At 64.5% G+C, this 93621-nt stretch carries 83 protein-coding genes and 2 pseudogenes; 41 read left to right on the top strand and 44 right to left on the bottom strand.

The window, feature by feature from the left end; translation table 11 throughout:
• Window positions 1-156: 156 nt before the first annotated feature.
• The 7 genes from sufA to ATB98_RS05955 all read right to left on the bottom strand — a co-directional run bounded on the left by sufA (window position 157) and on the right by ATB98_RS05955 (window position 7305).
• The gene (sufA, locus tag ATB98_RS05985; protein WP_066870488.1) at window positions 157-549 is read right to left on the bottom strand and encodes a Fe-S cluster assembly scaffold SufA; all 393 of its coding nucleotides are present in this window, start codon (window positions 547-549) and stop codon (window positions 157-159) included.
• A gap of 100 nt (window positions 550-649) precedes the next feature.
• Entirely contained in the window at window positions 650-1030 is a 381-nt protein-coding gene (locus tag ATB98_RS05980; RefSeq protein ID WP_066870485.1) for an SUF system Fe-S cluster assembly protein, read from the bottom strand.
• Between the two features lie 100 nt (window positions 1031-1130).
• Window positions 1131-2372 (bottom strand): cysteine desulfurase, encoded by a 1242-nt coding sequence (locus tag ATB98_RS05975; protein ID WP_066870514.1) that lies wholly within the window; start codon window positions 2370-2372, stop codon window positions 1131-1133.
• A 12-nt stretch (window positions 2373-2384) separates the two neighbouring features.
• The gene (gene sufD, locus ATB98_RS05970; protein WP_066870482.1) at window positions 2385-3662 is read right to left on the bottom strand and encodes a Fe-S cluster assembly protein SufD; all 1278 of its coding nucleotides are present in this window, start codon (window positions 3660-3662) and stop codon (window positions 2385-2387) included.
• 22 nt (window positions 3663-3684) lie between these two features.
• Window positions 3685-4440, bottom strand: coding sequence for a Fe-S cluster assembly ATPase SufC (gene sufC / locus ATB98_RS05965; RefSeq protein WP_066870479.1), 756 nt, complete (start codon window positions 4438-4440; stop codon window positions 3685-3687).
• A 76-nt stretch (window positions 4441-4516) separates the two neighbouring features.
• Window positions 4517-5986, bottom strand: a complete 1470-nt coding sequence (gene sufB, locus ATB98_RS05960) for a Fe-S cluster assembly protein SufB (protein WP_066870476.1) — start codon at window positions 5984-5986, stop codon at window positions 4517-4519.
• Between the two features lie 152 nt (window positions 5987-6138).
• On the bottom strand, window positions 6139-7305 hold the full coding sequence (locus ATB98_RS05955; protein ID WP_066870473.1) for a cysteine desulfurase family protein: 1167 nt from the start codon (window positions 7303-7305) through the stop codon (window positions 6139-6141).
• Between the two features lie 223 nt (window positions 7306-7528).
• Between ATB98_RS05955 and ATB98_RS05950 the strand changes: the two genes are divergently transcribed.
• Entirely contained in the window at window positions 7529-8206 is a 678-nt protein-coding gene (locus tag ATB98_RS05950) for an alpha/beta hydrolase (RefSeq protein ID WP_066870471.1), read from the top strand.
• Between the two features lie 97 nt (window positions 8207-8303).
• On the opposite strand, the gene ATB98_RS05945 is transcribed toward ATB98_RS05950, so the two are convergent.
• Both ATB98_RS05945 and ATB98_RS05940 read right to left on the bottom strand, forming a co-directional pair.
• Window positions 8304-9503 (bottom strand): GGDEF domain-containing protein, encoded by a 1200-nt coding sequence (locus ATB98_RS05945; protein WP_066870468.1) that lies wholly within the window; start codon window positions 9501-9503, stop codon window positions 8304-8306.
• A gap of 101 nt (window positions 9504-9604) precedes the next feature.
• Window positions 9605-10768, bottom strand: coding sequence for an anhydro-N-acetylmuramic acid kinase (locus ATB98_RS05940; RefSeq protein WP_066870466.1), 1164 nt, complete (start codon window positions 10766-10768; stop codon window positions 9605-9607).
• Between the two features lie 167 nt (window positions 10769-10935).
• On the opposite strand from ATB98_RS05940, the gene tyrS reads away from it, so the two are divergent.
• Window positions 10936-12189: a tyrosine--tRNA ligase gene (gene tyrS / locus ATB98_RS05935; RefSeq protein WP_066870463.1), complete on the top strand. Its 1254-nt coding sequence runs from the start codon at window positions 10936-10938 to the stop codon at window positions 12187-12189.
• 137 nt (window positions 12190-12326) lie between these two features.
• Here tyrS and ATB98_RS05930 read toward each other — a convergent pair whose 3' ends face one another.
• Window positions 12327-15713, bottom strand: a complete 3387-nt coding sequence (locus tag ATB98_RS05930) for a YhdP family protein (RefSeq protein ID WP_066870460.1) — start codon at window positions 15711-15713, stop codon at window positions 12327-12329.
• Between the two features lie 360 nt (window positions 15714-16073).
• On the opposite strand from ATB98_RS05930, the gene ATB98_RS05925 reads away from it, so the two are divergent.
• From ATB98_RS05925 to ATB98_RS05905, 5 genes are all read left to right on the top strand, one after another.
• The gene (locus ATB98_RS05925; protein WP_066870457.1) at window positions 16074-16541 is read left to right on the top strand and encodes a peroxiredoxin; all 468 of its coding nucleotides are present in this window, start codon (window positions 16074-16076) and stop codon (window positions 16539-16541) included.
• Window positions 16542-16553: 12 nt separating this feature from the next.
• A complete protein-coding gene (locus ATB98_RS05920) occupies window positions 16554-17381 on the top strand; it encodes a ferritin-like domain-containing protein (RefSeq protein WP_066870511.1) in 828 nt (275 codons plus the stop codon).
• Between the two features lie 90 nt (window positions 17382-17471).
• A complete protein-coding gene (locus tag ATB98_RS05915; RefSeq protein WP_066870508.1) occupies window positions 17472-18788 on the top strand; it encodes a M23 family metallopeptidase in 1317 nt (438 codons plus the stop codon).
• A gap of 200 nt (window positions 18789-18988) precedes the next feature.
• The gene (locus tag ATB98_RS05910) at window positions 18989-20476 is read left to right on the top strand and encodes a DEAD/DEAH box helicase (protein WP_066870454.1); all 1488 of its coding nucleotides are present in this window, start codon (window positions 18989-18991) and stop codon (window positions 20474-20476) included.
• A gap of 10 nt (window positions 20477-20486) precedes the next feature.
• Window positions 20487-20894, top strand: coding sequence for an NUDIX hydrolase (locus ATB98_RS05905; RefSeq protein WP_066870451.1), 408 nt, complete (start codon window positions 20487-20489; stop codon window positions 20892-20894).
• 216 nt (window positions 20895-21110) lie between these two features.
• Here the strand turns inward: ATB98_RS05905 and ATB98_RS05900 are convergent, their stop codons facing one another.
• From ATB98_RS05900 to ATB98_RS05870, 7 genes are all read right to left on the bottom strand, one after another.
• A complete protein-coding gene (locus ATB98_RS05900) occupies window positions 21111-21428 on the bottom strand; it encodes a TfoX/Sxy family protein (protein ID WP_066870448.1) in 318 nt (105 codons plus the stop codon).
• 4 nt (window positions 21429-21432) lie between these two features.
• A complete protein-coding gene (locus ATB98_RS05895; protein WP_066870445.1) occupies window positions 21433-23046 on the bottom strand; it encodes an NTP transferase domain-containing protein in 1614 nt (537 codons plus the stop codon).
• Window positions 23043-23747, bottom strand: a complete 705-nt coding sequence (locus ATB98_RS05890; RefSeq protein WP_066870442.1) for an XdhC family protein — start codon at window positions 23745-23747, stop codon at window positions 23043-23045. Before ATB98_RS05890 ends, ATB98_RS05895 begins: the two co-directional genes overlap by 4 nt.
• 3 nt (window positions 23748-23750) lie before the next feature.
• Window positions 23751-24083 carry an XdhC family protein gene (locus tag ATB98_RS05885; RefSeq protein ID WP_066870437.1) on the bottom strand — a complete coding sequence of 111 codons (333 nt, stop codon included), beginning with the start codon at window positions 24081-24083 and terminating at the stop codon, window positions 23751-23753.
• 73 nt (window positions 24084-24156) lie between these two features.
• A complete protein-coding gene (locus ATB98_RS05880) occupies window positions 24157-25413 on the bottom strand; it encodes a vWA domain-containing protein (RefSeq protein WP_066870433.1) in 1257 nt (418 codons plus the stop codon).
• 2 nt (window positions 25414-25415) lie between these two features.
• On the bottom strand, window positions 25416-26345 hold the full coding sequence (locus ATB98_RS05875; protein ID WP_066870430.1) for an AAA family ATPase: 930 nt from the start codon (window positions 26343-26345) through the stop codon (window positions 25416-25418).
• Between the two features lie 23 nt (window positions 26346-26368).
• Window positions 26369-26896 carry a flavin reductase family protein gene (locus tag ATB98_RS05870; RefSeq protein WP_066870427.1) on the bottom strand — a complete coding sequence of 176 codons (528 nt, stop codon included), beginning with the start codon at window positions 26894-26896 and terminating at the stop codon, window positions 26369-26371.
• A 160-nt stretch (window positions 26897-27056) separates the two neighbouring features.
• Between ATB98_RS05870 and ATB98_RS05865 the strand changes: the two genes are divergently transcribed.
• The 7 genes from ATB98_RS05865 to ATB98_RS05835 all read left to right on the top strand — a co-directional run bounded on the left by ATB98_RS05865 (window position 27057) and on the right by ATB98_RS05835 (window position 33101).
• Window positions 27057-28145, top strand: a complete 1089-nt coding sequence (locus ATB98_RS05865) for a branched-chain amino acid ABC transporter substrate-binding protein (protein WP_066870424.1) — start codon at window positions 27057-27059, stop codon at window positions 28143-28145.
• A complete protein-coding gene (locus ATB98_RS05860; protein WP_066870421.1) occupies window positions 28142-29149 on the top strand; it encodes a P1 family peptidase in 1008 nt (335 codons plus the stop codon). Before ATB98_RS05865 ends, ATB98_RS05860 begins: the two co-directional genes overlap by 4 nt.
• A gap of 160 nt (window positions 29150-29309) precedes the next feature.
• The gene (gene rpe, locus ATB98_RS05855) at window positions 29310-29990 is read left to right on the top strand and encodes a ribulose-phosphate 3-epimerase (RefSeq protein ID WP_153436021.1); all 681 of its coding nucleotides are present in this window, start codon (window positions 29310-29312) and stop codon (window positions 29988-29990) included.
• Window positions 29987-30730, top strand: a complete 744-nt coding sequence (locus ATB98_RS05850; protein ID WP_066870418.1) for a DUF2259 domain-containing protein — start codon at window positions 29987-29989, stop codon at window positions 30728-30730. The genes rpe and ATB98_RS05850 overlap by 4 nt, the downstream gene beginning before the upstream one ends.
• Complete coding sequence (locus tag ATB98_RS05845; protein WP_066870415.1) at window positions 30730-31287, top strand: hypothetical protein; 558 nt, start codon at window positions 30730-30732, stop codon at window positions 31285-31287. The genes ATB98_RS05850 and ATB98_RS05845 overlap by 1 nt, the downstream gene beginning before the upstream one ends.
• A 63-nt stretch (window positions 31288-31350) precedes the next feature.
• Window positions 31351-32658: an adenylosuccinate lyase gene (purB, locus tag ATB98_RS05840; RefSeq protein WP_066870412.1), complete on the top strand. Its 1308-nt coding sequence runs from the start codon at window positions 31351-31353 to the stop codon at window positions 32656-32658.
• A 137-nt stretch (window positions 32659-32795) separates the two neighbouring features.
• Window positions 32796-33101, top strand: coding sequence for a PilZ domain-containing protein (locus ATB98_RS05835; RefSeq protein ID WP_066870409.1), 306 nt, complete (start codon window positions 32796-32798; stop codon window positions 33099-33101).
• Window positions 33102-33148: 47 nt separating this feature from the next.
• Here ATB98_RS05835 and ATB98_RS05830 read toward each other — a convergent pair whose 3' ends face one another.
• Window positions 33149-33961, bottom strand: a complete 813-nt coding sequence (locus ATB98_RS05830) for a DUF2189 domain-containing protein (protein WP_066870406.1) — start codon at window positions 33959-33961, stop codon at window positions 33149-33151.
• Between the two features lie 164 nt (window positions 33962-34125).
• Between ATB98_RS05830 and ATB98_RS05825 the strand changes: the two genes are divergently transcribed.
• Complete coding sequence (locus ATB98_RS05825) at window positions 34126-34680, top strand: RBBP9/YdeN family alpha/beta hydrolase (RefSeq protein ID WP_066870502.1); 555 nt, start codon at window positions 34126-34128, stop codon at window positions 34678-34680.
• 183 nt (window positions 34681-34863) lie between these two features.
• On the opposite strand, the gene ATB98_RS05820 is transcribed toward ATB98_RS05825, so the two are convergent.
• Entirely contained in the window at window positions 34864-35175 is a 312-nt protein-coding gene (locus ATB98_RS05820) for a DUF1476 domain-containing protein (RefSeq protein ID WP_066870403.1), read from the bottom strand.
• A gap of 230 nt (window positions 35176-35405) precedes the next feature.
• Between ATB98_RS05820 and purC the strand changes: the two genes are divergently transcribed.
• From purC to ATB98_RS05795, 5 genes are read left to right on the top strand one after another with little or no spacing between them, the layout of a single operon-like run.
• Complete coding sequence (gene purC / locus ATB98_RS05815) at window positions 35406-36170, top strand: phosphoribosylaminoimidazolesuccinocarboxamide synthase (RefSeq protein WP_066870400.1); 765 nt, start codon at window positions 35406-35408, stop codon at window positions 36168-36170.
• Between the two features lie 17 nt (window positions 36171-36187).
• On the top strand, window positions 36188-36430 hold the full coding sequence (gene purS, locus ATB98_RS05810) for a phosphoribosylformylglycinamidine synthase subunit PurS (protein WP_066870397.1): 243 nt from the start codon (window positions 36188-36190) through the stop codon (window positions 36428-36430).
• Between the two features lie 28 nt (window positions 36431-36458).
• Window positions 36459-37016, top strand: a complete 558-nt coding sequence (locus ATB98_RS05805; RefSeq protein ID WP_066870394.1) for an RNA 2'-phosphotransferase — start codon at window positions 36459-36461, stop codon at window positions 37014-37016.
• The gene (purQ, locus tag ATB98_RS05800) at window positions 37013-37684 is read left to right on the top strand and encodes a phosphoribosylformylglycinamidine synthase subunit PurQ (RefSeq protein ID WP_066870391.1); all 672 of its coding nucleotides are present in this window, start codon (window positions 37013-37015) and stop codon (window positions 37682-37684) included. The genes ATB98_RS05805 and purQ overlap by 4 nt, the downstream gene beginning before the upstream one ends.
• Before the next feature lie 51 nt (window positions 37685-37735).
• Window positions 37736-38140 carry a hypothetical protein gene (locus tag ATB98_RS05795; RefSeq protein WP_066870388.1) on the top strand — a complete coding sequence of 135 codons (405 nt, stop codon included), beginning with the start codon at window positions 37736-37738 and terminating at the stop codon, window positions 38138-38140.
• 67 nt (window positions 38141-38207) lie between these two features.
• Here the strand turns inward: ATB98_RS05795 and ATB98_RS05790 are convergent, their stop codons facing one another.
• Complete coding sequence (locus tag ATB98_RS05790; protein WP_066870385.1) at window positions 38208-38420, bottom strand: DUF1127 domain-containing protein; 213 nt, start codon at window positions 38418-38420, stop codon at window positions 38208-38210.
• A 127-nt stretch (window positions 38421-38547) separates the two neighbouring features.
• Here ATB98_RS05790 and ATB98_RS05785 point away from each other — a divergent pair, with 127 nt between their 5' ends.
• From ATB98_RS05785 to ATB98_RS05750, 8 genes are all read left to right on the top strand, one after another.
• On the top strand, window positions 38548-39966 hold the full coding sequence (locus tag ATB98_RS05785) for an aminotransferase-like domain-containing protein (protein ID WP_066870384.1): 1419 nt from the start codon (window positions 38548-38550) through the stop codon (window positions 39964-39966).
• A gap of 89 nt (window positions 39967-40055) precedes the next feature.
• Window positions 40056-40649, top strand: coding sequence for an acyloxyacyl hydrolase (locus tag ATB98_RS05780; RefSeq protein WP_066870381.1), 594 nt, complete (start codon window positions 40056-40058; stop codon window positions 40647-40649).
• A 161-nt stretch (window positions 40650-40810) separates the two neighbouring features.
• The gene (purL, locus tag ATB98_RS05775; RefSeq protein WP_066870378.1) at window positions 40811-43042 is read left to right on the top strand and encodes a phosphoribosylformylglycinamidine synthase subunit PurL; all 2232 of its coding nucleotides are present in this window, start codon (window positions 40811-40813) and stop codon (window positions 43040-43042) included.
• Between the two features lie 139 nt (window positions 43043-43181).
• The gene (locus ATB98_RS05770) at window positions 43182-43415 is read left to right on the top strand and encodes a BolA/IbaG family iron-sulfur metabolism protein (RefSeq protein WP_066870375.1); all 234 of its coding nucleotides are present in this window, start codon (window positions 43182-43184) and stop codon (window positions 43413-43415) included.
• 6 nt (window positions 43416-43421) lie between these two features.
• Entirely contained in the window at window positions 43422-43667 is a 246-nt protein-coding gene (locus ATB98_RS05765) for a hypothetical protein (protein ID WP_066870372.1), read from the top strand.
• Window positions 43668-43822: 155 nt separating this feature from the next.
• Window positions 43823-44158, top strand: coding sequence for a Grx4 family monothiol glutaredoxin (gene grxD, locus ATB98_RS05760; RefSeq protein ID WP_066870369.1), 336 nt, complete (start codon window positions 43823-43825; stop codon window positions 44156-44158).
• Between the two features lie 359 nt (window positions 44159-44517).
• Window positions 44518-45756, top strand: a complete 1239-nt coding sequence (locus tag ATB98_RS05755) for a multidrug effflux MFS transporter (protein WP_066870366.1) — start codon at window positions 44518-44520, stop codon at window positions 45754-45756.
• 51 nt (window positions 45757-45807) lie between these two features.
• The gene (locus ATB98_RS05750) at window positions 45808-47118 is read left to right on the top strand and encodes a multidrug effflux MFS transporter (RefSeq protein WP_084435316.1); all 1311 of its coding nucleotides are present in this window, start codon (window positions 45808-45810) and stop codon (window positions 47116-47118) included.
• A 59-nt stretch (window positions 47119-47177) separates the two neighbouring features.
• On the opposite strand, the pseudogene ATB98_RS05745 reads toward ATB98_RS05750, so the two are convergent.
• The 5 genes and pseudogenes from ATB98_RS05745 to ATB98_RS05725 form a co-directional block, all read right to left on the bottom strand.
• A pseudogene (locus ATB98_RS05745) lies at window positions 47178-47995 on the bottom strand (inositol monophosphatase family protein).
• Window positions 47992-48876: a tRNA 2-thiocytidine(32) synthetase TtcA gene (gene ttcA, locus ATB98_RS05740; protein WP_066870363.1), complete on the bottom strand. Its 885-nt coding sequence runs from the start codon at window positions 48874-48876 to the stop codon at window positions 47992-47994. Before ttcA ends, ATB98_RS05745 begins: the two are co-directional and overlap by 4 nt.
• Before the next feature lie 100 nt (window positions 48877-48976).
• Window positions 48977-49924, bottom strand: coding sequence for a glutaminase (locus ATB98_RS05735; protein ID WP_066870359.1), 948 nt, complete (start codon window positions 49922-49924; stop codon window positions 48977-48979).
• A gap of 96 nt (window positions 49925-50020) precedes the next feature.
• Entirely contained in the window at window positions 50021-50638 is a 618-nt protein-coding gene (rpsD, locus tag ATB98_RS05730) for a 30S ribosomal protein S4 (protein ID WP_066870356.1), read from the bottom strand.
• A gap of 247 nt (window positions 50639-50885) precedes the next feature.
• Complete coding sequence (locus tag ATB98_RS05725; protein ID WP_066870352.1) at window positions 50886-52400, bottom strand: ATP-binding protein; 1515 nt, start codon at window positions 52398-52400, stop codon at window positions 50886-50888.
• A gap of 117 nt (window positions 52401-52517) precedes the next feature.
• On the opposite strand from ATB98_RS05725, the gene ATB98_RS29435 reads away from it, so the two are divergent.
• Entirely contained in the window at window positions 52518-52802 is a 285-nt protein-coding gene (locus ATB98_RS29435; protein WP_066870349.1) for a hypothetical protein, read from the top strand.
• A 3-nt stretch (window positions 52803-52805) separates the two neighbouring features.
• Here the strand turns inward: ATB98_RS29435 and murI are convergent, their stop codons facing one another.
• Window positions 52806-53609, bottom strand: coding sequence for a glutamate racemase (gene murI / locus ATB98_RS05715; protein WP_066870346.1), 804 nt, complete (start codon window positions 53607-53609; stop codon window positions 52806-52808).
• The gene (locus tag ATB98_RS05710; RefSeq protein ID WP_066870343.1) at window positions 53596-54426 is read right to left on the bottom strand and encodes an RNA methyltransferase; all 831 of its coding nucleotides are present in this window, start codon (window positions 54424-54426) and stop codon (window positions 53596-53598) included. The genes murI and ATB98_RS05710 overlap by 14 nt, the downstream gene beginning before the upstream one ends.
• 216 nt (window positions 54427-54642) lie before the next feature.
• Between ATB98_RS05710 and ATB98_RS05705 the strand changes: the two genes are divergently transcribed.
• On the top strand, window positions 54643-55857 hold the full coding sequence (locus ATB98_RS05705) for an NADP-dependent isocitrate dehydrogenase (RefSeq protein WP_066870340.1): 1215 nt from the start codon (window positions 54643-54645) through the stop codon (window positions 55855-55857).
• A 122-nt stretch (window positions 55858-55979) separates the two neighbouring features.
• Here ATB98_RS05705 and ATB98_RS05700 read toward each other — a convergent pair whose 3' ends face one another.
• Complete coding sequence (locus ATB98_RS05700; protein ID WP_066870338.1) at window positions 55980-56825, bottom strand: AraC family transcriptional regulator; 846 nt, start codon at window positions 56823-56825, stop codon at window positions 55980-55982.
• A 170-nt stretch (window positions 56826-56995) separates the two neighbouring features.
• Between ATB98_RS05700 and ATB98_RS05695 the strand changes: the two genes are divergently transcribed.
• Window positions 56996-58654: a SulP family inorganic anion transporter gene (locus ATB98_RS05695; RefSeq protein WP_066870334.1), complete on the top strand. Its 1659-nt coding sequence runs from the start codon at window positions 56996-56998 to the stop codon at window positions 58652-58654.
• A gap of 45 nt (window positions 58655-58699) precedes the next feature.
• Here ATB98_RS05695 and alaS read toward each other — a convergent pair whose 3' ends face one another.
• Both alaS and recA read right to left on the bottom strand, forming a co-directional pair.
• Window positions 58700-61363 (bottom strand): alanine--tRNA ligase, encoded by a 2664-nt coding sequence (alaS, locus tag ATB98_RS05690; protein ID WP_066870331.1) that lies wholly within the window; start codon window positions 61361-61363, stop codon window positions 58700-58702.
• A gap of 428 nt (window positions 61364-61791) precedes the next feature.
• A complete protein-coding gene (gene recA, locus ATB98_RS05685) occupies window positions 61792-62877 on the bottom strand; it encodes a recombinase RecA (protein ID WP_066870328.1) in 1086 nt (361 codons plus the stop codon).
• A 340-nt stretch (window positions 62878-63217) separates the two neighbouring features.
• Here recA and ATB98_RS05680 point away from each other — a divergent pair, with 340 nt between their 5' ends.
• Window positions 63218-64165 (top strand): carbohydrate kinase family protein, encoded by a 948-nt coding sequence (locus tag ATB98_RS05680; RefSeq protein ID WP_066870325.1) that lies wholly within the window; start codon window positions 63218-63220, stop codon window positions 64163-64165.
• A 134-nt stretch (window positions 64166-64299) separates the two neighbouring features.
• The gene (locus tag ATB98_RS05675; RefSeq protein WP_066870496.1) at window positions 64300-65229 is read left to right on the top strand and encodes a pseudouridine-5'-phosphate glycosidase; all 930 of its coding nucleotides are present in this window, start codon (window positions 64300-64302) and stop codon (window positions 65227-65229) included.
• A 76-nt stretch (window positions 65230-65305) separates the two neighbouring features.
• On the opposite strand, the gene cckA is transcribed toward ATB98_RS05675, so the two are convergent.
• Window positions 65306-67921: a cell cycle histidine kinase CckA gene (gene cckA, locus ATB98_RS05670; protein ID WP_066870322.1), complete on the bottom strand. Its 2616-nt coding sequence runs from the start codon at window positions 67919-67921 to the stop codon at window positions 65306-65308.
• Window positions 67922-68296: 375 nt separating this feature from the next.
• On the opposite strand from cckA, the gene ATB98_RS05665 reads away from it, so the two are divergent.
• Window positions 68297-69286 (top strand): flagellar biosynthetic protein FliO, encoded by a 990-nt coding sequence (locus ATB98_RS05665; protein ID WP_066870319.1) that lies wholly within the window; start codon window positions 68297-68299, stop codon window positions 69284-69286.
• Window positions 69287-69506: 220 nt separating this feature from the next.
• Here the strand turns inward: ATB98_RS05665 and dksA are convergent, their stop codons facing one another.
• Window positions 69507-69926, bottom strand: coding sequence for an RNA polymerase-binding protein DksA (dksA, locus tag ATB98_RS05660; RefSeq protein WP_026613972.1), 420 nt, complete (start codon window positions 69924-69926; stop codon window positions 69507-69509).
• Window positions 69927-70311: 385 nt separating this feature from the next.
• Here dksA and ATB98_RS05655 point away from each other — a divergent pair, with 385 nt between their 5' ends.
• From ATB98_RS05655 to ATB98_RS05640, 4 genes are all read left to right on the top strand, one after another.
• Complete coding sequence (locus ATB98_RS05655) at window positions 70312-70848, top strand: SixA phosphatase family protein (protein ID WP_066870315.1); 537 nt, start codon at window positions 70312-70314, stop codon at window positions 70846-70848.
• A gap of 183 nt (window positions 70849-71031) precedes the next feature.
• The gene (locus ATB98_RS05650) at window positions 71032-72522 is read left to right on the top strand and encodes a YcjX family GTP-binding protein (protein WP_066870312.1); all 1491 of its coding nucleotides are present in this window, start codon (window positions 71032-71034) and stop codon (window positions 72520-72522) included.
• Complete coding sequence (locus tag ATB98_RS05645) at window positions 72519-73598, top strand: YcjF family protein (RefSeq protein WP_066870308.1); 1080 nt, start codon at window positions 72519-72521, stop codon at window positions 73596-73598. The genes ATB98_RS05650 and ATB98_RS05645 overlap by 4 nt, the downstream gene beginning before the upstream one ends.
• A gap of 108 nt (window positions 73599-73706) precedes the next feature.
• Window positions 73707-74258, top strand: coding sequence for a hypothetical protein (locus ATB98_RS05640; protein ID WP_066870305.1), 552 nt, complete (start codon window positions 73707-73709; stop codon window positions 74256-74258).
• Between the two features lie 73 nt (window positions 74259-74331).
• On the opposite strand, the gene folK is transcribed toward ATB98_RS05640, so the two are convergent.
• Genes folK through folP form a run of 3 tightly spaced genes read right to left on the bottom strand, consistent with a single transcriptional unit; the run spans window position 74332 to window position 76080 of the window.
• Window positions 74332-74856, bottom strand: a complete 525-nt coding sequence (gene folK / locus ATB98_RS05635; protein WP_066870302.1) for a 2-amino-4-hydroxy-6-hydroxymethyldihydropteridine diphosphokinase — start codon at window positions 74854-74856, stop codon at window positions 74332-74334.
• Window positions 74843-75214 carry a dihydroneopterin aldolase gene (gene folB / locus ATB98_RS05630; RefSeq protein ID WP_066870299.1) on the bottom strand — a complete coding sequence of 124 codons (372 nt, stop codon included), beginning with the start codon at window positions 75212-75214 and terminating at the stop codon, window positions 74843-74845. The genes folK and folB overlap by 14 nt, the downstream gene beginning before the upstream one ends.
• Window positions 75211-76080 carry a dihydropteroate synthase gene (gene folP, locus ATB98_RS05625; protein WP_066870493.1) on the bottom strand — a complete coding sequence of 290 codons (870 nt, stop codon included), beginning with the start codon at window positions 76078-76080 and terminating at the stop codon, window positions 75211-75213. The genes folB and folP overlap by 4 nt, the downstream gene beginning before the upstream one ends.
• 178 nt (window positions 76081-76258) lie before the next feature.
• On the opposite strand from folP, the gene ATB98_RS05620 reads away from it, so the two are divergent.
• Complete coding sequence (locus tag ATB98_RS05620; RefSeq protein ID WP_066870296.1) at window positions 76259-76888, top strand: DUF922 domain-containing Zn-dependent protease; 630 nt, start codon at window positions 76259-76261, stop codon at window positions 76886-76888.
• 522 nt (window positions 76889-77410) lie between these two features.
• Here ATB98_RS05620 and ATB98_RS05615 read toward each other — a convergent pair.
• Both ATB98_RS05615 and ATB98_RS05610 read right to left on the bottom strand, forming a co-directional pair.
• Window positions 77411-77731 carry a 2Fe-2S iron-sulfur cluster-binding protein gene (locus ATB98_RS05615; RefSeq protein ID WP_066870293.1) on the bottom strand — a complete coding sequence of 107 codons (321 nt, stop codon included), beginning with the start codon at window positions 77729-77731 and terminating at the stop codon, window positions 77411-77413.
• A gap of 182 nt (window positions 77732-77913) precedes the next feature.
• Window positions 77914-78282, bottom strand: coding sequence for a transcriptional regulator (locus tag ATB98_RS05610; protein ID WP_066870290.1), 369 nt, complete (start codon window positions 78280-78282; stop codon window positions 77914-77916).
• Window positions 78283-78783: 501 nt separating this feature from the next.
• Here ATB98_RS05610 and ATB98_RS05605 point away from each other — a divergent pair.
• Both ATB98_RS05605 and ATB98_RS05600 read left to right on the top strand, forming a co-directional pair.
• Window positions 78784-85062 carry an apolipoprotein A-IV repeat region-like domain-containing protein gene (locus ATB98_RS05605; RefSeq protein WP_066870287.1) on the top strand — a complete coding sequence of 2093 codons (6279 nt, stop codon included), beginning with the start codon at window positions 78784-78786 and terminating at the stop codon, window positions 85060-85062.
• 261 nt (window positions 85063-85323) lie between these two features.
• On the top strand, window positions 85324-85746 hold the full coding sequence (locus tag ATB98_RS05600; RefSeq protein ID WP_066870284.1) for a VOC family protein: 423 nt from the start codon (window positions 85324-85326) through the stop codon (window positions 85744-85746).
• Between the two features lie 109 nt (window positions 85747-85855).
• Here the strand turns inward: ATB98_RS05600 and ATB98_RS28765 are convergent.
• From ATB98_RS28765 to ATB98_RS29755, 7 genes and pseudogenes are all read right to left on the bottom strand, one after another.
• Window positions 85856-86018: pseudogene (locus tag ATB98_RS28765) on the bottom strand (transposase); the annotation flags it as partial.
• Window positions 86019-86152: 134 nt separating this feature from the next.
• A complete protein-coding gene (locus tag ATB98_RS05595; protein WP_066870281.1) occupies window positions 86153-87025 on the bottom strand; it encodes a cytochrome c1 in 873 nt (290 codons plus the stop codon).
• 32 nt (window positions 87026-87057) lie between these two features.
• The gene (locus ATB98_RS05590) at window positions 87058-88338 is read right to left on the bottom strand and encodes a cytochrome b (protein WP_066870278.1); all 1281 of its coding nucleotides are present in this window, start codon (window positions 88336-88338) and stop codon (window positions 87058-87060) included.
• A 14-nt stretch (window positions 88339-88352) separates the two neighbouring features.
• Complete coding sequence (petA, locus tag ATB98_RS05585; protein ID WP_084435314.1) at window positions 88353-88931, bottom strand: ubiquinol-cytochrome c reductase iron-sulfur subunit; 579 nt, start codon at window positions 88929-88931, stop codon at window positions 88353-88355.
• A 315-nt stretch (window positions 88932-89246) separates the two neighbouring features.
• Window positions 89247-91112 carry an ABC transporter ATP-binding protein gene (locus ATB98_RS05580; RefSeq protein ID WP_066870272.1) on the bottom strand — a complete coding sequence of 622 codons (1866 nt, stop codon included), beginning with the start codon at window positions 91110-91112 and terminating at the stop codon, window positions 89247-89249.
• Window positions 91113-91224: 112 nt separating this feature from the next.
• Window positions 91225-93078 (bottom strand): ABC transporter ATP-binding protein, encoded by a 1854-nt coding sequence (locus ATB98_RS05575; RefSeq protein ID WP_066870269.1) that lies wholly within the window; start codon window positions 93076-93078, stop codon window positions 91225-91227.
• Window positions 93079-93176: 98 nt separating this feature from the next.
• The coding region (locus ATB98_RS29755) for a hypothetical protein (RefSeq protein ID WP_210178132.1) at window positions 93177-93621 on the bottom strand (445 nt) is incomplete at its 5' end.

Genomic DNA, 93621 nt, shown 5'->3' with positions numbered 1-93621 from the left:
TTTTGTGGCTGCTGCTGGCCTGGCTCAATAGCGGCGCAAAAGCCCGCGCCGTTTAAGTCCGCTTATTGTTCACGGCCGACGTGAGAGGCCCGGCGCCTACAACGACAAAAGCCCGGAGCGATCCGGGCTTTTCACTTTCCTGCTCGCGAGGACCCGTCAGTTCGCGCGAACGACCGGATTGCCCTCGGCCGCGAGCGCGGCCAGGTCGGCGGGCTTCAGCTCGACCGATTCGCCGCAGCCGCAGGCCGATGTCTGATTGGGATTCTTGAAGGTGAAGCCGGAGCGCAGCGGCGTGACCTCGAAATCCATCTGGGTGCCGAGCAGGTAGAGCACCGCTTCCGGCGCGACCCAGACCTTGGCGCCCTGATGTTCGATGAGGTCGTCCTTGGCATTGGGCTCGGTCACGAGGTCGACGGCATATTCCATGCCGGCGCAGCCGCCCCTCTTGATGCTCAGGCGAATTCCCTTGGCCTCGCCGCCGGCATTCTCGACGATCGACCGCACGCGGCCGGCAGCGGCATCGGTCAGGCTCATTACGGCAAAGCCCATAGGCTTGGTCTCCTTCACGCCGCCGGGTTCAAGGCCCGGCGCTTTCCAGATATGAATGTAGTGCCCGCAAGTTAACGGATCAATATGGGGCCGGCCGCGCTCAGTACCAGCCGAGCGCCACCTGCGCCTCTTCCGACATGCGGTCCGGCGTCCACGGCGGGTCGAAGGTCATCGTCACCTCGACGCCCGAAACGCCCTCGACGGCGCCGACTGCATTCTCGACCCAGCCCGGCATTTCGCCGGCGACCGGGCAACCGGGAGCGGTCAGCGTCATCTCGATCTTCACCATCCGGTCGTCCTCGATGTCGATCTTGTAGATGAGACCGAGTTCGAAGATGTCGGCCGGAATCTCCGGGTCGTAGACCGTCTTCAGGGCCGCGATGATGTCGTCGCTGAGGCGCGCCAGTTCCTCCGCGGGAATGGCCGAATGCACGATGCCTTCGCGGACATCGACCTTTTCTTCCGTTGCACCGAGACTCATGTCGGCCTCCTTAGAGCATTTTGCAGCCAGGCGGATTCACCTGACGTCGCACAAATGCGGCAAACAAACAGATAGAGCGGTGGCGCGAGCGCATCCCGCTCTAGGCGAAGAACTTGCGCGCGTGGTCCAGCGCGTCCGCCAGCGCGTCGACCTCGGCCCGGGTATTGTAAAGGCCGAAGGACGCCCGGCATGTGGAGGTGACGCCGAAGCGTCTCAAGAGCGGCTGCGCGCAATGGGTGCCGGCCCTGACGGCGATGCCGGCGCGGTCGATCACCATCGAGACGTCATGCGCGTGGATCCCGGCGATCTCGAAGGAGAAGATGCTGCCCTTGCCGGGCGCGTCGCCGAAGACCCGGAGCGAGTTGACCGATGACAGCCGTTCGCGCGCGTAAGCGGTCAGGTCCGCCTCATGCGCCCGGATCGCCTCGCGGCCGATCTCTTCCATGTAGTCGAGCGCATAGCCGAGCCCGATCGCCTGGACGATCGGCGGCGTGCCCGCCTCGAAGCGGTGCGGCGGATCGTTGTAGGTGACGCGGTCCTCGGTCACCTCCTCGATCATCTCGCCGCCGCCCATGAAGGGACGCATCTCCTTCAACCGCTCCGTCTTGCCGTAGAGCACGCCGACGCCGGACGGACCATAGAGCTTGTGCCCGGTCATGACATACCAGTCGCAGTCGATGTCCTGTACGTCGACCGGCATGTGCACCGCGCCCTGGCTGCCGTCGACGAGCACCGGGATGCCGCGCTCGCGGGCAATACGGCAAATCTCCTTGACCGGAACCACGGTGCCGAGCGCATTCGACATGTGGGTGATGGCGATGAGCTTCGTCCGCTCCGTCAGGCACTTGACGAAGTCCTCGATGTGGAATGCGCCGTCGTCGTCGACCGGTGCCCAGACGAGCTTCGCGCCCTGGCGTTCACGGATGAAGTGCCAGGGCACGATGTTCGAATGGTGCTCCATGATCGACAGCACGATCTCGTCGCCCTCGCCGAGCTTCGGCATTCCGTAGCCATAGGCGACCGTGTTGATCGCCTCGGTCGAGGACTTGGTGAAGACGATATTCTCGGCCGACGGCGCATTCAGGAAGCGTCGGACCTTTTCGCGCGCACCTTCATAGGCTTCCGTCGCGGCGTTCGACAGGAAATGCAGGCCGCGATGGACGTTGGCGTATTCATTGGCATAGGCATGGGTAACCGCGTCGATGACGGCTTGCGGCTTCTGCGCCGATGCGCCGTTGTCGAGATAAACAAGCGGCTTGCCGTAGACCGTCCGCGAAAGGATCGGGAAATCCTTTCTGATCTCTTCGACGTCATAGGCCGGCACCGGCACAGTGTGTTCCATGTCCTTGTCCAATCAGGCGTGTTTTTCGAGCCAGGCCGAGATTACGCCTTCCAGCGCCTCGACCAGCGCCTCGTCGTCTTCCAGCTCCTCGACGATCTCGGCAACAAAGGCGTTGACGAGCATCGCCCGCGCCTTCTTCTCCGGAATGCCGCGGGCGAGCATGTAGAAGAGCTGCGTATGATCGATGTCGGCGACGGTCGCGCCATGGCCGCACTGAACGTCGTCGGCGAAGATTTCCAGCTCCGGCTTTGCCGACATGTCGGCTTCGTCCGAGAGCAGCAACGTGTTGCAGGCCATCTTCGCATCGGTCTTCTGCGCGTCCTTCGCAACCAGGATCTTGCCCTGGAACACGCCCCGCGCGCGATCGAAGATGACGTTGCGGATGATCTCGCTGGAGGTCGTATGCGGCACCGCGTGGGTGAGCGTGAAGGTCACGTCCGTGTGGCTCTCGCCGCCGAGCAGATTGATGCCGCGCAGCGTCAGGTCGGCGCCCTCGCCGCTCGCCCGGCCATGCAGTTCCTGGCGCACCAGCTTGCCGCCCGCGTTGATCACGAAGATGTGCAGCTTGGCATCCTTAGCGAGATCAAAGCGGATCTGGCCGAGATGGGTGTCGGCCGGGCCCTGCTGCTGCACGACGATCCAGATCACATCGGCGCCTTCGCCAAGCGTCACGTCGCTGACCGTGGAAACGAAGCTCGCCTCCGCGCTCGTCGACACATGGCGCTCGATCACCGTTGCCTTGGAGCCGGCGCCGAACGAGACCGGAAAGCGCGTATGCGCCTGCCCGTGGCTCTGCACCACCTGGATTTCGATCGGGGCCGCGAATTCGGCACCCTCGGCAATCGCGATTTCGAGGCCGCCGCGCACGAGGCCGCCGTTGATCCGTCCGATCGCATCGTCCGCGCCGAGTATGGCGAGGCCGGCCGCTGCCGATCCGTCGACCAGGCTGTCGGTGTAGGATCGGGCCTTGATGCCCTCGGGAACGCTCTTGAGATCGGCCTGGCCGTTGCGCACCGAAAGCACCGACGAACCCGGAACGATTGCCTCGACGCGATCGGCGAAGGCGGAGGGATCGGCGGCAGGGACGTCCCGCAGCAGCGTACGCAGATCCGTGTAGTGCCAGGACTCGATGCGCCGCGTCGGCAGGCCGGCGGTCCTCAGTTCATGGACGAGCGTGTCGCGCAGCGACAATACGGCTCCGTCGCCCGGCAGGTCGCCGATCTGCGCGCCATAGGCATCGACCAGCGCCGTTTCGGCCGCCGTCATCTTGATCGCCTGTTGCATATTCATTCGAACACTCCTTCAACAGGCGTCAGGCCGCCGCCTCGATGATATCGGCATAGCCCTTGGCTTCCAGTTCATGCGCCAGCGTCTTGTCGCCCGACTTGATGATCTGGCCCTTGTAAAGAACGTGAACCGTATCCGGGACGATATAGTCGAGCAGGCGCTGGTAGTGCGTGATCACGACGACGGCGCGATCCGGCGAACGCAGCGCATTGACGCCGTCGGCGACGACCTTCAGCGCGTCGATGTCAAGACCGGAATCGGTTTCGTCGAGAACGCAAAGCTTCGGCTCGAGCAGCGCCATTTGCAGGATTTCGGCGCGCTTCTTCTCGCCGCCGGAGAAACCGACGTTCAGCGGACGGCGCAGCATTTCCGGCGCGATCTTCAGCTCGGCGGCGGCTTCCTTGACGCGGCGCATGAATTCCGGCGTCGTCAGCTCGTCTTCGCCGCGATACTTGCGCTGTTCGTTCATCGCCACCTTGAGGAACTGCATGGTGGCGACGCCGGGGATTTCGACCGGGTACTGGAAGGCGAGGAAAATGCCCTTGGCCGCGCGCTCGGACGGGTCGAGCTCGAGGATGCTTTCGCCGTTGTAGAGAATGTCGCCCTCGGTGACTTCGTAGTCTTCGCGCCCCGAGAGAATGTAGGAGAGCGTCGACTTGCCGGAGCCGTTCGGTCCCATGATGGCGGCAACTTCGCCGGCCTTCACGGTCAGGTCCAGGCCGCGGATGATCTCGGTGCCGTCTTCGGCAATGCGTGCATGCAGGTTCTTGATTTCAAGCATTTCAAATCGTCCTCTTGGGCGAACAGTTATCGCGCGCTGATCCCGTCGCGCGCCGTTTCAATAATCGGGCCTGGATTTAGCCCACCGAGCCTTCCAGCGAGATGCCGATCAGCTTCTGCGCCTCGACGGCGAATTCCATCGGCAGTTCCTGGATGACTTCCTTGACGAAGCCGTTGACGATCAGCGCGATCGCCGCCTCTTCCGGAATGCCGCGCTGCAGGCAGTAGAACAGCTGGTCCTCGGAGATCTTCGACGTCGTCGCCTCGTGCTCGAACTGCGCCGTCGAATTCTTCGCCTCGATATAGGGCACCGTGTGGGCACCGCACTTGTCGCCGATCAGGAGCGAGTCGCACTGGGTGAAGTTTCGGGCGTTCTCCGCCTTGCGGTGGGCCGAAACCTGACCGCGATAGGTGTTGTCCGAAACGCCGGCGGCGATGCCCTTCGAGATGATGCGGCTCGACGTGTTCTTGCCGAGATGGATCATCTTCGTGCCGGAGTCGACCTGCTGATGGCCATTGGAAACCGCGATCGAGTAGAACTCGCCGCGCGAGCCGTCGCCGCGCAGGATGCAGGACGGGTATTTCCAGGTGATCGCCGAACCGGTCTCGACCTGCGTCCAGGAGATCTTCGAGTTCTTGCCGCGGCAATCGCCGCGCTTGGTGACGAAGTTGTAGACGCCGCCCTTGCCGTGCTTGTCGCCCGGATACCAGTTCTGCACCGTCGAATACTTGATTTCGGCGTCATCGAGCGCGATCAGCTCGACGACTGCGGCATGAAGCTGGTTTTCGTCACGCTGCGGCGCCGTGCAGCCTTCGAGATAGGAGACGTAGGCGCCTTCGTCGGCAATGATCAGCGTGCGCTCGAACTGGCCGGTGTTCTTCTCGTTGATGCGGAAATAGGTCGAGAGCTCCATCGGGCAGCGCACACCCTTCGGCACGTAGACGAAGGAACCGTCGGTGAAGACGGCGGAGTTCAGCGTCGCATAGAAGTTGTCAGACTGCGGCACGACGGTACCGAGATATTTCCGGACCAGATCCGGATGCTCCCGCATCGCCTCCGAGATCGACATGAAGATCACGCCGGCCTTCTTCAGTTCTTCCTTGAAGGTGGTGACGACGGATACCGAATCGAACACCGCGTCGACGGCGATCTTCGACTTCTCGACGCCCGCGAGAATTTCCTGCTCCCTCAGCGGGATGCCGAGCTTCTCATAGACCTTGAGCAGTTCCGGATCGACCTCGTCGAGCGACTTCGGCCCCGACATGCTCTTCGGCGCGGCGTAGTAGTGAATGTCGTTGAAGTCGATCTTCGGATAGCGGACACGCGCCCAACTCGGCTCTTCCATGGTCAGCCAGCGGCGATAGGCCTGGAGGCGCCATTCGAGCATCCATTCCGGTTCGTTCTTCTTCGACGAGATCAGACGGATAATATCCTCGTTGAGGCCCTTCGGGGCCTTGTCCATCTCGATCTTCGTCTCGAAGCCGTATTTGTACTGGTCCACGTCGATCTGGCGGACCTGATCAATGGTCTCCTGCACGGCAGGCATGTCGCTCTCCAATCTCGCCGGATCCAAGGTCCGGCAGCTTGTCAACACGATGCGGGTTCGCGCACCGCTTATGTAATGGCTAAAAGGCGGTTTTCACCCCGTTTGCCAAGCGGAAAATTGCTTTTCCGCAATTTCGTTCAATCCCCGCGCACTCAAGCGGCCTGCCCGGTCGAGCGCCGCCGCGCAGCCACCTTGGCGAACACGGCAGCACAACGATCGATCTCCGCTTGCGTGGTGGACGCACCGATCGAAAGACGCAGGGCGCCCTGTCGCGGATCATAGCCCATCGCCGTCAGCACATGACTCTGTCCAACCTTGCCGGAAGAGCATGCAGACCCTGCCGAAAGGGCCACACCTTCCAGATCGAACGCAATCTGGCCCGTCTCCGCCTTCAAGCCGGGAAGCGTGAAGAAGGTGGTATTGGCGATGCGCGGCGCGTCGCGACCATGGATCACCACGTCCGGCGCGCATTCCAGCATCTGCACCTCGAGCCGATCGCGCAGCGCGGCAATTGCGGCCGTGCGAGTGTCGAGGTTATCGGCGGCCACCCGGGCAGCGGCCGCGAAGCCTGCGAGCGCCGGAGCATTCTCCGTGCCGGAGCGATGACCCTTTTCCTGGCCGCCGCCGCGGATCAGGGGCGCCGGCATCATGACCTCACCGCGGGCGACGAGTGCGCCTGCCCCCTTCGGTCCGCCGATCTTATGCGACGAGACGATGAGGAAATCGGCGCCGAGCGCCTCGATCGAGAGCGGCAGGCGACCGGCTGCCTGCACCGCATCGACGACCAGCAGGCCACCATGCGCGCGCACCATGGCCGCGACTTCGGCAACAGGCTGGATGATGCCGGTCTCGTTATTGGCAAGCATGACCGCGACCATCGGCAAACCGCACTGGCGATCGTGCGCCTCAAGCAATGTCTTGAGTGCCGCGCAATCGAGGACGCCGGCCGAGGTGACCGGTATCTCGCTGACGTCCTCACGTCGGAAACGCCCGCCCTCGCGCACGGCCGGGTGCTCGATCGCGGAAACATAGAGCTTGCCGATCCTGAGCGGCGTGCGCCCCATGCGGAAATCCGGAGTCAGCACCATGTTGGCCGCCTCGGTCGCGCCGCTGGTGAAGGTGACCGCGGCGGGCTGCGCACCGCAGAGCGCGGCGACATCGCGCCGGGCGCTTTCGATGAGAGCGCGTGTCGCGCGCCCTTCGCCGTGCACCGACGACGGGTTGCCGATATGGTCGAGCGCGGACAGAAGGGCCTCGCGCGCTTCCGGCAGAAGCGGCGCCGTCGCGTTCCAGTCCATATAGATCCGCTGTCCCGACATTGCTTCCTTCGCCCGCGCGAACGGCTCATCCCTATGAGCTACGCCGTTGCATTTTCCTTGAATTCTCCGCGCCGCTTGCCTTATGAGACGAAGCGCATGCGGAATGTCCGCACCGAAGTTTTGAACGGTTCTAAAGTAGGTTTTAGAAAAGCTGACTGCTTTAGTCAAGACAGCTCGGCGCTAAGAACCAAGATTTTGAACCAGAAACATTCCCGGAGAGCCAATGCCCGAAATCATCTTCAACGGACCGGCCGGTCGCCTCGAGGGCCGTTATCAGCCTTCGAAGCAGAAGAGCGCACCGATTGCGATCATCCTGCATCCGCACCCGCAGTTCGGCGGCACGATGAACAACCAGATCGTGTACCAGCTCTTCTATATGTTCCAGAAGCGCGGCTTCACCACCTTGCGCTTCAATTTCCGGGGCATCGGGCGCAGCCAGGGCGAGTTCGATCACGGCGCCGGCGAGCTTTCCGATGCGGCTTCCGCGCTCGACTGGGTGCAAAGCCTTCATCCCGATTCGAAGAGCTGCTGGGTCGCCGGCTATTCGTTCGGCGCCTGGATCGGCATGCAGCTCCTGATGCGCCGTCCGGAGATCGAGGGCTTCATGGCCGTAGCACCGCAGCCGAACATCTACGACTTCTCGTTCCTGGCGCCCTGCCCCTCGTCCGGCCTGATCATCAACGGCGATGCCGACAAGGTCGCGCCGGAGAAGGACGTCAATGGCCTCGTCGAAAAGCTCAAGGCGCAGAAGGGCATCCTCATCACCCACAAGACGGTGCCGGGGGCGAACCACTTCTTCAACGGGCAACTCGAGACGCTGATGGCGGAATGCGAGGACTATCTCGACCGCCGCCTGAACGGCGAACTGGTGCCCGAGCCCGCCGCCAAGCGCATCCGCTGAGTAGCGGGTCCACCCCATCGAAAAGCCCGAAAATCGCTACCGGTTTTCGGGCTTTCTCTTTTCGCGTGATGGCGCGAACGCAGGGGGCGCATTTTGCTCAAAGTCTGCCGGCCCATTGGGAAACGGCGGGCGTGACGACCTGCGCCGGGGGCTCCGCGCACTCCACCCGGTTTCGCCCGGCCGCTTTGGCGGCGTAGAGCGCCTTGTCGGCCCGTTGCATCGCCACCTCCAATGGCTCGGCCGGCGCGATCATGGCAACGCCGAAGCTTGCCGTGATCGCGGCCGTCTCTGGAAGGCCGGCAATGCGGGTCGAGGCGATCGCCGCGCGCATCCCTTGAGCAAGCACGCGCGCGTCCGCCAGGCCGACGCGCGGAAGGAACACCGCGAACTCTTCGCCTCCAAGGCGCCCCGCGGTGGCGTGACTCGGCATGAGATCGAGAAGCACGCACGAAAACTGCCGGATCACCTCGTCGCCGGTGTGATGGCCATAGGTGTCGTTGACCGTCTTAAAGCGGTCGAGATCGGTCATGATCAATGAACCGGGCCCGGCAGCGCCGCCGCTTTGCAGGAGTGGCGCGACACGCTCCATGAAGCCGCGACGATTGCAGAGACCGGAGAGCGCATCGATTTCGGAACTGGCGCGGGCCTCGTCTACTATGTCCTTGACCATGACGCCGAGAATCGCCAGGCCCGCGGCGACGATCAGCATCGCCCCGAGCGCCTGGGAAATGAGTGCGAAGGGGCTTTGAAGGTAATCTGCCGCCGTGGCGCCGGAGCCGGCGGCGATCGCCGCATAGATCTTCACGAGGAAATAGATCGCGGTGAGTGCGAGCAGGCAGAAGAGGACCCTGTCGGCAAAGGATCGACGCCGCGAGCGGATGATCACCGAGGCGGACCAGGCCTGGATGAGGAAGAACGGCATCTGGTAGAAAAAGGCGTGCTGCAGGGTTCCGCGCGGAAGGTCGTAGATCAGGAGATCGACGATCACGGAGCCTATGAAGAAGGCCGCGAGGGCGGACGGCTTCGCCGGCACGCCGTAGAAAAGCCCGAGACCGAAGCGAAGCAGACTGAAGCCGCCAAGAACGCTCGCAAAGGCGCCGATGGCGAAAAGCCGCGGCACCGGCGTGAACGGCAGGACTGTCTCGCAAATCGCCGAGAGTGACGCCACCGCGAAGCCCGCGGCACACCACAACGCCGGTCGGCCGGAGCGGCTCTTCATTGCGATGACGAGAAAGGCCGCCACGAAGATCTGGGCAATGATGAAATTCACCGCCAGAAGTGAAATCGCACCACCCATCGCGATCCGAAACCCTCGCCTGAGATCATTGAAGCCGCGGAAGCCCCTCCGCCGGCCAGTCCAGGTTAAGGACGGCGCGCGAAGAAACCATTAACCGACCTTTATTTCGATCCGCCATGCGCATGCAAGCCGTCTGCCGGCCTGGGCGCAAGGCGGCCGCCGCTGACCGGCCGGCTGACGCCTGTCGTGCCGGGATAGGTCAGGGGCAGGCCGTTGAGCGATCTGACGGCGAGATAGGCCCAGGCTTCCGCCTCCATCGAATCGCCGTTGAGGCCGAGCGCTTCAGCCGCAAGCACGCGGGAGCCTTCCGCCTCTGCGAGCGTGCTCAGGTCGCGCATGATGACCGGGTTGAGCCGGCCGCCGCCGCAGATGACGAAAGTCTTCGGCGCCACAGGAAGATGGCGGGCGGAGCGCATGATCGCGGCCGCGGTCACATAAGCGAGCGTGCGCGCGCCATCGTCGAGGCTGGCCTCGTTGCCCGTGGGCGGCGCAAAGTCGTTGCGGTCGAGCGAGCGGCGTTTCTCCGCAGCAAAGAACGGATGCGAGAGATAGCGATCGGCGAGTTCCGGCAGGACGCTGCCCTCGCTCGCGATCATGCCGCCCTGGTCATAGGGAATGCCGGCATGGGCCTCGACCCATTGGTCGATCAGGGTGTTGCCCGGGCCGCTGTCATAGGCGACGAGCGCATCGCCGGCGCCGATGAAGGTGAGATTTGAAATGCCGCCGATATTCACGAAGGCGACGGGCGCGGCGATCTCTCGCCTGCCGGACAGGCCGCGCGCGAGCGCCGCGTGATAGGCCGGGATCAGCGGCGCCCCCTGGCCGCCATGCGCCATGTCGTTGGCCCGCATGTCGTGGACGACGTCGATTCCGGTTTCCCGTGCCAGCAGCCGGCCGTCGCCGATCTGCACCGTCAGCCCCTCGTCGGGGCGATGCAGCACGGTCTGGCCGTGAAAACCTATTACATCAACGTTCTCCGGCAATATTTTGTTTTCACGCAGGAAATCGCGGACTGCATCCACGTGGCTGAGCGTCAGGTCGCGCTCCAGATCGGAAAGCGTTCCCGGCCGTTCCTCGCGCCTGCCAATCGACCTGGCATCGTCGAGACCTTGCTTCAGCCGATCACGGAAGCGCGCGTCATAGGCATATCCGGCCGACGGGCCGCGTTGAACGATGGTCTCGCCATCCGTCCGCAAAAGCGCGACGTCGATGCCGTCCATGCTGGTACCGCTCATCAGCCCGATCGCCGTCAACAGCTTCGCCATGCAACTCCTCCGCGGATGATCTGAACGGAACTGGCAGAAGCCCGAAGGCCCTGCCTTTTCGCTTCAGCGTTCATAGCAAAACGGCGGCCAAGCAAAAACGTGCACTTTCAAAGAAACAGTGATAAAGGCCGGCCGCAGACGTTCTACCCAGCCGAAAGAAACAGGTTATGTCCGAGTTCAAGTCCGACTTCCTCCATACCCTCAGCGAACGCGGTTTCATCCATCAGACCTCGGATGATGCCGGCCTCGATAAGCTGTTCCGTACGGAAACCGTGACTGCCTATATCGGATTCGACCCGACGGCGCCGAGCCTGCATGCCGGCGGGCTCATCCAGATCATGATGCTCTACTGGCTGCAGGCGACCGGGCATCGCCCGATCTCGCTGATGGGAGGCGGAACCGGCATGGTTGGCGATCCGTCCTTCAAGGACGAGGCGCGCCAACTGATGACGCCGGAAACGATCGACGCCAACATTGCGAGCATCAAGACGGTCTTCTCGAATTACCTGCGCTATGGCGACGGTCCCACCGACGCCTTGATGATCAATAATGCCGACTGGCTTCTGGGCATCAACTATCTCGAATTCCTGCGCGACGTCGGCCGCCACTTCTCGGTGAACCGCATGCTGTCGTTCGACAGCGTCAAGACGCGGCTCGATCGCGAGCAGTCGCTGTCCTTCCTCGAATTCAACTACATGATCCTGCAGGCCTACGACTTCGTCGAACTCCACAAGCGCACCGGATGCCGCTTGCAGATGGGCGGATCGGACCAGTGGGGCAATATCGTCAACGGCATCGATCTCGGCCATCGCATGGGGACGCCGCAGCTCTACGCCCTCACCTCGCCGCTGCTGACGACGGCTTCGGGCGCGAAGATGGGTAAATCGGTCAACGGCGCGATCTGGCTCAATCCGGATATGCTCGGACCCTACGAGTTCTGGCAGTACTGGCGAAACACCGAGGATGCCGACGTCACGCGCTTCCTCAAACTCTACACCACGCTGCCGATGTCGGAGATAGACCGACTGTCGAAGCTCGGCGGCTCCGAAATCAACGAGGTGAAGAAGGTCCTCGCAACCGAGATCACCGCCATGCTGCATGGTCGGGCGGCAGCAGAGCAAGCGGCCGAAACGGCGCGCAAGACCTTCGAGGAAGGCGCGCTGGCCGAAAACCTGCCGTCGGTCGAAGTCCCTGCCCCTGAGCTCGAGTCGGGCCTCGGCCTGCTGACGCTCCTGGTGCGCGCCGGCCTTGCCGCCTCGAACGGCGAAGCGCGCCGGCACGTCCAGGGCGGCGCCGTCCGCATCAACGACGACCAGATCAGCGACGAACGTCGGATTGTCGCAAGCAGCGACCTCACCCGCGATGGGGTCATCAAGCTGTCGCTCGGCAAGAAGAAGCACATGCTCGTTCGGCCCGTCTGACGGACGCGCCAACCGCAACAGCCACAGCATTTTGCAAGTCAGGTGGAATCACCTGACGTCGAAACAATGAATAGAGCGGCGGCGCGAACGCATGTGAGCGTATCCCGCTCTAACGGCCGGCCGAGCGCCGGCCTTTTTCATTGAAACTCGAAAATGTTGCGGAAGACCCCGGGCGCTATGATCGACAGGGGGTTGATCGTCAGGTGCGGTTGGTTGAACGGCCCCGTCAGCTTGAACGTGATGCCGAGCAGGCCACGGTCGCGGCCATTGCCGAGCAGCACGCCGATCAGCGGCAGTTCGCCGAAGAGCCGGTTCAGCCCGTAGGCCGGCATGAACGTGCCCGTCATGTCCATCCGCCCATTGCCGTCGCGAACCGTCCCCTGGAAAGTCGCGCCGACGTCGACACCGCGAAGCACGCCGCTGCCGACGTGGATCGTGCCACGGTCGAGAAGCAGCTGCGCGTAACCGCGTTCAAACTGGGCGGTGCTGACGTCGATATTGCGCCGCACCGCCTGATTGAGGCTGCGTCCGTCCTGCCCCGCCGGGGTCGAGACCATCGATTGCAGCTTCTGTTCGCCGACAAGGGAGAACTTCCTGATGTCCACCGTACCGCGCCAGGAGTTGGCGCCGCGATCGCGCAGCCGCAGATTGAGGAGACCGCCGCGCATGTTGCGGTAAATGTCGGTGAAGCGCGCGAAGGCACCCGCATCGCTTGCCGTCACCTCGAGCGTATTGTCGGCTCCGGCCTTCACGAGCCGGGCGACCACTGCCTGCCCGCTCGCCGTAAGGGCCGAAAGATCGATGTCATCGATCTGCTGGCCGCGTCTCGAATAGGTGAAGCTCACATTCGAGAGGATCTCGCCGTTAAATCCGGTGACGCGATCGAGCCGGGCATTAATCTTCACGTCACCGCCGTCCGCAGAGCCGGACTGGTCCTTCACCCGGGCAAGCGCCGGCCTGATATCCGCCGCCGCACCGTTCAGCACCACCGCGTAGCCGCCCTTCCTGCGATCGACGGTGACGGCGAAATCGTCGCCGCTCGCCAGGCGAACCCCGTCCAAACGGGCCGATGCGAGCCCTGCATCATCGACCCGCAGCTCACCGGCGGCGCCGAACCCCTCTCCGGAGAGGTTGAAGTCGCTGATCTCCGTGATGCCCTCCGCAGCCTTTACGGTGAACTCGGCCTCGGCGGCAATGCCGGCTCCTTTGCTCCAACCGATCCATGGCAGCGACAGCGAGGCCTTGCCGAGATTCGCCTTGACGGACTGGCTGCCGTCCTCGGCGAGCGATACGTCGACGCCGACGGGCCCGCTGACGATTCCCGATAGCGCAGGGGCGATCTTCGCGCGCGCGGCGTCGTCGAGCGTCCCCGAGATTTCGCGCGTCCTCTTCACATCCGCCTTGGCATCCACCGGTTCGGTGAGCGCGATGCGCATCTTCGCGCCGTCGATCAGGGCGTCTGCCTCGAGCACGGCCCGCGCATTGTCGATCCGCATCGTTCCGGCGAGATCGGCGATCGAACGCCCGGCGATCGGCCGGTTGACCGTGACATCCTCGAGCTGCATTTCCACCTGCCACAAGGGCGCCGGCGGCTTCTGGTCCGCTATGAGGCCGAAGCGTGCGCCGACCAGGGCGGTCATCGGTCCGGTGAAATCCTCCGGGACGAAAGGCGTTTTCTGCAGCGCCTGAATGGGCCTGTAGCGCACGAGCTCCGCTATGGCGTCGGCCTCGCCCGCGACCTCGATCTTCATCTCCGCCATGAGCGGCTTGGTGTAGACGTCGGGAATGATGAAATCGCCGCCGTTCAACGAAACCGAGCGCCCCGACGGGAAAAAGGCGGCGCCCTTTCCGACGGCCACGGACATCCGCTCGCCGCTCAGCGTGAAACGGCCGGATGTGTCGCGCAGCGGCGGAATTTCGCCGGCGATGTTGATGCGCGTATCGTCGATGGCGAAGTTGATGTTGAGCTCGTCTTCGTTGAGCTTGAGCTGGCCTCCGCTGTTGGCGATGCGCCCCTCGGGGATCGAGACCTCGATGCTCGCGTCGCTTACCGTGCCGCCGAAGAGATTGCCGATCGCCCAGCGGCGCGCGCCCTTGGCAAGCCACCAGGGCCACAATTGCTTGACGGCCGTCGCATGCATTCTGTCGCTGAGCGCGGCGAAACTGATCTGCGGCGACGTCTTGCCGAAGGCGACCGAAAGCGAGCCGGCCATGGAGCCGAGCGGGCTCGATATTGCGAGCTGGTCGAAGATCAGCCGATGCGAATCGGATTCGAAGCGCCCGTTCGCCTTGGCGTCGAAGGTGAGCGGACGCTCCTGCACGTCCACCGGGGCGGAATTTGCATCCTTGAACAGGAGATCGATCGCAAATCCCTTGCCGCCGGGCCTGGCGATCCTGTCGAGGTCGATCAAGGCACCGGTGAAGGGAAAGGTCGAATGCCCGATCCGGACCTCCGACGGCAGGATCTCCACCGAGGCGCGCTCGAAATCATAGGAGACGTTGAGCTCCGACGGACTGAGGGCGGAGACGAGCCCGCCGGCGTGGAACGAACCTTGGGAAGTCCTGACGGCGACCGCGAGCGCCGGTTTCTCGCTGTCCCGCGCCCGCATCGCTTTCAGAGAGACATCGGCGGTTGCATCTATGCCGAAAGCCTCTTCGTTCCCCGACTTGCCATGGTGAAGAAACGGCGAAAGCGGCACGGCACCGAGCGTCGCCTCCATGCCGCTAACGCGCCCTTTGTCGCCGAAGGCGCGCGCCGAAAGATGGGCCTCCAGGCCGTCGACCGCGACGGTGCCGTCGACATGTATGGCTCCAGCCGGATCGCGGCTGAACGCCAGCGTTCTTATGTCGACCGGGACGGTTCGCCCCCGCGTTCCGGTGACCGACAGAGAGAAGTCGGAAAGCTCTACGGTTTGCGTCCTGCCGCTCGCCGTCAGCCGCGACATCCTGTCGACATGCTCGAACAGGCGTTCGAGCGCCATGCCGACGTCGGCAATGCGGATTGCCGTCAGGTCGATGGGATCGCCGCGTGGCAGCAGGCCGGTATCGAGTTCACCGCCTTCCGCTTCGAGCCTCGATACTGCAATGCGTCCCGTGATCAGCGCCAGCGGATCGAGGGCAATGGAAACGGCACCGAGCTTGGCGATCGGACGGCCCGAGTCGGCCTCGTTCAGGGTCACGCCGCGCGCCTTGAGCGCCAGCGCGCCGCTGGCCGTCACCCGAAGGACGGTGTCGTCGACATCGGCGCTGTAATTGCCGCCGAGTGCCCCGTTCAGCGCCGCCCGCGCCCGATCGTTCAACGGCCGGTCGACGAGCCCGCTTTCGATCACCGCGACGAGCGACGCGGCGATGACGAAGACGAGGAGCGAGCAGCAAAGGAGGATTCTGCCGCAAAGCCGCAGCGCGCCGCCCGGCCGCGGCGTGTGCACGATGACCGGGTCATGGGCCTGCGCCGAGGGCAGCGCATCCAGCGCGACGATGTCTTCCTTGCGAAAGCAGACCCTTTCGCCACGGATATCACTCATCTGCGCCGGCGTCCTCGACCTGGTGCCGCATTTGCATGTTTCCTGTCAGCCCGCTACAGCGCCGCGCGTCTTATCAGACGCGCAAAGGTCGCTGTAGCACTTTGAATTGCTGCATGTGCTGTTTGCCCCATGTAGATCACAATTCGCCGAACCGAGTCACCACGCCTCGCCTCTCATGCTGTGGAAAGCGCTGGGACAGTTCTGTTTCTTCTTGTGCGAAGCATCGGCAATGGCTCGTAGCCACGAAAGCCGTCCGGCACCTGTCGAAACTATCACAAATGCGCTGGACGGGCTCCGACGATCTTCGATATGCCCTATCTGCGGAATGTCCACAAAACTTGGCGTAAGAAAGGTTTAATCATGGCAGGATTGGGACCGGGTGATGTCGCCCCGGATTTCGAGCTTCCCCGCGACGGCGGCGGTTCGATCTCGCTCGCCGCGCTGCGCGGCAGGCCGGTGGTGCTGTTCTTCTATCCCAAGGACGACACCAAGGGCTGCACCGAAGAAGCCATCGCCTTCTCGGCCCTTGCGGCGGAATTCGAAAGCGCAGGCATTGCCCTCGTCGGCATATCGCCCGATTCGGTCCGGAGACATGACCGCTTTGCCAAGAAGCACAACCTCGCGGTCGCTCTTGCGGCGGACGAGGCGAAGGACGTGGTCAATGCCTATGGCGTCTGGGTCGAGAAGAGCATGTATGGGCGCAAATACATGGGCGTCGAGCGCACGACCTTCCTCATCGATCCGGCGGGTGTGGTCGCCCGCGTCTGGGCGAAGGTCCGCGTCGCCGGCCATGCCGATGAGGTGCTGGCCGCCGCCAAGGCCCTTTGACGGGGTTTGGCGATGACCAGGCTTCCGCCATTCCACAGCCTGCGCGGGGCGGCCGTCGAAGCCGTCCGCGCGGCCGACCTTGCCGTCAAGACGGAGCTTGCGCAGGAGGCCGCGCGGCGCTGGCAGGCGCGAAAGCTGTCGCTGCGCTCGCCGCTCGATCGCCCCCTTCCGGAGCGGCCCGGCCGCCCGGAAAGGCCGGTCCTGACGCCGCCCACCCAGGTCAAGCGGCGATCGCTCGGTTCGCTCAAGGGGCGGATCGCGCTCCTCCACGCCATCGCCCATATCGAATTGAATGCCGTCGATCTGGCCCTCGACATCGTCGCCCGCTTCGCCTCCGAGCCCGTGCCCAATTCCTTCTTCGACGGATGGATGCAGGTCGCCTTCGAGGAGGCCAAGCATTTTCGCATGGTGCGGCAGAGGCTGAACGATCTCGGGGCGGACTATGGCGACCTGCCGGCGCATGACGGCCTCTGGCAGGCGGCACACGACACGCGCAACGACCTCACCGCCCGCCTCGCCGTCGTCCCCCTGATCCTCGAGGCGCGCGGCCTCGACGTGACGCCGCCGCTGAGGGCGAAGATGCGGGAGACCGGCGACGAGGAAAGCGCCGCGGTGCTCGACGTGATCTACGAGGACGAAAAGGGTCACGTCGCCGTCGGGGCGAAGTGGTTCCGCTTTCTGTGCGCCCGGCAGAAGAAGGACCCCGCCGCAACCTTCCAGGCGCTGGTGCGGGCGAACTTCCGCGGACCGCTCAAGGCGCCGTTCAACGACATTGCGCGGGCGGAGGCGGGCCTGACGCCCTCGTTCTACCGGTCGATGACCGCGTCCACCAACATCTGACCTGGCGCCCGCGCAAGCCTTTATTAACCCTAATAAAGTGTAATCAGCCTCGGGCAACGCGAGTGGGTTCGCATCGGCGGGGGTGATGTGGTGTCTGTACGTTCAGCAAACGGCGCCTTCGGCATGCGCAGGCAGAGCCATGTCCTGATCCTGGCGAGCGGCGACAAGGTGAGGCATATGACGGTGCGCCCCTGGACGGTGGCGCTTGCCGCGTCCTTCGCCGGCGTCTTTGCCATCGGCTATCTGGCGGCCACCACCTACCTCGTGCTCCGCGACGACCTCATCGGCGGCACGATCGCCCGTCAGGCGCGCATGCAGCACGATTACGAAGACCGAATCACGGCCCTTCGGGCGCAGGTCGACCGCGTGACGAGCCGACAGTTGCTCGATCAGCAAGTCGTCGAGGAAAAAGTCGAGAAGCTGCTGCAACGGCAACTGGCGCTGACCTCGCGCAGCGGCAGGCTCGGCCTGCCGGCGGAGAACGGCGAAGCCATCGGCCAGGAGGCGGCCCTGCCCGCAACGGAGCCCTTGGCCTACGAAGAACGCACCAGCACGCATGAAGGCATCGGGGCGATCGAGAAGATCATGGGCATCACGGGCGAGGATGGCGCAGCGTCCGGCGGTCCCGCGGTCCTCGGCTATGCACCCGCCGCCGCCGCGCCGGGCAGCGGCGAGAGCGTTTCGGACCGGACGGATCGGCTATTCTCGAAGGTGACGCTGTCGCTGAAGGGCATCGAACGTGACCAGATGGCGCATGTGCGGCAGATGACGAGCAGCGCCCGCAAGACGTCCGAGGCCATCAGGACGATCGTCGAACGCACAGGCTTCAGCTTCCCGGCGGCTGCCGAAGCGTCCAGCGTCGCCTCGACGGAAACGGGAATCGGCGGCCCCTTCGTGGAGCCGCAGGAGGAGAACCGGTTCGAGCAGTCGCTGGTCGCCCTCGACGGCGCCCTCGTCGAACTCGAGCGGACGCGCGACGCGGCCCGAAAGCTTCCCCTCGCCAATCCGCTTCCGGCAAGCGACGTCACCAGCAGTTTCGGAAATCGCCAGGATCCCTTCCTCGGCCGCCTGGCGCTCCACGCCGGAATCGATTTTCGCGCGCCGAGCGGGACGCGCATCCGCTCGACCGCAGCGGGGGTTGTGACCGCGGCGGGACCGGCGGGCGGATACGGCAACATGGTCGAGATCGATCACGGCAACGGCGTGTCGACCCGCTATGCGCATCTGGCGGTCGTCCTTGTCAACGTAGGCGACCATGTTGAGGCCGATCAGGTCGTCGCCAAGTCGGGAAGCACCGGCCGGTCGACCGGGCCGCATCTGCATTACGAGGTCCGGCTGAACGGCGAGGCCGTTGATCCGATACGGTTCCTGCGGGCCGGCGAGAAGCTCGCCGCCTACCTCGACTGACGGCCGCCGGGGCCGGCCGTCACCGTTCCCGCGCTTGACAAGAAAAGCAACAGATTCGCAGCCATTTACCTTCCGACACGTCAACGTGCTGGATTTCTTGACTTTCGACGCCTTTCGTCTTAAGAGCCCGGCCACGTGGTGGTGCATTTCCCATCTATCGATCAGTGTTCTATTGAACCGGAACGGAAACAGTTTCCCCTTTGACCAATTTTGCTGACCTTGGCCTGAGCCAAAAAGTTCTCTCCGCAGTTACCGATGCGGGCTATGCAACGCCGACGCCCATTCAGGCTGGTGCCATCCCGCCGGCGCTGCAGCGGCGCGATATTCTCGGCATCGCGCAGACCGGAACCGGAAAGACCGCGTCCTTCGTGCTGCCGATGCTGACCCTTCTGGAGAAGGGCCGCGCCCGTGCCCGCATGCCGCGCACGCTGATTCTCGAGCCGACGCGCGAGCTTGCCGCACAGGTCGCGGAGAACTTCGACAAGTACGGCAAGAACCACAAGCTCAACATCGCGCTGCTGATCGGCGGCGTTTCCTTCGACGAGCAGGATCGCAAGCTGGAACGCGGCGCGGACGTCCTGATCTGCACCCCCGGTCGCCTGCTCGACCATTTCGAGCGCGGCAAGCTCCTGATGACGGGCGTCGAGATCCTGGTGATCGATGAGGCCGACCGCATGCTCGACATGGGCTTCATCCCGGATATCGAGCGCATCGCCAAGCTCATCCCCTTCACCCGGCAGACGCTGTTCTTCTCGGCGACGATGCCGCCGGAGATCCAGAAGCTCGCCGACCGGTTCCTCCAGAACCCCGAGCGCATCGAGGTGGCCCGGCCCGCCTCGACCGCGGCGACGGTGACGCAACGTTTCGTCGCCGCGCATGCCAAGGATTACGAAAAACGTGCGGTGCTCCGCGACCTCATTCGCGCTCAGGAAGAGCTGAAGAACGCGATCATCTTCTGCAATCGCAAGAAGGACGTCGCCGAGCTCTTCCGTTCGCTCGACCGCCATGGCTTTTCCGTCGGCGCGCTGCATGGCGACATGGACCAGCGCTCGCGCATGACGATGCTGGCCAACTTCAAGGATGGCAACATCAAGCTGCTCGTCGCCTCCGACGTCGCGGCGCGCGGGCTGGACATCCCGGATGTCAGCCACGTCTTCAATTTCGACGTGCCGATCCATGCGGAAGACTATGTCCATCGCATCGGCCGCACGGGTCGTGCCGGCCGCTCCGGCGCTTCCTTCACGATCGTCACCAAGCGTGACACCAAGTTTTCCGACGCCATCGAAAAGCTCATCGGCCAGAAGGTCGAATGGCTGAAGGGCGATCTTTCCGAATTGCCCGAACCGATGGAGAGCCATGAAGGCCGGCGCGATCGCGGCCGCGACGGCCGCAAGGATCGGAGGAAAGACGCGGAACGCCCCGGCAGGGCGCGCGGCGATCATAAATCCGAAACCGCGCGAATCGACGCTGCGGCTGAACTCGAGCCCGTTGCGGAAAGGACCGATGCGGTGAAGACGGAACGCAATGCCGACAGCAAGCAGGGCCGTCCCGGCCGCGCCCAGAATGCCGCCAACGACGACAATCGCGATCGCCGCAACCGCAACCGCCGCGATTATGACGATGGCCCGACCCCCGTCGGCTTCGGCGACGAAATCCCGGCCTTCATGCTGATCGCCGGCAAGGCCTGACCGCCGAGACATGGCAGCCCCCGGTATCGACTTTCCCGGTCTCGGTTGCGGTCTGGCGATCCTGCGCGACGGCAAGATCCTCCTCTGCCGCCGCATGAAGGCGCCGGAGGCCGGACACTGGAGCATCGTCGGCGGCAAGGTCGATCACATGGAGCGCTCCGAGGACGCCGCGCGGCGCGAGGCGGAAGAGGAAAGCGGCCTCTCCATCCATTCGACGCGCTTCCTCTGCCTCAGCGAACAGATGATCGAAGCCGACCGACAACATTGGATCTCGCTGATCTATGTGACCGAGGATTTCTCCGGCGAGCCGCAGCTCACCGAACCGGACAAGCTTTGCGATATCGGCTGGTTCGATCTCGCCGCCCTGCCCCAGCCCCTGTCGCGCTTTGCTGCGGACGCGGTGCGCGCGCTTGGCTGATACAAGCCAGAGCGTGGCACGACCATTGGCGGATCGATGTGCCTTGAGCCATGCGTGGAGCACCATCGGCTATAATAGGATTTTCCCCTCACCCCGGCCCTCTCCCCGCTCGCGGGGATAAGGCGCGAAGTCAGCGCCGCGAGTCCCCTTCGCCCCGCCTGCGGGGAGAAGGTGCCGGCAGGCGGATGAGGGGCAGAAGCTGGACAGACGCCCGAACTATTTTTTCGCCCGCAGCGCCGCCCCATAGGCGATTCGCACCCATCGGGCCATCTCGTCCGGATCGTCGAAAGCGGGTTCCGGAATGCTCCAGTAGGGCATCTTCACAGGCTTGCCCTTGCCATCGTAGCTCCATTGGCGGCCGCCGGCCTCTTCGAGCTCCGGCGCCGATTCGGCGTCGCCTTTCAGCAGGATTTCGCCGTTCACTTCGACCGCAAGGATAATGCCGTCGAAATAGATGCCCTTGCCGCCGAACATGCGGCGGATCTTGACCGGGCCAAGGCTCTCGAACATCTCCTCGATCGCCGCATTGTCCATCGCCTCACTCCCTCAACACCCCGCCGGCCGCCACTATCTCCTCGGGCGTATCGAGGTCAAGGCGCGCGGCAGCACCGAGTTCGACATCGAGGACCGGCAATCCCGAACGCTCGACGATGTGCCTCGCTCCTACATCCCCGACAAGCTGGCGCACCGCGGCGAAGGTTTCCCTCGGCAGGATGACCGGATTGCCGCGCTGGCCCTCGGCGACGGCGCGCACCACCGCATGGCCCGATTCGGCCTCGAAAGCCCGGACCAGCTTCACGAGGTGTTCCGACGTGATGCCCGGCATATCCGCGAGCATCACGAGCATGCCGCCGGCCCCGGCGTCGAGGGCGGAAAGACCCGCCACCAGCGACGTGGCCATCCCGCTCGCGTAGTCGGGGTTTGAAACGAGCGTCACCGGCAGCCCGGCGAGTGCCGCCCTCACCTCCGCTTCCCGATGGCCGGTGACGACGACGACCCTGCCTGCGGCGGCAAGCGCCGTCTCGGCGGAACGGCGGACGAGCGGAATGCCGTCAAATTCGGCGAGAAGCTTGTGGTGGCCCGCGGGTCCCATGCGGCTCGCCCGTCCGGCTGCCAGCACGACGATCGTGACGGGCCCGGGCCGATCGCGGGCGGCCATCTCGCGCGGTTGCGGCCGTGTCGGGATTTCCTTGAGCAGGCCGCCGACGCCGAGTCCGGTTATATCCGCGGGGCTCGGCCATTCGCCTGCGAGCAGCCGGTCGAGAACCCAATCGAAGCCGTTCTCTCTCGGGCTCCGGGCACAACCCGGCGCGCCGAGCACGGGAATGTCACCGAGCCGGCCGATGACGAGCAGATTGCCGGGATCGACCGGCATTCCGACATGCTCGACGACGCCGCCGGCGCTGCGGATCGCCGCCGGCACCACGTCATCCGGATCGGCGACCGCCGAAGCGCCGAAGACGACGATCAGGTCATGCGCAACCTTGAGCTCGGCAATGGCCGCGGCGACCGCCGCCTCCCAATGCGCCACGCGACGTTCGGTAACGAGGCGGCTTCCCGACTGCAGGAGCCGCGCGGCGAGGACGGCGCGCGTCTTGTCCATCACCTGGGGCTTGAGCGACGGCAACTCCGTTGCGATCAGGGCGGCACGGCGCGGCGTGAACGGTTTGACCTCGAAGGCCCGCTCGGCGCGGAGGATGGCCGCGGCGCGCTCCACGAAAACCCCCGGCACGGCGAGCGGAATGATCTTGATCGTCGCGACCATGTCACCGGCCTCGACCGACACGTGGTCGGCGAGACAGGCGAGCGTGATCCCCGGATCGATCCGGTTCAGCCTGTCGACGACCGCGCGGCTGGCGACGAAAAGGCCGGCGGCGGTGGCATAGACGTTGACGCGACCCGTCGCTGCCGGCGAAAAACGCAGGTGGTCCGGGGCGATCGCGCCGGCAATCCGCGCGGCCGCCTCGTCCTCGGCAAGATCGCCCGCATCAAGCCGGGCGACGACGACCTCCGCCACCTCCGCTTCGGCAAGCGCGGCGATATCGGCGGCGCGGAGACGGTGGCCCTTCGAGAACTTCAGCGTCCCGGCTCTCACCGAATGCGCCAGGAGTGTCCCTTCCGCATCGGCAAGCGGCACACGGCCGAACCTCATGCCTTCCCTCCCTCTCCACCGAGATCGCGGCGGCGCAGAGCCTCGATGATTTCCGCCAGGACGGCGACGGCGATCTCCGCCGGGCTCGATGCGCCGATGTCAAGGCCGATCGGTGCCCTGATCCGCTCGATCGCCTCGGCGGCAACGCCGGCCTGCCGCAGCCGCTCGACGCGGGCGGCATGGGTTCTGCGGCTGCCGAGCGCGCCGACATAGAAGCATTGAGCCTGCAGCGCGGCGCGGATCGGATAGTCGTCGATCTTCGGATCGTGGGTCAAAGCAGCAAGCGCCGTATAGCGGTCGAGCGGCCGGGCGGCGAGGACGTCCTCCGGCCAGTCCGCCAGAAGTTCGACGCCTTGAAAGCGCTCGGCAGTCGCAAAGGCGGTGCGAGGATCGATGATCGCCATGTCGAACCCGGCGACGGGAGCGAAGCGGGCCAGGGCCTGCGAGATGTGGACGGCGCCGATCGCGACGAGGCGCGGCGGCGGCAGGTGAACGTTGAAGAACAGCGACCGTCCCTCAATCGTCAACGGCCCCGGCCGACCCGTCAGGAACGCTGCGGAGATCGCCTTTGCCAATTCTGCCGGAAAACTTGTCCCCTCGAGAAAGACCCGGGCAGTCCCGTCGGAGAGGTCGCTGACGACGACGGCCGCCCGTCGCGCTGCGCGTGCCGCATTCAGTGCCTGGAGAGCGGAGAGTTCCATCGTTCAGCCGTCAATAGGTTCGACATAGACGCGGATTCGGCCGCCGCAGGAGAGGCCGACGCGCCAGGCCGTTTCGTCGGCAACGCCGAATTCGAGCATTTTCGGCTTGCCCGATGCGATCACGTCCGCCGCCTCGGCGATCACCGCCCCCTCGACGCAGCCCCCCGAGACCGAGCCCTGGAAGTTGCCCTCGCTATCGACGACCAGATGGCTGCCGGCCGGCCGCGGGGCAGACCCCCAGGTTTCGATCACGGTGGCGAGCGCCACGGCACGGCCCTCGCCGCACCATTCTTCCGCAACCTTGAGCGGTTCGAGAACGTCTGTTTCACTCGGCATCGGATGCACTCCGGTTCATAGCTTTAGATCGCGACGATTCTCGTTCGAAGCAACCCACATGATCGTGATCACCCTACCGCTCGCCCCGCGCTCCATTCAGGAAACGCCGCGGATCGGCGTCACGGGTCCTGCGGCCCGAGAGGGACTGCACCAGTTCGGCGACGGACTCGAGATTGTGCACCGCGCGAAATTCGTCGACATGCGGCAGCATCGCCCTGACGCCGCGAGCGCGTGCCTCGAAGCCATCGAAGCGCAGCAGCGGGTTGAGCCATATGAGGCGACGGCAGGAGCGATGCAGGCGGTCCATCTCGAGCTCCAGCTCCGCAGTGTCGTCGCGCTCGAGCCCGTCGGTTATCAGCAGGACGACAGCCCCCTGCCCGAGGACCCGGCGCGACCAGCGGCGATTGAACGCGCGAAGCGTCTCGCCGATGCGCGTGCCGCCGGACCAATCCTTGACCGCCGCCACGCATTGGTCGAGCGCCTCGTCGGGGTCGCGGTTGCGCATCTGCCGGGTGACGTTCGTCAGCCGCGTGCCGAAAAGAAACGTGTGGACCCGCTGGCGCTGCTCCGTCAATGCGTGCAGGAAATGCAGGAAAATGCGCGTGTACTGGCTCATCGAGCCGGAAATATCCGCAAGCACGACGAGCGGCGGGTGGACGCGTCTCGGCTCGCGAAAACGCGGCAGGATGAACTCGCCGCCAAGGCGCATGGCGTCGCGCATGGTGGCCCTGGGATCGATCCGCACCGGCCTCTGCGAGGCACGATGGCGGCGCGTCCTGACAAGATCGAGTGGCAGCAGGAGCGATGACAGCGCCTTTCTTGCCTCGGCGATTTCCGCGGCGGTCATCTGCGCGAAGTCCGCCTTGCGAAAGAGTTCGCGGCCCGAGACCGTATGACGCGCATCGATCTCGATTTCCGGCGTTTCCCGCGGTGGCCGGGCATCGTCCCGCCCTGAAAGGAGCGCGTCGCTGACGCGGGCCTCGCCGGCGCGGCGCCGATCTTCTCCAGGCCGTTGAGGCGCGACGGGCGAAAGGAGGGCGATCATCCTGTTGACGAGATCGCGCGACCGCCAGAAGAGTCGAAATGCCTCGTCGAACACGGCCTGGTCTTCATGGCGCTTGACGAAGGTGCATTGCAGCGCCGCGTAGAACTCGCTGCGCGAGCCGATCCCGATCAGGCCGACGGCGTCGATCGCATCGGCGACCGCCGCCGGTCCGATCCTCATTCCCGCACGCCTGAGCGCGCGGGCGAAAAAGACGATGTTGTCGGCGAAGCGCCCTTCGCCTGGCGGCGCAAGGTCGATGGCATCGGTGCGCGGCTTGCCGGTCATCGTCAACCCTCAGCCAGCAGCTCCGCCTTGGCCTCGGCGAGCAGTCGCCGGCCCTCCTCGCCTTCGATCCTCGAAATGTCGTCCTGGTATTTGAGAAGCGTGCCCAGCGTATCGGCGACCGTTTCCGGATCGAGCGCCAGCGCATCGAGCTCCGTCAGCGCCGTCGCCCAGTCGATCGTCTCCGCCACGCCCGGGTTCTTGAAGAGATCGACGGATCTGAGCTTCTGAACATAGGCCACGATCTCGCGCGAGAGCGTCGCGTTGCAGCCCGGCACCTTGCGGCGGATGATCTTGAGTTCCTGCGCCGCCTTCGGATAGTCGACCCAATGATAGAGGCAGCGCCTCTTAAGCGCGTCATGGATCTCGCGGGTCCGGTTCGTCGTGATGATGACGATCGGCGGTTCGCGGGCCTTGATGGTCCCGAGTTCCGGAATGGTGACCTGAAAGTCCGAAAGCACCTCCAGGAGAAAGGCCTCGAAAGCCTCGTCGGCACGGTCGAGCTCGTCGATCAGGAAGACCGGCGCGCGTCCGACAGTCGTCGAGATCGCCTGCAGGACCGGGCGGCGGATGAGGAAGCGCTCGGAAAAGATATCGCTCTCGATCCTTTGCCGGTCGACCATGCCGGTCGCCTCGGAAAGGCGGATTTCCAGCATCTGCGCCGGATAGTTCCATTCATAGACGGCGGAGGCGACGTCGAGGCCCTCGTAACATTGCAGCCGAATCAGCGGGCGATCGAGCGCGTCGGCGAGAACCTTGGCGATCTCCGTCTTGCCGACGCCAGCCTCGCCCTCGAGGAAGAGCGGCCGCTTCATTCTGAGTGACAGGAAAAGCACGGTCGCGAGCGCGGTTCCGGCGAGGTAATTCTGCGCCTCCAGCATCGCCATCGTCTCGTCGATGGAGCGGGGCAGCTTTCCTGTCTCGTGTCTCGCCATGTTTCCTCCGCGCCCAGGGAAACTTATAGCGTGCGGTATCCTCGGTCCACATAAATGAGCGGCTGCTGCCTCTCGCCGATCTGCACGTCAACCACCTCGCCGAAGAGGATGAGATGGGTCGCCATGACCCTGGCCTCGACCAGGCGGCAATCGAGGGCGACGAGCGCATCGGTGAGAATGGGGGCACCGGTGGTCAATTGCGTCCACCGTCCGAGTGCAAACCGGCGATCCATGTCGAGCTGGTCGCGGCCGGAGAAGGCATGCGCCAGCCCAAGGTGCCTGCTGCCGAGAAGGTTCAAGGCAAAGCCGCCTCCGCGCGTGAAGATGTCGTTGCGCCGATTGGCAGCGTTGAGGCAGGCGAGCACCGTCGGCGGATCGTCCGACACGGAGCAGGAGGCGGTGATGGTGACGCCGCGCCGCTCGGCTCCGTCGACCGCGGTGATCAGTTGCACGTGCGACGACATGCGACTCATCGCGTCACGGTAAACTATCGGGTCCAGCCGGGTCTTCTCCAACACATCTCGCTCCGGAACGCTGTCTCGCACATACATAGACTCTCGTGGAAAATATGAAACCCGGCGCTGCCAGATTCTTGCGGATCCGCGGCCAATGCGATCACGCCCGCGACAAGGCCGGGTGATCGGCTCCATCTTTTCCTTTGACGAGCCGGACGACATCCTTAAAACATGGCGGTCGATAGCGGGAAAAAACATGCTTAAATCGATCGTTACGAGCCTTTTCGTCGCTGCGCTGACGCTGAGCGGTCCTGCTTTCGCCGCCGGATTGAAGGTCGCCGTCGTCGCGCCCGCCGACGGGCCCTTCGCGCTGCTCGGCAAGCAGATCGCCGATGGAGCCGCATTCCAGGCCGCCGACCGCGGAAGCGAGGTGATCCTCATCAACGAGAGCTGCGATGCGGCCGGCGGCGAAGCGCTGACGAAGGCGCTGCTCGCAAGCGGCGCGGAAGCCGCGATCGGCTTCCTCTGCACCGAAAGCCTGGAGGCGGCCTTGCCGGCGCTGGCGGAGGCCGGCATGCCCGCGATCACGGTCAGCGTCCGCTCCGATATCCTCATGGAGGATGCCCTCAAGAAGAAATGGCCGCTTTACCGCCTCGCCCCGAACGGCAAGGCCGAAGCGGCGGCGATCACCGATGTCATCGTCGCCAAGTGGCGGGGCAAACCGCTCGCCCTCATCGACGACGGCACGATCCACAGCCGCGAACTGGTGGAGGGCGTCCGAAGCGCGCTCGCCGAGATCGGAGTGACGCCCGTTTTCACCGACGTCTACCGACCCGCACAGGAGCAGCAGGTGAGCCTCGTGCGGCGCCTGGCCAAGAGCGGCGCAACCCATGTCTTCACCGGCGGCGACCGGAACGACACCGCCGTCATCGCACGCGACGCCAAGGCGGAAAACGTCCCCATAACGCTCCTTGGCGGCGACACGCTGAACGCCGCCGACCTCGACGTGCCTCTCGAGAACGGCGTGCTTGCCGTGACGATACCGGATCCCGCACGCTCGAATGAAGCCGCGGCAGTGGTCAAGGCGATGCGTGCCGCCGGGATCGAGCCTGACGGTTATGTGCTTCCCGCCTTCGCCGCCATGTCGCTCCTCGAGCAGGCGAAGGACCAGGCGGCAAAGGATGACGGCGCCCTCATCGAGGCGCTGTCGAAAGGACCGTATCAGACGGTGCTCGGGCCGGTCGGCTTCAACAGTGCCCATGAGCGGATCGAGACGCCCTATCGGCTGATGCAGTGGCAGGATGGCCGTTTCGTCGCGCCCTCGACTGCAGGCAAGGCGGAATGATGCGCCAGGGGCCGAACAATCTGATCACCGACGTGGCCGGCCTGCTGGTCGGCAATGCCGAGGACCATCGCCTGAAGTCTGGTGTTACCGCCGTTCTTTGCGATCCGCCGGCGACTGCCGCGGTCCAGGTGCTTGGCGGCGCACCCGGCACGCGTGAGACGGACCTGCTCGCTCCGCACAACACGGTGCAGTCGGTCGACGCGGTGGTGCTGTCCGGCGGCTCGGCTTTCGGCCTCGACTCCGCATCGGGCGTCCAGGCGGCGCTTCGCGAGATGGGGCGCGGCTTCGCCGTCGGACCGCACCGCGTCCCGATCGTGCCGGCCGCGATCCTCTTCGATCTCGCCAATGGCGGCGAGAAGGATTGGGTGCGCTATTCGCCCTATCGTGATCTCGGCTACGAGGCCGCCCGTGCCGCGGCTCCGACTTTTGCGACCGGCACTGCCGGTGCCGGCACCGGCGCCCTCACGGCGACCTTCAAGGGCGGCCTTGGCTCGGCATCGACGGTGCTCGACAACGGCGTCACCATAGGCGCACTCGTTGCCGTCAACGCGGTGGGTTCCGCAACGGTCGGCGACACGCGCCATTTCTGGGCCGCCCCCTTCGAGCTCGATGGCGAGTTCGGCGGATTGGGCCTGCCGGCGCCATGGCCGCAGGATGCACGCGTCCCCCGCTACAAGTACCGCGAACTGCGCGCGCGCGCCGCCAACACGACCATCGCCGTCATCGCCACCGATGCCGTTCTGACCAGGGCCGAGGCGAAGCGGCTGGCGATTGCCGCGCATGACGGCTTTTCGCGCGCGCTGTGGCCCTCCCATACGCCGCTCGACGGCGACCTCGTCTTCGCGCTTTCGACCGGTGCCAGCGGCAAGGCGCTGCTCCTCGAAGACTTCATCGACCTAGGCGCCGCGGCGGCTGCCACCATGGCGCGCGCGATCGCACGCGGGGTTCACGCTGCGCGCGACACCGGCGACGATCTGATACCCGCCTGGTCATCGCGCCCCTGAGCGTGGGCCGGCTCGATCTCGCCTGATCGATTTGAGGACAAGGACACGCAGCAATGAAAGGTGCTACGGCGACCTTCGCGCGTCCGATAAGACGCGCCGCGCTGTAGGCGGTTGTTTGGGCCGGCGCGTAATGGTATGGCGCCAGAAAAGCCGGAGCCTGATGATGACACACCCCATTCGCATTGCCCCGTCGATCCTGGCGGCCAACTTCTCCAAACTCGGCCAGGAGGTTCGCGACGTCGTCGATGCCGGCGCCGATTGGATCCATCTCGACGTCATGGACGGCCATTTCGTGCCCAACATCACCTTCGGCCCCGACGTCATCAAATCGCTGCGCCCCCACACGCAGGCGACCTTCGACTGCCACCTGATGATCGCCCCGGCCGATCCCTTCCTCGAGGCTTTTGCCAAGGCCGGCTGCGACATCGTCACCGTCCATGCCGAGGCCGGCCCGCATCTGCACCGCTCGCTCCAGACGGTGAGGTCGCTCGGCAAGAAGGCGGGCGTCTCGCTCAATCCGGCAACCCCGGAAAGCGCCATTGAATATATCCTCGACACGGTCGACCTGATCCTGGTGATGACGGTCAATCCGGGCTTCGGCGGCCAGAAGTTCATCGCTGCCATGGAAGAGAAGATCCGGCGCATCAAGGCCATGGTCGGTGACAGGCCGATCGAGATCGAGGTCGATGGCGGCGTGGCGCCGGAAACGGCGGGCATCGTCGCAAAGGCCGGCGCCAATGTGCTCGTCGCCGGTTCGGCCGTGTTCAAGGGCGATTCCGTCGAGGCCTATCGCAGCGCCATCGAGGCGATCCGCGCCGAGGCGGAGAAGGCGCGCGGATGACCGGCCGCGCGGCAGTCGCGGGGCTGGCCTTGGCCGCAGCGGCATTCGCCGCACCGGTTGCCGTCGCGGGCGACTATGCCGCACTTCAGCCGATCGGTTTTTCGTCCGACGGCAATGTCTTCGCCTTCGAGGAATATGGCGTCCAGGACGGTTCAGGCTTTCCCTATTCGACGGTCTACGTCCTCGACACACGCAACGACAGTTTCCTGCCCGGCGCCCCGGTGCGCGCGGTCGTCGAGGACGACAAGGGCGCGTTGCACGAGGCCCGCCGCGAGGCCCGCAGGCGCGCCGCGCCGCTCCTCGACGCCTATCGGCTGGTCGATACGCCGGGCATATTTGCGGCCTACAATCCGGTGACCGAAGCGGAGGCGCCGCCGCATACACTGACCTACGACGCTTTCCCCGCCGACGCGCCCTTTCGCAAGACCTACCGGCTGACACTCGAGGAAAAGACCTTCGAGCCGGAGGGCGCCTGCCGGGATTTCCTCAAGGAGGTGAAGGGCTTTCGCCTGACGATGACCGGGAAGGCCGGCAAGCCGGCGTCGGATATTCTTCAGGACGATCAGCGCATTCCGCAAAGCCGCCGCTGCCCGACGGGCTACCGCATCGGCGGTGTCGTGACCCGCGTCAACGACGACGGGTCCGAGGTGCATGTGGTGATGATCCTGGTCGAGTCCCTCGGCTTCGAGGGCACGACCGATGGCCGCTGGATAGCGGTACCGGTGCGGATTCCCGGCTGATGGACGAAGGGGCGGCGTTTCGAGGCGGAGTGCCCGGCGCGGTGATGGACCCGCCGATGCGCTCCCGTCTCGCACGTTCCCTTCCGAGTGCGCGGGAGGTTCTGATCGGCGCCCCCTGCTGGGGTCTTGCAATGGCGCTTTCGGCCTGGCTTGCGCTCTGGCTGCGCGAGAATGATGCAACCTTTCATCTCAAAGGCATCCTCGCACTCTACGCCGTGGGAGGTTTCCTCGGCTGGCCGTTGTCGCTCTTCGCAGCGCGCTGCCTGGCACGGGGGCGCGCGACCGAGACGCGGCTTGCGGCCTTCCTGCTGTGCCTTATCGCCGGCACCATCGGCACAACGGCATTTCTCTTTGCCCTCGACTACCGGGCCTTCTATGCGCAATGGCACGCCACGGCCGGCACGCGCATCTGGTTCTTCCAGTTCCTGTTCACCTCGCTTGCCGCGTTCTACCAGTTTCTGGTCCTCGGGGTCCGGCTCTACCTGCCGCTCGGCGCCGTCGCCCTCGCCTTTGCCAGCCTGGTGCTCGCGCGATCGGATGCGCGGCAACGGCGTTGAGCTTCACCGCCATCTTTGATAGAGGCACAGCCATCCTCCACTGACGACGAAAGCGTAAAGCCCATGATCCCCCGTTACTCCCGGCCGGAAATGGTGGCCATCTGGTCGCCGGAAACCAAGTTCCGCATCTGGTTCGAGATCGAGGCGCACGCCTGCGATGCCCTGGCCGAGATCGGCGTGATCCCGAAGGAAGCGGCAAAGACCATCTGGGAGAAAGGCGGTGCGGCTGAGTTCGACGTCGCCCGCATCGACGAGATCGAAGCCGTCACCAAGCATGACGTCATCGCCTTCCTGACCCATCTTGCCGAGTTCGTCGGCCCCGACAGCCGCTTCGTGCATCAGGGCATGACGTCGTCGGACGTGCTCGACACCTGTTTCAACGTGCAGCTCGTTCGCGCGACCGACATCCTGCTCGCCGACATGGACAAGCTGCTGGCGGCGCTGAAGCGTCGTGCCTTCGAGCATAAGGACACGGTGACGATCGGCCGCTCGCACGGCATTCATGCGGAGCCGACCACGTTCGGCGTCAAGCTGGCGCTTGCCTATGCCGAGTTCGACCGCTGCCGGGAGCGCCTCCTCGCCGCCCGCGAGGAGATCGCCACTTGCGCGATCTCGGGCGCCGTCGGAACCTTCGCCAATATCGATCCGCGCGTCGAGGAGCACGTGGCGAAGGCGCTCGGCCTGAAGCCGGAACCAGTGTCGACGCAGGTCATTCCGCGCGACCGCCATGCGATGTACTTCGCAACACTCGGCGTCATCGCCTCCTCGATCGAGCGCCTGGCGACCGAAATCCGCCATTTGCAGCGCACCGAAGTGCTGGAGGCGGAGGAATATTTCTCGCCGGGCCAGAAGGGCTCCTCGGCGATGCCGCACAAGCGCAATCCGGTGCTGACGGAAAACCTGACCGGGCTTTCGCGCATGGTCCGCGCTTTCGTCGTGCCGGCCATGGAGAACGTTGCGCTCTGGCATGAACGGGACATCTCGCATTCCTCGGTCGAGCGGATGATCGGACCGGATGCGACGATCACGCTCGACTTCGCGCTGGCGCGGCTGACCGGCGTCATCGACAAGCTGGTCGTCTATCCCGAGAACATGATGAAGAACCTGAACAAGTTCCGCGGGCTCGTGCATTCGCAGCGCGTTCTTCTCGCCCTCACCCAGGCCGGCGTGTCGCGCGAGGACGCCTACCGTCTCGTCCAGCGCAACGCCATGAAAGTGTGGGAACAGGGCAAGGACTTCCTCGAAGAGCTGCTCGCCGACCAGGAGGTCCGCGCCGCACTCTCGGAGGAAAATATCCGCGAGAAGTTCGACCTCGGCTACCACACCAAGCACGTCGACACGATCTTCGGACGGGTGTTCGGCACGGCGTAAGCGGCCAAGCTCAAGTTCTGATAGAAGAATTGCCCGCATTCGACCACTTGCGTCAAATGCGGGCGATTTTCTTAGAATGCCCTTCAGCCATGGCATGGAAAATTTAGGGCCTGTCAAAACGGGTTTCGAGGGAAGCCATGGCATTCAAGGAGAGCATTCAGCGCGCCTCCGCGCGCACCGATACGAGAATAACCGGCACGGTGACGTGCAAGACCGGATCGAGCAACGGCGTCGTCAAGGACCTGTCCGACGAGGGTATCTGTTTCCAGCTGTTCTTCGATATCGGTGCCCGCATGGGCCAGGAAGTGACCATCCGCAGCGAGGAGCTCGGCTTCCTCACCGGAATGGTGCGCTGGTGCCGCGGCGACAAGATCGGCATCAAGCTGAACCTCTCGTCGAACACGAAGGCCCAGATCGCGTCCTATTACAAGTATTTCCGCTGATCGGGAGGACGGCCAGCCCAGTCAACCAGGCTGGCCGCCGAGATGTGTCAGCCTGCCGTTCCGGCCGGTTCCACGATCTTGCGATAGAGGTGCCAGGTCGCATGGCCGAAGATCGGCATGATCACGGCCAGCCCGACGAAGACCGGGATTGAGCCGATCACCAGGCCGGCGGCGATGATCAGGCCCCAGAGGGCAACCGGTACCGGATTGGCGAGCGTCGCCCTGACCGAGGTCTCGATCGCCGTGAGCGCCCCGACATCGCGGTCGAGCAGAAGCGGGAACGTGACGACGCTGATCGAAAGCACGACCACCGCGAAGACGAAGCCGACCAGGTTGCCGACGACGATCAGGTTCCAGCCCTGCTCCGTGCTGACGATGTTGTTCCAGAACTCGGAGATGGTGGCCGGCGGGGTCGGCCCGAACATGGTGACGTAAAGGCCCTGGGCAACCAGCAGCCAGACGATGAAGATGACGAACAATGTGGCCGCCGCCGCCAGGATCGACGGAATAGCCGGATGACGACGCAGCCGCCGCATTGCATGCGGCCATCGGGCGTCCATACCCAGCTCGCGGCGCCGGCTGACCTCGTAGAGGGCGATTGCCGCAACCGGCCCGATGAGGGCGAAGCCGGAGGCGAGCGGATAGAGCAGAGGCAGCATATTCGCGCCCGCGCTCCAGGTCATCAGCACGACGCCGGCGATGGGATAGATGAGGCATAGAAATACATAATGGGACGGCTTCTCGCGGAAGTCGTCAAAGCCTAGACGCAACGCATCGAACACATCTGCAATGCCAATCTTTCGTATGCCGGGTTGGGCGACAGACGGATTCGCTCCCGACAGAATATGGAAGGTTGTCATGGCTCACACTCCTCAACGAACCAGAGCGGCCACGGAGACGCGACAACGGCGAAAAAATGGGCCGCTGTCAAAACCGCGACCGGCGCTTTCGATTATACAGAAAATGCGGCCTCTGTCGCCTCCGCCTTGACTTCGGCCATTTTCGCCGCCAAATCGCGGCGATCATGAAGGTTTCCGAAGCGCATATCCTGATCGTTCCCGGCTATACCAACTCGGGTCCCGGCCATTGGCAGACCCGCTGGGAGCGCAAGCTGTCGACGGCGCGTCGGGTCGAGCAGGCCGCGTGGTCGAAACCGGTGCGCGAGGACTGGGTGGCGCGCATGGTCGAAGAGGTCAACGCCGCGGCAAAGCCCGTCGTCATCATCGCCCATTCGCTCGGCGTCGCCACGGCGATCCACGCCCTGCCGCATTGCCGGCGGAAGATCGCCGGCGCGTTCCTGGTTGCGCCGCCCGATGTGGCCAATCCGAAGATCAGGCCGAAGCATCTCATGACCTTCGGCCCCTACCCGCGCGATCCCCTGCCCTTTCCGTCGATCATGATCGCCAGCCGCAACGATCCGTTCGGCTCCTACGAGCATGCCGGCGACATCGCCAATGCCTGGGGCTCGCTGCTCGTCGATGCCGGCGAGGCCGGCCACATCAACACCGAATCCGGCCACGGCCCCTGGCCCGAAGGCACGATGGTCTTCGCCCAGTTCCTGAGCCGCCTGCAGGCCTAAGAGCATTTTGCCGTCAGAGGTGGAATAACCTGACGTCGCACAAATGCGGAAAAACAAACAGATAGAGCTGTGGCGCGAACGCATGTGAGCGCATCCCGCTTGCTGTGAGCCTGCCGCAGGCAAAGGAAAACCGCCCGACTTGAGGTCGGACGGCGCCAAGCTCACCAAATAATCGAGCGCGTCTCAGCTTTGAAGCTGCTCGACGGCTTCCGCCAGGAATTCGAGCATCCGGGCACGAATATCGTCCTCGGACTGGACAACGCCGGCCGCGTCGAAGTCGGCCTTGATCTTGCGCACCACGTCCTCATGGCCGGCCTCCGCGAGGTCGGCGGTGACGACCTCGCGGGCATAGGTTTCCGGGTCGGCCATCTTGAGAAGACCGGCAGCCCACAGGCCGAGCATCTTGTTGCGGCGCGCGATGGCCTTGAACCGCAGTTCTTCGTCCAGCGCAAACTTCGCCTCGAAGGCCTTCTCGCGATCGTGCATCGTGGTCATCAATCGATCTCCCTGAAAAATCCCTGCCGCAAGCAGTCATCGCCATAAACAAAAACGCTTGTGAAAGCGCAATGCGCCTTTTCGTCTTTAGTGACTTTCATGATACCCTAATCTAAATCGGGGGAAGGGAAGATACGCCGATTGTGAAATGCGTTCTTTTCGGTTATGGACCCGCTGAGAAAATTCCCAATGCGCGACCGAAGAGCGCCAGCAACCACAGAGACAAATCCATGAATCGTCGCCGCCGTATCTACGAGGGCAAGGCCAAGATCCTTTACGAGGGTCCGGAACCGGGCACGCTGATCCAGTTCTTCAAGGATGATGCGACCGCCTTCAACAAGAAGAAACATGACGTCATCGACGGCAAGGGCGTGCTCAACAACCGCATTTCCGAGTACATCTTCACCCATCTCAACAAGATCGGCATTCCGACGCATTTCATCCGCCGCCTCAACATGCGTGAGCAGTTGATCAAGGAAGTGGAGATCATCCCGCTCGAGATCGTCGTGCGCAACGTTGCCGCCGGTTCGCTCGCCAAGCGCCTCGGCATCGAGGAAGGCACCGTGCTGCCGCGGTCGATCATCGAATTCTACTACAAGGCCGACGCGCTCGACGACCCGATGGTCTCGGAAGAGCACATCACCGCCTTCGGCTGGGCGAGCCCGCAGGAACTCGACGACATCATGGCGCTCGCCATCCGCATCAACGACTTCCTGTCCGGCCTGTTCCTCGGCGTCGGCATCCAGCTCGTCGACTTCAAGATCGAGTGCGGCCGCCTCTATGAAGGCGACATGATGCGCATCGTGCTCGCCGACGAGATCTCGCCCGACAGCTGCCGTCTCTGGGACACGGAGACGAAGGAGAAGATGGACAAGGACCGGTTCCGCCGCGACATGGGCGGGCTGGTCGAGGCCTATCAGGAGGTCGCTCGCCGTCTCGGCATCATCAACGAGAACGAGCCGCCGCGCGGCACCGGTCCGGTGCTGGTCAAGTAATCTTAGGGAAAAGCAAAGTGATCAAGGCACGCGTAACCGTGACGCTGAAGAACGGCGTTCTCGACCCGCAGGGCAAGGCTATCGAGGGCGCGCTCGGCGCGCTCGGCTTCGACGGCATCGGCCAGGTTCGCCAGGGCAAGGTTTTCGACCTCGTGATCGAGACGGCGGACAAGGCAAAGGCCGAGGCCGACCTCAAGGCCATGTGCGAGAAGCTTCTGGCAAACACCGTGATCGAAAACTACAGCATCTCCCTCGCGTAAGCAGGCGCGGCAAGGCGGCACAGGGACGATGTCTTCCCGGAACCTGGATACCGACGTATCGAAGTTTATGAGCTACGTCTTGCGCCACGCGCCGCATGAGGCCGGCCTGGCGTTGGACAGCGAAGGCTGGACATCCTTTGCCGACCTCAAGACAGCCGTCACGGCCCGCTTCGGCATAACCGACAATGATCTTCTGAGGATCATCGAGGAGAACCCGAAGCGGCGCTTCACGCTGGACGGCTCTCGCATTCGGGCAGCGCAGGGGCACAGCGTTGCTGTTGACATCGCACTTGCTCCCGCCGTTCCGCCGGCCGTACTCTACCACGGCACCTCCGCCGCGAAGCTGGCGGCGATACTGGAGGGCGGCCTGAACAAGATGGCCCGTCAGCACGTCCATCTTTCGGCCGACAGGGCGACGGCCGAGATTGTCGCACGCCGCCGCAAAGGCGACATCGTGATCTTGCAAATCGACGCCAGGCGCATGCATTCCGATGGCGGACGGTTCTTCCTGTCGGAAAACGGTGTCTGGCTCACCGATTCACTCCAGCCAGGGTACATTTTGCCGCTAACGGAGACAGAGAAATGAAGTCCGCCGTCGTTCAACTTCCAGGCCTCAACCGTGACCGCGACATGATTGCGGCGCTCACGAAGATTTCCGGCAAGGCCCCGGTCACCGTCTGGCAGACCGAAACGCAGATCCCGGATGTCGACCTGATCGTCATACCCGGCGGCTTCTCCTATGGCGACTACCTGCGCTGCGGCGCGATCGCGGCGCGCATGCCGGTGATGCAGGCAATCAGGGCCAAGGCCGAGCAAGGCGTGCGCGTCCTCGGCGTCTGCAACGGCTTCCAGATCCTGCTCGAGGCCGGGCTTCTGCCCGGCGCGCTGATGCGCAACGCCTCGCTGAAATTCGTCTGCCGCGAAGTGAAGCTGGAAGTCGCCAATGCCGACACCCCCTTCACCCGCGCCTATTCCAAGGGCGCGATCATTCGCAGTCCTGTCGCCCACCACGACGGCAACTATTTCGCGGATGCGGAAACGCTGCAGACGATCGAGGGCAACGGTCAGGTGGTGTTCCGCTATGCCGAAGGCACGAATCCGAACGGCTCGATCAACGACATCGCCGGCGTCATGAACGCCAAGGGAACCGTGCTCGGCATGATGCCGCATCCGGAAAACCTGATCGAGGCGGCCCATGGCGGCTCCGACGGTCGCGGGATTTTCGCATCGGCGCTCGAGGTAATCGCCGCTTAACCTTATCCCTGCTACAGCGGCGGCGTCGATCGTCAGCCGAGCGGACCGCCAATGTCATCCATGATCCACCGACGTTTCATCGCGCTCGCCTGCGCTGCCGCAGGCCTGGCACTCGTGGCAGCCTGCCAATCGAAGCCGCCCGCGCCGGCGGCGAGTACGGCCGCGCTGCCGACGATGGAACGCGTCGCGCTCGGCGCCAGCGGCTGCTGGTTCAAGTCCGGCGACCCGGCCTTCAAGGCCTACCGCCTCGCGCCGGAACTCAACTCCTTCTCCGGGCGCCCGCGCATCCTGCTGGTGCCGCGCAAGTCGCCCGAGGCACGTCCCCTCGCCGTCATTGAGGCCGAGGGCCACCCGGCGCGCCTGCAGGCCTTCGGCCCGCTCCTGAGCGAACCGGTCGGCACGCGCATCGCCACCGACGTACGGCGCTGGGCCGCCGGCGGCCAAGGCTGCAGCTGACGCTGCGTCCCGGCGGCAGCAAGGCTATAACAATCCGTTCTGCCGGGTTGCCAGGATCCGGCGATCGTTATCGCCAGAACGGCACGGTTGCCTCTTGCCGCGCCTCCGCCTCCGTTAGACCGATATCCTTGAGGAGATGCGCGCTCAACTCGTCGAGCGCCAGGCGGCTCCGCCTTTTCGCGGCAAGTGCGCAGTAGAGCCGCCAGAGCCGCGAAAGCACATTTCCGCCCGCTCCCTCCGCAGGTGGGAAATCACGGGCCGCGTCCGCCTTCCGAAGCATGACATCTCGCCGGGGCGGAGGAGAAATTGTATCAATTGTACGCATCGCCAGCACCATTGCATCGCTTGATGTGATTGACTCAGAGATAATTGACGCGCCCTGGGAAGCAATATAAAGAATTGTCCCTATGACAACTTGGCTTCCCGACATACAGCAGGGGCACGGGCCGCTCTATGCGCGGATCGCCGACCAGATCGAACAGGCGATCGGCAACGGCACCCTGCCCGCCGGCACCAAGTTGCCGCCGCAGCGCAATCTGGCCTTCGACATCGGCGTGACGATCGGCACGATCGGCCGCGCCTACGGCATGGTGCGCGAGCGCGGGCTCGTCAGCGGCGAGGTCGGGCGCGGCACCTATGTCCTCGATCATCCCGAAAGCAGGCCGCCGGAGCAGTCCGACCCGCTGACCACCTCGCTTGCGGGAACGCGGCCGCTGATCGCGCCGCCGGGCAAGCTGCGCTTCGACAGCACGGCGGCGCCGGATATCGGCCAAGGGGACATTCTGGCGCGCTTGCTGGGCGACATCAGCCGCGAGCACCATCAGGACATTGCGAGCTATGCCCGGAACTTTCCGGATCACTGGTTCGAGGCAGGATGCCAATGGCTGGGCCGGGGCAATTTCCAGCCGACGCCGGAAAGCATCGTGCCGACGCTCGGGGCCCATGCCGCGGTCGTCGCGGTGATTTCGGCCGTCACCTCGCCCGGCGACCGCCTCGCCTTCGAAACGCTGACCTATTCGCAGATCAGCCGCAGCGCCGGCCTGATCGGACGGCGGATCGCGCTGATGGAGAGCGACGAATTCGGGCTGCTGCCGGACGATTTCGAGCGTGTCTGCGCCCAGCAGCATCCGAAGCTGGCCTTCCTCATGCCCGGCGCCCAGAACCCCACCGTCACGGTCATGCCGCTCGACCGGCGCCAGGCGATCGCGGAGATCGCCCGCAAATACGGAGTCTGGCTGGTGGAAGACAATCTCTACGGCTCGATGACCGGCGATCCGTTGCCGCTGTTGACCGAACTCGCGCCGGAGCGCACCTTTCTTGTCGGCGGCCTTTCGAAGTCGGTCGCCGCCGGCGTGCGCGGCGGCTGGGTGGGGTGCCCGCCGCATTTCGCTCAGCGCATCCGCGTCGCCCACAAAATGGTGAGCGGCGGACTCCCCTTCCTCCTTGCCGAACTCTGTTCCCGGCTCGTCCTCTCCGGATCGGCCGCGGTCCTGCGCAACCGCGGCGTCGAGGAAATCGGCGCGCGCGAAGCAATGGCGCGCGAAATCTTCTCGGGTTTCGAGTTCAACTCGCATCCGAGAATACCGTTCCTCTGGCTGAAGCTGCCGGAACCCTGGCTTTCCGGAACCTTCAAGCAGGCAGCGCTGCAGGAAGGCGTGCTCGTCGACGATGAGGACGAGTTCAAGGCGGGGCGCGCCGATCGCGTTTTTCACCGCATCCGCATCGGCTTCTCCTCCCCCGTGGAGCGATCGGACGTGCGGCGAGGGTTCGAGATCCTGCGCCGACTGCTCGACAGTGGCCGAGCCGGCTACGACAGCTTCGACTGACCTGCACCTTTTGGCGGTGACTTTCGCGCAAGGCTCGGCAATCTATTGCTGTCTTCCGTGTAAGTTGATTCGAGTCGAAGGATATCGGCATGAGGCATCTCCGCTCTTCCGTGGGTCAGGCCACGCTTTCGCCGCTTGCGGCAGCCCTGCTCGCCGCGACGGGGTTCGCCGCCTGCGCACCTGCAGCCCGTGCCGCGGAAGGGATCTTCGACGAGATGCGCTTCGGCGCCACGGTCCCGGTCGCGGAAGGGAAACACCAGGAGAGCGGCCTCTTTCCGTCTTTCATCGTCTTCTTCGATCCGTTCGGCGCCGACAATGCCGGCACCCTCGCGGAGAAGATTCTGCTGCCGCGGGTCCACGCCGGTGCGTCGGTTGCAACCTCGTCGAACGGCGTCAACCAGGTCTATGGCGGCTTCAGCTGGGACGCCGACCTGACCGAACGGTTCTTTGTCGAGGCCGGTGTCGGCGCCACCCTTCATGACGGGGACCTGGACGGCGGCGATTCCGACGGCCCCGAACTCGGCTGCCGGCTGCTCTTTCGCGAATACGCCGCGGCAGGCTATCGCTTCGACGCCAACTGGAACCTGTCGGCGACGATCGAACATAACTCGCACGCCAACCTTTGCGACGGCCCTAATGGCGGTCTCACCCGCGCAGGGCTGATGCTCGGCTATAAATTCTAGCCGCCCGCGGGGGCTGTTGATCGACCGTATTTTTCTGTCGCGCCGCGCAGCAGCATAGGCTAAAGAAGCCGCGAAGCGCCCCATAATGTCTATTTGCGGTTCGCACGCGCCGTGTCCCTCCCGGAAGGGGTGCGCGCCGCCCGAAGGATTGACGGTCGACGATGACGATTTCCAACACCCGCCCCATCACCCCGGAGCTGATCGCCTCGCACGGGCTGAAGCCCGACGAGTACGAGCGCATCCTCAGTCTCATCGGGCGGGAGCCGACCTTCACGGAGCTCGGCATCTTCTCGGCCATGTGGAACGAGCATTGCTCCTACAAGTCCTCGAAGAAGTGGCTTCGGACGCTGCCGACCAAGGGGCCGCGGGTGATCCAGGGACCGGGCGAGAACGCCGGTGTCGTTGACATCGAGGACGGCGACTGCGTCGTCTTCAAGATGGAGAGCCACAACCATCCCTCCTATATCGAGCCCTACCAGGGCGCGGCGACCGGCGTCGGCGGCATCCTGCGCGACGTCTTCACCATGGGTGCCCGCCCGGTCGCGGCAATGAACGCGCTGCGCTTCGGCGCGCCGGATCATCCGAAGACCCGTCACCTCGTCTCCGGCGTCGTCGCCGGCGTCGGCGGCTACGGCAACTCCTTCGGCGTTCCGACGGTCGGCGGCGAGGTCGAGTTCGACGCCCGCTACAACGGCAACATCCTCGTCAACGCCTTTGCGGCCGGTCTCGCCAGGACCGACGCGATCTTCTATTCGAAGGCGGAAGGCGTCGGCCTTCCCGTCGTCTACCTCGGCGCCAAGACCGGCCGCGACGGCGTCGGCGGCGCGACCATGGCGTCGGCCGAGTTCGACGAGTCGATCGAGGAGAAGCGCCCGACCGTGCAGGTCGGCGATCCCTTCACGGAAAAATGCCTGCTCGAGGCCTGCCTTGAGCTGATGCAGACGGGCGCCGTCATTGCCATCCAGGACATGGGTGCCGCCGGCCTCACCTGCTCCGCCGTCGAGATGGGCGCCAAGGGCGACCTCGGTATCGAGCTCGACCTCGACAAGGTGCCGGTGCGCGAAGAGCGCATGACGGCTTACGAGATGATGCTTTCGGAAAGCCAGGAGCGCATGCTGATGGTGCTGCGCCCGGAAAAGGAAGAGGAAGCCAAGGCGATCTTCGTCAAGTGGGGTCTCGACTTCGCGGTGGTCGGCAAGACGACCGACGACCTGCGCTTCCGCATCCTGCACCAGGGCGAGGAAGTCGCGAACCTGCCGATCAAGGAACTCGGCGACGAGGCGCCGGAATACGACCGTCCCTGGACGCCTGCAAAGGCGCCCTCGCCGCTCGCCACCAACGATATCCCCGCAGCCGATGTCGCCGATGCGCTCCTGAAACTGGTCGGCTCCGCCAACAATTCCTCGCGTCGCTGGGTCTACGAACAGTACGACACCCTGATCCAGGGCAATTCGCTGCAGCTGCCGGGCGGCGATGCCGGTGTCGTCCGCGTCGACGGCCATAAGACCAAGGCGCTCGCCTTCTCCTCCGACGTCACCCCGCGCTATGTCGAGGCCGACCCCTTCGAGGGCGGCAAGCAGGCGGTGGCCGAGTGCTGGCGCAACCTGACGGCGACCGGTGCACTGCCGCTTGCCGCAACGGACAATCTGAACTTCGGCAATCCCGAACGGCCGGAGATCATGAGCCAGTTCGTGCATGCGATCAAAGGCATCGGCGAAGCCTGCCGCGTCCTCGATTTCCCGATCGTTTCCGGCAACGTCTCGCTCTACAACGAGACCAACGGCCAGGCGATCCTGCCGACACCCACCATCGGCGGCGTCGGCCTCATCAGGGACTGGTCGAAGATGGCGCGCATCCGCTTCGCCGCGGCCGGCGAAACGATCCTTCTCGCCGGCGCACCGGAAGGTTGGGGCACCCACATCGCGCAATCGGTCTATATGCGCGACATCCATGGACGCACCGACGGACCGGCGCCGCAGGTGGACCTGGCGCATGAGAAGAAGGTTGGCGATTTCGTCCGCGGTCTCATCGAGGAAGGCCTGGTGACGGCCGTGCACGACTGCTCTTCCGGCGGCCTCGCGCTGGCCGTCGCGGAAATGGCGATGGCGTCCCGTATCGGCGCGACGATCGCCGCCCCCGCCGGGCGCGATCCGATCGTAGCCTTCTACGGCGAGGACCAGGGCCGTTATGTCGTGACGGTCGCCGCCGACAAGCTCGATGCCGTTGCAGCGCGGGCGGACGCGGCCGGCGTCGACCTGCCGGTCATCGGCAGGACGGGCGGGGATGCGGTGAAGCTCGGTGACGCCAAACCGGTCCCGGTCAAGGAATTGCGTTCGGCGCACGAATCCTGGTTCCCCAACTACATGGGCGGCGATCTCGCGCCGGATAATTGACCCCGCACACCGGCCCGAAAGGGGCGGGCCAAGAGGCAAATCAGCATTTGCTTTCCGCCCCTGAATCGTGGTTCCCTTGATGTCATCGATGACGGCCGGATGCCGGCCGCCCGGCAGAATGACAAGGAGTTCGCGTATCATGCCCATGACACCAGGCGACATCGAAGACATGATCAAGGCCGGGATTCCCGGCGCTAAGGTCACGATCCGCGATCTGGCCGGTGACGGCGACCACTATGCCGCCGAAGTCGTGGCCGAGCAGTTCCGCGGCAAGACCCGCGTCCAGCAGCACCAGATGGTCTACAACGCCCTCAAGGGCAATATGGGCGGCATACTTCACGCGCTTGCCCTTCAGACCAGCGCCCCGGAGTAAGCCGGAATGGCCGACCTGATAAAGGAGCTTGTCAGCGGCGTCGTCGAAAGCGCGCTGAGGGAAGTTCTCAAGAAGACCGGCGCAACGAGAACGGCGACGAAGCGGACGAAGCGCCGGACCGGGAAGTCCAAGCCCGCCGGCGGCCTCCTCGCGGAAATCGTCGAAGCCGCGATCCGCAAGCCGGCAAGAAAGCAGGTGAGCCGCCGCCGCACGGCCGCCGCCCGCAGCAAACTGCGCCGCCGGTCCGCCTGATCGATTGGCGCAGTTGCTGCAGAGTCGTGCGGAAGGCGAACTTTGAGGACCATCAACATTTTTGCGATTGGGTGATGAAAAGCGCGTCCATGCGTGCTATCTAAGCGGCAATCGATATCACCGGTCCTTGAAGCCGGCGCAGGAAGGAAGACATCATGAGCGGAATCCACGATTTCATCGACAACGAAGTCAAGACGAACGACGTCGTTCTCTTCATGAAGGGCACGCCGCAGTTTCCGCAGTGTGGTTTCTCCGGCCAGGTCGTGCAGATCCTCGATTACGTCGGTGTCGACTACAAGGGCATCGACGTGCTCGCCGACGCGGATCTGCGCCAGGGCATCAAGGATTATTCCAACTGGCCCACCATTCCGCAGCTTTACGTGAAGGGCGAGTTCATCGGCGGCTGCGACATCGTGCGCGAGATGTTCCAGGCAGGCGAACTGCAGCAGCATCTCCAGGAAAAGGGTATCTCCGTAAAGGGTGCCGCCTGACACTTCCCGGTCCGGCACCTCGCAAACTCCAAAAAAGGCGGGATGACCGCCTTTTTCGATTCCGGAGATACATTCCAGGTTTCTAATTTTCCGCGCACTTCATGAGCAGGCGGCGAAGTTCAAGCCGGTTACAAGGTGAGCGCCTGCCTGAAGTGCAATTGAAGGTTTTTGCGTCCGGCCGGCGGGCCGTAGCTGCCTTTTGCAATACCGCAGCGTCGCTCAACCGCGTCCTGCCCGACTCATAAAAGACTGAATTTATTCAGCGGAATTCAACAATTCAGGAACCCATGCCGCGCGTCGGCTCAGCGCGGCGATCGAGACCGGCTGCATGCGACCGGCAGCCGGCAGGATATATTGAAATGACAAAGCCACTAGACCACACCGCCGCGACCTCGGGACTGACGAAGGTCCGGTTCATTGCGCTGATGGCCATGCTGATGTCGATCAATGCGCTGTCGATCGACATCATGCTGCCGGGACTGCAGGAAATCGGCGCGAGCCTCGGCGTTGCCGATGAGAACCATCGGCAATATGTCCTCAGCGCCTATCTGATCGGCATGGGCTCCGCTCAACTCTTCTTCGGCCCCGTGTCCGACCGGTTCGGCCGCAAGGCACCGCTCCTGGGCGGACTGGCGCTTTATGGGGCCTGCGCACTCGCGATCGTGTTCGTACCCACCTTCTCGGCACTGCTCGCCTTCCGTTTCGTCCAGGGCGTCGGCGCTGCGGCGACCCGCGTCGTCACCGTTTCGATCGTCCGCGACGTCTATGGCGGTCGTCAGATGGCCGAGATCATGTCGCTGGTGATGATGGTGTTCATGATCGTTCCCGTCGTCGCGCCGAGCGTCGGACAATTGATCATGCTCTTCTCCGAGTGGCACATGATCTTCGTCGTGATCGCACTGTTTGCGGTCGTCGTCGCAGCCCTCGTTGCCCTTGGGCTTCGCGAAACGCTCGCGCCGGACAACCGGCGCGCTTTCACCGCTACGGCAATCCTCGATGGCTTCAGGATCGTTCTCACCAATCGCCTGGCCCTGCTCTACACGCTGGCGACGTCGGTGATCTTCGGCAGCCTGTTCGGCTTCGTCAACTCGGCGCAGCAGGTACTCGTCGGCGTCTACGGCCTCGGGATCTGGTTTCCGGCGGTCTTCGCGACTTTCGCCGGCATGATGGCGGTTGCCTCCTTCATCAATTCGCGTCTCGTCCAACGGTTCGGCATGCGCGCGCTGTCCCATGCGGCGCTTCTCGGTTTCGCCTTGGCAAGCTTCGTCTGGTCGGTACTGTCGTTGATCGGCCCGCTGCCGCTGGTGCTCTTCGTCCTCCTTCAGGCGGTGGCAATGTTCCAGTTCGGCCTGATCGCGGCGAATTTCAACGCCATGGCGATGGAGCCGCTCGGCCATGTGGCCGGAACCGCCTCCTCCGTGCTCGGCTTCATGCAGACGGTCGGCGGCACGCTCATCGGCGCGTTGATCGGCCAGGCCTTCGACGGCACCGTGACGCCGCTCGCGATCGGGTTTCTCACCGTGGCGGTGCTCGCCCTCGCTTTCGTCCTCGTCGCCGAGGGCGGCAGGCTTTTCAAACCGCAGAACCCGGCCGCCTGACCGGACCGCCTTTTTTATCCTGCCATTTCGCCTTTCCAGGGATATTCGACAATGTCTTCCGTCTCGCAAGAATCTTCAATCGCCCACCGGGCCGAACATGTCGACGCGGTTTCCGGCGCGGCACGCATCAAGATGGGGCTCGCCGAGTTCATCTTCACCATTGCCGTGATGACCGCCAGCGTCGCGCTGGCGATCGACAGCATGCTGCCCGCCCTTCAGAGCATCGGCAAGTCGTTCGACATTGCAAATGCGAACGACGCCCAGCTCGTCATCGGCGTCTTCCTGCTCGGCTTCGGCCTCTCGCAGATTTTCTTCGGCAGCCTTTCGGACGCCTTCGGCCGGCGCATGGTGCTGCTCGGCGGCCTCGCCTTCTTCACGCTCGCCTCGTTCGCCGCCTCCCGGTCGGCAAGCTTTGAAGCGCTGCTCGCCTTGCGCTTCGTCCAGGGAATCGGTGCCGCCGCCATCCGCATCACGACTATGGCGATCGTCCGCGACTGTTTCGGCGGCCGCGAAATGGCGCGGGTCATGTCCTACGTCATGATCGTCTTCATGATCGTTCCGATCGTCGCTCCCTCGCTTGGCCAGCTTGTCGTCGTCCATGCCAGCTGGCACTGGATCTTCATCCTGATCGGCGTCATCGGCGCCGTCCTGTTCACCTGGGCGCTGACCCGGATGAGGGAGTCCCTGCCGCACGAGGAACGTTTGTCGCTTTCCGTCGGCGCCGTGCTCTCCGGATTCCGCACCGTTCTCACGAACCGCATAACCTGCGGCTACATGATCGGGTTGACGCTCTTCTCGGCCGTTATCTGCGGCTATATCGTCACCGTCCAGCAGATCTTCGGAGAAATCTACGGCCTCGGCGAGTGGCTGCCGATCGCCTTTGCGGGCACGGCGGGCGGCATTGCGGTCGCCAATTTCGCCAACGGCTTCTTCGTCCGCCGTTTCGGCATGCGCCGTATCTCGCACGCCGCGATGCTTCTCTTCACCCTGCTTGCAGCGATTGGCTACGCCCTGTCGCTCGCCGGCACGCCGGCCTTCGCGATCAGCTATCTGCTCTTCACGATCCTCCTGATGTTCTTCGCCGTCATCGCCACGAACTTCACCGCCATCAGCCTCGAGCCAATGGGGCATCTGGCCGGCACGGCGACCGCGATCACCGGCTTTGTGTCGACGACCGGCGGAACGCTGCTCGGCGCCGGCATCGGCCAGCTTTTCAATGGCACGCTGCAGCCCCTGTTCGGTGGCTTCGCCCTGTTCGGCCTGTTCACGACGCTCGCGACCTTGTGGGCCGAACAAGGAAAGCTCTTCACCCACCCGGGCGACAAGGATGGAGCGCACGAACATGGCGGCGGCCATATGTGACGAAAAAGCCCGCTCGGCTGTCCCGGGCGGGCTCTTCTCCTAGCGTATGCGACCTTGTCTCAGATGGTGAAGACCTTGCGCCGCAGCGCTTCCCAGCTCTCCCTGTCCGTCGCCAGAAGCAGCCCGCCATTGGTGTGCGCCGGCAGATAGCGGGAGCCGTCGAAGCGGGCGGCATAGGCGCCGGCCTCCTCGGCAATCAGCGTGCCGGCGAGATGATCCCAGGGCATCAGCTTCTGATACATCAGGAAATGCAGATGGCCGCCGGCAAAGATGCGGTACTCGTGCGCGGCGCAGCGATAGCTGGTGGCGACCCTCACCTTCACCAGATTGCCCATGACAACCCGGCGGTCATCTTCCTTGTAGAAGGCGGTCGAGGCGATGCCGACCATGTTTTCGAGCGGCACGCCGGCGGTCACCGACAACTTTTCCTGCGAGCCGTCGGAACGGCACATCCAGGCACCGGAACCCTTCTCCGCGATGACCCAGTCGTTGCCAAGCGGATCGTAGATGATGCCTGCCACCGTCTCGCCACGAGCGACAATGCTCGCCATCACGCCGAAGAGCGGCAGGCGAAATTGAAGGTTCCGTCGATCGGATCGACGACGATTGCGAGATCGGCACCGGCCAGCTTGTCGAGGAGCGCCGGGTCGGCCGCGACCGATTCCTCGCCGATGAAGACGGCCCCCGGCGCGATCGCATCGACCCTCGCTTTGATCAGCCGCTCGGCCGCCTCGTCGCCCTCGGTGACGAGGTCGATCGCCTCCGTCTTCATCCGCACGTCGCCCGAGCCGAGATTGCGGAAGCGCGGCAGGATTTCCTTCACCGCCGCCTCCTGCAGAAGGTTGGCGAGCGCGGCGATGTCGATGGAATGGCTCATTCCTTGGGCTCCGGGGAGAGAGAACGGAAATCGAACAGCTTCGGATCGAGCAGGTGCGACGGGTTCACATGGGCGAGCGCGCGCAGCATCGTATCCTTGCGGCCCGGCATGCGCCGCTCGATATCGGCGAGCATTGCCTTCATCGCGTTGCGCTCGAGACCGTCCTGCGAACCGCAAAGGTCGCAGGGGATGATCGGAAATTCCATCGCCGCGGCGAACCTGGCGAGATCCTCTTCCGCCGCATAGGCGAGCGGCCTGAGCACCATCAGGTCGCCCTCGTCGTTGAGGAGCTTGGCCGGCATCGACGCCAGTCGTCCGCCATGGAAAAGGTTCATGAAGAAGGTCTCGAGGATGTCCTCGCGATGATGTCCGAGCACCAGCGCATCGCAACCCTCCTCGCGTGCGATGCGATAGAGATTGCCGCGCCGGAGCCGCGAACAGAGCGAGCAGTAGGTCGCCCCCGTCGGAACCTTCTCCTTCACGATCGAATAGGTGTCGCGGTATTCGATGCGGTGCTCGACACCGATCGACGAAAGATAGTCCGGAAGAATGTGCTTCGGAAAATTCGGCTGCCCCTGATCGAGGTTGCAGGCGACGAGCTCGACCGGCAGAAGCCCCCGCCATTTCAGATCCAGCAACAGCGCCAGCAGGCTGTAACTGTCCTTGCCGCCGGAGAGGCCGACAAGCCAGCGCTTGGCCCCGTTCAGCATGCCGAACTCGTCGAGCGCCTGCCGCACCTGTCTCAGCAGGCGTTTCCTGAGCTTGTTGAAGGAGACAGAGGACGGCATCCGCGCGAAAAGCGGATGGGTATCGGCATTAGGACCAATTTCATCTGCTTCGACGGCGGTCTCCGCCGTGTCGTGCGTATGTGCGAGTTCCATGGCAGTCTCGGATTGCTGACCTCGGATGTGCATTGACGAGCACTTGCCCCGGAAAGCGCCGAAGATCAAGGGAAAATGGTCTCGGTCGGCCCCCAGGCGATCACGGCCCGAACACCGACCAGCCGGTGCGCGCGGCGAGCATCTCGAGCGCCAGCGAGCCGAGCAGCGAATTGCCGTATTCGTTGAGCCCTGGCGACCAGACGGCAACGGAGGCCTTCCCCGGCGCTACCGCCAGGATGCCACCGCCGACGCCGCTCTTGCCGGGCAGGCCGACGCGGTAGGCAAAATCGCCGGAACCGTCATAGTGGCCGCAGGTGAGCATCAGCGCATTGATGCGTCGGGCGCGCTGGCGCGAGACGACGGAATGGCCGGTCAGCGGATTTGTGCCGCCGGCCGCCAGAAACAGTCCCGCCTTGGCAAGCTGGCTGCAGGTCATGGCCAAGGCGCAATGATGGAAATAGACGCCGAGAACATGCTCGACCGGATGATCGAGCCGGCCGAAGGAGCGCATGAAATTGGCAAGCGCCACATTGCGGAAGCCGGTCGCCGTTTCCGAGCGGGCGACCTCGTGATCGATCACGATCGTCTCGTCATCGGCGAGATAGCGCACGAAACGCACGATCTCGCCGATCAGTTCCCTCGGCGTATGGCCGGCGAGGATGAGGTCGCTGATCGTGATTGCACCGGCATTGATGAACGGATTGCGCGGCTTTCCGCCCTCATGCTCCAACTGCACGATCGAATTGAAGGGCGAACCCGACGGCTCGCGCCCGACCCGATGCCAGATGTTCTCGCCGTGCTTGCCGAGCGCCAGCGTCAGCGTGATCACCTTGGAAATGCTCTGGATCGAGAATGGCACTTCCGCGTCGCCGACGCGATAGACCTCACCCCCGGTCGTGACGACCGTCATTCCGAAATGACGCGCATCGACGCGGGCAAGCTGCGGGATGTAATCGGCGACCTTGCCCTCGCCGAGGCGCGGCGTCAACTCTTGATAGATGCCGTCGATGATCGCCTGAAGATCCTGCGGCGCTTTCTGCTCAAGCATACGGCACTCCTCGCTATCGAACGGGAAAATCCGGCATTCCGTACAAAAAAACCGCCCGTTCGGGCGGTTTTTTCAAGTTCACAAGGCCAAGCCCGATTAACGCGAATAGAATTCGACGACCAGGTGCGGCTCCATGACGACCGGGTACGGTACGTCGGAGAGCGAGGGAACGCGAACATAGGTCGCGACCATCTTGTTGTGATCGGCTTCGACGTAATCCGGAACATCGCGCTCGGCGAGCTGTACGGCTTCGAGAACCGAAACGAGCTGCTTGGACTTTTCACGGATTTCGATGACGTCGCCCGGCTTGCAACGGTAGGAACCGATGTTGACGCGGACGCCGTTGACCTTGACGTGGCCATGGTTGACGAACTGGCGGGCGGCGAAGACGGTCGGCACGAACTTGGCGCGGTAGACGATCGCGTCGAGGCGCGACTCGAGCAGGCCGATCAGGTTCTCCGGGGTGTCGCCCTTGCGGCGCGAAGCTTCGGCGAAGATCGCGCGGAACTGCTTTTCACGGATGTCGCCGTAGTAGCCCTTCAGCTTCTGCTTGGCGCGCAGCTGCACGCCGAAGTCGGAGAGCTTGGACTTGCGGCGCTGGCCGTGCTGGCCCGGGCCGTATTCACGACGGTTGACCGGGGACTTCGGGCGGCCCCAGATGTTTTCGCCCATGCGGCGGTCAATTTTGTACTTGGACGATTCGCGCTTGCTCATCGCATTTCCTTTCAAAGCGTTACGCCGGTTTGCTGCCAAACCGGTCAAGGAAACACGCCCTCCTCTGAACTCATTTTGGGAGTTCTGACAGGCCTCTCGCGATCACGCGGACGCGGGGAAGCCACGGGACATGTCAAATGAAACACCGGGCATCGCTGCCCGGCGTTGGGCGGGTCTTTACGCACCGATCGCTGATTTGTCAACGTAAAAGCGGAGGTTTTCCCGAATTACGGTATTGCGAGAGGGCTTATTCAGCCGCTGCACGTTCGGCGTTCCCGATATCCGGGCCATTCGCATCGCCCGGCGCCGTCTCCCTGCCGAGATCCGGGAACGCGACGATGCGCTTGCCGGAGAAGTCGGCGTGCACGACGATCAGCCCCTGCTCCTCGAAATAGCCAAGCAACCGCCGGGCGCGACGCGCGGAATGGGTGCCGTAGGCGCGCGCGATCATCGCATCCGATGGGCACGGGAGCCCACGCGCGGCCGCCTGGGCGATCATCAGGAAGACGCCTTGCAGATCCTCCGTCACCCGATCGGCAAGCTGAAGCGCGGATGCCCAGGTCTCGCTTGCAGCCGTCTCGGCATCGACGCCGGAGCGGGCGATCGCCATCTTGCGGCGGAAGGCGCTCAAGGAGAGCGCCGCGCCGGGCACGCGGCGGATGCGGCAGCGGACGAGGAAGTCCTGGAAGAGTTCGGCATCCGGCCGGAATGCCGCCTCGGGGCTTGCCAGGATTTCGGCGAGGAGGCCATCGACGATCGCCTCCCGCTCCTCCGGAAGCATTTCCGGCTGGGCCGGCTTCACTTCGACCGCGGCCGCCGGTTCGGGACGTGGCCGCGACAGTTCGGCGAGAATGTCGTTCGCAGGCCGCGGCGGCGGCGCCGGACGGCGAATGATCGGGCGGCTCAACTCGTCCGGATCGGGCGTGAGGATCAGGTCTTCGACATCCTGCGGCGCCTCCGGCAGCGGCATCAGCTTCGGGCTGGTCGATCGCGCCGAGGTCTCGACCGCACCGATCGTCACCTTCAGCGGGCGACGCGAGAGCGCCGGGCCGAGCGCCACGAAGGAGCCGCGCTTCAGGTCGCGGAACATCTCCGCCGTGCGCCGGTCCATGCCGAGCAGGTCGGCGGCGCGCAGCATGTCGATGTCGAGGAAGGTACGCCCCATCAGGAAGTTGGACGCTTCCGCCGCGACGTTCTTCGCGAGCTTTGCGAGGCGCTGCGTCGCGATGACGCCGGCAAGGCCGCGCTTGCGGCCGCGGCACATCAGATTGGTCATGGCACCGAGCGAGATCTTGCGCGCCTCTTCCGAAACGTCGCCGCCGACCGACGGCGCGAACATCTGCGCCTCGTCGACGACGACGAGAACGGGATACCAATATTCCCGGTCCGCATCGAACATGGCATTCAGAAACACGCCGGCGCTGCGCATCTGCTGTTCGATATCCAGCCCTTCGAGCGAAAGCACGCAGGAAACCCGGTGCTGACGGATGCGGGTGGCGATGCCGACCAGTTCCGCATCGGTGCGCTCGCCCTCGATGACGACGTGCCCGAACTTGTCGGCGAGCGTGACGAAATCCCCTTCCGGGTCGATGATGCACTGCTGCACCCAGGGCGCGGACTGTTCGAGCAGGCGGCGCAGGAGATGCGACTTGCCGGAGCCGGAATTGCCCTGAACCAGAAGACGCGTCGCCAGCAGCTCTTCGATATCGAGCGAGGCCGAAGTCCCTTCGGACGTCGTTCCCATGTCGATGCCGACTTTCATTCCAACCTCATCAAAACCGAGCGAGTCGCAGCCGAAGGACCGCCGAACGGGCGACACCTAGCACGGTTTTGCACAAGGTTAAGGAGCATCGATCCGACAACCCACAGGAATACGCGGTTGCCGGACGGCAAGCGTCCTTGCGTTGAACAACGCGCAAAAGTTGAAAATGCGCCGACCCGCTCTTATGTCTTTTGGATCGTCCGGAACAGGAACCTGACCAATCTCATGTCGCAGCGCGAAACCGAACATCACTTTCAATTCGACAAGCAAATGCGCGAAGCTGGCAAGGATGCTTACCGCGTCATCTCGCGAGCCGAATCGAGGCGCTCGTGGATCAGTCTCGCCCTTGCAATCGCCATTGTCCTCGCCGTGGCGGCCTTCATCCTGCCGACGGCCTTCTGACCATCATGCTCGGCGAACGGTCAGCCCGAAGCCTTGCATCAACCTGCGCGTGGCGAAGTCCGGCCTCCCGCTCGTGAAGATCGCCGGGTCCTCGCCGTTCAGCGGCACGAAGCCGCTCGGCAGCGGCACCAGCGAGCGCGCCCGCCTGGCGATCGCCTCGGCCGGATCCAGCCAGTCCACCGGCCAGGGCGCGAGCCGCCGAAAGACGTTGGCCATGAAGGGATAGTGCGTGCAGGCGAGCACGACGATGTCGGTCTTCTTCCCGTCCATCTCGATGAAGCACGGGCTGATTTCCGTGAGCACCGCCTCGTCGTCGAGGACCTCGCCGCGAATATAGACCTCTGCCATGCGCGCCAGATTTTCCGAACCGACGAGCCGGACATGGCACTGCGCCGCGAAGGACTGGATGAGGTCGCGCGTATAGGCCCGCTTCACCGTCCCCGGTGTCGCCAAGACGGAGACGAGACCCGACCGCGTGCGCTCCGCGGCCGGCTTGATGGCCGGCACCGTGCCGACAAAGGTCATCTCGGGATAGGCGGCGCGCAAGTCCGCGCCGACGAGGGTGAAGGCCGTGTTGCAGGCGATGATGCAGATTTCCGGGTCGTGGCTGGCAATGAGGTCGCCGAAAAGGCCGATCACCCGCTCCTTGAGCGCACCCTCCTCCCAGCCGCCATAGGGAAAGCCGGCATCGTCGGCGACATAGATGAAATGCCGCTCCGGCATCAGCACGCGCGCCTCGCGAAGCACGGTCAGCCCGCCGATCCCGCTGTCGAAGACGAGAATGGGTTTTACGTCAGTCGTTGTCACCGCCGCCCTTGACTTTCCTGCTGTGCCCCGCTGGTGCCGCGGAGCCACGCGGATTCTCGCGCGTGAACCGGTCGAGCGAAGATACGACGCCGCGCAGCACCTGGATTTCCGATTCTGTAAATGATGGCCTCGTCAGAACGGCGCGTAGATTTTCCATCAATTTCGGCTTTTTGTCGGCGGGGCGGAAATAGTTGCGTGCAGTGAGCGCCTCCTCGAGATGCTCGACCAGCCCTTGCAACTGCTCCTTGGTGGCCGGCCGCTGCTCGATCGCCTGGAATGAGGTCTCATCTTCGGATGCCATGCCCGTCTTCATCCATTCATAGGACATGAGCAGCACGGCCTGGGCGAGGTTCAGCGAGGCAAAGGCGGGATTGACGGGGAAGGTGACGATCTCGTCTGCGAGCGCCACCTCCTCGTTGGTCAGTCCCGTGCGCTCGCGGCCGAACAGGATGCCGACGCCCTGCCCCCGTCCGAAGCGTCGCCGGAGTTCCCGCGCGGCGACGATCGGCGAGCGCACCGGCTTGAAGCCGTCGCGGTCGCGGGCGGTGGTCGCGTAGACGAAATTCAGATCCGCGATCGCCTCCTCGAGCGATCCGTAGAGCTTGGCACCGTCGATGACGTGATCGGCGTTGCTCGCGGCAGAGCGCGCTTTCTCGTTCGGCCAGCCGTCGCGCGGATTGACCAGGCGCAGCTCCGACAGGCCGAAATTCGCCATGGCGCGCGCCACCATGCCGATGTTTTCGCCAAGCTGCGGATAGGCGAGAATGATCGCCGGTCCGCCCGTCAAGAGTTCGCGTTCGCTGTTGGTGCCTGCCATTGCCTGCCGTCGCCTTCTGTTCGGCGCTTCCCTCGCACAAATGGCTGAGGAATTAAAGTCCGCGAACCGGCGGGCGGGCGCCGGCAAGCCCGTTTCTTTAACCCAAAGTTTCGCCCAGGCATGCTTTGCCTTGCCGGCCCACAATGCTATAGGGCTCTGGATTTTTCCCACCGGGGGACATCGCGTCCGGTGTCCCATAGAGCACGAGGCATATTCATGGCAAAGATCAAGGTCGCCAATCCGGTCGTCGAACTCGACGGCGACGAGATGACCCGCATCATCTGGCAGTTCATCAAGGATAAGCTGATCCATCCCTATCTCGACGTCGATCTCGAATATTATGATCTCAGCGTCGAGAACCGCGATGCGACCGAAGACCAGGTGACGATCGATGCCGCCAATGCCATCAAGAAGCATGGCGTCGGCGTCAAATGCGCGACGATCACGCCGGACGAGGCCCGCGTCGAGGAGTTCAGCCTCAAGAAGATGTGGAAGTCGCCGAACGGCACGATCCGCAACATTCTGGGCGGCGTCATCTTCCGCGAGCCGATCATCTGCAAGAACGTGCCGCGCCTCGTGCCCGGCTGGACCAAGCCGATCATCGTCGGCCGCCACGCCTTCGGCGACCAGTACCGCGCCACCGACTTCAAGTTCCCGGGCAAGGGCAAGCTCTCGATCAAGTTCGTCGGCGACAACGGTGAGACGATCGAGCACGAGGTCTACGACGCGCCGGGCGCCGGCGTTGCGATGGCCATGTACAACCTCGACGAATCGATCACCGAATTCGCCCGCGCCTCGTTCAACTACGGCCTGCAGCGCAAGGTTCCGGTCTATCTCTCGACCAAGAACACCATCCTCAAGGCCTATGACGGCCGCTTCAAGGACATCTTCCAGAAGGTCTTCGAAGAGGAATTCGCCGAGCAGTTCAAGGCCGAGAAGCTCTGGTACGAACACCGCCTGATCGACGACATGGTCGCCTCGGCGCTGAAGTGGTCCGGCGGCTATGTCTGGGCCTGCAAGAACTACGACGGCGACGTCCAGTCCGACATCGTCGCCCAGGGCTTCGGCTCGCTCGGCCTGATGACCTCGGTGCTGATGACGCCGGACGGCAAGACGGTCGAGGCGGAAGCCGCGCACGGAACGGTGACGCGCCACTACCGCCAGCACCAGAAGGGCGAGGAGACCTCGACCAACTCGATCGCCTCGATCTTCGCCTGGACCCGCGGCCTTGCCCACCGCGCCAAGCTCGACGGCAACGCCGAGCTCGCGAAGTTCGCCGAAACGCTCGAGCGCGTCTGCGTCGAGACCGTCGAAGCCGGCTTCATGACCAAGGACCTGGCGCTGCTGATCGGCCCCGACCAGCCGTGGCTCTCGACCACCGGCTTCCTCGACAAGATCGACGAGAATCTCAAGAAGGCCATGGCCGCCTGAGCCGCGCCTTTTGCGATGCCCCTGGAAACCCGGCCCTTGCGCCGGGTTTCTTGCATTTTACGGGGCGATGCCCGCACGGCCTGAGGCTCGGCCTTCGTTGAAACGGATTGCCGGGCGAGGCTCTATTCCAGCGGAAGAATTTCCGTCAGCAACTCCGTCGGCGCGACCTCGCGCGGATTGTTGAGATATTTCTCGAACATGACGCTATCGCGGATTGCGTGGCCGGACTGCGGCAGCCAGGTCGCGTAGAGCCAGCGGTAGGCCTTCGACATATCGGAATAAGGCCCCTTGTGCCGCAGGACCGCATATCGGCCACCGTCGATCCGCCGCGGCGCCAGCGGCGGATCGACTTGGAAATCCCCTGTCGTCGTCACGCATGCGAAGGAACGGAGCTTCTCCGCCTCCACCAGTTCCGGATCATCGAGGTAGATGCCGATCATTTCCATATCCGGCCGGAACAAGTTGCGCGCAAAGAGCGTGCCGTAGAGCGTTTCGAAAGCCTGGCCGATCGCCATATAGGAGCCCGAATGGGCTACGCCGACGAGCGCCAGCGGATCGATTTGCCGTAGGGTGACGTCATACATTTCAGAATTCCTTTCTATCGATGCGATTTCAAATGCCTTGTGGCTCCCTTCTTTCCTGTAGCGCGCCGGTGGAAGGCCGTAGACGGCCCCGAAGGTGCGGGTGAAGGATTGAATATTCGGGTAGCCGGAGCGCCGCGCGATCGCCTCGATCGCAAGATCGGTCCCCACGAGATCCGCCGCGGCCCTTTGCAGCCGCAGCCTTTTCACTGTCGCCGCCAGGGTCTCGCCATGCACCGCCCGATAGATGCGATGCCAATGGTGCGGTGACAGGCAGGCGATCTCGGCGAGCCGATCGAGATCGAGCTCCTCGTCGAGATGTGCGTGGATATAGGCCGAAACGCGGTGGAGCCGCCTTTCATAGATTGCCCATGCCGCATCGCCCATACTGATCCTTTCGCGTTTCGCTCGGCCCATTCAAACCACGCGTCGGTTTTACAATCCTGCTGACCTTTCGCGGCTCGCCAAGCCGCTTGTGCGCCGTCACGACTCAGCTAGGCTAAACATGCGCCGGACGTTCAATTCCGCCAACGTGCCGGACCCTGGAAAGTCTGCCAATGCCCGATTCCCTCGTTCCGAAAACGGTCAGTGTCCTTTCCGAAGGATATGACCTCGCCCGCCTCAAGGCGGATGCATTCGCCGGCCTGACCGTCGCGATCGTCGCGCTGCCGCTCTCCATGGCCATCGCGATCGCCTCGGGGGTCACGCCCGACCGCGGACTTTACACAGCGATCATCGGCGGTCTCCTCGTTTCGCTCCTCGGCGGCAGCCGCGTGCAGATCGGCGGGCCGGCGGGAGCCTTCATCGTTCTCGTCGCCGCAACCGGTACACGGCACGGCCTCGACGGGCTGCTGCTCGCCACCGCCATGGGCGGCATCATGCTCGTCGCCGCCGGCTATCTGCGGTTGGGTCAATATATCAAGTTCATCCCCTACCCGGTCACGGTCGGCTTCACCGCCGGGATCGCCGTCATCATCTTCGCTAGCCAGTTGCGCGATCTTTTCGGCCTGCGCCTCACGGCGCCCGAACCGGGGCCGATCGTCGAGAAGATCGCGGCGCTCGCTTCGGTGGCCGACACTGTCAACGGGGCGGCGGTGCTGACGGCGGGCCTGACCGCCGGCATCATCCTCGGATTGCGCCGGGTGAGGCCGCACTGGCCCGGCATGCTGATCGCGGTCGCTGCCGCTTCGACCGTCGTCGCGCTGCTGCAGCTTCCGGCAGAAACGATCGGTACGCGCTTCGGCGGCATTCCACGCGGCCTGCCCGCCCCCACGCTGCCGCCGTTTTCACTCGAGAAGGCGGCCGCCGTGTTTCCGGATGCCGTCTCGTTCGCGCTTCTCGGCGCGATCGAATCGCTGCTGTCGGCCGTCGTTGCCGATGGCATGACCGGGCGCAGGCATCGCTCCAGCATGGAACTCATCGCCCAGGGGATCGCGAATTTCTGCTCGGCCCTTTTCGGCGGCATCTGCGTGACCGGTACGATCGCGCGGACAGCGACGAATGTACGCGCCGGCGGCACGAGCCCGGTCTCCGGCATGCTGCACTCCCTCTTTCTCCTGCTGTTCATGCTCCTTGCCGCACCGCTTGCGAGCTATATCCCGCTTGCCGCCCTCGCCGGCGTGCTCGCCGTCGTCGCCTGGAACATGATCGAAAAACCGGCCTTCATGGCGCTCATGCGCTCGTCCTATGGCGACGCCGTCGTGCTGCTCGCGACGTTCCTCATCGTCGTCTTCCGGGAGTTGACCGAAGGCATCGTCATCGGCTTCGCTCTCGGCGCAGTCCTCTTCATCGACCGCATGGCGAAGAGCATCTCAGTCGGCGAAACGCAACCGCTCGCGGTGCTGCGATCGGAGAACGGCGAGGAAGAACATCCGGTCATCGCGGACGACCCGGATACGGTGATCTACCGGATTTCCGGCATCTTCTTCTTCGGCTCGGCGGCAACGGTCGGCACGGTTCTCGACCGCATCGCAGACCAGCGCCGCAACTTCATTCTGGACTGTTCGGAGGTGCCGTTCATGGATTCCACCGCCGCCAACGTCATCGAGGGGACGTTGCGCAAGGCGGAGCGCACGGGCGTGCGTTTCATCATCACCGGCGCCCGGCCACAGGTCCGCCGCACGCTCTATCGGCATGAGGTCCGGCCGCCACGCGTGCTGATGCGCGGCTCGGTCCAGGCGGCACTCGCGACGATCAAGAGCGAAAGGGCTGAATGAAAAAGGGCGCCGCAGCGCCCTCTTCTCGTTCACTTTTCCTGCCGTTCAACCGGCCAGAGCCACGGCAACCGCCTCGATCGCCTCGGCCGCCCGTCCGCCGTCCGGACCGCCGGCCTGGGCCATGTCGGGGCGCCCGCCACCGCCCTTGCCGCCGAGCGCCGCCGAGGCGACGCGCACCAGATCGACGGCGCTGACCCTGGAGGTGAGATCGTCGGTGACGCCAACCACGGCGCTCGCCTTGCCGTCACCCGTGACGCCGACGAAGGCGACGACGCCGGACCCCAGTGTCTTTTTGCCGTCATCGGCAAGGCTCTTAAGGTCCTTCGGCTCGACGCCGGACACGACCCTGCCGAGGAAGCGCACACCGCCGATCTCGCGGGCCGCATCGCCCGAACCGTTCTGGCCATCGCCGGCGAGCGCCAGCTTCTTCTTCGCCTCGGTGAGTTCCCGCTCCAGCTTGCGCCGCTCGTCGATCAGAGCTTCGACGCGGCCGAGGACTTCGCTCGGCTGCACCTTGAGCGCCGCGGCAAGCGTCTTCACACGCTCGTCCTGCTCGTTGAGGTAGGCCCGGGCCGCCTCGCCCGTCAGCGCCTCGATGCGGCGCACGCCGGCACCGACGGCGCTTTCCGAGACGACGCGGACGAGGCCGATATCGCCGGTGGCGGAAACATGTGTGCCGCCGCAAAGCTCGACCGAATAAGGCTTGCCGGCCTTCGACCCGCGAATGCCCTGCCCCATGGAAACGACGCGGACCTCGTCGCCATATTTCTCGCCGAAGAGCGCCATCGCACCTTCCGCGATCGCATCGTCGACGCTCATCAGGCGGGTGGTGACAGGCGTGTTCTGGACGACGATCTCGTTCGCCATCTCCTCGACTTCCTTCAACTCCTCGGCCGTCATCGGCTTCGGATGGGACACGTCGAAGCGCAGCCGTTCCGGCGCGACGAGCGAGCCCTTCTGCGCCACATGCGTGCCGAGCACCTCGCGCAGCGCCTCGTGCAGCAGATGGGTCGCGGAGTGGTTGGCGCGCAGGCGGGTGCGGCGTGCATGGTCGACGGTGAGCGCGGCCGCCTCGCCGATCTTCACGCTGCCTTCGGCAACGGCGCAATAGTGGACGAAGAGCCCCTCGCCGCGCTTCTGCGTGTCCGTGACCGTGAGCTTGCCCGTCTCCGTGGTGATGATGCCTGTGTCGCCGACCTGGCCGCCGGACTCGCCGTAGAACGGCGTCTGGTTCAGGATCACCTGAATTTTCTCGCCCTTGGTGGCAGTCTCGACGACGGCACCGTCGCGGACGATCGCCTGGATCACCCCTTCGGCAGATTCGGTGTCGTAGCCGAGGAAATCGGTCGCGCCGTGCTTCTCCTTGAGCTCGAACCAGATCGTCTCGGTCGCCGCTTCGCCGGAGCCCGCCCAATTGGCGCGCGCTTCGGCCTTCTGCCGTTCCATTGCCGCTGAAAAGGCGTCCGTGTCGACGGTGATCCCCTTGGCGCGCAGCGCGTCCTGGGTCAGGTCGAGCGGGAAGCCATAGGTGTCATAGAGCTTGAAGGCGGTTTCGCCGTTGAACTGGTCGCCTTCGCCGAGGCCGGCCGACGCCTCCGCAAGCAGGTTGAGACCGCGCTCCAGCGTTTTGCGGAAGCGGGTCTCCTCGAGCTTCAGCGTTTCCGAGATCAGCGCTTCGGCGCGGACCAGTTCCGGATAGGCGCGGCCCATCTGCCCGACGAGCGCCGGCAGGAGCTTCCACATCAGCGGCTCCTCAGCGCCGAGCAACTGTGCGTGGCGCATGGCGCGGCGCATGATGCGGCGCAGCACATAGCCGCGGCCTTCGTTCGACGGCAGCACACCGTCGGCGATGAGGAAGGCGGAGGAACGCAGGTGATCGGCGATGACGCGATGGCTCGCGCGGCGGTCCCCTTCGGCCTTGACGCCGGTTGCATCCTCGGAGGCCGCGATCAGCGCGCGGAAGAGGTCGATGTCGTAGTTGTCGTGCTGGCCCTGCAGCACGGCGGCGATGCGCTCCAGCCCCATGCCGGTGTCGATCGACGGCCGCGGCAGGTCGATGCGCTCTTCCTTCGTGACCTGCTCGTACTGCATGAAGACGAGGTTCCAGATCTCGATGAAGCGGTCGCCGTCCTCCTCGGCCGAGCCGGGCGGGCCGCCCCAGATCTGCTCGCCGTGGTCATAAAAGATTTCCGAGCACGGGCCGCAGGGGCCGGTATCGCCCATCGCCCAGAAATTGTCGCTGGTCGGAATGCGGATGATGCGGTCGTCGCTGAAGCCGGCGATCTTCTTCCAGAGGCCGAAAGCCTCTTCGTCGGTATGATAGACGGTGACGAGCAGGCGCTTCGCGTCGAGTCCGTATTCCTTGGTGATCAGGTTCCAGGCAAGCTCGATCGCGCGCTCCTTGAAATAGTCGCCGAACGAGAAGTTGCCGAGCATCTCGAAGAAGGTGTGGTGGCGGGCGGTGTAGCCGACATTGTCGAGGTCGTTGTGCTTGCCGCCGGCGCGCACGCATTTCTGCGCCGTCGCGGCGGTCGAATAGGGCCGCTGCTCGAGGCCGGTGAAGACGTTCTTGAACTGCACCATGCCGGCATTGGTGAACATCAATGTCGGGTCGTTGCGCGGCACCAGGGGGCTCGACGGCACGATCTCGTGGCCGTTCTTGCGGAAATAGTCGAGAAACATCGACCGGATTTCATTCACGCCGCTCATCTTGCGTCCTATCTGTGCACCATTCCCGACGGCGACCCGACTTTATCCGAGCCGCCCGCCGCATTCCTCGACCCCGCGCCTATGCTTATAGCCGCACCCTCCGACGACCTCGGCCATCGGAACCACAGGCTTTTATCTTTCGCGTATCAAGCTGTCCAGACTGCAGCAAAAACCGGCTGTCCGCGAAGGCAGCCGGTCCCATGATTTCCGCCATTTCGGCCTCTTACAGCGCCGCGCGTCTTTTCAGAAGCGCAGAGGACGCTGTAACACTTTGAAACTACGCATCGTGCTTTCCGCAAATCGGAATTTCGATTTTCCGGCCGATGCGCAAGAGCAGAACGCGCGCACAGCGTTCGCGCCTCCGCTCTACCCGCTTCTTGTACGCATTTGTGCGACGTCAGGGTGATTCCACCTGACTGCAAAATGCCCTAGATCTCGGCAGCGTCGTCGCCTTCGCTCTCCGGTCCGCCATTCTCGAGGAAGCGGTCGGCGATCAGGCCGGCGTTCTGCCTGAGAGCCATCTCGACCTCGCGCGCCAGATCGGGATTATCACGCAGGAACAGCTTGGCGTTCTCGCGGCCCTGCCCGAGCCGCTGGCTGTTATAGGAGAACCAGGCGCCGGACTTCTCGACGATGCCCGCCTTGACGCCGAGATCGATGAGCTCGCCGGTCTTGGAAACGCCCTCGCCATACATGATGTCGAATTCCACCTGCTTGAAGGGCGGCGCCATCTTGTTCTTGACGACCTTGACGCGGGTCTGGTTGCCGACGACCTCCTCGCGCTCCTTGACCGAGCCGATGCGGCGGATGTCGAGGCGGACCGACGCGTAGAACTTCAACGCATTGCCGCCCGTGGTCGTCTCCGGCGAACCGAACATCACGCCGATCTTCATGCGGATCTGGTTGATGAAGATCACCATGCAGTTGGACTTGGAGATCGAGGCCGTCAGCTTGCGCAGCGCCTGGCTCATCAGCCGCGCCTGCATGCCCGGCAGGTTGTCGCCCATTTCGCCTTCGATTTCGGCGCGCGGCACGAGCGCGGCGACCGAATCGACGACGAGCACGTCGATCGCGCCGGAGCGGACCAGCGTGTCGGTGATTTCCAGCGCCTGCTCACCGGTATCGGGCTGCGAGATCAGCAGGTTCTCGAGATCGACCCCGAGCTTGCGCGCATAGACCGGATCGAGCGCATGCTCGGCGTCGACGAAAGCGCAGATGCCGCCCTTCTTCTGCGCTTCGGCAACGGTCTGCAGCGCCAGCGTCGTCTTGCCCGAGCTTTCCGGACCGTAGATTTCGATGATGCGGCCCTTCGGCAGGCCGCCGATTCCGAGCGCGATGTCGAGGCCGAGCGAGCCGGTAGAGACGGTTTCGATCTCGACGACGCTGTCCTTCGATCCGAGCTTCATGATCGATCCCTTGCCGAACGAACGTTCGATCTGGGAAAGAGCCGCTTCAAGTGCCTTGCTTTTGTCCACCGATTTGTCCTCTACGAGCCGCAAAGAGTTTTGTGCCATTGGTCCACCTTTAGGTTATTGGAGCTATCGAGGCAATGAAGCCGCCGCAGGAGTTTTTGTACATGTTTTGTTCCGGTTTGGCAATGGCGCGTCAAACACTTGAATAATATAAATTATTCTTCATCTGTTCGATTCATGTTCACGGGCGCGTCATACGCCGCTTCGCCGGGCGGCGCGTGGACCCGTGAGGCTTTGCCCCATCGCCCGATTCGCCTCGAGAATCGCAACGGATCGGCTGCGACCAAGCTGGACCCAATTCCGGAATGATGGGATGAAATGCGGGCAGAAGAACGACCCGCAAGTTCTAATTACCCTTCGCAATGATCACATCGGAACGGACATGAAAGCACGGAATATCGTCGTTTTCGGCGGCGCTCACATCGACCGCCGTGGCCGGATCAGCGGCGCGACGGCGCCGGGCGCGAGCAATCCCGGCAGGTGGTTCGAGGAGGCCGGGGGCGGCGGTTTCAATGCCGCGCGAAACCTCGCGCGCCTCGGCCATCGCGTTCGGATGATCGGCCCGCGCGGCGGCGACGCGGCCGGCGACATGGTGGCCGCGGCTGCCGCCGCTGCCGGCGTGATCGATCGCCCCTTCGTCTTTCTCGATCGCAAGACGCCGAGCTACACGGCGATCCTCGAGAACGACGGCAATCTCGTCATAGCACTCGCAGACATGGATCTCTATGCGCTGTTCACGCCGCGCCGTCTGCAGCAGCGCGCGACGCGCGAGATCCTGGCGGTGAGCGACCTGGTGCTGATGGACGCGAACCTGCCGCAGGAGACGCTGACGGCGCTCGTCGAGGCGGCGTCCGGGGACGGCCGGCTCGTCGCCGGTATCGCCGTTTCCCCCGCGAAGGTGGTGCGCTATCGCGAGTGCCTCGCCGGTCTCGATTTCCTGTTCATGAACGAGGCGGAGGCAAGGGCGATCACCGGCGCCGAGGCTGCCGCGGTCGAGGAATGGCCATCGCTGCTGCATGCCAAGGGGCTTCGCGGCGGCGTCGTCACCCGCGGCGGGCGGACCGCGGTCGCCTTCGATCGCCACAGCGCCTGTATCGCCGCACCGCCCGCTCTTTCCGCACTTGCCGACGTCACCGGCGCCGGAGACGCGCTGGCCTCTGGCTTCCTCGCCGCTCGGCTTGCAGGCAGCGACCTCGCCGCATGTCTGCGGCACGGCATCGCCGCCGCCGTCTTGACGCTCGGTTCTCCCTTCGCCGCCGCGGAGGAGATGTCGGCGGAGGCGATCGAGCAGACGCTCGCCCTTGTGCCGGCGGCGGAAATGCTGTCATGAGATGGGCAGCCGAAGGCGGGGCGAGGCGAGAAGCTCTCGGGTTTTGCGCCAGTGCACCGTTCCAGTCTTTTCAGAAGCAAGCACGATGGCTTGATCGAATCGAAGCCCATTCGTCGTGACCCAAGGGAATGATCATGACCAAACCCGCCTCCCCATCCCTGCCGATGGAATTCTCCGATGAAGTCGCGGCCGCCAGGGCGCGCAACGCGCCGATCGTCGCATTGGAGTCGACGATCATCACCCATGGCATGCCCTATCCCGGCAATCTCGACATGGCCCGCAGCGTCGAGGCGATCATCCGTGAAGAGGGTGCGGTGCCGGCGACCATCGCGGTCATTCACGGCGTCCTCCATATCGGCCTCGACGAGGCGAAGCTCGAGGCGCTCGCGAAGACGAAAGGCGCAATGAAGCTTTCGCGCGCCGACCTCGCCTTCGCCATTGCCGAGCGCCGCACCGGCGCCACCACCGTCGCCGCGACGATGATCGCCGCGGCCCGTGCCGGCATCAGCGTCTTTGCGACCGGCGGCATCGGCGGCGTTCACCGCGGCGCGGAAGAAAGCTTCGACATCTCGGCCGATCTCGACGAACTCGCCCGCACCGGCGTCATCGTCGTCTGCGCCGGCGCCAAGGCCATTCTCGACATTCCGAAAACGCTTGAAGTGCTCGAAACCCGCGGCGTGCCGGTCGTCACCTATGACAGCGAGGATTTCCCCGCCTTCTGGTCGCGTCACTCCGGCATCAAGAGCCCGCTGATGCTCAACAGCCCGGCGGCGATCGCCAATTTCCAGCGGATGCGCGATCTTCTCGGCATCGACGGAGGCATGCTCGTCGCCAACCCGGTTCCCGAGGAAAACGAAATCCCGCGCGAGGAAATGGAGATCTACATCACCCGGGCGCTCGACAATGCCGCAAGCGACGGCATTTCCGGCAAGGCGGTCACACCCTACCTGCTCGACAACCTTTATCACATGACCGAGGGCCGCAGCCTCGAAACCAATATCGCGCTCGTCGAGAACAACGCCCGCCTCGCTGCCGAGATCGCCGTCGCGTTGCGGGCGATATAAGCAGCAGCGGCAAGCGGGTGGCGGAGCCGGCGCCGAGCGTGCCGGGTTTTCTGCCTCCTGCCCGTCAGAAGCCGGCTCAGGAGTCGAGCATCTCGCGAACCGCGACGGCCAGTTGCTTGAGGGAGAACGGCTTCGGCAGGAAGCCGAACTTGGCGTCGGCCGGCAGGTTGCGGGCAAAGGCGTCTTCCGCATAGCCGGAGACGAAGATGAACTTCAGGTCCGGATATTTCTTGCGCAGCTCGCGCAAGAGCGTCGGCCCGTCCATCTCCGGCATCACCACGTCGGAGACGACGATATCGACGGCACCGTCGAGCTCGTCCATGATATCGAGCGCTTCGATACCCGATCCGGCTTCGTGAACCGTGTAGCCGCGCGTCTCCAGCATGCGCTTGCCGCCGCGCCGCACAGCCTCCTCGTCCTCGACGAGAAGCACGACGGCGGAATCGCCGGTGAGGTCCGCCGGTTCCGCCGGCGCTGCCGCGGCCGCAACCGCCTCGCTCGCCGCCGCCAAAGCCTCGGCAAGCGCCTCGTTCGCGGCGCCTTCCTCGCGCGTCTCGACCACCTCGACGTGCCGCGGCAGGAGAATGCGGAAGGTGGTCCCGTTGCCGACCTCCGATTCCGGATAGATATAGCCGCCCGACTGCTTGACGATGCCATAGACCATCGAAAGGCCGAGGCCGGTGCCCTTGCCCACCTCTTTCGTCGTGAAGAAGGGTTCGAAGATCTTGTCCATGATCTCCGGCGGGATACCCGTGCCCTGGTCGGACACCTCGACGACGACGTAGTCGTCCTCCGGCAGTTCGCGCCGTCCAAGTGCCGCCACTTCGCTCGCCGGCAGGTTCCGCGTCCGGAGCGTGATGGTTCCGCCTTCGGACATCGCGTCGCGGGCATTGACGGCGAGGTTCAGGAGAACCTGTTCGAACTGGCCGAGATCGGTCTTCACCGGCCAGAGATCGCGGCCGTAATCCACCTCGACCTTGACGTTGGTGCCGGTCATGCGGTCGACGAGCATCCTCAGGTCGCCGATGACGTCGGTGAGGTTCAGCACCGTCGGGCGCATCGTCTGCTTGCGCGAAAACGCCAGCAATTGCCGCACGAGGACCGCGGCGCGGTTGGCGTTGCGTTTGATTTCCATGAGATCGGCGAATGTCGCATCCGCCGGCCGCGCCGACAGCAGGAGGTGATCGGCGGACAGCAGGATCGCGGTCAGCACGTTGTTGAAATCATGGGCGATGCCGCCGGCGAGCGTTCCGACGGCATTCATCTTCTGCGTCTGCGCCATCTGGTTCTCGAGCGCCTTTTGCTCGGTGATTTCCAGCGCATAGATGATCGCTGCTTCCTCGGGCGCCTGATCGCTCTGGTCGATCACCGCGTTGATGTAGAAGCGGAAGTGACGCCCGTCATCCGTCGGGTGCCGCGCATCGATCGGCGCGATGTCGCTCTGCCGGTCCTTGGCCGCTGCCAGCGCTTCCTGGAGCCGGCCCCTTTCGGACTCGTGCACGACCGCCTCGATCTCGGCGCCGCGCTCGACGTCGTCCTGTGAAACCAGCCCGGCGAACAGATTCAGGAAGGGCGCGTTGGTCCTGAGAATCCGCCCCTCCCCGTCCACCGAGGCGATCGCCATCGGCGTGTTGTTGAAGAAGCGGGTGAACCTCATCGCCGCATTCGATGCCGATTGATCGCCGTCTTCGCCTTCGCGCGACATCACGATCGTCCGGCTCTCGCCGGGCGCGCCGTCGCGTGTGGACGAGACACGATGGATCAACCGGACCGGCAGGCTCTGACCGTTGAGCTTGCGCAGGTCGAGGTCGAGCACCTTGGTCTTCTTCAGTCCCGGTTCGGCCTGCACCGCCTGGATGAGCGCAAGGCCCTCGCCCGCGACGACGTCGGCAATCGTGATCGAGCCCGGCTGGAACTTGGTGAGGTCCATCCCCAGCCAGTCCGCGAGCGTCGCATTGATATAGAAGATTTCGCCCTTGCGCCCGGCCGAGAAGAAGCCGGCGGGAGCATGGTCGAGATAGTCGATGGCGTTCTGCAATTCCTTGAAGAAGCGCTCCTGGTCGTCGCGCTCGGCGGTGATGTCGGCGATCTGCCAGAGATAAAGCGGATTGCTGTCGGCGTCCTCGAGCGGCAAGACGCGCGCCTTCAGGCGATACCAATGGGCGCCCGAGCCGGTGAGCTTGCTGTTTGCGAGCGGCTTCAACAGGCGGAATTCCTCGTGCCCCTGCTTGCCCTCGTGCAGGCCGTTGGTCAGCCGATAGATCGCCTCGGTCGCTTCGCGGTTGCGCGAAAGGATCGTTTCGAGCGACTGGACGCCGACCGCGCCCTTGGCGCCGGTCAACGCCCCATAAGCGGCGTTCGCATAGATGATGCGCCCTTTGCGGTCCGTCACGATCGTTCCGTCTTCATGCGCATCGAGGAAGGCGCGCGCCAGTTCGTCCGGCCGCGACTGCGGCATCACTTCGATGAAGCCGATGACGGACGAAACGAGGAAGAATATGCCGACCATCGCCAGCACGCCGAGAATGCCGAGCACGATCTCGTTTTCGAGCTGGTTCTTGAAGACGACGAAGGCCGCCGCCGAGGCGCTGAGGACGATCGCGAGCAGGATGATCCTGAGGACGGTGCCCGGCCGCACGCCCCGGTCGACGACCGGCATCTGGTAGTCACCTGCCTGTCGCAATTTCGTCATCGGGTCCTCACCTGCTGCCGGGTCATGCCGCCGCACCGGCGAGATCCCGCATGCTTGCAGCGCCGCGCATCCCTGCGGACGCACACAGGCCGCTGTAATACCTTGAATTGCCGCATAATTTACCCCCAAAACGATCCCGATTTAAGGAAACTCTGCGGCGGCCGGTGTCCGACGGCATCGTAGCGGAACGAGTAGCCGCCCTCCCTGCTCCGGCCAATCGGACTGGAATCATCTTTAACAATCAGAGATAACAGCAAAAAGCGTCCCGGAGGAAGCGCCGCGGTCAATTCACAGGGAATGTCGGCCCGAAGCTTGTTCCAGCCCGAAAAAAGCCGTCAAATGCTGCCATCCGGACGGCAGTAAGGAGTTCAGCCGATGATAGAAACGATCCTGGCAGACAATGGCAGCAGGTTCATGATCGCCGCCGGAGCGGTTGCCGTCGGCCTCTTGTGCCTCCTGGCCGTGCTCTGGATCATGCGCAGCCGGCCTTCTTCGCCCTTCGTGCGCGGCGGCAAGAACCGGCAGCCGCGGCTGGCGGTGCTCGATGCCGCTGCCGTGGACACGCGCCGGCGGCTCGTTCTCGTGCGCCGCGACGATGTCGAGCATCTGATCATGATCGGCGGCCCGACCGACATCGTCATTGAAAGCCGCATCGTGGCTGAGGAGGCGGCCGACGCCGCTCAGGCCGACATCCGTCCTGCGCCGGAACCGAAGGTCGCCGAAACACCGATCGCGGCGGCGCCGCCGGAACCGAAACCGCTCCCCGTTCCGCCGCCCACCCCGGCCCGTGTCGAAACCGTCGAGCCCGTTCGCCAACCGGTGCAGCCGAGCGAGCCGGTGCAGCGCGCCGAGCCCGTGGCGCCACGCCCTGCGGTCGAGCAACGACCCCAAACGCCCGTCGCAGCGGCACCGCAACCGGCGCCCGCCCGGCCCACGCCGCCGCCATCCGCCGTTTCGCCCGTCTCCACCGATGTTTTCGCTACCGCGCACGACCGCGTGCTGCCGATGGCGCAACCTGTTGCAGCCGAGCGACCGGCGCCGCCGCCGGCCGCCGAGCCCTTCAGGCCGGCACAGCCGCAACCGCAGCCGCTCCAAGCGCAGCCTATTCCGGTCCGCGCCGCCGCACCCGACACCGCGGACGATTTCGAGCGGATGCTCGATGCGGAGATCAGCGGCGATCTCCAGCGCCTCACGCCCGTGGTCGCACCGCGGCCGGAGAGCCGGCCGGCGCCGGCCGCCCGCCAGGAGCCGGTGCTCGGAGCCGCGCCGGGAGGCGCGCGGCCGGAAGACACGCGCAAGGAACCGACGATCGAGGAAGAGATGACCCGTATGCTGGCCGATATCTCCGCAGGCCGTCGCCCCTAGAGCATTTGCAGTCAGGTGGAATCACCTGACCTCGCACAAATTCGGCAAGAACAGGCAGATAGAGCGGTGGCGCGAACGCATGTGCGTGCATCCCGCTCTAAAAGAGGGAGGGCTGCGGCCGCGACCGGCACATCCGTTTCCATTGGCGGCTCGGGGCAAAAAGAAACGGCGCGGTCAGGACCGCGCCGTTTGATTTGGAGCGCCGGCAAATGTCCGGTGCTTATTCGTCCCGATAAACCTTCTCGCGACGCTCGTGACGCTCCTGCGCCTCGATCGAGAGAGTGGCGATCGGCCGGGCGTCGAGGCGCTTCAGGCCGATAGGTTCGCCGGTCTCCTCGCAGTACCCGTAGGTCCCCTCGTCGAGCCGCTGCAACGCGGCATCGATCTTGGCGATCAGCTTGCGCTGGCGATCCCGGGCACGCAATTCGATGGCCCGGTCGGTTTCGGAGGAGGCACGATCCGCGAGATCAGGATGATTGGCGCTCTCCTCTGCCAAGTGATCCAAGGTCTCGCGGGCTTCGCGAAGGATGTCGTTTTTCCAGGCATTCAGCTTTGCTCGAAAATATGCCCGGTGGTTTGCATTCATGAATTCCTCGTCCTCGGAGAGGACATAGGTACTAAGATCGATCTTCTCACTCAACGCGATTCTCCTGAAGAACATCTCATTGCGGCGGTGTATAGACCTATGGAAGCTCTGATTCAAGCCGCCGCTTTAGGGCATATCAACGTTGCTCCCCTTTCAGGCTAACCGGCTAATATTTCATCAAAATTACACACAAATACTTGATCACGGTCCTGCCGCCGGAACCGATGGAGGAGCAGGCGCGCGGAACCCGGCGGCATTCCGTTTGCGACATGGGTCCCGCCCCGTGTCGCTTCCAGACGCATCCGCTCGGGAAAACGCGAGGCACGGCTTGATCTTTGCGCCAACCGGCGGGACAAGGTTAGCGACGCCACCGGGATGTTTGAGCTGCCGCCGCGGGCAGATCATTCCGATCGAGCGCATTCGAGCACCGGATAGATAGATGCAAGACAGCGCAGTCCCGGCCTTCCGCCTCTTTCTTCTCCGCCACGCCCGCTCGGGCTGGGCGATGCCTGGTCAACGGGATTTCGACCGCGCCCTCAACGAGACCGGTCGCAGCGAGGCGGAACTCATCGCGAATGCTGCCGCCGATCACGGCATCAGGCCGGACCTGATCCTGTGCTCAACCGCGACGCGGTGCCGCCAGACTGCCGAACCGCTCCTTCGTTCGCTCGAGGCCGACGTCGATATCCGCTATCTCGATCCGCTCTATACCGGCCCGACGAGCATCTACGCCGAGCTTGTCGAAGCGCATTCCGATCGGTCCTCGCTGATGCTGATCGGACACAATCCGATGATCGAGGAGTTCTTCCATCAGGCGCTCGGCGAGGAACGCGCCGCGGCAGTCCTCCGTGACGGCTATCCTCCGGCCTGCCTGGCGGCCGTCGACTTCTCCACCCGCCCCACGACCGGCGCGATCTGGACCGCAACGCTGTCGCGATTGCTGGTGCCGGCCTCCGAAGCGACCGAGAGCCGATGAATCCTTGTTCCGTCTGCGTCGAATCCGGTCCGGAGCGCATCGCATCGTTGCGTCGACGGAAACAATCCCTATATCGCGCTCAAGCAATGTGGATGGCATAGCTCCTAAAGACACGTCTTTTCGGACGCCGAGGGTCGGCAATGACGCTACACCGCTGAATCATTCCCGAAGGAACGAGAACACTTGGCGCCCATTCTGACCAGCCTCAAAGACGACGCGCTGATCGCGCTGGACAATCTCGCCGATCGCGCCGCCGGGCTCGTCAATCCCACCATCAGGCTCGGCGTCACCGGCCTTTCCCGCGCCGGCAAGACCGTGTTCATCTCCTCGCTCGTGCACAATCTTATGAACGGCGGCCGCCTGCCATTGTTCGAGCCGGTTCGCTCCGGCCGCGTTTCCAGGATCCGGCTCGAACCGCAGCCCGACGATGCCGTGCCGCGCTTCCAGTACGAAGATCATATCGCCGCCCTCGTCCGCGACCGCGCCTGGCCGGAGTCTACCCGGGCGATTTCGCAGTTGCGCATCACGCTCGACTACGAAAGTGCGAGCGGCTGGGGCAGGTTGTTCTCCTCCGGGCGCTTGTCGGTCGACATCGTCGACTATCCGGGCGAATGGCTGCTCGACCTGCCGCTGCTCGCCCAGGATTTCCACCAGTTCAGCGACGCGACCGTTCGGCGTGCGCGTGAAGGGACCCGGGCCGCGCTCTCGCGCGACTGGCTTGACCTGGCCGCCTCGATCGGAGCGGAGGCGGTGGCGGATGAAGGCAGCGCACGCCGCCTCGCCGAGAGCTTCACCGCCTATCTCAAGGCCTGCAAGGAGGACCACCGCTCGCTGTCGACGCTGCCGCCGGGCCGATTTCTGATGCCGGGCGACCTCGAAGGTTCGCCGGCGCTCACCTTCTCGCCGCTGCCGGGCCTGCCCGCCGGGCGGGCGCCGAAGGGGTCGCTCTGGGCGATGATGGAGCGGCGATACGAGGCCTATAAGACGCATGTGGTGAAGCCGTTCTTCCGCGAGCATTTCGCCCGCCTCGACCGCCAGATCGTCCTCGTCGACGCGCTCCAGGCGATCAATCGCGGGCCAGAGGCGCTGAAGGATCTGGAGCAGGCGCTCGCCGACGTGCTCGCCTGCTTTCGCCCCGGCGTCAATTCCTGGCTCTCCTCCCTGCTCACGCGCCGCATCGACAAGGTGCTCATCGCCGCCACGAAGGCCGATCACCTGCATCACGAAAGCCATGATCGGCTCGAGCGCATCGCCGCACGCCTCGTCGGCCGCGCGACCGAACGGATCGGGATGAGCGGCGCCGGCCTCGAAGTCATGGCGCTCGCCTCGGTGAGGGCGACGCGAGAGGCGACGGTCAATCATGACGGCCATCGCCTGCCGGTGATTGTCGGCACGCCGATCACCGGCGAGAAGATCAATGGCGAGGTCTTCGATGGCGAACGGAAAACAGCGATATTCCCCGGTGACTTGCCGGAAGAACCTGAAGTGCTTTTTGAGCCTGTCGACACAGATACCCGGGCGATCGCCGCAGGAACTGCGGCAATGCCGGACATCAACTTCGTCCGCTTCCGGCCACCGCACCTCGAAGAGACGCGCGGCGGCCTGAAGCTTTCCGTCCCGCATATCCGGCTCGACCGGGCCATGCAGTTCCTGCTCGGAGATCGCCTGGCATGAATGATGAGTTCAAGGACCGCCGGCGCAAGCCGGCCGCCTTTCCCGTCGAACCCGAAGCGCGCACCGAACGGCCCGAGCAACAGCCGCGACGCGCACCGGCAAGCTTCGGCGACAGGGTGGTGATGACGGCCGATGCGGACGACCCGTTCATCGAGACGACAGCGGCGATCGACGCGCTCAAGGCGCCGGAGGCCCACCCACGGCGCCGGCGCCTCTCCTTCGGCAAGGTGGCCGCGGGCGCATTCGGGATCCTGTTGTCGCTGGCGATCGGGCTCTGGATCGATCGCCTCGTTCGCGACCTCTTTTCGCGCGCCGATTGGCTCGGCTACGCGGCGATCGGGGTCGTGGCGATCGGGGCCCTCGCCTTCCTCGTCGTGGTCGCCCGTGAACTCTCCGGGCTCATGCAACTGACGGCGATACAAGAGCTCAAGGCCGATGTCGCCTTAGCCGCCGGTACGGGAAAGACCAAGGCCGCACGCGCCGCGACGGCGAGGCTCGTGCACCTGCTCGCCGCCAATCCCCGCACCGCCAGGGGCCGCGCGCGTCTTGCCGAAACGGAGGAGGAGATCATCGATGCTCCGCATCTCGTCGAGTTGGCCGAGCGTGAACTGCTGATGCCGCTCGACCGCGAGGCGCGCCGGATCATCCTTGCCGCATCCAAGCGCGTATCCGTCGTCACCGCCGTCAGCCCGCGCGCGCTCGTCGATCTCGGCTACGTCCTTTACGAGTCTGCGCGCATGATCCGGGCGATGGCCGAACTTTACGGCGGCCGCCCCGGCACGCTCGGCCTCCTGCGGCTGATGCGGGACGTCATCGCGCATCTGGCGGTCACCGGCTCCATCGCCGTCGGCGACAGCCTCGTCCAGCAGATCCTCGGCCACGGTCTCGCGTCCAAGCTTTCGGCCCGGCTTGGCGAAGGCGTGATCAACGGCCTGATGACCGCGCGCATCGGAATCGCGGCGATGGATCTCTGCCGGCCCATGCCGTTCCGGGCGCTGAAGCGCCCCGGCATCGGCGATTTCCTTGCCGATCTGGCGCCGGGCGCAGCGCGAGCGGAAACGTCGCGCGAGGGCTGAACGGTGCTTTCCGCCGGGCCGTATATGAGCGATGATGAAACCCTCCATTAACCATTTTCGCGCAAATGTGATTACCAGATTTGCACATAGACCCATCGAGGATCGTTCATGTTCTCGCGCCCATCTTTGATCGCTCGCGGCCTTGCCGCTGTCGCGCTCGTCGCCACCGCCGGCCTTGCGACGCCGGCATCCTCGGGGGCGCGCGACAAGGCCTTCTTCGAAAGGGTAGCAGGCCAATGGAAGGGTCCGGGCGAAATCGTCGCCGGCAAGTACAAGGGCACGAAGTTCACCTGCGACCTCACCGGCGTGCCGACGCCGGGCGACGGCGCCGGGCTGAAGCTCGACGGCTTCTGCCGGGTCGGCGTGTTCAAGCAGCCGATGTCCGCAACGATCACGCAGAAGGGCAACAGCTATACCGGAAAGTTTCTCGATGGTGCCGACGGCAAAGGGCTCAACGTCGTGTCCGGCAATGTCGCCAAGGACAAGGTGGTCGTCGGCATCAACCGCAAGCAGCTCAACGGCGCAATGATCGCCCGCCTTCAGGACGAGGGAACCATGAACATCACGATCTCGGTGAAGGTCGAGGAAACCATGGTTCCGGTCATCGGCGTCAGCCTCAACCGGCAGACGGACAGCATCACGGTCGGCTCGATCAAGTAAAGGCCTTTGTAAGCCAACCGAATAGAAGCCCGGCCGAATGCCGGGCTTTTGTGTCTGGAAGAACGACCGCCTTTCAGTGCCGCGCGCGCCACCAGCCGACGTCTTCGTCGGCGACCTCGATTCCGGTGCGGTCTGCGTCCCGCAGCCATTCGCTCACCGTCCTGCCCTCGACACGCAGATCCGGCGCGAAATCGGCAAGCGGCATCAGCACGAAGCCGCGCTCCGTCATCCGCGGATGCGGCAATTCCAGCTTTTCGCTCACCCTGTGCAAGCCGTCGAAGGTCAGGACATCGATGTCGATGGTCCGTGGTCCCCAGCGCTCCTTCCGAATGCGCTTCATGGCTTGCTCGATGTCGAGACAGGTATCGAGAAGTGCCTCCGGATCGAGCGTCGTCTCGACTTCGGCGCAGGCATTGAAGAACCAGTCCTGGTCCGTCTTGCCCCAGGGCGGCGTGCGGTAAAGCCGCGAAACCGCAACGACCCGGCAATCCGGACGTGCGTCAAGCGCCTGCAGGGCTTCGGCCATCGCCCGGCGCGGATCGCCGAGATTGCCGCCGAGACCGAGCGTCGCGCGCCGGGGGCCTTTATTCGACGACATGCTCGACCGTGACTTCCACGTAATCGAGGACGCCGGGCACCGGCGCATTCGGCTTGCGGATCGAGACTTTCGCCCGCCGGACCTGGCGGAAGCGCGCGCAAAGCGTTTTTGCGACCTCCAGCGCCAGCGCCTCGATCAGATACCGCCGCCGTCCGGTGATGATCCTCTCGATCTCGGCGAAGGCGATGCCGTAGTGCACGGTGTCGTCAATGCAGTCCCCGACGAGTGCCGTCCCCTGCTCCACCTCGAGTTCCGCATCGACGAAGAAGCGCTGGCCGAGGAACTCCTCCTCGTCGAGCACGCCGTGGCGGGCAAAGAACGCGCAGTTTTTCAGGGTGATGATATAGGTCGCAGTCATGGCTTCGTGTCCCGTCGGCTGTTCTTCGCGGCCAGCATAGCATCGGCCATCGCCAACGCATCCCTGTTGATTGCGACATCGTGTACGCGAAATATCGCAGCGCCGGCGACCCTCAGGAGTGCGGTCGTCGCGGCCGTGGCGACGTCGCGCGCCTGCGGTTCGCGCCCCGTCACGGCGCCGACGAAGCGCTTGCGCGACGTCCCGACGAGGAACGGCCGCGCCAGGCGATGCAATTCCTCGAAGCGGGCAACCAATGCCAGGTTCTCGTCGGTGTCCTTGGCGAAGCCGAAGCCGGGATCGAGCACGATCTGCTCCCGCCTGACGCCCGCCTCCGCGGCGATCTGCAGCGAGCGGCCGAGGAAATGAAACTGGTCCTCGACGACGTCCTCGACTTTCTGGCGATCGCGCCCCGTATGCATGATGCAGAGGCCGGCCCCGGTCTCGGCCGCCACGGCCGCAATTGCCGGCTCGCGCTGCAGCCCATGCACGTCATTGACGATATGGGCGCCGGCGTTCACCGCAAGCCGGGCGGTCTCGGCGCGATAGGTATCGACGGAGATGATCGCCTGCGTCTGCCGCGCGAGCGCCGCGATGACGGGGAGGATGCGAGCCTGTTCTTCCTCCGCGTTCACCGGCTCGGCGTCCGGCCGCGTGGATTCGCCGCCGATATCGAGGATGTCGGCCCCTTCCTCGATCGCACCCAAGGCCGCAGCGACGGCCGCATCCGCATCGGCGAAACGTCCTCCGTCGGAGAAGGAATCCGGCGTGACGTTGATGATCGCCATCAAAAGGCCACGCGGGCCGAGTTCGAGACTGCGCCCGTGTCCCAATTGCCAACGGAAGGGCTGAAATGGAGTGTATGTCATGGTCTTCCGATCCGTGAGTGTCCAGAAGGCGCCGGCAATCACGTTTCAAAATAACGTGTTAGCGCATCTTCCTTTTGTATCCCGCAAATTGTCGGCATGGCCGCGGCCGATTTGTGTTGCGCTGGCGTCGGCTATGCCCCAAGCTTGAACAAAGTTCAATCGACGAGAACATGCCTCCATGTGCCGAGTACACGCTTCGCTAAGAGCCGCCCTGGTTGCCTTGCTGGTCGGCGTCCCGCTCGGCGGCGCCTCGGGCGAAACCCTTATCAGCAAGAGCGTATCCTATTTTTCCGTCGGCGGACGCACCGCCGCTGAACTCGACAAGGCGCTGTCGACCGCTGGCCCCTTGATGAAGAGCACGGGAGCGCGCCATCCCGGCGCGACGCGGATCAAGTTCGGCGGCACGGTCACCTATGTCAGCCGCAGTGGACAATGTGCGGTCGGCTCGGCGCGCGTCACGCTCAATACCCGCATCATCCTGCCGCGCTGGAAGTACCGCAAGCAGGCGGGGCGCGACCTCGCCCTGGTCTGGGACACGCTCGCAAGCGACATAAAGCGTCACGAGGAACGTCACGCGGAGATCGCCCGCATCCATGCGCGCCAGATGGAAAAAGCGCTTCTCGATTTGCGGCCCGAAAATGATTGCGATCGCATGCAGGCCCGGGTCGCGGAGGTGAGCGCCGCGGAGGTCGCAAGCCACGACAAGGATCAGGCGCGTTTCGACCGCACGGAAGCCGCGAACTTCGACCGTCGCATGATCCGATTGCTCCAATACCGCCTCGATGGCCTGAAGAAGGGCGCTCGCTGAACCGCGCCACATAGCCCCTGCCCATTATGGCCCCTGCCCATTCCTCACGCAGAACGCCGTCGGCGGCGCGTGCGCATCACGAGCGCGGCCGACAGCGTCGCCTCAAGAAGTGCGTGGTTCACACCTTCGCCTTCCAAGAAAAACTCGGAAACCCACAGTATTTTATTGGCTGAATCTTATGATAGCGGCCGGTGTGCGACTCAGCTATATTGAAATCATGAAACGAGCAGAGGAATAAAAGTTCAACTGCTCGATGCAGTCGACGTTGAATTGCGGAACAAGACTGAGACCTTGCGTTTTGAGGTCGGCCTGCTTGAGTTTGGCTTCATTGCTTTCCGGATACTGAAGCAATAACCGGATGATGAAGCAGCATGGGTTCTCCTGGCGTGTCCTGGTGCAGCAGATGTTCCCTCCCTCATCTGTGTGCGATGCGCCCTCCTAGCCTCGCTCGTCGACCGACCGGCGAGGCTTTTTTTGTCAGGCAGGCGAGCGCTAGGAAAGTCGGAACGTGACCCGCGAGGTTCAGGCCTGGCGTTCGGGAACGTGAACGACCAGCCCGTCCAGGGCTTCGCTCATCTTGATCTGGCAGGACAGCCGCGAGGTCGGTCGCACGTCATAGGCGAAATCCAGCATGTCCTCTTCCATCGCCTCCGGAGCGCCGACCTGGGCCGCCCAGGCCTCGTCGACATAGACATGACAGGTCGCACAAGCGCAGGCGCCGCCGCATTCCGCCTCGATCCCGGGGACCGAATTGCGGATCGCGTTCTCCATGACCGTGGTGCCATCCTCGACGTCGAGTTCGTGGCGCGTGCCGTCAAAGGCGACGATCGTAAGTTTTGTCATTTTTCTTTCCGGAACGAATTGATGGGAACGGCCGGCCGGCGCAGGATCCTGCTGGAGAGGCGCGCCGCGGCGTTGAATTCAGGCACCGTTCTTCCAACAAATCCGCCGACCAGTCAACATGAAGGCCCACCGCCCGAGCTGGCAGCCGTGTGCCAGTAGGGCCCTGCCCGACGAAGCTGAAGTCAACGGCAAAGCTTGAGGATGAAGAGTTCGGCCTCCAGAACGGCTGCGGCCAGTCCGTTCAGCCGCATCGCATCTCCCGGCTGCTCTTCGACCGCGGCCGCAGCATCGGCGACGCAAGTCGCACCGACCGCGAGAGCGGCGCCCTTCAGCCGGTGCGCCGCCTGGCCACGGCGGTCGGTATCGCCATTCGTCATCTCGGCCATCGCCAGACGCGCCTGCCGCGCGAAGAGCCGGAGCACCTCCGCCTCGAGGCTTTGGTCTCCCATCGTCTGGTTGGCGAGATGCGCGAGATCGATCGGCTTCCGTGACTGAGCCGAAACGCTTCCAGGGCTATCGGGTGCCTCGAAGGCCATCATGAGTGCCGCCATGGGCTCGCTCCTGTGATCCCGTGTCGATCGTCCGATCGCACCGTTTTCAGACAGGCATCATCGGCGGATGGCGCTTCGCATCCGCTTAAAGCGCCACGCAATGACGACAGAAATTTGGAGAAATGGTTAACGGTCATTAAACGGGCTGATTTCCTTGCCTTTTCGGGCCGGAAGGCGCTGCTGCCGTTAAGAATTCGTTAGGATTTTAGCGAATGCGGATTGCTCTTAATTGTAAGAACCTGGCTAATGTGTCACTACGATACGATTAGGAGCAGGCCTGCATATGAAAATGGCAACTGTTCTGGTGGATAAGCTGCGCGCACGGTGTCGCAAGGTGCAGGCAAGGGCTATCCATCGAGGCGATACAATGGGTGACCGGTCGGGTTGGCGCGATTTTCATGCGCGCACCCTGCGGCCACCGACCCGTCTAGGATGTCTCGCGGCGCTTTGCGGTGCCGGCAAGGCAGCCATCGGCCGGCAATAGTAGTGAGGCGTATCCTTATGGCGACGAAGAAGAGCAACGAGTCGATAGACGAAAAGGCATTTCAGGCGCTGGAAGCAGCCCTGAAGATCGACTTTGACGACTTGAAGTCGGCCCTGGACGACAAGACTTCTCTGGACGAGCCCGAGGAAAAGGCGTCGGCGCCGAAGAGGCAGACCGGCGCAGCGGATCAGGCGCGCGCCACGAAAGCGCCGCAAGAAGCGCCAAGGCCGGCGCGGACGGTGGAAGCGCCGCGCAACCTCGCCCCGGAACCCGCGCCGAAGCAGCCCCCGCTTGCGCCTGCCAACGACGATACGCGCAGATCGCCTGCCGCCATGCTTCGCGCGCTCGAAGTCCGCTCCAGCCGGGCGGCGATCCGCGTCGCCGCGCTCGTGTCGCTGGCCTGGACGGCAGCCGGCATCGGTGTCGCCCATCTCCTCTACGCGCCGCAGCTCTGGCAGATCCGCTCTCTCGGTGACCTCGCGGCCATGCCTGGCGCCATCGGCATCCTGATCGGCATCGCCCTGCCCGTCATGCTCTTCTTCTCCTTCGCCATCATGATCGCGAGGGCGCAGGAATTGCGCAATGCGGCGCGCTCGATGGCTGAGGTCGCCTTGCGGCTGGCGGAACCGGAAACGACCGCCGCGGACCGGGTGATGACGGTCGGCCAGGCGGTCCGGCGCGAAGTCTCGGCGATGAACGAGGGCATCGAACGCACCATCGCCCGGGCAACGGAGCTCGAAGCGCTCGTTCATTCCGAAGTCAGCGCGCTTGAACGCAGCTACAGCGAAAACGAATTGCGCGTCCGCACGCTCGTCCAGGAACTCGGGCTCGAGCGCGAGGCGATCATCGGCCATTCGGAACGAATCCGCTCGGCAATCGCCGGAGCGCACGGCAAGCTGAAGGATGATCTGGAGCTCGCCAGCGAAGACATCGCTTCGCGCATCGCGCTCTCCGGCGAAGCCTTCGCGTCGCTGATCGATACGCGCGCGGCTGCGCTTTCGGAGAAATCCGGCCATGCGCTTGAGACGCTGGGCACGATGCTGTCCACGCGGACCGACGCGCTGCTTTCCGGCCTGTCGAGCGCAAGCACGGCCCTCAGCAACGAATTCGATGCGCGCCTCGACGCAGTCAGCGAGAACCTGACGAAGCGCGGTGAGCAATTGCTCAGCCAGTTCGAGACCCGCGCCTCGACGCTCGACGCCAACACCGAGAAACTCAACGCCGCTCTCAACGAGCGCGCACGCCAGCTCAACGAGACACTGATCGCCCGCACGCGTGACCTCAACGAGAGCCTGCATGTCGGCCAGCAGGCGATCACCGGCGGCCTCGACGAGATGCTCGCAACGCTCAACGCCGCTCTCGACGAGAAGGGCGCGAGCTTCCGCCAGAGCCTCAAGTCGAGTGCGGACGACGCGATCATGGATCTCGATCTGCGCGGCGGCTTCTTCGAAGAGAAGCTGCAGACGACCGTCGGCCAGCTGGCGACGGCTTTCGACGAGCGCTTCCAGGAATTCGCAAGCGCCTTCGACAAGCGGGCAAGCCAGCTCGACACCAAACTGATGGAGAGCCTCCATCGGATCAACGAGACCGTGTCCGGCGGCTCCGAGGCGATCGGCAGCGCGCTCGACAGCAGCGTCGAAAAGATCGGCTCGGCGCTTTCCGATCAGTCGCTGACCCTGGCAACCGCCCTCGGCGCAACCCAGGACTTCATCGAGGAAACGATCGGCAGCCGCACGAGCGAGCTCGGCAACCTCATCGGCAGTGCCCACAGCCGAATCGATGACGTGCTCACGGAGAAGACAACGTCCCTGATGGGGGCCCTGACGCAGGCGCAGGATCGGATCGAGAACGGTTTCGGCCAGCGCGCCGATCAGCTCGCCACTGCCCTTGCGACCAGCGAGCAGCGCCTGACCGAGGGGCTGGATTCGCGTACATCCGCCTTCATCGACGGCCTGCAATCGGCCCATGAGCGCATCGAGCAGACGCTCACCGGCTCGACCGACGAGATCACCAGCGCCATCGCCGCGAGCCAGCATCGCCTCGACAACACGCTTTCGGAGCGTACCGCCGCGATCTCGACGGCCCTTGCCACCGGCACGAGCCTGATCGAAGACACCCTCGGCGGCACCACGGAGCGGCTGGAGCGCGTCCTTTCCGAGCGCGGCCAGGCGATCTCCGACGCGCTCTCCAGCCAGACCTCGGCGCTTGACGGCGTTCTGTCGCAGCGCGGCCAGGCGATTACCGATGCGCTCGCCGGCCAGACGTCGGCACTCGACGGCGTGCTTTCCGAGCGCGCCGCCGAGATCAACTCGACCATGTCGGCGCGCGCCAACGAAATGGCGGACACGCTCAGCCGCCATGCCGAGGATGTCGCCGACAACCTGACGTTCCGCGCCATGGCCGTTGCCGAGACCATGACCGATCGCGTCGGCGAGATCGAGAACCGGCTCTCGCAAAGCGTGTCGGAGGTTGCCGAGAACCTCGGCGGCCGCGTCAGCCAGATCGCCGATACCCTGACCGACACGAGCGCCCGCATCGCCGAGGACCTGAGCACGCGCGTCGGCAAGATTTCCGACGCCCTGACGGGCACCAGCGCGGAAATCGCCGAGGCGCTCACCGCCCGCACCTCCGAAGCAACCGCTTCCCTCGCCGGCAAGGCGGCCGAAATCGAACAGACGCTGTCCGGCAGGGCCGACCACCTGCGCGAAACGCTGACCTCGACCCACGAGCAGATCCGCTCGACGCTCGACGACCGCATCAACGCGATCAACCTCGCCGTCGGCCAGGGCCGGGAGCAACTGGAAGAGCTGCTGTCCGACCAGTCGATGGCCATCGCGACGACCCTCGCCACCAGCGCAAGCATGCTGGAAATGTCGCTCGAAGAGCGCCAGGCATCGATCGCCGGCATCGTCGACCGCAGCGCCAGCGCGTTCGATGCGCTGACCGCGCGCACCTCCGAGGCGACCGCATCGCTTGCCGACAAGGCCGCCGAGATCGAGAAGACGCTCTCCGGCCGGGCCGAGCACCTGCGTGAAACGCTGGCCGCGACGCACGAGCAGTTCCGCTCGACCATCGACGACCGGATCCAGGCGATCAACCTCGCCGTCGGCGACGGCCGGGAACGGCTGGAGGAGCTCCTGTCCGACCAGTCGATGGCCATCGCGACGAGCGTTGTGACCAGTGCAAGCATGCTGGAAATGTCGCTCGATGAGCGCCAGGCGTCGATCGCAGCCGCGATCGACCGGGGTGCGGAGGCGCTCGATGCGCGCATGCGCTCGACGACGGGCAACATTGCCGAGCAACTCGCCGAGACGGCCGACCAGATCAGCCTCGCGGCCGACACGCTCACCAACCGCGTCGACCTGTCGGTCAACAGCATCAACAGCCGCCTCGACGAAACCGGTGCCCGGATCGAATCGAGCCTCGGTTCGCTCGAGGACCGTGTCCGCGGCAGCGTCGGCACGGTCAGCACCGTCATCGATGATACCAGCGCCCGGATCGAGACGACGCTCGGCTCGCTGGAGGACCGCATCCGCGGCAGCGTCGGCAGCGTCAACGCCATCGTCGACAATGCCGGCCAGCGGATCGCCGACAGCCTTGGCGAGCGCGTGGGCGAGATCGACCGGCTGAGCGAAACGGCAGCCGCCCGCATCTCGACCGCCCTCGAGGCTGGCGCCGGCCGCATCGAAGAGCGCCTCGGCACGATGGACCGCGCCCTCAATATCGGCCTCGACAACGTCAACCGGACGATCGAGGGCAAGGCAGCGGCGCTCGTCACCAGCCTGCGCGGTGCCGTCAGCGATGCCGCCCAGGAGATCGATGCGGAAGCGGCGAAATCGGCGGACCTCCTCTCCAAGGCGGGCACCGAATTCGCCGATGCGCTTGCCGCCCGCAATGCCGAATTCGCGGCCTCGATCGAAGAGACGGCATCGGCGGCGGCCGCGCGCCATGCCGATCTCGCCCGCTCGGTCGCCGACGCAACGGACACGGCGACCGCCCGCCTCGCCTCGACACACAGCCGGATCGCCACCCATACCGAGAGCATCCAGCAGAGCCTGACGGATGCGGAAAAGGCGCTCGACGCGCGCGGCCAGTCGATCCGCAGCGTGCTCGATGAAAGCACGCGCGAGCTCAACTCGATGCTCGCCGGGCGTTCCCTTGAGCTGTCGCGTCTCATCGACGAGCAGGCACGCCCGGTCATCGAGCAATATGCGGCCACCGGCAAGGAAGCGGCCGAGCGCATCGCCGCCCTCACGCAGGAAAGCGCCGACCGCCTGCGTGCCGAAAACGCCGCGCTCGTCAACGCCATCACGGAGCGGACGGGCGAGACGCTGAACGCCATCTCGCTGCGGGCGGAGGAAACGGCCAAGGCCATGAAGATGGTCGAGAACAGGCTGCAGTCGACCGCGATGGGCCTGATCGACCAGCTCGCCGCAAGCAACTCGGCGATCGCCAACGTCATCGATCAGGCGAGCGGCAACCTCGGCGACATGGACCAGCGCCTCGAAGCGACGGCGGCCAAGGTCTCCGAAACCGCGCGCCATGCCTCCGACATGCTCTCCTCCTCCACCCGCCTCATCGAGGGCAAGGTCGACAAGCTCTCCGACATCGCCGGCTCGACGCTCTCCCAGATCGGAGGAATCGTCGGCCGCTTCGAGGATCATTCAAAGGTTCTTGGGCAAGCCTCGAACCTCCTGGCGGCCGCACAGTCGAACCTCGTCAGCACGCTCGAGGAGCGCCAGGATGCTCTGAGGACGCTTTCCGTCGGCCTCGTCCAGCGCTCGGAGGAAATCGAAAAGACGATGCGGGCGCTCGAAGGCTTCGTCGACGGCGCGTTCCAGCGCGCCGAGGAGCGCTCAGGCCAGGTCGCCGGCAACCTGCGCAGCGGCATCCAATCCTCCTTCGCCGATGTCGGCCGCCTGCTTTCGAGCACCGAGCAGCGTGCGTCGGAAGCGGCGGAGGCCATGCGCACCGCGCTCGCGAAGGCGGGCGACGAGGCCGCCAACTCGGTCGAGGGCGTCTTCTCGCGTGCCGAGGAACGGTCGCGCCAGATCGCCGACACGCTGCGCTCCGGCGTCGAGACCTCCTTCGCCGACGTCAACCAGACGCTGTCGCAGGTCGAGGGTCGCGCTCTCAGCGCCTCCGAAGCGCTGCGCCAGGCGATTGCCAAGGCCGGCGAGGAAGCCGGCCAGTCGCTCGAAGGCGCCTTCGCCAGCGCGGAAGAGCGGGCCAAGGACGCCGCATCGCGGCTTCGCGGCAGCATCGGCGCCTCCGTCTCCGATGTCGAGCGCCTGCTGGCCGAAAGCGGCAAGAAATCCGACGGCGTCGCAACGCAGCTGCGCGAAGCCGTCCGTCAGGCGATCGACGAGGCGATCGGCCGGTTCAGCGGCGCGACCGACGACATCCGCCGCTCCGCCGGCGAGATCCGCAAGGAACTCGACATGACCCGCGAGGAGTTGAAGCGGGGCGCCTTCGACCTTCCGGAAGAGGCGAAGGAGAACGCCGCGCTGATGCGCCGCGCCGTCGGCGAACAGATCAAGGCGCTGCAGGAGCTGTCCGAGATCATCGGCAAGTCCTCGACGCAGCTGGAGATCGCCCAGCCGGTTCGCCAGCAGGCGGCCCCCGCCGCGGCCCCTGCAGCCCCGGCACCCCCGGCTCCCCAGGCTCAGGCCGTTCAACAGCCCGCCCCGGCACAACCGGCTGCGCCGCAGCCCGTCGCGCCGCAGCCAACTCCTACGGCCGCCTTGCGCGGTAGCCTCGGCATCGAACAGGCGACGCGTCCGCTGCAGCCCGCCCGGCCGCCGGCGACGGAAGAACGCCCCGAGGAAGGCGGCGGCTGGATGCGCGACCTGCTGCGCGCGGCCTCGCGCGAGGAAGAGCCTTCGGCCGCACGCCCGCGTCCGGCGGAAAGCCAGCCCGTCGCGCGGACCGGGGACAGCCGCAATCCCCGTCACGTGGTCGAGTCGCTGAACTCGCTCTCCGTCGACATCGCCCGGGCGATCGACCACGACGCCTCTGTGGAACTGTGGCGCCGCTACCAGCGCGGCGAGCGCGACGTCTTCACCCGCCGGCTCTACACCCTCAAGGGCCAGCAGACGTTCGACGAGATCAAGCGCAAGTACGACCGCGAACCGGAATTCCGCACCGCCGTCGACCGCTACATCGCCGATTTCGAAAAGCTGCTCGCCGATGTCGCCCGCAATGATCCCGACAAGCGCATCACGCAGACCTACCTGACGTCCGATACGGGCAAGGTCTACACGATGCTCGCCCACGCGGCCGGGCGCTTCAGCTAGAGCATTTTGCAGTCAGGTGGAATCACCTGAGGTCGCACAAGATGCCCCGAACGGCCTCGTCGCAAGACGGGGCCGTTGCCTTTTGCCGGTCAATCATCCGACGCGCTGGAGGTGGAAGCGCGCTCCCTCATCGCTGCGAAATCGGCTCGGCTACAAGCTGAAAAGTGAGGCCGTCCGCGGTAATCTGTTCTCCATGACCTCGTGACGCCGGGCCGCTGAGGCGGCCCGTGCGTTTCGGAACAATGTGCACAGGAGGCGGCGATGAGACCGCGACTGAAAGTGCTCACTCTGGCGGTGGATGACCTCGAGCGGTCCCTCGCCTTTTATCGCGACGGCATGGGCCTGCCGACGAAAGGGATCATCGGACAGGAATTCGAAGACGGCGCCGTCGTCTTCATCCATATGAACGACGCGTTGATATTGGCGCTCTATCCGGCGGCCTCGCTCGCCAAGGACGCAAGGGTGGGCGTGACGCAGCAGCGCCTCGGCGCCGTGTCGATCGGGCACGTCGTCAATTCGAAAGAGGAGGTCGATGCAGTCATGAAGCAGGCGGCGGATGGCGGCGCGGTCGTCACCGATCCGGCGTGCGAGCGCTTCTGGGGCGGCTATTCCGGCTACTTCCATGACCCGGACGGCCATCTTTGGGAAATCGCCTGGAACCCGCAATGGACGGTTCCCGATTGAGGCATTCGGACTGCGGCACAGCGGCACCTAGCCCGCTTTTCTCACAGCGGCTCTGGTCTTGGATTGGCGCTGCGGTCGAGGTCTCGTGGAGCTCGCAGGCGAGGACGCGCGCTGCCGGTGCCGCCGAGGCCTTCGCCACCTTGATGCGCCGGACCGAGACGCGGACCTGCGCGCCGATCTTCAGGAGCTTCAGGCGGATCGTGCCGCAGGTGGCATGGGCAAGCCGGGGTCAGGGCGAGACCGGAGCGGCGCAGGCCGCAGATCAGCACGTAGGGCGGCGCCCTATGCCCCATCCATTGTGTCCTTCTACGCGACCTGGACTCCACGTGGCTACGCACAAAAAAAGGGCCCCGGCAAGAGCCGGGACCCCTCTTCATAACCGATCTGCGGGCGTTACCGCCTCCGATCAATGTTCCTTGTTCGCGTAGACCGACTTCTTCGTCAGATAGATGAGGCCGGTGAAGATGAACAGGAACACCATCACCATGAAGCCGGTGCGCTTGCGGTCCTCGAGGTGCGGCTCGGCGGCCCACATCAGGAACGCTGAAACGTCCTTGGCATACTGGTCGACGGTCTGAGGCGCACCGTCGTCATAGGTGACCTGGTCATCGGAGAGCGGCGGCGCCATCGCCAGCGCCGCGGCGCTTGCGAAAAAGGGATTGTAATGCGTGCCTTCGGCCACCTGGGTGCCTTCCGGCGGTTCCTGGTAGCCGGTCAGAAGCGCGTGGATGTAATCCGGGCCGCCTTCCTGGTAGGGCCAGAAAATGTCGAAGACGAACTGCGGGAAGCCGCGCTCGATACCGCGCGCCTTCGCGATCAGCGAGAAGTCCGGCGGTGCGGCACCATTGTTGGCCGCCGCAGCCGCTTCCTTGTTCGGGAAGGGCGACGGGAAGTGGTCGGACGGAACGGCCTTGCGGCTGAACATCTCGCCATCGGCGTTGGGACCATCCTGAACTTCGTAGTTGGCCGCGAATGCCTTCACCTGGGCCTCGGAGTAACCGAGATCTTCAAGCGTGCGGAATGCGACGAGGTTCATCGAGTGGCAGGCAGAACAGACTTCGGTGTAGACCTTCAGGCCGCGCTGCAATTGCCCCTTGTCGTAGTGGCCGAAGGGACCCGCAAAGGTCCATTCCTGCTGCTCGGGCTTGTGGATCGGGTAGTGAGGCGTGCCGCCGGCGGCGTGCTCCTCCCCGGCCGGCGCCTCTTCGGCGACCGCCGCTCCGAAACCGAGACCGGCGACGACAGCGAGTGACAGAATGCCTGTAACAAGCTTTTTCATTGTTGTGCTTTCCTTATCAATCGCTGTTCCGGTCAGGCGCTTACGGGCTTCGTCTCGACCTTGGCATTCTGCTTTTCCAAAACCGCTTCGGTGATGGAGTTCGGAATGCGCTTCGGCGTCTCGATCAGGCCGAGGAGCGGCATGATGACGAGGAAGAACGCGAAGTAGTAGAGCGTCCCAAGCTGCGACATGACGACGTAGAGGCCTTCCGCCGGACGCGAACCGAGCCACCCGAGCATGATGGCGTTCGCCACGAAGACCCAGAAGAACAGCTTGTACCACGGGCGATAGACGGCGGAGCGGACCTTGGACGTATCGAGCCAGGGCAGGAAGAACAGGATGATGATCGAGCCGAACATCACCAGGACGCCGCCGAGCTTGGAGTCGATCGGGCCGATATTGAAGGTGATGGCGCGCAGCATCGCGTAGAACGGCAGGTAGTACCATTCCGGAACGATATGGGCGGGGGTCTTCAACGCATCGGCCGGAATGTAGTTGTCCGGATGGCCGAGATAGTTCGGCATGTAGAAGACGAACCAGGCATAGACGATGAGGAAGACGGAAACGCCGAGCGCATCCTTCAGGGTCGCATAGGGCGTGAAGGCCACGGTGTCGGTCTTGGACTTCACTTCGACGCCGGTCGGATTGGTCTGGCCGGTGACGTGCAGCGCCCAGATGTGGAGCACGACGACGCCGGCGATCATGAACGGCAGCAGGTAGTGCAGCGAGAAGAAGCGGTTCAGCGTCGGCTGGTCGACGGCAAAGCCGCCGAGCAGGAACAGCTGGATCCACTCACCCACCAGCGGGAAGGCGGAGAAGAAGCCGGTGATAACCGTCGCGCCCCAGAAGGACATCTGCCCCCAGGGCAGCACGTAGCCCATGAAGCCGGTCGCCATCATCAGCAGGTAGATGACGACGCCGAGAATCCAGAGAATTTCGCGCGGCGCCTTGTAGGAGCCGTAGTAGAGACCGCGGGCGATATGCAGGTAAACGGCGATGAAGAAGAACGACGCACCATTGGCGTGCAGGTAGCGCAGCAGCCAGCCGTGGTTGACGTCGCGCATGATCTTTTCGACCGAGTTGAACGCAACGCTGGTGTCGGCGGCATAATGCATCGCGAGCACGATCCCGGTGAGGATCTGCACGATCAGCATCACTGAGAGCATGGCGCCGAAGGTGTAGGCGTAGTTCAGGTTGCGCGGCACCGGATAGGAGACGAACGAGTCGTGAACGAGGCGCGGCAGCGGAAGACGGGAATCAACCCACTTCTCTATGCCTGTCGTTGGCGTGTAGGTTGAATGTTCAGCACTCATTATCAGTAGTCCCCTCAACCGATCTTGATAACTGTGTCGGAAACGAACGTGAAGGTCGGCACGGCGAGGTTTTCCGGTGCCGGACCTTTGCGGATGCGGCCCGCCGTATCGTAGTGCGATCCGTGGCAGGGACAGAACCAGCCACCGAAATCACCGGCCTGGCCGAGCGGAACGCAGCCGAGATGGGTGCAGGAGCCGATCATCACGATCCAGTTCTCCTTGCCCTCGCCGGCGGAGCGATCGAGGTCGGTCGCCTGCGCATCGGTGGCGAGGTTGGCATTGCGCGCGACCGGATCCTTGAGGTCGTCGAGCGGTACGGCCTTGGCCTCTTCGACTTCCTTGTCCGTGCGGTTGCGGATGAAGATCGGCTTGCCGCGCCACTTCGCCGTCAGCGACATGCCAGGCTGCAGGCTCGAGACGTCGACCTCGATCGAAGCGAGCGCGAGCGTCGAGGCGTCCGGGCGCATCTGGTCGATGAACGGCCAGGCTGCCGCGCCGGCGCCGACAACGCCGGCCATGCCGGTGGCCAGGTATAGGAAGTCGCGGCGAGTGGGCTCGCCCATGGTCTCGCTTGAAGTCTCGTGTTCGCTCACGGCTAAAACATCCTCTCACGCAATGTCGCGGAAACCGCATCCGCCCCCGGCGCGCCTCCTGCCCCGTCCCCGAGCCATGGAATCACGCCTTGTCAACACGCTGGCACCCTGCCCGGCCTGCCGAGGCAAGCTCCGGATCGGGCGTCAGAATCCGGGAAATTCTGCACACAGATTCCCCGTCAATCCGGCGCGTTCTATGCTTGATCGCAAATTATGTCCAGCCTTGACAAGGGGTGACGGGCAGATTGTCGCGGGGGAAAGGCGCGGCCAATTGGCACAAGGGCTTGACGCGATCCCGGGGCCTTTTCGGCAGTCCTATTCCGCCGCCTCTTCACGCGCGATGAAGCCGCCCGACTGGCGCGCCCAGAGATCGGCGTAGAGACCGCCGCGTGCGATCAGTTCGGCATGGGTGCCGTCCTCGACGATGCGTCCGCTGTCCATGACCACGAGCCGATCGAGCGCGGCGATGGTCGAGAGCCTGTGGGCGATAGCAAGCACTGTCTTGCCCTGCATCAGGCGCTCGAGGTTGGACTGGATCGCCGCCTCGACCTCCGAATCGAGCGCCGAGGTCGCCTCGTCCAGGACGAGGATCGGCGCATCCTTGAGCATGACGCGCGCGATCGCGATCCTTTGGCGTTGGCCGCCGGAAAGCTTCACGCCGCGCTCGCCGACATGCGCATCGAAGCCCCGGCGGCCGCGCTGGTCCTCGAGGTTGACGATGAAGTCATAGGCTTCCGCCCGGCGGGCCGCTTCGATCAGTTGTTCTTCCGTCGCGCTGGGTCGGCCGAAGAGGATGTTGTCGCGGATCGAGCGATGCAGCAGCGACGTATCCTGGCTGACCATGCCGATCTGCGCCCTCAGCGATTCCTGCCGGACCGCGGCGATATCCTGTCCGTCGATCAGGATCCGCCCGCCTTCGAGGTCGTAGAAGCGCAAGAGCAGGTTGACGAGCGTCGACTTGCCGGCACCGGATCGGCCGACGATGCCGACCTTCTCGCCCGGGCGGATCGTGAGGGAAAAATCGTCGATGACGCCGCCGCCCCGGCCGTAGTGGAACGTCACGTGCTCGAAGCGGATTTCCGGCCGATTGACCTTGAGACCAGACGCGGCCGGCCGATCGACGAGCCCGATCGGCTGCGACACCAGCTCGGCCGAGTTCTGGATCGTACCGATGTTGCGCATGATCGCGTTGAACTGCGACATCATGCGGCCGAGCAGCATGTTGAGACGCAGCACCAGCGCCAGGGTGAAGGCGACGGCACCGGACGTGACCGCCCCGGCAAGCCACAGGTGAACCGAGTAGACGGCGATCACCGTCATCATCAGGCCGGAGAGCAAGGCCAGCGATGCCCTGACAGCCGTCAACAGCCGCGTGAACGGGATCACCGCCCCCTGGAAGCGATCGAAGCCGGCGCGGATATAGCGGTCATTCTCCTCGTCGCTGCCGAAAAGCTTGAGCGTCTGGATGTTCGAATAGGCGTCGACCATGCGGCCGTTGAGCATCGAGGCCATTTCCGCGGTCTCACGGGCATGCCTGCGCACACGCGGCACGAAATAACGGGCGAGCGAGAGGAAAACCGCGATCCAGAATGCCACCATCGCCGCGAGCCGCCAGTCGAGCTGGGCGATCAGCGCCATGGTCGAGGCGGTGTAGATGACGATGAACCACACGACCTGCAGTAGCGAAACGATGAGGTCGCTCGTCGCCTGGGCACCGGACCATACCTTGGTGACGATGCGGCCGGAAAAGTCGTTCTGGAAGAAGGTGAGCGACTGGCGCGCCACGTGAACATAGGCCTGCCAGCGGCAGAGATTGAGGAAGCCGGTGATGATCGCCTGCTCCTCGACGAGCGCCGCGAGCGCCACGGCAAGGAAGCGGAACACCAGCACCGTCAGCAGCATGAAGACGAGTTCCGGACCGTGGGCCGAAATCAGCCCGTTCCAGCCGTCCTCGGGCCTTACCGAATCGAGCACGTCGACGAGCCGGCCGACGAAATAGAAGAGCCCGGCCTCCAGCATCGCGACCAGACCGCCAAGCACCGCCATCGCGAAAAACGGACCCTTCGCCTGGCTGGCATAGAACCAGGCGAAGCCCCAGAGCGACCTCGGCGGCTGCAGCCGGTCGCGCGGCGCGAAGGGGTCGATCCAGTTCTCGAAAATCTTGACGATGGCGATGAGCATTGTTCCGATAATAGGTGGGTGGCGGACGACGGCAATGGGTTTTCGCCGGGACGGCGATTACAAATGCGTAAGGTCTTGTCCCGGCCTCTGACGGAAGTATCGAGACGGCGGACTATTCCGCCGCCTCTTCCTTTTCGACATCGTCGGCGATGAAGCCGCCGGACTGGCGCGACCACAGGTCGGCATAGAGGCCGCCTTTGGCGACGAGTTCGGCATGCGAGCCGGTTTCGACGATCCGGCCGGCCTCGAGGACGACCAGGCGATCCATCTCCGTCAGCGTCGACAGCCGATGGGCGATGGCGATCACCGTCTTGCCGGCCATAAGGGCGAAGAGGTTCTCCTGGATCGCCGCCTCCACTTCCGAATCGAGCGCCGAGGTCGCCTCGTCGAGAATCAGGATCGGCGCGTCCTTCAGGAAGACACGGGCGATCGCGATCCGCTGGCGCTGGCCGCCGGAAAGCTTGACGCCGCGCTCGCCGACCTGGGCGTCGAGTCCTCGCCTGCCGAGATGGTCTTCGAGCGACTGGATGAAGTCCCAGGCATTCGCCTTCTTCGCGGCGGCGATGACATCCGCGTCGCCCCCTTCCGGATGCCCGTAGGCGATGTTGTCGCGAATGGAACGATGCAGGAGCGAGGTGTCTTGCGTGACGACACCGATCTGCGAGCGCAGGCTGTCCTGGGTGACGGCGGAAATGTCCTTGTCGTCTATCCGGATCACGCCCTCCTCGAGGTCGTAGAAACGCAGGAGCAGGTTCATCAGCGTCGTCTTGCCGGCACCGGAACGGCCGACGAGGCCGATCTTCTCGCCGGGGCGGATGTCGAGCGACAGGCGGTCGATGACGCCGTTGGCCTTGCCGTAATGGAAGCGGACATTCTCGAAGCTGATCGCCCCCTTCTCCGCCTTCAGCACGGCTGCACTCGGCCGGTCGACGATATCGTGCGCCTTGGTCATCATGCCCATGCCGTCATAGACCGTGCCGATATTCTCGAACAACGCCGAGACTTCCCACATGATCCATTGCGACATGCCGTTGATGCGCATCGCAAGGCCGATGGCGACGGCGATGGCACCGACCGAGATCGCGCTCGTCAGCCAGAGATAGATCCCGAGCGCGCCGACGGCGAAGAGCGCCAGGCAGTTGTTCGTATAGACGAATACGTGGAACAGCGTGACCCGGCGCATCTGCCGGTAGACGGTCTCGAGGAACTCCTCCATGCCGGCGCGCGCATAGGTCTCCTCGCGCCCCGCATGCGAAAACAGCTTCACCGTCGCGATGTTGGTGTAGCTGTCGACGATGCGCCCGGTCATCATCGACCGCGCATCCGCCTGCTCCTTGGAGATCTTCTGCAGCCGCGGCACGAAATAGGCGACGATCGCAACATAGACGGCGAGCCATATGGCAAGCGGCACGACGAGGCGCCAGTCGGCGGTCGCCACCACGACCAGCATGGTCGTGAAATAACTCACCACATAGACGAAGACGTCGAGGATCTTCATCACCGTTTCGCGCACGGCCAGCGACGTCTGCATGACTTTCGTCGCCACGCGCCCGGCGAATTCATTGGCGAAAAAGGTCATGCTCTGCCTGAGCAGGTAACGGTGCATCTGCCAGCGCGCGATCATCGGGTAATTGCCGAGCAGCACCTGGTGCATCACGAACGAGTCGAGCGCGACCAGACCGGGCAGGCCGATGAGGATCAGCGCCGCCATCCACGCCAGCCTGCCGCCCTCGACCGAGAGAAAGCTCTCGCGATCCGCATTGGACAGCCAGTCGACGACGTTGCCGAGAAACTGGAACAGCGCCACCTCGCCGACGGCGATCAGCATGGTGCAGACGGACATGACCAGAAGCCACGGCGCCGCCGGCCGCGTATAGTGCCAGCAGAAGGCAAAGAGGCCCTTCGGCGGAAGCGTGGGTTCTTCCATCGGATAAGGATTGAGGCGGGATTCAAACCAGCCGAACATTGTCTAGCTCCTTCAGATAGTTTGAAGGAAGGCGGGTCTCCCCGCATTCTTTATCTTTGAAAAAATGCGAATTCCGGAAACGGCGCCGCAAAAGGCGGCTATACCCTCCGGAGAACCGGAGCACGCGTCATTCGATCGGCAGAAGGAGAAGACGCGGAACCGGTCAGGCTACGGCGGGCCAGGCTGCCCATGGGAGGCGTGTCAACATCAGCACTGTCATGCATGCCTCCTTCGGTTCGCGTTGAAGAGGCTTGAGCTTTACCCCTATTCGCGCGCCGTTGCCAGATTGTCGCAGGCATTTTTGTGCCCGTTTGCTTGCCGGCCCGCGGCCTGTTGCCAATACGGCACAGATTAGCGAGGCGAAAACCAGCAAGGCCAAATAGACGACGCCGCGGCAAGGCCGGCGATGGATTGCCGCGCAAATCGGTGTAATAGGCACTGTCGCGCTTCCACCTCCATTTCGCTTTAGCAGGCTGCTGAAAAAGCCCTCTGGCTTTTGGGTTTTTGCCGTGATTCCCTACGGCTGCAACAGAGGGACTGATT

It is taken from the genome of Sinorhizobium saheli (assembly GCF_001651875.1).
GTDB classification, from domain to species: Bacteria; Pseudomonadota; Alphaproteobacteria; order Rhizobiales; family Rhizobiaceae; genus Sinorhizobium; species Sinorhizobium saheli.
Note: the sequence above shows the minus strand (reverse complement) of the source record. Positions and strands in the feature narration are given on the sequence as shown.

Bases quoted from the DNA above. Each gene is read 5' to 3' on its own strand.
- ATB98_RS05835 (WP_066870409.1), top strand. From the start codon at position 32,796: ATGGCATTCAAGGAGAGCATTCAGCGCGCCTCCGCGCGCACCGATACG.
- recA (WP_066870328.1), bottom strand. From the start codon at position 62,877: ATGGCACAAAACTCTTTGCGGCTCGTAGAGGACAAATCGGTGGACAAA.
- ATB98_RS05900 (WP_066870448.1), bottom strand. From the start codon at position 21,428: ATGGACAATGCGGCGATCGAGGAGATGTTCGAGAGCCTTGGCCCGGTC.
- ATB98_RS05920 (WP_066870511.1), top strand. From the start codon at position 16,554: ATGACCAGGCTTCCGCCATTCCACAGCCTGCGCGGGGCGGCCGTCGAA.
- ATB98_RS05700 (WP_066870338.1), bottom strand. From the start codon at position 56,825: ATGGGCGATGCGGCATGGGCAATCTATGAAAGGCGGCTCCACCGCGTT.
- ATB98_RS05925 (WP_066870457.1), top strand. From the start codon at position 16,074: ATGGCAGGATTGGGACCGGGTGATGTCGCCCCGGATTTCGAGCTTCCC.
- ATB98_RS05765 (WP_066870372.1), top strand. From the start codon at position 43,422: ATGGCCGACCTGATAAAGGAGCTTGTCAGCGGCGTCGTCGAAAGCGCG.
- ATB98_RS05750 (WP_084435316.1), top strand. From the start codon at position 45,808: ATGTCTTCCGTCTCGCAAGAATCTTCAATCGCCCACCGGGCCGAACAT.
- ATB98_RS05830 (WP_066870406.1), bottom strand. From the start codon at position 33,961: ATGACAACCTTCCATATTCTGTCGGGAGCGAATCCGTCTGTCGCCCAA.
- ATB98_RS05780 (WP_066870381.1), top strand. From the start codon at position 40,056: ATGAGGCATCTCCGCTCTTCCGTGGGTCAGGCCACGCTTTCGCCGCTT.
- sufC (WP_066870479.1), bottom strand. From the start codon at position 4,440: ATGCTTGAAATCAAGAACCTGCATGCACGCATTGCCGAAGACGGCACC.
- tyrS (WP_066870463.1), top strand. From the start codon at position 10,936: ATGTCCGAGTTCAAGTCCGACTTCCTCCATACCCTCAGCGAACGCGGT.
- ATB98_RS05930 (WP_066870460.1), bottom strand. From the start codon at position 15,713: ATGAGTGATATCCGTGGCGAAAGGGTCTGCTTTCGCAAGGAAGACATC.
- sufD (WP_066870482.1), bottom strand. From the start codon at position 3,662: ATGAATATGCAACAGGCGATCAAGATGACGGCGGCCGAAACGGCGCTG.
- ATB98_RS05610 (WP_066870290.1), bottom strand. From the start codon at position 78,282: ATGGCGGCACTCATGATGGCCTTCGAGGCACCCGATAGCCCTGGAAGC.
- folB (WP_066870299.1), bottom strand. From the start codon at position 75,214: ATGACTGCGACCTATATCATCACCCTGAAAAACTGCGCGTTCTTTGCC.
- ATB98_RS05880 (WP_066870433.1), bottom strand. From the start codon at position 25,413: ATGACCGGCAAGCCGCGCACCGATGCCATCGACCTTGCGCCGCCAGGC.
- ATB98_RS05620 (WP_066870296.1), top strand. From the start codon at position 76,259: ATGTGCCGAGTACACGCTTCGCTAAGAGCCGCCCTGGTTGCCTTGCTG.
- ATB98_RS05665 (WP_066870319.1), top strand. From the start codon at position 68,297: ATGATAGAAACGATCCTGGCAGACAATGGCAGCAGGTTCATGATCGCC.
- rpsD (WP_066870356.1), bottom strand. From the start codon at position 50,638: ATGAGCAAGCGCGAATCGTCCAAGTACAAAATTGACCGCCGCATGGGC.
- ATB98_RS05675 (WP_066870496.1), top strand. From the start codon at position 64,300: ATGACCAAACCCGCCTCCCCATCCCTGCCGATGGAATTCTCCGATGAA.
- ATB98_RS05895 (WP_066870445.1), bottom strand. From the start codon at position 23,046: ATGAGGTTCGGCCGTGTGCCGCTTGCCGATGCGGAAGGGACACTCCTG.
- ATB98_RS05845 (WP_066870415.1), top strand. From the start codon at position 30,730: ATGGACGAAGGGGCGGCGTTTCGAGGCGGAGTGCCCGGCGCGGTGATG.
- ATB98_RS05655 (WP_066870315.1), top strand. From the start codon at position 70,312: ATGCAAGACAGCGCAGTCCCGGCCTTCCGCCTCTTTCTTCTCCGCCAC.
- ATB98_RS05695 (WP_066870334.1), top strand. From the start codon at position 56,996: ATGCCCGATTCCCTCGTTCCGAAAACGGTCAGTGTCCTTTCCGAAGGA.
- ATB98_RS05850 (WP_066870418.1), top strand. From the start codon at position 29,987: ATGACCGGCCGCGCGGCAGTCGCGGGGCTGGCCTTGGCCGCAGCGGCA.
- purQ (WP_066870391.1), top strand. From the start codon at position 37,013: ATGAAGTCCGCCGTCGTTCAACTTCCAGGCCTCAACCGTGACCGCGAC.
- sufA (WP_066870488.1), bottom strand. From the start codon at position 549: ATGGGCTTTGCCGTAATGAGCCTGACCGATGCCGCTGCCGGCCGCGTG.
- ATB98_RS05615 (WP_066870293.1), bottom strand. From the start codon at position 77,731: ATGACAAAACTTACGATCGTCGCCTTTGACGGCACGCGCCACGAACTC.
- ATB98_RS05890 (WP_066870442.1), bottom strand. From the start codon at position 23,747: ATGGAACTCTCCGCTCTCCAGGCACTGAATGCGGCACGCGCAGCGCGA.
- ATB98_RS05950 (WP_066870471.1), top strand. From the start codon at position 7,529: ATGCCCGAAATCATCTTCAACGGACCGGCCGGTCGCCTCGAGGGCCGT.
- ATB98_RS05590 (WP_066870278.1), bottom strand. From the start codon at position 88,338: ATGAGTGCTGAACATTCAACCTACACGCCAACGACAGGCATAGAGAAG.
- ATB98_RS05860 (WP_066870421.1), top strand. From the start codon at position 28,142: ATGATGCGCCAGGGGCCGAACAATCTGATCACCGACGTGGCCGGCCTG.
- ATB98_RS05705 (WP_066870340.1), top strand. From the start codon at position 54,643: ATGGCAAAGATCAAGGTCGCCAATCCGGTCGTCGAACTCGACGGCGAC.
- ATB98_RS05790 (WP_066870385.1), bottom strand. From the start codon at position 38,420: ATGCTTCGGAAGGCGGACGCGGCCCGTGATTTCCCACCTGCGGAGGGA.
- ATB98_RS05955 (WP_066870473.1), bottom strand. From the start codon at position 7,305: ATGTCGGGACAGCGGATCTATATGGACTGGAACGCGACGGCGCCGCTT.
- sufB (WP_066870476.1), bottom strand. From the start codon at position 5,986: ATGCCTGCCGTGCAGGAGACCATTGATCAGGTCCGCCAGATCGACGTG.
- ATB98_RS05640 (WP_066870305.1), top strand. From the start codon at position 73,707: ATGTTCTCGCGCCCATCTTTGATCGCTCGCGGCCTTGCCGCTGTCGCG.
- ATB98_RS05825 (WP_066870502.1), top strand. From the start codon at position 34,126: ATGAAGGTTTCCGAAGCGCATATCCTGATCGTTCCCGGCTATACCAAC.
- ATB98_RS05975 (WP_066870514.1), bottom strand. From the start codon at position 2,372: ATGGAACACACTGTGCCGGTGCCGGCCTATGACGTCGAAGAGATCAGA.
- grxD (WP_066870369.1), top strand. From the start codon at position 43,823: ATGAGCGGAATCCACGATTTCATCGACAACGAAGTCAAGACGAACGAC.
- ATB98_RS05805 (WP_066870394.1), top strand. From the start codon at position 36,459: ATGTCTTCCCGGAACCTGGATACCGACGTATCGAAGTTTATGAGCTAC.
- ATB98_RS05600 (WP_066870284.1), top strand. From the start codon at position 85,324: ATGAGACCGCGACTGAAAGTGCTCACTCTGGCGGTGGATGACCTCGAG.
- purL (WP_066870378.1), top strand. From the start codon at position 40,811: ATGACGATTTCCAACACCCGCCCCATCACCCCGGAGCTGATCGCCTCG.
- ATB98_RS05735 (WP_066870359.1), bottom strand. From the start codon at position 49,924: ATGCTTGAGCAGAAAGCGCCGCAGGATCTTCAGGCGATCATCGACGGC.
- ATB98_RS05875 (WP_066870430.1), bottom strand. From the start codon at position 26,345: ATGGCGAGACACGAGACAGGAAAGCTGCCCCGCTCCATCGACGAGACG.
- ATB98_RS05575 (WP_066870269.1), bottom strand. From the start codon at position 93,078: ATGTTCGGCTGGTTTGAATCCCGCCTCAATCCTTATCCGATGGAAGAA.
- ATB98_RS05940 (WP_066870466.1), bottom strand. From the start codon at position 10,768: ATGGCGAAGCTGTTGACGGCGATCGGGCTGATGAGCGGTACCAGCATG.
- purB (WP_066870412.1), top strand. From the start codon at position 31,351: ATGATCCCCCGTTACTCCCGGCCGGAAATGGTGGCCATCTGGTCGCCG.
- ATB98_RS05725 (WP_066870352.1), bottom strand. From the start codon at position 52,400: ATGAAAGTCGGCATCGACATGGGAACGACGTCCGAAGGGACTTCGGCC.
- ATB98_RS05680 (WP_066870325.1), top strand. From the start codon at position 63,218: ATGAAAGCACGGAATATCGTCGTTTTCGGCGGCGCTCACATCGACCGC.
- alaS (WP_066870331.1), bottom strand. From the start codon at position 61,363: ATGAGCGGCGTGAATGAAATCCGGTCGATGTTTCTCGACTATTTCCGC.
- ATB98_RS05605 (WP_066870287.1), top strand. From the start codon at position 78,784: ATGGCGACGAAGAAGAGCAACGAGTCGATAGACGAAAAGGCATTTCAG.
- purC (WP_066870400.1), top strand. From the start codon at position 35,406: ATGAATCGTCGCCGCCGTATCTACGAGGGCAAGGCCAAGATCCTTTAC.
- ATB98_RS05870 (WP_066870427.1), bottom strand. From the start codon at position 26,896: ATGTATGTGCGAGACAGCGTTCCGGAGCGAGATGTGTTGGAGAAGACC.
- ATB98_RS05645 (WP_066870308.1), top strand. From the start codon at position 72,519: ATGAATGATGAGTTCAAGGACCGCCGGCGCAAGCCGGCCGCCTTTCCC.
- ATB98_RS05710 (WP_066870343.1), bottom strand. From the start codon at position 54,426: ATGGCAGGCACCAACAGCGAACGCGAACTCTTGACGGGCGGACCGGCG.
- ATB98_RS05770 (WP_066870375.1), top strand. From the start codon at position 43,182: ATGCCCATGACACCAGGCGACATCGAAGACATGATCAAGGCCGGGATT.
- folP (WP_066870493.1), bottom strand. From the start codon at position 76,080: ATGACATACACTCCATTTCAGCCCTTCCGTTGGCAATTGGGACACGGG.
- ATB98_RS05885 (WP_066870437.1), bottom strand. From the start codon at position 24,083: ATGCCGAGTGAAACAGACGTTCTCGAACCGCTCAAGGTTGCGGAAGAA.
- cckA (WP_066870322.1), bottom strand. From the start codon at position 67,921: ATGACGAAATTGCGACAGGCAGGTGACTACCAGATGCCGGTCGTCGAC.
- ATB98_RS05580 (WP_066870272.1), bottom strand. From the start codon at position 91,112: ATGCTCATCGCCATCGTCAAGATTTTCGAGAACTGGATCGACCCCTTC.
- ATB98_RS05795 (WP_066870388.1), top strand. From the start codon at position 37,736: ATGTCATCCATGATCCACCGACGTTTCATCGCGCTCGCCTGCGCTGCC.
- ttcA (WP_066870363.1), bottom strand. From the start codon at position 48,876: ATGGAACTCGCACATACGCACGACACGGCGGAGACCGCCGTCGAAGCA.
- ATB98_RS05945 (WP_066870468.1), bottom strand. From the start codon at position 9,503: ATGGGTGGTGCGATTTCACTTCTGGCGGTGAATTTCATCATTGCCCAG.
- ATB98_RS05785 (WP_066870384.1), top strand. From the start codon at position 38,548: ATGACAACTTGGCTTCCCGACATACAGCAGGGGCACGGGCCGCTCTAT.
- ATB98_RS05980 (WP_066870485.1), bottom strand. From the start codon at position 1,030: ATGAGTCTCGGTGCAACGGAAGAAAAGGTCGATGTCCGCGAAGGCATC.
- ATB98_RS05755 (WP_066870366.1), top strand. From the start codon at position 44,518: ATGACAAAGCCACTAGACCACACCGCCGCGACCTCGGGACTGACGAAG.
- ATB98_RS05820 (WP_066870403.1), bottom strand. From the start codon at position 35,175: ATGACCACGATGCACGATCGCGAGAAGGCCTTCGAGGCGAAGTTTGCG.
- folK (WP_066870302.1), bottom strand. From the start codon at position 74,856: ATGTCGTCGAATAAAGGCCCCCGGCGCGCGACGCTCGGTCTCGGCGGC.
- ATB98_RS05905 (WP_066870451.1), top strand. From the start codon at position 20,487: ATGGCAGCCCCCGGTATCGACTTTCCCGGTCTCGGTTGCGGTCTGGCG.
- ATB98_RS05595 (WP_066870281.1), bottom strand. From the start codon at position 87,025: ATGAAAAAGCTTGTTACAGGCATTCTGTCACTCGCTGTCGTCGCCGGT.
- rpe (WP_153436021.1), top strand. From the start codon at position 29,310: ATGATGACACACCCCATTCGCATTGCCCCGTCGATCCTGGCGGCCAAC.
- ATB98_RS05865 (WP_066870424.1), top strand. From the start codon at position 27,057: ATGCTTAAATCGATCGTTACGAGCCTTTTCGTCGCTGCGCTGACGCTG.